Source organism: Lachnoclostridium sp. Marseille-P6806 (genome assembly GCF_964238185.1).
Classification (GTDB): domain Bacteria; phylum Bacillota; class Clostridia; order Lachnospirales; family Lachnospiraceae; genus Brotaphodocola.
In genome coordinates, this window is record NZ_CAXSLG010000010.1 from 1 (window position 1) to 115,343 (window position 115,343).

The 115,343-nt window shown below is 46.5% G+C and carries 104 protein-coding genes, 1 tRNA gene, 2 pseudogenes and 2 riboswitches (1 of these 109 running past the window's edge); of the genes and pseudogenes, 18 read left to right on the top strand and 89 right to left on the bottom strand.

From position 1 onward, the window contains the following. Window positions 1-68 precede the first annotated feature (68 nt). The 13 genes from tnpA to ACESON_RS13025 form a co-directional block, all read right to left on the bottom strand. Window positions 69-305, bottom strand: a complete 237-nt coding sequence (gene tnpA / locus ACESON_RS12965; protein ID WP_373110325.1) for an IS200/IS605 family transposase — start codon at window positions 303-305, stop codon at window positions 69-71. Between the two features lie 75 nt (window positions 306-380). Then, a complete protein-coding gene (locus ACESON_RS12970; protein WP_373110327.1) occupies window positions 381-1,853 on the bottom strand; it encodes a hypothetical protein in 1,473 nt (490 codons plus the stop codon). After that, window positions 1,843-4,020, bottom strand: coding sequence for an EAL domain-containing protein (locus ACESON_RS12975; protein ID WP_177959568.1), 2,178 nt, complete (start codon window positions 4,018-4,020; stop codon window positions 1,843-1,845). Before ACESON_RS12975 ends, ACESON_RS12970 begins: the two co-directional genes overlap by 11 nt. 41 nt (window positions 4,021-4,061) lie before the next feature. Next, complete coding sequence (locus ACESON_RS12980; RefSeq protein ID WP_373110328.1) at window positions 4,062-6,155, bottom strand: aminopeptidase; 2,094 nt, start codon at window positions 6,153-6,155, stop codon at window positions 4,062-4,064. Between the two features lie 99 nt (window positions 6,156-6,254). After that, window positions 6,255-6,578 carry a DUF6142 family protein gene (locus tag ACESON_RS12985; RefSeq protein ID WP_177959566.1) on the bottom strand — a complete coding sequence of 108 codons (324 nt, stop codon included), beginning with the start codon at window positions 6,576-6,578 and terminating at the stop codon, window positions 6,255-6,257. Beyond that, the gene (locus ACESON_RS12990; protein ID WP_373110330.1) at window positions 6,565-7,035 is read right to left on the bottom strand and encodes a VanZ family protein; all 471 of its coding nucleotides are present in this window, start codon (window positions 7,033-7,035) and stop codon (window positions 6,565-6,567) included. The genes ACESON_RS12985 and ACESON_RS12990 overlap by 14 nt, the downstream gene beginning before the upstream one ends. Before the next feature lie 127 nt (window positions 7,036-7,162). Next, window positions 7,163-7,312 carry a hypothetical protein gene (locus tag ACESON_RS12995; RefSeq protein WP_177959564.1) on the bottom strand — a complete coding sequence of 50 codons (150 nt, stop codon included), beginning with the start codon at window positions 7,310-7,312 and terminating at the stop codon, window positions 7,163-7,165. Window positions 7,313-7,347: 35 nt separating this feature from the next. Beyond that, complete coding sequence (gene pyrE / locus ACESON_RS13000) at window positions 7,348-8,025, bottom strand: orotate phosphoribosyltransferase (protein ID WP_177959563.1); 678 nt, start codon at window positions 8,023-8,025, stop codon at window positions 7,348-7,350. Between the two features lie 65 nt (window positions 8,026-8,090). Further along, complete coding sequence (locus ACESON_RS13005; protein ID WP_373110333.1) at window positions 8,091-8,993, bottom strand: dihydroorotate dehydrogenase; 903 nt, start codon at window positions 8,991-8,993, stop codon at window positions 8,091-8,093. Next, window positions 8,993-9,766 carry a dihydroorotate dehydrogenase electron transfer subunit gene (locus tag ACESON_RS13010; RefSeq protein WP_373110335.1) on the bottom strand — a complete coding sequence of 258 codons (774 nt, stop codon included), beginning with the start codon at window positions 9,764-9,766 and terminating at the stop codon, window positions 8,993-8,995. Before ACESON_RS13010 ends, ACESON_RS13005 begins: the two co-directional genes overlap by 1 nt. A 17-nt stretch (window positions 9,767-9,783) precedes the next feature. After that, complete coding sequence (gene pyrF / locus ACESON_RS13015; protein ID WP_177959579.1) at window positions 9,784-10,701, bottom strand: orotidine-5'-phosphate decarboxylase; 918 nt, start codon at window positions 10,699-10,701, stop codon at window positions 9,784-9,786. Window positions 10,702-10,957: 256 nt separating this feature from the next. Then, window positions 10,958-11,647, bottom strand: coding sequence for an LrgB family protein (locus ACESON_RS13020; RefSeq protein ID WP_177959560.1), 690 nt, complete (start codon window positions 11,645-11,647; stop codon window positions 10,958-10,960). Next, window positions 11,644-12,021 (bottom strand): CidA/LrgA family protein, encoded by a 378-nt coding sequence (locus tag ACESON_RS13025; protein ID WP_373110337.1) that lies wholly within the window; start codon window positions 12,019-12,021, stop codon window positions 11,644-11,646. Before ACESON_RS13025 ends, ACESON_RS13020 begins: the two co-directional genes overlap by 4 nt. Window positions 12,022-12,249: 228 nt before the next feature. Here ACESON_RS13025 and ACESON_RS13030 point away from each other — a divergent pair, with 228 nt between their 5' ends. Further along, window positions 12,250-13,092, top strand: a complete 843-nt coding sequence (locus ACESON_RS13030; RefSeq protein WP_373110339.1) for a GNAT family N-acetyltransferase — start codon at window positions 12,250-12,252, stop codon at window positions 13,090-13,092. Between the two features lie 50 nt (window positions 13,093-13,142). Here the strand turns inward: ACESON_RS13030 and ACESON_RS13035 are convergent, their stop codons facing one another. Further along, on the bottom strand, window positions 13,143-13,979 hold the full coding sequence (locus tag ACESON_RS13035; protein WP_177959557.1) for a P-loop NTPase: 837 nt from the start codon (window positions 13,977-13,979) through the stop codon (window positions 13,143-13,145). Window positions 13,980-14,279: 300 nt separating this feature from the next. Between ACESON_RS13035 and ACESON_RS13040 the strand changes: the two genes are divergently transcribed. Continuing rightward, entirely contained in the window at window positions 14,280-15,023 is a 744-nt protein-coding gene (locus ACESON_RS13040) for a GTP pyrophosphokinase family protein (protein ID WP_177959556.1), read from the top strand. Window positions 15,024-15,107: 84 nt separating this feature from the next. Here the strand turns inward: ACESON_RS13040 and ACESON_RS13045 are convergent, their stop codons facing one another. From ACESON_RS13045 to ACESON_RS13055, 3 genes are all read right to left on the bottom strand, one after another. Beyond that, the gene (locus ACESON_RS13045) at window positions 15,108-15,692 is read right to left on the bottom strand and encodes a folate family ECF transporter S component (RefSeq protein WP_177959555.1); all 585 of its coding nucleotides are present in this window, start codon (window positions 15,690-15,692) and stop codon (window positions 15,108-15,110) included. A gap of 82 nt (window positions 15,693-15,774) precedes the next feature. Further along, a riboswitch (THF riboswitch) is annotated at window positions 15,775-15,879 on the bottom strand. A 65-nt stretch (window positions 15,880-15,944) separates the two neighbouring features. Continuing rightward, window positions 15,945-17,303: an MATE family efflux transporter gene (locus ACESON_RS13050; RefSeq protein ID WP_373110341.1), complete on the bottom strand. Its 1,359-nt coding sequence runs from the start codon at window positions 17,301-17,303 to the stop codon at window positions 15,945-15,947. A 103-nt stretch (window positions 17,304-17,406) separates the two neighbouring features. Then, window positions 17,407-17,949: a M48 family metallopeptidase gene (locus tag ACESON_RS13055; RefSeq protein ID WP_373110343.1), complete on the bottom strand. Its 543-nt coding sequence runs from the start codon at window positions 17,947-17,949 to the stop codon at window positions 17,407-17,409. A gap of 216 nt (window positions 17,950-18,165) precedes the next feature. Between ACESON_RS13055 and carB the strand changes: the two genes are divergently transcribed. Then, entirely contained in the window at window positions 18,166-21,390 is a 3,225-nt protein-coding gene (carB, locus tag ACESON_RS13060; protein ID WP_373110345.1) for a carbamoyl-phosphate synthase large subunit, read from the top strand. Window positions 21,391-21,649: 259 nt separating this feature from the next. Then, window positions 21,650-22,246 carry a biotin transporter BioY gene (locus ACESON_RS13065; protein ID WP_373110347.1) on the top strand — a complete coding sequence of 199 codons (597 nt, stop codon included), beginning with the start codon at window positions 21,650-21,652 and terminating at the stop codon, window positions 22,244-22,246. A gap of 30 nt (window positions 22,247-22,276) precedes the next feature. Here the strand turns inward: ACESON_RS13065 and ACESON_RS13070 are convergent, their stop codons facing one another. The 12 genes from ACESON_RS13070 to ACESON_RS13125 form a co-directional block, all read right to left on the bottom strand. Then, entirely contained in the window at window positions 22,277-23,074 is a 798-nt protein-coding gene (locus tag ACESON_RS13070; RefSeq protein WP_373110349.1) for a site-specific DNA-methyltransferase, read from the bottom strand. A gap of 118 nt (window positions 23,075-23,192) precedes the next feature. Next, a complete protein-coding gene (locus tag ACESON_RS13075) occupies window positions 23,193-23,891 on the bottom strand; it encodes a radical SAM protein (protein ID WP_177959551.1) in 699 nt (232 codons plus the stop codon). After that, window positions 23,866-24,456 carry an ECF transporter S component gene (locus tag ACESON_RS13080; RefSeq protein WP_373110352.1) on the bottom strand — a complete coding sequence of 197 codons (591 nt, stop codon included), beginning with the start codon at window positions 24,454-24,456 and terminating at the stop codon, window positions 23,866-23,868. Before ACESON_RS13080 ends, ACESON_RS13075 begins: the two co-directional genes overlap by 26 nt. Before the next feature lie 22 nt (window positions 24,457-24,478). Further along, complete coding sequence (locus tag ACESON_RS13085) at window positions 24,479-25,633, bottom strand: nucleoside hydrolase (protein ID WP_373110353.1); 1,155 nt, start codon at window positions 25,631-25,633, stop codon at window positions 24,479-24,481. A gap of 101 nt (window positions 25,634-25,734) precedes the next feature. Further along, a riboswitch (PreQ1 riboswitch) is annotated at window positions 25,735-25,778 on the bottom strand. Window positions 25,779-25,845: 67 nt separating this feature from the next. Continuing rightward, the gene (locus tag ACESON_RS13090; protein WP_373110354.1) at window positions 25,846-26,253 is read right to left on the bottom strand and encodes an MGMT family protein; all 408 of its coding nucleotides are present in this window, start codon (window positions 26,251-26,253) and stop codon (window positions 25,846-25,848) included. Between the two features lie 104 nt (window positions 26,254-26,357). After that, window positions 26,358-27,401: a M42 family metallopeptidase gene (locus tag ACESON_RS13095; RefSeq protein WP_177959548.1), complete on the bottom strand. Its 1,044-nt coding sequence runs from the start codon at window positions 27,399-27,401 to the stop codon at window positions 26,358-26,360. A gap of 28 nt (window positions 27,402-27,429) precedes the next feature. Next, window positions 27,430-28,392, bottom strand: a complete 963-nt coding sequence (locus ACESON_RS13100) for an oligopeptide/dipeptide ABC transporter ATP-binding protein (RefSeq protein WP_177959547.1) — start codon at window positions 28,390-28,392, stop codon at window positions 27,430-27,432. Then, entirely contained in the window at window positions 28,385-29,395 is a 1,011-nt protein-coding gene (locus ACESON_RS13105) for an oligopeptide/dipeptide ABC transporter ATP-binding protein (RefSeq protein ID WP_177959575.1), read from the bottom strand. Before ACESON_RS13105 ends, ACESON_RS13100 begins: the two co-directional genes overlap by 8 nt. A 10-nt stretch (window positions 29,396-29,405) precedes the next feature. Beyond that, window positions 29,406-30,245, bottom strand: coding sequence for an ABC transporter permease (locus tag ACESON_RS13110; RefSeq protein WP_373110434.1), 840 nt, complete (start codon window positions 30,243-30,245; stop codon window positions 29,406-29,408). A gap of 49 nt (window positions 30,246-30,294) precedes the next feature. Beyond that, window positions 30,295-31,221: a nickel ABC transporter permease gene (gene nikB, locus ACESON_RS13115; protein WP_177959545.1), complete on the bottom strand. Its 927-nt coding sequence runs from the start codon at window positions 31,219-31,221 to the stop codon at window positions 30,295-30,297. A 138-nt stretch (window positions 31,222-31,359) separates the two neighbouring features. Then, window positions 31,360-32,943, bottom strand: coding sequence for an ABC transporter substrate-binding protein (locus ACESON_RS13120; protein WP_373110356.1), 1,584 nt, complete (start codon window positions 32,941-32,943; stop codon window positions 31,360-31,362). A 112-nt stretch (window positions 32,944-33,055) separates the two neighbouring features. Next, window positions 33,056-34,096: a M42 family metallopeptidase gene (locus ACESON_RS13125; protein ID WP_373110357.1), complete on the bottom strand. Its 1,041-nt coding sequence runs from the start codon at window positions 34,094-34,096 to the stop codon at window positions 33,056-33,058. Window positions 34,097-34,445: 349 nt separating this feature from the next. Here ACESON_RS13125 and ACESON_RS13130 point away from each other — a divergent pair, with 349 nt between their 5' ends. The 3 genes from ACESON_RS13130 (at window position 34,446) to ACESON_RS13140 (ending at window position 38,821) form a co-directional block, all read left to right on the top strand. Further along, window positions 34,446-35,864, top strand: coding sequence for an MBOAT family protein (locus tag ACESON_RS13130; RefSeq protein ID WP_373110358.1), 1,419 nt, complete (start codon window positions 34,446-34,448; stop codon window positions 35,862-35,864). A gap of 14 nt (window positions 35,865-35,878) precedes the next feature. Then, window positions 35,879-36,865, top strand: a complete 987-nt coding sequence (locus ACESON_RS13135) for a GDSL-type esterase/lipase family protein (protein WP_373110360.1) — start codon at window positions 35,879-35,881, stop codon at window positions 36,863-36,865. Between the two features lie 99 nt (window positions 36,866-36,964). Then, window positions 36,965-38,821: an ATP-dependent endonuclease gene (locus ACESON_RS13140; RefSeq protein WP_373110362.1), complete on the top strand. Its 1,857-nt coding sequence runs from the start codon at window positions 36,965-36,967 to the stop codon at window positions 38,819-38,821. A 30-nt stretch (window positions 38,822-38,851) separates the two neighbouring features. On the opposite strand, the gene ACESON_RS13145 is transcribed toward ACESON_RS13140, so the two are convergent. The 14 genes from ACESON_RS13145 to ACESON_RS13210 all read right to left on the bottom strand — a co-directional run bounded on the left by ACESON_RS13145 (window position 38,852) and on the right by ACESON_RS13210 (window position 51,698). Further along, window positions 38,852-39,736: a DUF89 domain-containing protein gene (locus ACESON_RS13145; protein ID WP_373110363.1), complete on the bottom strand. Its 885-nt coding sequence runs from the start codon at window positions 39,734-39,736 to the stop codon at window positions 38,852-38,854. A gap of 16 nt (window positions 39,737-39,752) precedes the next feature. After that, complete coding sequence (locus ACESON_RS13150; protein ID WP_177958375.1) at window positions 39,753-40,094, bottom strand: ArsC/Spx/MgsR family protein; 342 nt, start codon at window positions 40,092-40,094, stop codon at window positions 39,753-39,755. Then, window positions 40,057-41,022 carry a cation transporter gene (locus ACESON_RS13155; RefSeq protein ID WP_177958374.1) on the bottom strand — a complete coding sequence of 322 codons (966 nt, stop codon included), beginning with the start codon at window positions 41,020-41,022 and terminating at the stop codon, window positions 40,057-40,059. Before ACESON_RS13155 ends, ACESON_RS13150 begins: the two co-directional genes overlap by 38 nt. Before the next feature lie 203 nt (window positions 41,023-41,225). Continuing rightward, window positions 41,226-41,405 (bottom strand): hypothetical protein, encoded by a 180-nt coding sequence (locus tag ACESON_RS13160; RefSeq protein WP_177958373.1) that lies wholly within the window; start codon window positions 41,403-41,405, stop codon window positions 41,226-41,228. A gap of 285 nt (window positions 41,406-41,690) precedes the next feature. Further along, window positions 41,691-42,638, bottom strand: a complete 948-nt coding sequence (locus ACESON_RS13165; RefSeq protein WP_177958372.1) for a bifunctional riboflavin kinase/FAD synthetase — start codon at window positions 42,636-42,638, stop codon at window positions 41,691-41,693. 2 nt (window positions 42,639-42,640) lie between these two features. Beyond that, the gene (truB, locus tag ACESON_RS13170) at window positions 42,641-43,627 is read right to left on the bottom strand and encodes a tRNA pseudouridine(55) synthase TruB (RefSeq protein WP_373110365.1); all 987 of its coding nucleotides are present in this window, start codon (window positions 43,625-43,627) and stop codon (window positions 42,641-42,643) included. Beyond that, entirely contained in the window at window positions 43,627-44,595 is a 969-nt protein-coding gene (locus ACESON_RS13175) for a bifunctional oligoribonuclease/PAP phosphatase NrnA (protein WP_373110367.1), read from the bottom strand. Before ACESON_RS13175 ends, truB begins: the two co-directional genes overlap by 1 nt. Window positions 44,596-44,648: 53 nt before the next feature. Next, window positions 44,649-45,014 carry a 30S ribosome-binding factor RbfA gene (gene rbfA / locus ACESON_RS13180; RefSeq protein ID WP_177958369.1) on the bottom strand — a complete coding sequence of 122 codons (366 nt, stop codon included), beginning with the start codon at window positions 45,012-45,014 and terminating at the stop codon, window positions 44,649-44,651. Window positions 45,015-45,071: 57 nt separating this feature from the next. Continuing rightward, on the bottom strand, window positions 45,072-48,062 hold the full coding sequence (infB, locus tag ACESON_RS13185) for a translation initiation factor IF-2 (protein ID WP_373110370.1): 2,991 nt from the start codon (window positions 48,060-48,062) through the stop codon (window positions 45,072-45,074). Beyond that, window positions 48,049-48,384 (bottom strand): ribosomal L7Ae/L30e/S12e/Gadd45 family protein, encoded by a 336-nt coding sequence (locus ACESON_RS13190; RefSeq protein ID WP_177958463.1) that lies wholly within the window; start codon window positions 48,382-48,384, stop codon window positions 48,049-48,051. The genes infB and ACESON_RS13190 overlap by 14 nt, the downstream gene beginning before the upstream one ends. Further along, a complete protein-coding gene (rnpM, locus tag ACESON_RS13195) occupies window positions 48,377-48,649 on the bottom strand; it encodes an RNase P modulator RnpM (protein ID WP_373110372.1) in 273 nt (90 codons plus the stop codon). Before rnpM ends, ACESON_RS13190 begins: the two co-directional genes overlap by 8 nt. A gap of 204 nt (window positions 48,650-48,853) precedes the next feature. After that, on the bottom strand, window positions 48,854-50,005 hold the full coding sequence (gene nusA, locus ACESON_RS13200) for a transcription termination factor NusA (protein WP_177958462.1): 1,152 nt from the start codon (window positions 50,003-50,005) through the stop codon (window positions 48,854-48,856). A 64-nt stretch (window positions 50,006-50,069) separates the two neighbouring features. Continuing rightward, window positions 50,070-50,537 (bottom strand): ribosome maturation factor RimP, encoded by a 468-nt coding sequence (locus ACESON_RS13205; RefSeq protein ID WP_177958461.1) that lies wholly within the window; start codon window positions 50,535-50,537, stop codon window positions 50,070-50,072. Between the two features lie 132 nt (window positions 50,538-50,669). Continuing rightward, a complete protein-coding gene (locus ACESON_RS13210; RefSeq protein ID WP_177958460.1) occupies window positions 50,670-51,698 on the bottom strand; it encodes an MBL fold metallo-hydrolase in 1,029 nt (342 codons plus the stop codon). Window positions 51,699-51,865: 167 nt separating this feature from the next. On the opposite strand from ACESON_RS13210, the gene ACESON_RS13215 reads away from it, so the two are divergent. After that, on the top strand, window positions 51,866-52,627 hold the full coding sequence (locus ACESON_RS13215; protein ID WP_373110375.1) for an ABC transporter ATP-binding protein: 762 nt from the start codon (window positions 51,866-51,868) through the stop codon (window positions 52,625-52,627). Between the two features lie 187 nt (window positions 52,628-52,814). Here ACESON_RS13215 and ACESON_RS13220 read toward each other — a convergent pair whose 3' ends face one another. From ACESON_RS13220 to ACESON_RS13235, 4 genes are all read right to left on the bottom strand, one after another. Beyond that, entirely contained in the window at window positions 52,815-53,270 is a 456-nt protein-coding gene (locus tag ACESON_RS13220) for a MaoC/PaaZ C-terminal domain-containing protein (RefSeq protein WP_177958458.1), read from the bottom strand. A gap of 73 nt (window positions 53,271-53,343) precedes the next feature. Beyond that, window positions 53,344-54,117 carry an enoyl-CoA hydratase-related protein gene (locus ACESON_RS13225; RefSeq protein ID WP_177958457.1) on the bottom strand — a complete coding sequence of 258 codons (774 nt, stop codon included), beginning with the start codon at window positions 54,115-54,117 and terminating at the stop codon, window positions 53,344-53,346. 54 nt (window positions 54,118-54,171) lie between these two features. Continuing rightward, entirely contained in the window at window positions 54,172-55,545 is a 1,374-nt protein-coding gene (locus ACESON_RS13230; RefSeq protein WP_177958456.1) for a GntP family permease, read from the bottom strand. Between the two features lie 4 nt (window positions 55,546-55,549). Further along, window positions 55,550-57,127, bottom strand: coding sequence for a CoA-transferase (locus ACESON_RS13235; RefSeq protein ID WP_177958455.1), 1,578 nt, complete (start codon window positions 57,125-57,127; stop codon window positions 55,550-55,552). A 299-nt stretch (window positions 57,128-57,426) separates the two neighbouring features. Here ACESON_RS13235 and ACESON_RS13240 point away from each other — a divergent pair, with 299 nt between their 5' ends. Beyond that, window positions 57,427-58,848: a sigma-54 interaction domain-containing protein gene (locus ACESON_RS13240; RefSeq protein WP_373110379.1), complete on the top strand. Its 1,422-nt coding sequence runs from the start codon at window positions 57,427-57,429 to the stop codon at window positions 58,846-58,848. Window positions 58,849-58,874: 26 nt separating this feature from the next. Here the strand turns inward: ACESON_RS13240 and ACESON_RS13245 are convergent, their stop codons facing one another. The 3 genes from ACESON_RS13245 to ACESON_RS13255 all read right to left on the bottom strand — a co-directional run bounded on the left by ACESON_RS13245 (window position 58,875) and on the right by ACESON_RS13255 (window position 61,795). Then, entirely contained in the window at window positions 58,875-60,164 is a 1,290-nt protein-coding gene (locus ACESON_RS13245) for a TRAP transporter large permease subunit (RefSeq protein WP_177958871.1), read from the bottom strand. Next, on the bottom strand, window positions 60,164-60,640 hold the full coding sequence (locus tag ACESON_RS13250) for a TRAP transporter small permease subunit (protein WP_177958870.1): 477 nt from the start codon (window positions 60,638-60,640) through the stop codon (window positions 60,164-60,166). Before ACESON_RS13250 ends, ACESON_RS13245 begins: the two co-directional genes overlap by 1 nt. Before the next feature lie 114 nt (window positions 60,641-60,754). Then, on the bottom strand, window positions 60,755-61,795 hold the full coding sequence (locus ACESON_RS13255; RefSeq protein ID WP_177958869.1) for a TRAP transporter substrate-binding protein DctP: 1,041 nt from the start codon (window positions 61,793-61,795) through the stop codon (window positions 60,755-60,757). A gap of 285 nt (window positions 61,796-62,080) precedes the next feature. Here ACESON_RS13255 and ACESON_RS13260 point away from each other — a divergent pair, with 285 nt between their 5' ends. Next, complete coding sequence (locus ACESON_RS13260) at window positions 62,081-63,091, top strand: LacI family DNA-binding transcriptional regulator (protein ID WP_373110382.1); 1,011 nt, start codon at window positions 62,081-62,083, stop codon at window positions 63,089-63,091. A 98-nt stretch (window positions 63,092-63,189) separates the two neighbouring features. On the opposite strand, the gene ACESON_RS13265 is transcribed toward ACESON_RS13260, so the two are convergent. The 9 genes from ACESON_RS13265 to ACESON_RS13305 all read right to left on the bottom strand — a co-directional run bounded on the left by ACESON_RS13265 (window position 63,190) and on the right by ACESON_RS13305 (window position 73,117). Then, on the bottom strand, window positions 63,190-64,476 hold the full coding sequence (locus ACESON_RS13265) for a TRAP transporter large permease subunit (protein WP_177958867.1): 1,287 nt from the start codon (window positions 64,474-64,476) through the stop codon (window positions 63,190-63,192). After that, the gene (locus tag ACESON_RS13270) at window positions 64,476-64,958 is read right to left on the bottom strand and encodes a TRAP transporter small permease subunit (protein WP_177958866.1); all 483 of its coding nucleotides are present in this window, start codon (window positions 64,956-64,958) and stop codon (window positions 64,476-64,478) included. Before ACESON_RS13270 ends, ACESON_RS13265 begins: the two co-directional genes overlap by 1 nt. A 54-nt stretch (window positions 64,959-65,012) precedes the next feature. Then, complete coding sequence (locus tag ACESON_RS13275; RefSeq protein WP_177958865.1) at window positions 65,013-66,059, bottom strand: TRAP transporter substrate-binding protein DctP; 1,047 nt, start codon at window positions 66,057-66,059, stop codon at window positions 65,013-65,015. Window positions 66,060-66,239: 180 nt separating this feature from the next. Then, window positions 66,240-67,325, bottom strand: a complete 1,086-nt coding sequence (locus ACESON_RS13280; protein ID WP_177958864.1) for a type I phosphomannose isomerase catalytic subunit — start codon at window positions 67,323-67,325, stop codon at window positions 66,240-66,242. 119 nt (window positions 67,326-67,444) lie between these two features. Next, the gene (locus tag ACESON_RS13285; protein WP_177958863.1) at window positions 67,445-68,482 is read right to left on the bottom strand and encodes a TRAP transporter substrate-binding protein DctP; all 1,038 of its coding nucleotides are present in this window, start codon (window positions 68,480-68,482) and stop codon (window positions 67,445-67,447) included. Between the two features lie 20 nt (window positions 68,483-68,502). Continuing rightward, window positions 68,503-69,726 (bottom strand): response regulator, encoded by a 1,224-nt coding sequence (locus ACESON_RS13290; protein WP_177958862.1) that lies wholly within the window; start codon window positions 69,724-69,726, stop codon window positions 68,503-68,505. Further along, window positions 69,714-71,201, bottom strand: coding sequence for a histidine kinase (locus ACESON_RS13295; RefSeq protein ID WP_373110387.1), 1,488 nt, complete (start codon window positions 71,199-71,201; stop codon window positions 69,714-69,716). The genes ACESON_RS13290 and ACESON_RS13295 overlap by 13 nt, the downstream gene beginning before the upstream one ends. 155 nt (window positions 71,202-71,356) lie before the next feature. After that, on the bottom strand, window positions 71,357-72,160 hold the full coding sequence (locus ACESON_RS13300; protein ID WP_373110388.1) for an ABC transporter permease: 804 nt from the start codon (window positions 72,158-72,160) through the stop codon (window positions 71,357-71,359). An 87-nt stretch (window positions 72,161-72,247) separates the two neighbouring features. Continuing rightward, window positions 72,248-73,117, bottom strand: a complete 870-nt coding sequence (locus ACESON_RS13305; RefSeq protein ID WP_373110389.1) for a YitT family protein — start codon at window positions 73,115-73,117, stop codon at window positions 72,248-72,250. Between the two features lie 260 nt (window positions 73,118-73,377). Here ACESON_RS13305 and ACESON_RS13310 point away from each other — a divergent pair, with 260 nt between their 5' ends. Together ACESON_RS13310 and ACESON_RS13315 are read left to right on the top strand one after the other, a co-directional pair. Beyond that, window positions 73,378-73,716: a helix-turn-helix transcriptional regulator gene (locus ACESON_RS13310; RefSeq protein ID WP_177959074.1), complete on the top strand. Its 339-nt coding sequence runs from the start codon at window positions 73,378-73,380 to the stop codon at window positions 73,714-73,716. Window position 73,717: 1 nt separating this feature from the next. Next, window positions 73,718-74,155 carry a permease prefix domain 1-containing protein gene (locus ACESON_RS13315; protein ID WP_177959073.1) on the top strand — a complete coding sequence of 146 codons (438 nt, stop codon included), beginning with the start codon at window positions 73,718-73,720 and terminating at the stop codon, window positions 74,153-74,155. A 496-nt stretch (window positions 74,156-74,651) separates the two neighbouring features. Here ACESON_RS13315 and ACESON_RS13320 read toward each other — a convergent pair whose 3' ends face one another. The 4 genes from ACESON_RS13320 to ACESON_RS13335 form a co-directional block, all read right to left on the bottom strand. Further along, window positions 74,652-76,907 carry a glycogen/starch/alpha-glucan family phosphorylase gene (locus ACESON_RS13320; RefSeq protein WP_177959072.1) on the bottom strand — a complete coding sequence of 752 codons (2,256 nt, stop codon included), beginning with the start codon at window positions 76,905-76,907 and terminating at the stop codon, window positions 74,652-74,654. A gap of 104 nt (window positions 76,908-77,011) precedes the next feature. Further along, entirely contained in the window at window positions 77,012-77,815 is an 804-nt protein-coding gene (locus ACESON_RS13325) for a gamma-glutamyl-gamma-aminobutyrate hydrolase family protein (RefSeq protein WP_177959071.1), read from the bottom strand. 5 nt (window positions 77,816-77,820) lie between these two features. Continuing rightward, window positions 77,821-79,386, bottom strand: coding sequence for a metallophosphoesterase (locus ACESON_RS13330; RefSeq protein WP_373110391.1), 1,566 nt, complete (start codon window positions 79,384-79,386; stop codon window positions 77,821-77,823). Between the two features lie 278 nt (window positions 79,387-79,664). Continuing rightward, window positions 79,665-80,951: a galactokinase gene (locus ACESON_RS13335; RefSeq protein ID WP_373110393.1), complete on the bottom strand. Its 1,287-nt coding sequence runs from the start codon at window positions 80,949-80,951 to the stop codon at window positions 79,665-79,667. Window positions 80,952-81,466: 515 nt separating this feature from the next. Between ACESON_RS13335 and sdaAB the strand changes: the two are divergent. The 3 genes and pseudogenes from sdaAB to ACESON_RS13350 all read left to right on the top strand — a co-directional run. Continuing rightward, window positions 81,467-82,126, top strand: a pseudogene (gene sdaAB, locus ACESON_RS13340) (L-serine ammonia-lyase, iron-sulfur-dependent subunit beta); the annotation flags it as partial. A gap of 18 nt (window positions 82,127-82,144) precedes the next feature. After that, the gene (sdaAA, locus tag ACESON_RS13345) at window positions 82,145-83,080 is read left to right on the top strand and encodes an L-serine ammonia-lyase, iron-sulfur-dependent, subunit alpha (protein WP_373110436.1); all 936 of its coding nucleotides are present in this window, start codon (window positions 82,145-82,147) and stop codon (window positions 83,078-83,080) included. Window positions 83,081-83,103: 23 nt separating this feature from the next. Continuing rightward, window positions 83,104-84,048 (top strand): TIGR01212 family radical SAM protein, encoded by a 945-nt coding sequence (locus tag ACESON_RS13350; RefSeq protein ID WP_373110394.1) that lies wholly within the window; start codon window positions 83,104-83,106, stop codon window positions 84,046-84,048. A gap of 205 nt (window positions 84,049-84,253) precedes the next feature. Here the strand turns inward: ACESON_RS13350 and ACESON_RS13355 are convergent, their stop codons facing one another. The 13 genes from ACESON_RS13355 to ACESON_RS13415 all read right to left on the bottom strand — a co-directional run bounded on the left by ACESON_RS13355 (window position 84,254) and on the right by ACESON_RS13415 (window position 97,739). Beyond that, on the bottom strand, window positions 84,254-85,102 hold the full coding sequence (locus tag ACESON_RS13355) for a DegV family protein (protein WP_373110395.1): 849 nt from the start codon (window positions 85,100-85,102) through the stop codon (window positions 84,254-84,256). 84 nt (window positions 85,103-85,186) lie between these two features. Continuing rightward, entirely contained in the window at window positions 85,187-87,187 is a 2,001-nt protein-coding gene (gene htpG / locus ACESON_RS13360) for a molecular chaperone HtpG (protein WP_373110397.1), read from the bottom strand. Window positions 87,188-87,323: 136 nt separating this feature from the next. Then, the gene (locus tag ACESON_RS13365) at window positions 87,324-87,815 is read right to left on the bottom strand and encodes a DUF5721 family protein (protein WP_373110398.1); all 492 of its coding nucleotides are present in this window, start codon (window positions 87,813-87,815) and stop codon (window positions 87,324-87,326) included. 21 nt (window positions 87,816-87,836) lie between these two features. Next, on the bottom strand, window positions 87,837-88,811 hold the full coding sequence (locus ACESON_RS13370) for a peptidylprolyl isomerase (RefSeq protein WP_373110400.1): 975 nt from the start codon (window positions 88,809-88,811) through the stop codon (window positions 87,837-87,839). A 139-nt stretch (window positions 88,812-88,950) separates the two neighbouring features. Continuing rightward, complete coding sequence (locus tag ACESON_RS13375; RefSeq protein WP_373110402.1) at window positions 88,951-89,733, bottom strand: HAD family hydrolase; 783 nt, start codon at window positions 89,731-89,733, stop codon at window positions 88,951-88,953. A 171-nt stretch (window positions 89,734-89,904) separates the two neighbouring features. Next, window positions 89,905-90,891 (bottom strand): diaminopimelate dehydrogenase, encoded by a 987-nt coding sequence (locus tag ACESON_RS13380; RefSeq protein ID WP_373110403.1) that lies wholly within the window; start codon window positions 90,889-90,891, stop codon window positions 89,905-89,907. Window positions 90,892-91,337: 446 nt separating this feature from the next. Beyond that, a tRNA-Ser gene (locus ACESON_RS13385) sits at window positions 91,338-91,427 on the bottom strand. 149 nt (window positions 91,428-91,576) lie between these two features. Continuing rightward, window positions 91,577-92,839, bottom strand: a complete 1,263-nt coding sequence (locus tag ACESON_RS13390) for an N-acetylmuramoyl-L-alanine amidase (RefSeq protein ID WP_373110438.1) — start codon at window positions 92,837-92,839, stop codon at window positions 91,577-91,579. 11 nt (window positions 92,840-92,850) lie between these two features. Further along, the gene (gene mnmA, locus ACESON_RS13395; protein ID WP_373110404.1) at window positions 92,851-94,047 is read right to left on the bottom strand and encodes a tRNA 2-thiouridine(34) synthase MnmA; all 1,197 of its coding nucleotides are present in this window, start codon (window positions 94,045-94,047) and stop codon (window positions 92,851-92,853) included. After that, window positions 94,047-94,484, bottom strand: a complete 438-nt coding sequence (gene nifU / locus ACESON_RS13400) for a Fe-S cluster assembly scaffold protein NifU (protein WP_177994361.1) — start codon at window positions 94,482-94,484, stop codon at window positions 94,047-94,049. The genes mnmA and nifU overlap by 1 nt, the downstream gene beginning before the upstream one ends. 46 nt (window positions 94,485-94,530) lie before the next feature. Beyond that, on the bottom strand, window positions 94,531-95,733 hold the full coding sequence (nifS, locus tag ACESON_RS13405; RefSeq protein WP_373110406.1) for a cysteine desulfurase NifS: 1,203 nt from the start codon (window positions 95,731-95,733) through the stop codon (window positions 94,531-94,533). 188 nt (window positions 95,734-95,921) lie between these two features. After that, window positions 95,922-97,214: a TRAP transporter large permease gene (locus ACESON_RS13410; RefSeq protein WP_373110408.1), complete on the bottom strand. Its 1,293-nt coding sequence runs from the start codon at window positions 97,212-97,214 to the stop codon at window positions 95,922-95,924. Window positions 97,215-97,217: 3 nt separating this feature from the next. Next, window positions 97,218-97,739, bottom strand: coding sequence for a TRAP transporter small permease (locus tag ACESON_RS13415; RefSeq protein WP_373110410.1), 522 nt, complete (start codon window positions 97,737-97,739; stop codon window positions 97,218-97,220). A gap of 219 nt (window positions 97,740-97,958) precedes the next feature. On the opposite strand from ACESON_RS13415, the gene ACESON_RS13420 reads away from it, so the two are divergent. Further along, entirely contained in the window at window positions 97,959-99,491 is a 1,533-nt protein-coding gene (locus tag ACESON_RS13420) for an oligosaccharide flippase family protein (RefSeq protein WP_373110411.1), read from the top strand. Between the two features lie 33 nt (window positions 99,492-99,524). Here ACESON_RS13420 and ACESON_RS13425 read toward each other — a convergent pair whose 3' ends face one another. The 3 genes from ACESON_RS13425 to ACESON_RS13435 form a co-directional block, all read right to left on the bottom strand. Next, a complete protein-coding gene (locus tag ACESON_RS13425; protein ID WP_373110413.1) occupies window positions 99,525-100,688 on the bottom strand; it encodes a class I SAM-dependent methyltransferase in 1,164 nt (387 codons plus the stop codon). 117 nt (window positions 100,689-100,805) lie between these two features. Further along, entirely contained in the window at window positions 100,806-101,681 is an 876-nt protein-coding gene (locus ACESON_RS13430; protein ID WP_373110414.1) for a YitT family protein, read from the bottom strand. Between the two features lie 78 nt (window positions 101,682-101,759). After that, window positions 101,760-103,178, bottom strand: coding sequence for a D-alanyl-D-alanine carboxypeptidase family protein (locus tag ACESON_RS13435; protein WP_373110415.1), 1,419 nt, complete (start codon window positions 103,176-103,178; stop codon window positions 101,760-101,762). Between the two features lie 228 nt (window positions 103,179-103,406). Between ACESON_RS13435 and ACESON_RS13440 the strand changes: the two genes are divergently transcribed. Continuing rightward, complete coding sequence (locus tag ACESON_RS13440; protein ID WP_373110417.1) at window positions 103,407-104,870, top strand: polysaccharide deacetylase; 1,464 nt, start codon at window positions 103,407-103,409, stop codon at window positions 104,868-104,870. A gap of 106 nt (window positions 104,871-104,976) precedes the next feature. Here ACESON_RS13440 and ACESON_RS13445 read toward each other — a convergent pair. The 6 genes and pseudogenes from ACESON_RS13445 to ACESON_RS13470 form a co-directional block, all read right to left on the bottom strand. Continuing rightward, a pseudogene (locus ACESON_RS13445) lies at window positions 104,977-105,461 on the bottom strand (AAA family ATPase). A 153-nt stretch (window positions 105,462-105,614) separates the two neighbouring features. Continuing rightward, window positions 105,615-106,391 carry an N-acetylmuramoyl-L-alanine amidase gene (locus ACESON_RS13450; RefSeq protein ID WP_373110440.1) on the bottom strand — a complete coding sequence of 259 codons (777 nt, stop codon included), beginning with the start codon at window positions 106,389-106,391 and terminating at the stop codon, window positions 105,615-105,617. 67 nt (window positions 106,392-106,458) lie between these two features. Further along, a complete protein-coding gene (locus ACESON_RS13455; RefSeq protein WP_373110419.1) occupies window positions 106,459-106,899 on the bottom strand; it encodes an Lrp/AsnC family transcriptional regulator in 441 nt (146 codons plus the stop codon). Between the two features lie 35 nt (window positions 106,900-106,934). Then, window positions 106,935-107,483: an ANTAR domain-containing response regulator gene (locus tag ACESON_RS13460; RefSeq protein ID WP_373110421.1), complete on the bottom strand. Its 549-nt coding sequence runs from the start codon at window positions 107,481-107,483 to the stop codon at window positions 106,935-106,937. 51 nt (window positions 107,484-107,534) lie between these two features. Beyond that, window positions 107,535-108,872, bottom strand: coding sequence for a type I glutamate--ammonia ligase (gene glnA, locus ACESON_RS13465; RefSeq protein WP_373110423.1), 1,338 nt, complete (start codon window positions 108,870-108,872; stop codon window positions 107,535-107,537). Between the two features lie 198 nt (window positions 108,873-109,070). Further along, on the bottom strand, window positions 109,071-110,432 hold the full coding sequence (locus tag ACESON_RS13470) for an MATE family efflux transporter (protein ID WP_373110425.1): 1,362 nt from the start codon (window positions 110,430-110,432) through the stop codon (window positions 109,071-109,073). A 225-nt stretch (window positions 110,433-110,657) separates the two neighbouring features. Here ACESON_RS13470 and ACESON_RS13475 point away from each other — a divergent pair, with 225 nt between their 5' ends. Next, entirely contained in the window at window positions 110,658-111,566 is a 909-nt protein-coding gene (locus ACESON_RS13475; RefSeq protein WP_373110426.1) for a hypothetical protein, read from the top strand. Window positions 111,567-111,601: 35 nt separating this feature from the next. Here ACESON_RS13475 and ACESON_RS13480 read toward each other — a convergent pair whose 3' ends face one another. The 4 genes from ACESON_RS13480 to pgk form a co-directional block, all read right to left on the bottom strand. Continuing rightward, window positions 111,602-112,297: a response regulator gene (locus ACESON_RS13480; protein ID WP_373110428.1), complete on the bottom strand. Its 696-nt coding sequence runs from the start codon at window positions 112,295-112,297 to the stop codon at window positions 111,602-111,604. Further along, entirely contained in the window at window positions 112,294-113,367 is a 1,074-nt protein-coding gene (locus ACESON_RS13485) for a DUF4118 domain-containing protein (RefSeq protein WP_177960138.1), read from the bottom strand. Before ACESON_RS13485 ends, ACESON_RS13480 begins: the two co-directional genes overlap by 4 nt. Window positions 113,368-113,565: 198 nt before the next feature. Continuing rightward, window positions 113,566-114,321, bottom strand: coding sequence for a triose-phosphate isomerase (gene tpiA, locus ACESON_RS13490; protein WP_177960139.1), 756 nt, complete (start codon window positions 114,319-114,321; stop codon window positions 113,566-113,568). Between the two features lie 29 nt (window positions 114,322-114,350). Then, window positions 114,351-115,343, bottom strand: the 3' portion of a protein-coding gene (pgk, locus tag ACESON_RS13495; protein WP_177960140.1) for a phosphoglycerate kinase. The gene runs 231 nt beyond the window's last position; only the last 993 of its 1,224 coding nucleotides appear in the window; its start codon lies beyond the right edge, outside the window; the stop codon is at window positions 114,351-114,353.

Consider the following 115,343-nt stretch of genomic DNA (forward strand, 5'->3'; position numbering starts at 1 on the left):
GAAATGCTTCCGCAAATAATTCGGATAGCGTTTCCATATATGGTAAGTCGTATAACTTTTCATTAGGTTTACAATTTACTCACCGACATTGTAGGTTCAGTTTCTATCATGTAGTGAATATGGTCTTTGTCAGTTTCCATGTATTTGATAATAACTTTGTGCTTTTGACATATCTCATATGAAAACTGCTTTATATCATCTAATACCTGTTGCGAAACCAGTAATTTCTTCCTATATTTGCAGACGAAAATAATGTGGTATTGTAATAAATATTTGTGTCTGTTTTTAGATTTCCATGTTCCCATATCATTAGCATACAATAATTCTCAGCTTTTGGCTACCTTAACCCACCGTCTAAAGCCAGTGGGATTGCGGTAGCCTTATTTCAAAAGACCAGTCAGGCTGTCTCTGACATTTTCCTCCTTCAGCTGGTTCATCTCCTTCCACCAGGCAGTCGCATCTGTCACGTAATACGTAACGCTTTGATCATCCTCTGTGATCTCCATGCGCAGATACATCGTTTCCCCGCTTCTGTCATACTGGAAAATAGCATTTTCAGCATCTGCCTCATGTCTGCTGATCTCCTTTAAAATACTTCTTATCCTGTCTTCCAGAGCCTTCTCCTGCCCCGTATCCTCGCTGGAAATCCCAAGAATTTCAATCAACCGCTCGCTGAAAAAAACTCTCTTATAAAAATAATTTTCCTCATAAATTCCAATGGGGAACCGCCCCTTATCAATCACGGTGGAAAATTTATCCCAGCTCAAACGTAAACTCTTCATCAGCTGATTGATCCGGGCAATCAACTCATCAAATTCCTGAATATCCGTCTGGATTGTCAGATTCTCCAGATTGCCCTCCTCAATCTTTTCCAGCTCCTGAACAACGCTGTCTATATTGTCTGACAGTCGTTTATTCACATACCAGATAATTGCTGCGATCATGGAACTTCCCACTGCAAGCACATAGATCAGCACCAACACAGAAGATACCACAAAGTTCTTCATCATATATCTGGAACGAAAGGTTCTTGCCAGAATATAATCCTCGTAGGCTCTTACATACACACAGTACTTTTTTCCGCCAAACCTGTAGTGATACACAGACAGATTTTTCCCTGATTTTATTTTATCCAAAGCCTCACTTACATCTCTTCCAATCAGCTCGTCTGCCGTAGCTGCCACAATCGTTTCACTCTGAGCGTCAATGATAAGAAAATCTCCATAATTAACAGAAGGCATATTGGCAATCATTCCGCTGAGACTCTTTTTTTCCATTTCCTCAAAAACCCGCCTTGGTTCCATTCCAATCTGGATAATACCGCTTCCGTCCGCCATCCAGACTGCCGCATACTGCATCTGCTTTCCCTCACCCGTATTTGGCGTAATGTCCTGACACAGCTTCAGTGAAGGATCCTGGAGCATTGGCAGGAAAAATGACATCTGCTCACCGGAATCAAAGGAAAGTCCGTAATATTCTGGATGGGTTCCGCCACAAATTTTCCCTTCTCTGGAAAAGTAATGAAGCTCGTCCACATCCAACTTTTTTGCCAGTTCTCTGGTCCGCTCCAGACTGTCCTTTACTTCAGGATTGTACTGCACAAAATAAGCTGCCATATCTGCTGCTCGGATACACCTCTCAGAAAAGTCATTCTTGACTTCCTCCATATCCTTTTCATTGGTCTCAATCAACAGACCTACCTGACGAAACATTTCATTGGCAGATGCCTTCTGATTCTCGTGATGGATATACATCTGAAATCCAATATTAGCAGGGAGAATCAGAAGAATCATGCATAGAATCATGTACTTTGCCAGTCTTGGCAATGCTTCTCTGATACTGTTATTTTTCATATTGCTCTCTCCATGCCTCAAATTCATCTGCTGATATCGGTCTGGAATATACATATCCCTGTATCAAGTCGCAGTCCATCTCTCTCAGTGCATGAACCTGCTCCATATTTTCAATCCCCTCTGCCACCACATTCATGTGAAGGCTGTGAGCCAGCTGGATCACATTGCAGACAATATTTCTGGAACGCTTGCTTTCATTCAGGAAGAAGGTTCTGTCCAGCTTCAGCGTATCCACCTCCAGGGCCTTTAACAGCGACAGGGACGAATAGGCAAATCCGAAATCATCCAGAGCCACAGCTATGCCTATCCTGCGGAATCCGTCCAGTACCTGCTTTACAAATTCAAACTGATGCGATTCCAACAGCGCTGTCTCTGTCAGTTCAATTTCCAGAACTCCATCGGGAATCTGATAGCGCTCTTTGATTTCCTGATACTGTTTCCAGACATCACTGCCTGCATTCCTGATATGGAACCGGGAAAGGTTCACCGAAATATGGGTAACGGTTTTTCCCTGGCTGATCCAGGACTGTATCAGCCTACAGATCTCTTCAAAAATATAAAGATCCAAACTGCAGATTTTTCCATTTCTCTCCAGAACGGGAATAAAATCAGAAGGATAAATCATGCCTTCCCTGGGATGAATCCACCGAACCAGCGCCTCTGCCTCACAGCATTTCTCCTTACCGGCAGATACCTTGGGCTGGAGATATGCATAGAAGTCATGATTTCTCAGAGATTCGTCAAACAGAGCGTTCAAATGGTTTTCTCTGCTGATCTGTTCCGCAATCGCTCCCTGATAAAAGCTGCAGATATGCTTTTCTTCCCCCAGTCTGCTGGCATGCATTGCCTTATTCATGGCCTGACTGATCTCGTTATCATCCTCCATCCTGTAGGCTCCTACAGAAAATTCCAGGCTGTATTTTCCAAAGCGGTTTCGTATTCTGTTATTGATGTCCGCTTCCACTCTGCGAATCCGCTCCTCAATTTCACAATCCGTCGCTTCATCCAGCAGCAAAAAGAAATGATCCATGCTGCTTCGCGCTGCCAGTTCCTGAGGCTTCACCATTTTCTGGAGTTCCTTATAAATAAAAATCAACGTTTTATTTCCGTCCTCCTCGCCCCAGCTTTCGTTAATATACCGGAAATTCTTCACATTCAGATAAACCACAGAATAAGCGCTCTCTTTTTCCTTTTCCAGAAGCTCCCCTGCTGCTCTTAAAAAGCCTTCCCGGTTAAAACCGTCTGTCAGAGAATCCGTATGCAGCATCCGCTCGCTGATTCTGTTGGCCCGGATCTGGCTGTAAATAACAATTCCAAATACCACTGACAGAATCAATGCAAACAGAAAATATAATTTCACCTCTGTCTGCACCTGATTCATCAGAAAATCCGACGGAATCATGGCAACCTGTGTCCATCCTGATTCCCCCAGACGGCATACAGCTACATGAATGCGACTTCCCGAAGGCAGCTTCTCTTCATAAACCGTCTGACTGCATGTCCCCCTGTTTTTCAGCTGTTCCAGCACATAGGAGATTTCCTCGTCTTTAGAAGAAACACCGGAGCCTGCATTAAGGGTAATGACCTCCTGATTTTTTTCATTCATCAGGATGCTGACTGCATACTCCTGATAATCTGCCAGATTAGAAAGTGTCTTCAGCTCCTCATAGTACTGGCTCCCCACAACAACACGCCTGCTCCCTGACTCTCCCGGAATTGGCGCAGAAAACAAAATCCGATCATTTTTTATATAAGATATCTCAGGATTTTTCCAAATCTGCGGATTTTCCTCCATCCACTGTTCAAAAGCAGCCGTCTCTCCTGATTCCGGAAAGGTAGTTCCATCCTCATAAAGAATCACCACATCTGCCAGCTGAAAGGCATTCTGCTTTCTGTCCAGCAGCTCCTCTGTCAGCAAAAATTCCGGCATCCGGCTGAGAGCATCCGCAAATTCCGTTACGAACTCCCTTCCAAATCTCAGACGCTCCAGAATATGCGCGGACAACTGTTCATTGCTTTCCCTGATATATTCTTTTCCGATGCGGCTGACCTTTCTTTCAAACAACACGGTATTTCCTACAAATCCAAAAAGAAGCAGCACTGCACAAACCGCCATCCACAGAACAAATACAACCCTTATTTTTTTTTCCTTCTGTACTCTACTCATCATTTCCCCTGTTAAAAGCAGACTCAAACAGCTTCGGCCACTTACTCGCCTAATTCCTTATTTAATGCTTCCGTTCCCTCAACTGCAAATTTTCCATTCCGAATTACTGCCAGCGTCTTCCCATCTCTGCAGACAGCAGTGATATCTCCCAGCTCAGAATAGGGAATCGTAATATCCGTATGGCATCCATAATATGCCTTGGAGGGATCCTCTTTTCGCATCAGCGATACCTCATTATCCCGCGCAATGATTTCCTTTCCGTCTGGATTGTACACAGCCGAATCCTCGCTCCAGCTGTAACAGGTATCTCCCACTGCAAAGTGGGGGCCCATTTTCTCTGCAATCAGAATCGGAAGCTTTTCCACAATTCCGAACCGTCTGGCCATAGCATAAGCTGCCGTATTCGTTCCAATGGCAAATTCGCCCATTGCCAGCGTGTCATGATTCTTCATAATCTGCTGGCGAATCAGATCCTTTCCTTCCTGGGGATTTTCAAAATTGTCACAGGAATATTCGGTAATTTTTCCTTCTTCAAATCGCATTCTGAGATTCTTAAACTGGAATTCTCCAATATATACATTTTCCACATGAAGAAGTCCCTCTGTTCCTGCCAGAATCGGAGAAGTAAATACTTCCCCTACCGGAATATTCACATCAGCCACACAGTTTTCAAAATTCGTCTGTTTCTGAGGCTCCGTCAGAAGATGAAGAGAAATTTTCAGGTTTGTTTCATTTGCTCCCCTTCCGCTAACGGTCACATACTCCGCCTGATCCAAAACATCGATCAGCTTCTGCTGTACATCCTTATACCATTCATAATCCAGAGTATTGATTCGGATCGTTTCAGAAAAGATCTCCTGGAAATCCTCTCCAATCGCCGGAACAGGAAAGGCAATAATCGTAAAGCTGGTCTCATCTCCGGGAATATACTGATTTACAATGGGCATGGACTCATTGGAATAGGCAATGGTCAGCTCCTGCTGCTTTTCACTTAAAACATAGGCAGCCTCCTTATTCACCGGCTGAAAGCCCTCCTCTCCGAAGGTTTCCACCACAGCTGGGCCTGCATACCAGGATGCCTCTTTTTTATATGTCTCGTAGGCAGTCCTCAGCACAGCCAGCTTTCTCTCCTTAAATGCCTTATCAAAAAAGATAGCCTGATCATATCGGTGATCGTAATCAAACTGGCTGTTGGGAGAGGTACCGTGATAACCGATTCTCCGTCCCGGGGTCTTTGTCACCAGCCATACAGGCGCTCTGTAAATCACCGGCTTTAATCCCATAGCCTCAAACTGCAGGATCGCAGCCCGAATCATCCGTTCAAAGCCCAGCTCATAGCGAATTCCCACCGTCTTTTTGGAAGAAAGCTCCCTTCCGGTCACCTCAAAGCCCTTCCGGTATCCTTCTGTATAAGCATAAGCCATCTGATCAATAGTCTCCTGAGGAAGACTATTTAAAAATTCTGCTACCTGAAGCTCAGTTTCTGAAATGTATTCTCCAAAGCTGTACAGATACCGCAGATCCGACAGATCGCTGTCCATAATCCGATCCCTTGCAAAGGTCAGCTCCGGATCCAGCTGCTCTCTGATACGGTAGGTAAGGGTTACGTCTGTATAATCGCTGAAGAACCAGTACAGAACATCCTTCACATTCCGGATATCCGGAAGCCCTGAAGGATTATGCCCTGCTGCATCGGCAAATTCCCCGTAAAGCTCCAGCAGGGTTTCAAACAGAATGGTAATATCTGTCAGTCTGCACTCATAGGCAAACACAATCGCACCTCTAAACTGCGCATAAAATGCAGACAAAAGAGGCCCCCAGTCTTCTCCCAGCTTTTCTGCCGCATACTCCGGATTGCCGTAGCTTTCCCCGTAATGCTCCGGAAGAATATCCCGGTACAGACTGTCGTTCAACTCCTTTAATTCCTCCAGAGACAGACTCTCCAGCTCATCCCTCAGCTGTCTTCTTGCCAGTTCCTCAATCTGCCCTGCAAAACGGCTCATCTCTGTAAAATAACTGCGAAACGGCTCCGGAATTCTGTTTTCTCCGGGAATCTCCTGAATCCGGTCAGATGCCAAATCATACCGCTCCGTAATCTGCGTATTTTCCTCATTCCATAATTCCTGATAATTCATTCTGTCTTCCTTTCCTGGGAGCACCAGGGCTCCTCATCCCTGCATTCCCATTTCTTTCTGCCTGTCAAAGCTTTTTAACGCTCTATGATTCTTCTGTCATCAGCCTGCAATTCCTGCAATCACCAGCACAATCCAGACAATCAGCAAAACTCCGCTGACTCCCAGACCAATTTTAGCAAAAAGATAATTTTTTTCTCTCTCCATAAAGGAGATCAGCCCATAAAAGCCTCCTATAAAGGAAAAAATCAAACTGCTCAGTCCCCAGGCCGCCACATTTAATCCACCATTTCCCTGGTGAGACACGCTGAGTCCCAGGCTGAAGCCGCAGCAGATAAGAGCTGCCGCAGCAAAGCCCACACTAATAAAGCTTTTTCTGGAAAAGGGCTTTTTTATATAGGAAATCTTTTTCTTAACCTTTGGCAACTTTTTTCCTCCTTATGCGCACCTTCTGAATCATGCGGTTTACAAGATATCCCAGACCGCCTCCCAGAGTGTTCAGCAGCAGATCATCTACATCAAAGCTGCCCACTCTCAGAACCAGCTGAAGGGTTTCCACACTAAGACTCAGAAGAAAGCCTAACAGCACGGTATTATACCATTTGCGGGATCTCCGGCTGACAATCGGAAGAAAAAAACCGCAGGGCATAAATGCAATCACATTTCCAAACACATTCAGCAGAAAGGCCTCCATTCCCAACTGCTTTCTGTAAACGTAAAATCTTCGAATCTCTTTAAACAGCTCCAGATTATAGGCATAATCCCTCTGAGAGGCATCACGGCCCAAAGACTCTGAAAATATTAAAAAGTAAACCAGAAGCGCCAGATAGGCAATAAACAGCACCCATCCCAGCTTCTGATTCCTGGTTGTATTCCTTATCATAAAAATCCTCAGCAATCTATCTCTACCCGCCTGAGCGGAATTATTTTCTCATTCAAATTTCTATCATTTATTCCCTTTTTGGAAAAACAGCAGTTTCTGTCCTTTGCAAAACAGAAACTGCTTTTTCTTAAAACGTAATATCGCCTTTGCGTTTCAGTAAAAGTCCGCCGCAGATAATCGAACCGATTCCTACTGTCAGACCGGTAATCAGCACCACGATTCCAATAACAATGCTGAATGCGCCTGTGCGCTGCATGGTTTTATAAACCTTTTCCATCCTGATTCTCCTCACTTAGCCTGCCAAAAAGCGATTTAATTCTCAGCGCCATACTGCTCGTAGTAAGCGTCGATTGCCTCCTTCAGCTTATCATCAATAATAACTCTTCCCTTATAAGGACGGTTATAGAGATGCTCTACCACCTCACCCATGGTTACAATGGCAGTTGTCTTAAATCCGTATTTTTCTTCGATTTCCTTTAATGCAGATTTGGTTCCCTTGCCCCGCTCCATACGATCAACAGAAACAACCAGTCCCATTACGTCAACATCGCCCTGGGCTTTGATAATCGGCAGAGTCTCCTCAATGGAGGTTCCTGCTGTAGTTACATCCTCAATAATTACGACTTTATCTTTATCCTGAATGGGGCTGCCCAGAAGGATTCCCTTATCGCCGTGATCCTTTACCTCTTTCCGGTTGGAGCAGTACTTAATATCAGCATCGTAAAATTCACTGATTGCCATAGTGGTTGCTACTGTCAGGGGAATTCCCTTGTAGGCCGGTCCAAACAGAACGTCAAAATCCATACCGAAGGTATTCTGGATAGCCTTTGCGTAATATTCGCCAAGACGGCGCAGCTGGGTTCCTGTGCGGTAAAATCCGGTATTTACGAAAAACGGTGTCTTTCTTCCGCTTTTGGTTACAAAATCACCAAATTTCAGAACCTCACAGTCAATCATAAATTCAATAAATTCTTTCTTATATGCTTCCATAATCTTCTCCTTTTATTTTAGTAACAGTTCAGCCATGCGAAGCTTCAAACAGAAAACACTGTTACTTATTTTACGCAGCCAATCAGCTGATTCACATCATCGATCTGATATTTCTTCATGTAATTTTCAATGCCCTCTGCAATCTCTACTGTCGCATAGGGATTGTAGAAATTGGCAGTTCCCACAGAAACAGCCGTAGCGCCTGCCATAAGAAATTCCAGAGCGTCTTCTGCTGTCGCGATTCCTCCCATTCCGATAATCGGAAGCTTCACTGCATTGGCTACCTGGTATACCATACGCACTGCCACCGGCTTCACGGCAGGACCGGACATACCTCCGGTCTTATTGGCTATAGCAAAGGTTCTCCGGTTAATATCAATCTTCATGCCTGTCAGAGTATTGATCAGAGAGAGCACATCTGCGCCGCCGGCCTCAGCCGCCTTTGCCATCACCGTAATATCTGTCACATTGGGACTCAGCTTCATAATCACCGGCTGCTTTGCGTGACGCTTTACCTCTCTGGTAATGGCCTCTACAGCCTTCGGATCCTGACCAAAGGCAATGCCGCCCTCTTTTACATTGGGACAGGAGATATTGATTTCCAGCATATCCACTGGCTCATCTCCCAAGCTCTCCACAACCTCAATATAGTCCTCTGTGGTTTTTCCGCAGACATTGACAATGATCTTGGTATCATACTGCTTCAAAAAAGGAATATCCCGTTTTACAAATACATCAATTCCCGGATTCTGAAGCCCGATAGCATTCAGCATTCCGCCATGTACCTCTGCAATTCTGGGTGTTGGATTCCCCGGCCAGGGCACATTGGCTACCCCCTTGGTTACCACTGCGCCAAGGCGGTTTAAATCTACAAACTCGCTGTACTCTGCGCCGCTTCCAAAGGTTCCGGAAGCTGTCATAACCGGATTTTTCAGTTCCACACCGGCAAGAGTTACCTTTGTGTTCATTACAGTTCCACCTCCTGTGCCAGGAATACGGGACCATCCTTACAGATCCGTTTGTTGTGTACATGGGAATGTTCATCTACCTCTTTGGACTGACATACACAGGCCAGACATGCGCCGATTCCGCAGGCCATCTTCTCTTCCAGAGAAAGCCAGCATTCAATCTCATGCTCTTCTGCATAAGCCTTCAGTGCACGCAGCATGGGGGTTGGTCCGCAGGCAAAGATCACATCTGCCTTCAGGCCATTTTCCCGAATGGCATCCAGCACATTTCCCTTTGTTCCGGCGCTGCCGTCCTCTGTTGCCACATAGACATCGCTGAATTTTTCAAATTCGTCATTTAAAAACAGAACATCGCGATAGCCTAAAACTGCCTGCTTCTCGCAGTCCAGCTGCCTTGCCAGCTCCAGCATGGGAGGAATTCCGATACCTCCGCCAATGAGAAATACTTTCTTGCCGGCAGCCCGCTCCAGCGGGAAGCCATTGCCCAGAGGGCCCATAATTTCAATATCATCCCCAGCCTGATATCCGGAAAACTGGCTGGTTCCTGCACCAACTACCCGGTATACGATCCGGAGCTGGCCCTTTTCTTTATCAACCTGACAAAGGCTGATAGGACGGGGAAGCAGCTTTCCCGTATCCTTTGTATAGACAGAAATAAACTGTCCCGGAACAGCTGCTCCGGCAATCTCATCTGCCTGAATCCACATACTGAAGATATCGTCTGTCAGAGCCTGCTGACTGACTACCTTCGCTGTCATTTTTACTTTTCCCATGAATCTGCCTCTCTCCCTTACAGAACGCTGTTAATATCTGCAACCATATCCAGCACAGCCTGTCTGGAAGCCTCTGCAAAGTGCTCAGCTCCAAAGCGGGCGTACTTCTCCTGCTTGTATGCTGCAATAATGCCGCGGGAAGAGTTTACAATTGCACCCAGTCCATCCTCATTGAAGCAGGGCTTCAGATCCTTTGCAGTACCGCCCTGAGCGCCGTATCCCGGAACCAGGAAATAGGTATTCGGCATCAGCTTTCTTAAAATAGCGCTCATCTCCGGATAAGTTGCTCCCACTACAGCGCCTACATTGCTGTATGCACCATCCATGCAGTCAGCTCCCCACTCTACCACCTTATCAGCTACCAGCTCATAAACCGGGCGGCCGTCAACCAGCTTATCCTGGAACTCTCCGCTGGAAGGATTGGAAGTCTTTACCAGTACAAACAGACCCTTATCCTCTGCCTTGCACACATCCACAAAGGGCTTTACGCCATCGGTTCCCAGATAGGGATTTACCGTCAGGAATTCTGTATTAAAGGCCGTGCACACGCTGTTTCCAACCTTTACCTTGCCCAGGTGAGCTGTTGCATAGGCTGCAGAGGTAGAACCGATATCGCCTCTCTTTGCATCACCGATAACAAGAAGTCCCTTATCCTGGCAATAGCGAACGGTTTTCTCATATACCTTCAATCCTTCAATACCGAACTGCTCATACATGGCAATCTGCGGCTTTACAGAAGGAATCAGATCAAAAGTGTGATCCACAATCTCCTTATTGAAATTCCAGATCGCATCTGCCGCTCCCTCCAGAGTCTCACCGAAGTCTCCGAAAGACTTTTTCAGAATATGCTCCGGAATATAATTTAACATCGGATCCAGTCCTACGCAAATCGGTGCCTTGGTTTTCTGAATTTTCTCAATCAACTGCTGAATCATCATATCCTCCTCATGTGTTCACATATATTCGCTTACTGCGCCCTGTCCCTGAATTATATATTGTAAGAAACCCTCCAAGGGGCAATTCTGACACTGCCGCCAAAGCAGACACTGCAGAGCCTTTCTTCAGACCGCAGATATGCATCTTACCTGTCATTTTATCATATCCGCGAACGGCTTTCAAGCTGTTCACACCGGAATTTCAAAGGCTTCGTCAAATCAGGTTCCTATTTACTTACAAGCCAGTAAACAGGAACTAAATCAGCCCCACTGCCAGAGGAACAGCAATCACTGTCAAAATTCCAGCTACTGCGATGGAAAGGCTACTCATGGCGCCTTCCACTTCTCCCAGCTCCAGCGCCTTTGCTGTTCCAATGGCATGGGCTGAGGTTCCCAGGGCCAGTCCCTTTGCCATAGGATCCTGAATGCCCAAAATACGAAAAACCGTTTCTCCGATAATATTTCCAAAAATTCCGGTAGCAATAATACACACAACGGTAACCGTTACCATTCCTCCTACTTCCTCACTGATTCCCATTCCGATTGCCGTAGTAATCGATTTTGGAAGCAGACTTGCATAGGTTCCATGATCCAGACGAAATACAAGACTCATCGCAAAAATACTGGCTGCACTGGTAAATACACCAGAAATAATTGCTGTCAGAATTGCCGCAAAATGCTTTTTCAGAAGCTCCAGCTGCTTATACAGAGGAATTGCCAGACAGACCGTGGCCGGAGTCAGGAGATAGCTGATGACACTGGCGCTGCTGTTGTAGGTTTTATAATCAATTCCAAAAACGGTCAGAAATCCAATCACAAGGACCACAGAAACAAGAAGCGGATTTAAAATTGCCCACCCCAGCTTTTTCTTCAGCCACACGCCGCAGAGATAAGCCAGTATGCTGATTACGAATCCAAGATATAAAGACTGCTGCAAAAATGTCATTTCTTTTCTCCTCCTTTTTCTTCCTCCGTTTTTTTGCCTGACAGAATCCGCTCTGCCACCATTCCGGTCACTGCCATAACGATCACCGTAGATGCCAGACTGATTACAAACAGAGGAATCAGATTTTCCTTCATATCTGCATAGCTTTCCATCAGTCCCACACAGGCGGGAATAAACATAATTGGCATGGTATCCAGAAGAAAATTTCCCGTAGCCTCCACATCCTCCAGCTTCAAAATACCTCTGCAGAGCAGAAACAGAAGCAGAAAAAGACCGTACACGCCTGCCGGAACAGGAAGCGGCAAAATACCATTCAGCACTTCTCCCGCCAGAGTTATTCCAAAAATAATCAGGCATTCTTTTACGTATTTCATTGACGTTGCTCCTCCTTATTCAGAACTCTTCTTTTGTATAACGTAACTATTCAGAACCGCTTTGCCGGACAAGAAGATGCCCCGTCCTGAATAAGTTCCTGTATAACAAAGATACAGTCACGTATTTTAGCACTGCAATGTGAAAATAACAATCCTATTTCTTGTATTCTTTGTGTTTTTTCTGTATACTGGAATCACTTTGACTGACCAGAAAGGAGCCATTTCCCTATGACATATGTTTCCCGATTTTCCCCTGATTTTTCCACTTTGCAAAAAAAGCTTCCGCTTACAGACATCCAGACAAAAGAAACAAAAAATCTGGTCCTGAACTGCTGCCTCCATGACTCTATCCGCCTTTCCTATCCGGCAGAGCCTCAGGAAAATGCCTGCCACTACCTTCTGTATTCCAGCGAAGGCACCCTCTGCGCAGCTCTGGCTATGGTCCCCTGCGGTGAGACAGTTGTGGAATGCACAGCCTTTACCCTGCCCGCCTTTCGCCGGAAAGGATGCTTTGATGCTTTGCTCAGCCGCGCTCTTGAGGATTTTGAGGAGTATGATATTCTCTTTCCCGTATCCGGAGCCTGTCCGGATACCCTGAATACACTGGAGGCTCTGGGCGCTCAGCTGGATACCACAGAATACCAGATGGAATGGACTCCTCAGACAACAGACAGCACGCAAAATCAGATGCAGCTTCCGTATTCTCAGGAAAAAGCCAACCAGTCAGATACCTTTCTTAACAGTTCGCCCTCCCCTGATGACAGCGAAACCTTATGCTGGAGTTTTCATACCGGTATTTCTGAAAGCCCTTCCTCTGACTGTCCTGTGGGAACCTTTCTTACTACCTGGACCGGGAACGACTGCGTCTGTCTTCACCAGGTAGAGATACTTCCGGCCTTTCGCGGCCAGGGCCTGGGCACTGCCATGATCCGGCTTTTCCTGGATATGGCTGCACAAAAAAATATTTCCCGGGTAATCCTTCAGGTTTCCGCTGACAACCATGCCGCCCTGGCCCTATACAAAAAAACAGGGTTCCGCATTACGGAAGCCCTGTCCTTTTACTTTTACTGATTTATGCAGTTTTGCACCTTCCATGGGAAGCCTATGGTTCCTGAGTGGACTTACAGCTCCAGAACCTTCTTTGCTGCCTCGTCCATCCAGCTTTCCTCCAGGTACTCTACCAGACCCTCGTCCACATGCTTTGCAATCACAGGGTCAATGGGAAGCTTGGCCAGAACCGGAAGCTCATGCTCCTTCGCAATCTCATCAATATGGCTCTCTCCGAATACAGAAATCTTCTTTCCGCAGTCCGGGCACTCCAGATAGCTCATATTTTCTACCAGTCCCAGAATCGGAATGTTCATTTTCTTTGCCATGTTCACAGCCTTTGCAACGATCATGGAAACCAGCTCCTGCGGAGAGGTTACAATCAGAATGCCGTCAACCGGAAGAGACTGGAATACCGTTAAGGGAACGTCACCGGTTCCCGGCGGCATATCTACAAACATATAATCCACATTCTCCCAGAGTGCCTCCTGCCAGAACTGCTTTACTGCGCCTGCAATAACCGGACCTCTCCAGATAACCGGATCTGTATCGTGATCCAGAAGCAGGTTGGCTGACATAATCTCAATGCCTGTCGCTGTGGTTGCCGGAACCATCAGACCATCCGGATTTACGGAAACTCCGTCAACCCCCAGGCCAAACGCCTTCGGAATAGACGGTCCTGTAATATCAGCATCCAGAATCGCTGTATGCTTTCCCATGCTGTTCATTTTTACTGCCATCAGCGCAGTTACCAGAGATTTTCCTACTCCGCCTTTTCCGCTGACAACTCCAATTACTTTTTTGACACTGCTGGCCGGATTTAACGGCTCTAAAAAGCTGGTCTGCTCTGCAGTGCGGCTGCTGCAGTTCTCCCCGCAGGAGCTGCAGTTATGGGTACAATTTTCGCTCATGTAAATACCTCCTAGGTTCTGCCGTCCGCAGTTTGCCCCGGACAGCCCTAAAGGATAGAATACCACAGATTCACAAAAAGGGAAAGCCTAAAACTGCCCTGCCCGCTCAGATTTCCCGTTTTACGGGAAAACCAGAAAAATCCACAGCAAATCTGCTCTTTTCATGTAGCGTAAAAAGGCGTTAAAAATTCTCTAAAATTTAATGATTTGTTCCTTGTCTGAACACAGATATCTGCTATAATGAAGATAGAAAAGCCAAAGAATTTTATTTCTGTGCAAAAATTTTGTGAGGTATTACTGATGAATTTCAATATGAATCCCAACAGCGAGCTGGTTCAATCTGCTGTCAATGTCCCCAACCTTGTTCCTGTTCCCGACGCCCTGATCAGTCAGGCCAGAGAATTTCAAATGGCTATGATGATGTACACCTGCGCTATCCGGGAGGTAAAAACCAAGCTGGAGGTTCTCAACGACGAGCTTTCCGTCCGCAACCAGCGCAACCCCATTGAAGTAATCAAATCCAGGGTGAAAAAGCCTTTAAGTATTGTAGAAAAGCTTCAGCGCCGCAATCTCCCTGTGTCGCTGGAATCCATGATGCAGAATCTGGACGACATTGCGGGAATCCGCGTAGTCTGCTCCTTTGTTGATGATATTTATGCCGTTGCCAATATGCTGGTCAGTCAGGATGACATTACGGTTATTACCATCAAGGATTACATCAAGCATCCCAAGCCCAATGGCTATCGCAGCTATCACCTGATTATTGAGATTCCTGTTTTCTTTTCAGAAGAAAAAAAGAATCTGCGGGTGGAGGTTCAGATCCGCACCATTGCCATGGATTTCTGGGCCAGCCTGGATCACCAGCTGAAGTACAAAAAAGATATTGGTGATGTGTCCGATCAGATCAGTGAGGAGCTTCGCCAGTGTGCGGAAACCATCGCCGCCACAGATCAGCGGATGTTAAACATTCGCCGCAGCATTGAATCCCAGGGCGCATTCTCTGACAAGTACGGAAAAGCCCTGTCCCCCATCCTGGAGACTTGACGCATCTTCACAGACTCTGACAGGAACGCCTCGAATAAAACTCTATAATATGAAAAATTATGAAAAATCAGGAGGGAGACTCTTTTAAGGAGTCCCTCTCCTGATTTTTCTTCCTCCGGACATTTTCAGAGTCCGGAATACGCCGGCCGCCTCCAGCGTTTTTCCGATGGTGTAAAACAGCATGGAATTCACCGGCCACATGACCAAGTTTTTAAATATCCGCATTGGCAAAAGTGCCAGAAATCCTTTTCCGTAAAGCATACTGAGCCACAGGGTTCCCAAAAGAACATTGCACACCAGGCTTACTGTAAATTCTGCTGCCAGAACTCTGGGCAGAGCTATGGGCTTTTTATAAAAAAAGCAGCCATAAAGTACACCGCCAATCATAGCTCCAATGGTAAATCCCGGAAAAAATGCTCCTGTCGGCTTAATTAAAAACTTCAGCACATCCAATGCCCCGCCAAAAAATCCTCCGACAACGGGTCCAAACAGGTAATACACAAACTGATTGCATATGGTGGAAAACCCGATTTTAATGTAGTCCCCGATTGCAATGGTAAAATACCCCAGTACCACAGAAATCGCCCCGAACATGGCTGCGGTGGTGATGGTTCTGACCTGGTGAAATTCATTCCAGGAATCGGTGAACAAAGTTGCTAATTTCTTCATAAAAATTACCTCCTTTGCAGACCTCTCAAACTACAAAGGAGACATATGAGAAGCTTTTTTCTGCACGCTTCTCCGCCCTCTTCGCAGCGGGATGCAGTTTGTGTACCGCAAGAAGAAACTTCTCCTTTTCGTCCTGCCGGCAACTCCCTGTCCGGCTGGCACTTAACGCACACAGACCTACTCTGCTTTTCTTATTATATTTTTGCTGCATTTCCTGCAACGCCCTCATCATATACCGACAGACGCGCCTTGTCAAGTTTTTATTTTCTTCATCACATGAATGTAATAGGGCACCAGCGGAATCAGCGCTGCCATCCAGGCAGCCGGATCTGAGGCACAGGTAGCCATATAGCCCAGTTCCAGACGAACCGTTATCATAACTACCAAAGCTCTGGCCACCAGTTCAAATACCCCGCCCATCATAGGCACAAGGCCATATCCCAGTCCCTGCAGGGCATTCCGGTACAGGAAAATGCTTCCCAGGAAAGGATAACACCATGCCACAGCTGTGAAATAATCCTTTGCGGCCTGAACCACCTCAGTCTGAGCCGGATCCACAAAAATATGTATCATGGGTCCGCCTGCTATCTGAATAAAAGTAAACATGACCACGCTCCAGATCAGAATCATAATCTGGGTGCTGCGGACTCCCTGACGAATCCGCTCCATGTTTCCAGCTCCTCTATTCTGCCCCACATAGGTAGCAATGGTGGCCCCAAAGGATACAAACACAGAAGCAACCAGATTCTGAATTTTTCCGGCTGCAGAAAAGCCTGCGATGTACACAGCACCGAAAATATTGACAGCCCCCTGAACAATGATGGTTCCGATTGCCGTAATGGAAAACTGCAAGCCCATAGGAATTCCGATAGCCAGAAGTCTTCCCATAACCGGAAAATCCTTCCGAAAATCCTCTTTTGATAATTTTAAAAGCTCAAATCTCCGAATCATGTAAATCAGACAGAGAAGAGCAGAAATTCCCTGCGAAATCACGGTTGCCCATGCACAGCCGTCCACGCCCATGTGCAGGCGGACAATAAAGAAAATATCCAGCACCACATTAATGAATGCAGAAACAATCAGAAAATACAGAGGAGAACGGCTGTCACCCAACGCCCTCAGAACTGCAGCAAAAGCATTGTAAGCTCCTGTCACAAACAGACCTGCATAAATGATCCGCATATAAGCCGCCGTATCTCCAATAATATCTGCCGGTGTATTGATCAGTCTCAGAATGGGAACATTCAGCACCAGCAGTCCCCCTGTCATCACCACCACAAAGCCAAAGCACAGTAAAATAGACATGGCGATATAATGGCGCATCTTCCGGTAATCCTTTGCCCCAAAGCTCTGAGCCACCATAATAGCAAAGCCGCTGGTAATGCCGTTAAGCCAGCCGATGACCAGAAAAATCAGAGAGGCGGTGCTTCCAATAGCCGCCAGGGCATTGACGCCGATATAACGGCCAGCCACTATCGAATCAACCAGATTGTAAAACTGCTGAAAAATATTGCCCAGATAGGTAGGAATCATAAACGACAATATCAGCCGCACCGGACTTCCCTTTGTCATATCATTTGTCATAACAGTCTCTTTCCTCCATGAAATCATTTTCTTCCTTCTACTGCGAAGCATTTCTATAACGCGAAAAAAACTTCAAAAAGTTTATCACAGAAAAAAAGAGGAGGCAACTGTCATTTTTCCGGTTTTCTCCCTACATTTCCATTAGAAAACTGCCGTTTTTCTTAAGCCAGTCCCGATATTTTCTGTAATCCGGCATCTCCGCCTCCACAATTCTCCAGAATGCAGCAGAATGATTCATTTCTCTCCGGTGAGCCAGCTCGTGAATTACCACATAATCCAGAACCTCCCTGGGGGCCAGCACCAGCCTCCAGTTAAAATTAAGATTTCCTGCAGTGCTGCAGCTGCCCCACCTTGTTTTCTGATCACGTATGGTAATTCTTTTGTAGGAAACCTGCATCCGCTCTGCATACAGGGCTGTCCGTTCCCCTAACAAAATTCCGGCTTTCTGCCGAAGGCTTTCGCGCTCCTTCTCGGTCAGTTTTTTTTCAGAAAATTTTTTCCGATTAACAGCAATCTCTTCCTGCTTTGTCCGAATCCAGTGTTCTTTTTCTCGTACAAAGTTATCAATTTTTCTGAAACTGCATCGCTTTGGCGCCCGGACAGTCACAGTTCCATCTGTTTCCACCTGAATTACAACCGTTTTTCTTTCCGACCGCAGAATCTGATAGTCCATATTTACTCCTTTTTCTTCCTTTTTTTAATAGAATTCTTCTAAAATTTCTATATTTTTTTAATTTTCCTGTTTTTTAGTTTATTTAGTACAATTGTAGCATAAAACTCCAGTCTTTTTATTGCAAAATTTTTTTTAGTTTTTCTGAAAATTGTTCTTGTTGCGCTTTTTTTGTTTTCCTATATAATATTATATCAGAAAAAAAGGAGGATACCACTTATGCCACAGAGAACGGATATTCATAAGGTACTTATTATTGGGTCCGGCCCTATTATCATTGGTCAGGCCTGTGAGTTTGACTATTCCGGAACTCAGGCCTGCAAGGCTCTGAGAAATCTCGGTTATGAAATTGTGCTGGTTAATTCCAACCCGGCTACCATCATGACCGATCCGGAGACAGCAGATGTTACTTATATTGAGCCCCTGAACGTAGAGCGTCTGGAACAGATTATTGCAAAAGAGCGTCCTGATGCGCTACTTCCCAATCTTGGCGGCCAATCTGGCCTGAATCTGTGTTCAGAATTAAACAAGGCAGGCATTCTGGACAAATACAACGTAAAGGTAATCGGCGTTCAGGTAGACGCCATTGAGCGGGGAGAAGACCGTGTAGAATTTAAAAAAGCCATGAATGAACTGGGCATTGAAATGGCCCGCAGTGAGGTGGCTTACACCGTTGAAGAGGCCCTGGACATTGCAGACAAGCTGGGATACCCGGTTGTACTTCGTCCTGCCTATACCATGGGCGGTGCAGGCGGCGGCCTGGTTTACAACAAAGAGGAGCTGAAAACCGTATGTGCCAGAGGTCTTCAGGCCAGCCTGGTAGGCCAGGTACTGGTAGAGGAGTCTATTCTGGGCTGGGAAGAGCTGGAACTGGAAATTGTCCGCGACTGCGAAGGCAATATGATCACCGTCTGCTTCATTGAAAATATCGATCCCCTGGGTGTACATACCGGCGACTCCTTCTGCTCTGCTCCTATGCTTACCATTTCTGAGGAATGTCAGAAGCGTCTGCAGGAACAGGCTTATAAAATTGTTGACTCCGTACAGGTTATCGGCGGAACCAACGTACAGTTTGCTCATGATCCGGTTTCCGATCGGATTATTGTAATCGAAATTAACCCCCGCACCTCCCGCTCCTCTGCTCTGGCTTCCAAGGCTACCGGCTTCCCCATTGCCCTGGTATCCGCCATGCTGGCTACGGGACTGACCTTAAAGGATATTCCCTGCGGAAAGTACGGAACTCTGGACAAATACGTTCCCGGCGGCGATTATGTTGTAATCAAATTTGCCCGCTGGGCCTTTGAAAAATTCAAAGGCGTTGAAGATCACCTGGGCACTCAGATGCGCGCTGTCGGCGAGGTTATGAGTATTGGTAAAAATTACAAAGAAGCTTTCCAGAAGGCTATCCGAAGCCTGGAGACTGGACGCTATGGCCTGGGTCATGCAAAAGACTTTGATACCAGAACAAAGGACGAGCTGCTTCAGATGCTGATTACTCCTTCCAGTGAACGTCATTTCATTATGTATGAGGCCCTGCGTAAGGGTGCCACTGTCAGCGAGATCCATGAAATTACCAAGGTAAAAGCATGGTTTATTGAGCAGATGAAGGAACTGGTAGAGGAGGAAGAGGCTCTTCTTGCCTGCAAGGGAAGCCTGCCTTCAGATGAGATGCTGACTGCTGCCAAAAAAGACGGTTTCTCTGACAAATATTTAAGCCAGCTGCTTGCAGTTCCGGAGGATTCTATCCGCAATCGCCGGATCGAGCTGGGTGTAGAGGAAGCCTGGGAGGGAATTCATGTAAGCGGAACTGAGGACAGCGCCTACTATTATTCCACCTACAATGCACCGGACAAGAATCCTATTCGCACCGAGAAACCCAAGGTTATGATTCTGGGCGGAGGTCCCAACCGAATCGGACAGGGTATCGAATTTGACTACTGCTGCGTTCACGCTTCCCTGGCCCTGAAAAAGCTTGGCTTTGAGACTATTATCGTAAACTGCAATCCGGAAACAGTTTCTACTGATTACGATACCTCTGACAAGCTGTATTTCGAGCCTCTGACTCTGGAAGACGTTTTAAGTATCTACAAAAAAGAGCAGCCAGTAGGTGTTATCGCTCAGTTTGGTGGTCAGACTCCTCTGAATCTGGCTGCAGATCTGGAGAAAAACGGCGTCCGTATTCTGGGAACCGCTCCTTCTGTCATCGATCTGGCAGAAGACCGTGATCTGTTCCGTGCTATGATGGATAAACTGGAAATCCCCATGCCGGAATCCGGTATGGCTACCACAGTAGAAGAGGCCCTGGAAATTGCTTCCAAAATCGGCTATCCGGTTATGGTTCGTCCTTCCTACGTTCTTGGCGGACGCGGTATGGAAGTCGTATACGATGATGCCAGCATGGTAAACTACATGAAAGCTGCTGTAGGCGTAACCCCAGATCGTCCGATTCTGATTGACCGGTTCTTAAACCATGCAACTGAGTGCGAGGCAGATGCCATCAGTGACGGTACCCATGCTTTTGTACCGGCTGTTATGGAACATATTGAGCTGGCTGGCGTTCACTCCGGTGACTCCGCCTGCATCATTCCTTCCGTTCAGATTTCCAGAGAAAATCTGGAAACCATCAAGGAATATACAAGAAAAATTGCAGAAGAGATGCATGTAAAGGGTCTGATGAATATGCAGTACGCCATCGAAAACGGAAAGGTTTATGTACTGGAAGCAAATCCCCGTGCATCCCGTACCGTTCCGCTGGTATCTAAGGTCTGCAATATCCACATGGTGCCGCTGGCTACCGATATCATTACCTCTGAGCTGACTGGACGTCCCTCTCCTGTCTCTACCTTAAAAGAGCAGGATATTCCTTACTACGGAGTAAAAGAGGCCGTATTCCCATTCAATATGTTCCAGGAGGTTGACCCGATTCTGGGACCGGAAATGCGTTCCACCGGTGAGGTTTTAGGCCTGTCTCCATCTTACGGCGAAGCCTTCTTCAAGGCTCAGGAAGCTACCCAGTCCAGACTTCCGCTGGAAGGAACAGTTTTAATCTCCGTAAACCGCAAGGATAAGGCAGAGGTTGTGGATGTGGCAAGAAGCTTCTATGAGGACGGATTTAACATTGTAGCAACACAGAACACCTATGATCTGATTGCCGCTGCAGGAATCCCGGCCAAAAAGATAAAGAAGCTTCACGAAGGGCGCCCCAATGTTCTGGATATGATTACCAATGGCGACATTCAGCTGATTATCAACTCTCCGATTGGCAAGGACAGCGTCCATGATGACAGCTATCTGAGAAAAGCTGCTATTAAGGCAAAGATTCCTTACATGACCACGATAGCTGCTGCCAAGGCTACTGCAAGCGGTATCAGCTATGTTAAGGCTCACGGACAGGGCGAGGTAAATTCCATTCAGAATCTCCACAGCCAGATTCGTGATAAATAGATAACAGTTCAGCCATGCAACTCTTGTCCTCTGCAAGCGGGCAAGAAGATGCATGGCTGAATCTATTTTCCTAAATCGGAAAAGCTGCTGTTCTTTTATGGGATAATTGTTAACTATTATTTTTAATTTTAGTTGACAATTATCCCTTGTTGTGTTATACCAGTAACCAATGGAGCATTATTTTCCTGTGACAGCTGCAGGTGCTGCACATTCAGCAGGCAGCTGCCTATTCATACCAAAAGAAAGGACACAACCGATTATGAATCAGACCTTATCCAGAAAACCTGTATCTTCACAGGCCTCTCATCTGCGCTTTACTACCAGAGAGCTTGTTTTAGGAGGAATGTTTGCAGCACTTATGGCAGTCATCTCCCAGCTTTCTATTCCTATGCCGAATGGCGTCCCCATTACCATTCAGGTTTTCGGTATCGCCCTCATTGGCATAACCTTAGGCTGGAGACTTGGCTGCCTTTCCGCAGTAATTTATCTGCTGATTGGCGCTGTTGGACTCCCTGTATTTGCCAATTTCGGCGGAGGTGTTTCCCGTCTGGTAAGCCTGACAGGCGGCTATCTCTGGTCTTATCCTCTGATGGCTGCACTCTGCGGAATCCATCCAAACACCGGCAATCAGAAAAAGGATACCGCTCTGATTCTCCTTTCCTCTCTTGCCGGACTGCTTCTCGTTGAGACCATCGGCGGACTTCAGTGGGCAGCACTTTCCGGCGGCTCTATGTCTGTTTCCGCAGTCTTTGCATATGCAGCTGTAGCATTTATTCCCAAGGACATCATTCTGACTGTCCTGGCTGTATTTATCGGTCTTTCCATGAGAAAGGTTCTGAACCGAATCATGAGATAAGGCATTCCCCCTAAAAAAGAACTGGAGTGGCTACCACTCCAGTTCTTCCTGCACATTTGACATCCTTTTAAAGGCTGTCTCAATATATTCTTTTTCGTTATCGATTCCAATAAATCTCCGTCCAAATCGCACAGCTGCCACTCCGGTAGTTCCAGAGCCGCAGAAAGGATCCAGCACCAGATCGCCTCTTTTTGTGGATGACAAAACAATATTCTCCATCAAATACTCCGGCTTCTGTGTGGGATGCTTTCCCACCTTCTTTTCCGAAGGACGCGTTCTGCTTCCCGTCCACACATCCTTCATCTGATGGCCGCCATTTCTCTGCTTCATTAATTCATAATTAAAGGTGTGCTTTGCTTTTTTCTCATTCTTTTTCGCCCAGATAATGGTTTCTGTTGAATGTGTAAAACAGCGGCAGGCCAGATTGGGCGGAGGATTGGTTTTCTGCCAGGTAATACTGTTAATAATTTTAAACCCTTCCTGCTCCATAGCCATACCAATTGAAAAAATATTGTGCATGGTTCCGGAAATCCAGATGGTTCCATTGGGACTTAAACACCGTTTGCACAGCCGGATCCATCGTCTGTTAAACCTGTGGCGGGACTGAAAATCCATTCCCTCATCCCAGGAAGCCTTGTTCACCGATACCAAATGACCGCTTCGGCAGGTCACTCCGTCATTGCTGAGAAAATACGGCGGATCTGCAAAAATCATATCCACTGATTCCGGTACCATCCTCTTTAACAGCTGAAAGCTGTCCCCCAGATACAGCTGTCCAATATCATTTTCAAAATATGGCCCTGTTTTCCCTTTTATCAGTCTTTCCATATTTGTACACCCCGTTTTATCTTCTGTGTTTTTCTTTCTCCAATTACAGCAGAGCAGAACAAGCTGCTCTCTTACTCTCAATTCTATCACGGAATACCAGGGAGTATCAAGTACAGGTTCATCCTACACCAAAATCTGTAATCTCGTAAAGCACCTCCACTGAGGGGTCATCCAGAAGCCAGCGGTATTCCTCCATAAACCAGGCCACCAGCTCCTCATCCCGGCGAATCGGAGTTGTATTATTGTTGTATACATTCACTGTTCCCAGCTTAAAATATTTCTTCAGGCATTCGATATCATATCGAATCATTTCCCTGGTCTGCCCCTTGATTCCCACCATCAAGCAGGGGGAATCGAAATATTCTGCTACTTCTTCCGGTCTGGTAAAATCTGCATGCTTATTCAAACCCCGCTCACGGAAATCATTGTCAAAGGTCTCCACGCCTATCTTAAATACAATCGGAACCGGCATCCTGCGGCGCATCTCTTCCAGGTGATTTCGATACATCCAGTGGGCCTCAAAAAACAGCTTCTGAATCTTCTTTTCCCGGATTACCTTCGCAATCTCGTCCAGGGTTTCCTCCGGCAGTTCAAAACAGCTTCCAGAATTAATTACCTCAAGGACGCCAAACTCTCCCGTCACCTTCTGAAGAACCTGATGATTCAGGGAAACCATAGCCTGCGTATCCCTCCCGTTATCCTCAATATAATCGCAGAATGCACATTTTCCCCAGGCACAGGGAAAACCTCTTAAAAGACAAATTTCTCTCTGATTCTTTCCAATAATTTTGCTATACCGTTCTTCCGGCACGCCCATGACTTTTTCCTCCCTTCCATCGATTCTTTAAATCAGACGGCAGTGCCTGCAAAAGACAGACTGCCGCAAATAAACTGATCAAACGATCCAGATAATCCGTCACAATCTGAACCACAAACACACTGGCCGTCATTCCAAGAGGAGTCTTTGCCAAAAGCTGTACCAGGATTGTAGATCCAGAGGACGTAATTCCTCCAAACAGTACAGCACAAATCAAAGAGCTAATCACAGTTCCCGGAACCGTAATTGCCAACGCCGGCAAAAACAGGTTTTTCTTATTCAGACTGCAGTGGCTTCCTGCCAGACCTGCCATAAAGCCGGTTATCATGCCAACCGGGGCAAAATACAGAGAATATACATCTGTTGTCAGTCCCAAAATCACCCCGCTGACAAGATTGGGTACCATACCAAACACAGGTCCCATCCAGATTCCTACCAGAATCGTTCCAATGCTGTCCAGATACACCGGCAGGCGAAGGGTCAGAGCCAGCTGTCCTCCTGCTACGTTGATACAGGCTGCCATCGCTGCCAGACACAGCTGAAATGCCGTTATTTTTCGATTCATTATATCCAAACTCCTTTCCTTTTTATTTTCCTTCCACAAGACTGTCCAGCAAATCCAGCTTATCCTCTTCCATCCCCAGAATCCGAGAGAAAAACATACGGAAAAACCTCACTGCATCTGTCTGAGTCAATATCAAAGCATTGGCTTCTCTGCGGTAGAATCCCATGGAATCCACTACAGTCTGCCCCATAGAAATTCCTCCTGTCTCCACTGCCATATAGGCCTCAAATCCGCTGCACAGGCTTGGATCTGCAAACCAGGCAACTGCCAGAGGATCGTTAATTACACAGCCAATCAAATGCTCCCACTCCCAGTGAAAATCAAAATAAAACTTTGTAATTGCCTGCACAAACTGACCTGTTTCCGGATTCAGACGCTTCATATATTCCAAAAGATTCGGCGTCAGCACAATCTTTCTCGTCACATCAAGGCCTACCATCACTATTTTCTTTCTCTGACTGGCAGCTGTCTCATAGACAAGAGCTGCCCCATCCGGATCTGCCCAGTAATTATACTCAGCAACAGGTGAACAGTTCCCATGACTTTTGAAGCTTCCTCCCATAGAAACAATCTCTTCTATCATAGAAAAAGCCTCCGGATCTGTCTGAATCAGGTGAGCCAGATTTGTCATAGGTCCCAGAGCAATCACAGAACATCCTGTTTTATCATCGATTCTTTCTCTGATTGTCCGTGAGAGAAATTCCACCGCATTCATATCCTGCTTCACCTCCGGCACCTCAGGCAGCCAGCTCTCGCCCAGACCATCCGCTCCATGGGTATCCAGGGCGCTGACATATTCCCGTTTCAAAGGCTTTTCCGCACCCAGATATATCGGCACATCCAGCCGGTTCATCTGTTTTAACACCTTTCTCGCATTTCCAGCGCCCATTTCCACTGGACTGTTTCCACATACAATCGTAATCCCCTCTACATGGAGCTCCTCCAGAGAAAGTGCCAGCATAATAGCAAGGCTGTCATCAATGCCAGGATCACAGTCAATAATCACATTTCTTCTTTCCATTTTTTCTCCCTCTGCAACAAAAATATGTCTTTTACATTCCCGCACCAGCATCCATTTTTCTTCGCCTGCGGCAGGTCGCTTCTGCGGCAAAATCCGCTTCTGCGGCAAAATTCTCTTTCGCCGTATGGCAATCCCCGAAGAGCGTTTTTGTTTCATAGGACGTAATTTCCTATGACAAAAAAATGCTGCTTTTGTTCCTGCCTGAACCTTCAGACAACAACAAAAACAGCACCCTGACTTTCAGCGTGTATTATTTGATTTGCCTAGTTTTTTATCCTGGGAGGTTCACGAACCAGTCGGCCATCCGGCCATTTTCTATTTTCATGGCTTACCGCTTCCGCATATTTGCTGCTCCACATCACCATGTTCTATTTTCCCTCCGGCGTTGTATCCTTCCCGCCCTCAGCTCCGTCAGTATAACACATTTTCAGCTTCTGCGCAATGGCTTCTGCCTCTTCCATTGTGTTTTTCCAGCCAAATTTTTTTAAATCCACCTTCCAGCCATCTTCTGTCCACAGAACCTCTACCCCCTCGCCAGTGAGAAGCTGTTTTTGCATATCCCAGGTTTCAAAGGCAGCTGCTCCGCTTAATATTCCCTTTGCATTGACTACCCGGTGAACTGGTATATCCTCTCCCGCCAGATCATGCTTCAACCCATAGCCTACCTGTCTGGCATGAGTCGGAGCTCCGCACAGCAGCGCAATCTGCCCATAAGTAGCTACGGTTCCCCGGGGAATCCTGCGGCAGACAATCGCCATTTTCTCATAAAATGTCATTTTCCTAAAAAACTGCGGCGGATTATCCAAACAAAAGCCAGAAAACCCACCGCATTCTCATCCTTTTTTATTTTCTGTTGCTGATTCAGCTGCTGACTTGCTGATTATTTCCAATCCATCATGTAAGCCACTGCCAGCTTTACAGTCTCTACTACGCCGTCTAAATGGGTTCTCTCCATTCCGTGACTGCAATAGCAGGCCATACCAAAGGCTGCGCCTCTCACATTGTTTCCAGCTCTCACAGCTGCATTGGCATCTGTGCCGTACCGGTAGAAAATATCAATGGCATGCTTAATATCATTTGCCTCTGCCTCAGCAATCAGCTTTCCTGTCAGATTTCTGTCATAAGGAGAGAAATTATCCTTTACGCAGATACTTACAGTCCGCTCATTGCCGTCATAATCCGGTCCAATCAGGCCAATATCGATAGCCACAAACTCCTCAACCTCAGGTGGGATATATGCGCCGCCATGGTTGATTTCCTCATAAAACGGGAAGGAAAGAAGGGTGCGGTACTTGGGCTTTAATCCATTCTCTGTCATGTATTTCAGAGCTGCAAACACCGCTGCCACTGCCATTTTATCATCGATAAAACGAGATTTTACATAGCCGTTTTCCGTAATCGTGCAGTGAGGATCAAAAGAAATTACATCTCCATGCCGAATGCCGAGAGCCAGTACATCCTCTCTGGTTTCTACCTTCTCATCCAGGCTGATCATCATAGTATTCTCATCCCGCTCCAGACTTCTTGCATCATCAAATACATGGGTGGAATGAGACTGGCAAACCATCAGACCAGTATAGCTCTTTCCGCTTCTGGTATGAACCGTCATGGTTTCTCCCTCAATACTCTGGAAAGAAACTCCGCCCAGCTGGCGTACCCGCAGGGTTCCGTCCTTCTCAATTTTACGAACCATCAGACCCAGGGTATCCATATGTGCGCCTACCATAACGGTTTTGGAATTATCCTCTCCCTCCAGGGTAATGTAGGGAGTATTCTTTCTGTCATAGGTAACCGGATATCCGAACTTTGCTGCATACTCCTCTACCAGAGGCAAAATCTCATCATAATAGCTGACCGGGCTTGGAACGTTTACGAAATCACGAAAACAGTCTGCAATAAATTGTCTGTCAATCTTAATGTCCATTGTTCTTCTCCATTCAAACTATGAAAGCCTATTTACAAAACTCATCACTGAAGTGGCATGCCACCTTATGTCCGTTTCCAATATCCTTAAGCTCCGGAGACTCCTTAAAGCAGCAGTCCTTCGCATACGCACAGCGAGGTGCAAAACGGCAGCCCGGCTTCGGGTCGATAGGAGAAGTGATCTCGCCCTTCAGCAGGATTCTCTCCTTCTTCTCACGCAGCCTCGGTACTGGAATTGCAGAAAGCAGCGCTTTTGTATACGGATGAACCGGATTCTCAAACAGCTCCTCAGACGGTGCATATTCCACCATTTTGCCCAGGTACATAACCATAATATCATCAGAGAAATAATTTACAACAGAAAGATCGTGGGTAATGAACATATAGGTCAGACCACGCTCTTTCTTTAACCGCTTTAACAGGTTCAAAATCTGTGCCTGAATGGAAACATCCAGGGCAGAAACAGGCTCGTCACAAACGATAAACTTGGGATTCAGTGCCAGAGCTCTGGCAATTCCGATTCTCTGTCTGCGGCCGCCATCCAGCTCGTGAGGATAGGTATTTACAAGACGCTCTGCCAGTCCTACTACCTCCATCAGCTCCAGAACATGCTTCTGCCGCTCCGCTGCTGACTTGTAAATTTTGTGGAGACGCAAGGGCTCTCCGATAATCTCGCTGACGGTTTTTCTCGGGTTCAGAGAAGCAAAGGGATCCTGGAAAATGATCTGCATCTCAGAGCGAAGCTTTCTCATCTCCTCTGTGGAAATCTTTGTAATATCCTTTCCCTCAAACAAAACCTCACCGGAGGTCGGCTCATGAAGCCGCAGGATTGCACGTCCCATGGTAGACTTTCCGCAGCCGGACTCTCCTACTACGCCGAGGATTTTTCCCTTTTCCAGAGTAAAGCTGACATCATCCACCGCATGAAGGACGCCGCCCGGGGTATTAAAATATTTTTTCAGGTTTTTTACCTCTAAAATTGCATTACTCACTGCGCTTTCCTCCTAACACAACTCCTGTGCCTTCCTCATAGGCCAGACAGGCAACGGTATGGGTATCTGACAGCCGTGTTTCCACCGGACGCCTTGTTTTGCACAGCTCTGTGCAGTAAGCACACCGGGGGTGGAAGGGGCATCCGCTGGGCAGATCTGTCGGATCTGGCATCAGACCCGGAATGGGATGCAGCTCCTCTGTGCGGTGTTCAATGTCCGGAAGAGAACCAAACAGGCCCTCTGTGTAGGGATGGCTGGTATTCTCAAAAATATCCTCCAGATTTCCATGCTCTACAATTCGTCCTGCATACATAATGCTGACTTCATCGCAAACCTCAGCCACAATTCCCAGGTCATGGGTAATCATCAGCATGGAGGTATTGTACTGCTCCTTCAGTTTCTGCATCAGATCCAGCACCTGCGCCTGAATGGTTACATCCAGAGCCGTCGTCGGCTCATCAGCAATCAGAAGATCCGGATTGCATACAAGTGCCATAGCAATTACTACACGCTGCTTCATGCCGCCGGAAAACTGATGAGGATACTCTGCCGCACGCTGTCCCGGAATGCCAACCATTTCCAGCATGGCCTTTGCCTTATCCAGAGCCTGCTTTTTATCAATCTTCTTATCGTGAAGCTGAATTTCCTCTGCGATCTGATCGCCTACGGTCATAACCGGATTCAGAGAGGTCATTGGATCCTGGAAAATCATAGAAACATGATTTCCACGGATGGATTCCATCTCATGCTCACTATATTCAAAAACGTTCTTTCCCTGCAGCTTAATGGTTCCTCCGGTGATTTTTCCCGGCGGATTGGGAATCAGGCGCAGAATAGAAAGAGCCGTTGTGGTCTTTCCTGCACCAGTCTCTCCCACCAGACCCAGAGTTTTTCCTCTCTCAATCTTTAAGTCAATGCCATTGACCGCCTCTACAACTCCGTCAGCTGTCTCGTACCGTACAGAAAGATTCTCAATATCAATGGTATAATTTTTCTCGTCCATCATGTACCTCCTACTGTTTTAACCGCGGATCCAGTGCGTCACGCAGTCCGTCACCCAGCAGATTCAGTGCCAGAATGGTAATCACAATGGCAAGGCCGGGGAACAGTGTCAGATGAAGTGCGTCTCTTAAATAGTTTCTTCCGCCGGACAGCATTGCGCCCCACTCCGGAGACGGCGGCTGTACGCCCAGACCAATGAAGCTTAAGGACGCAGTAGACAGGATTGCTCCTGCTACAGACAGGGTTGCCTGAACAATGATCGGAGCCAGACAGTTCGGCAGAATCTCACGGAAAATCGTAGTGGGACTCTTTGCACCAATAGCACGGGATGCCTCTACAAACTCCTGATCCTTAATACTCATAACGGATGCCCGGACAATTCGAGCATATCCCGGAATACCGGAAACACCGATAGCCAGCATTACGTTGATCAGACTGGTTCCCAGAGCTGCCACAATAGTCATGGCCAGCAAAATACTGGGCACTGCCAGGAAAATATCCATGATTCTCATGATCACGTTATCCACTCTGCCGCCATAGTATCCGGCAATTGCTCCAAGAGCTCCGCCCATCAGAAGAGAAATACTTACAGAAATCAGGCCCACAACCAGAGAAACTCTGGAACCATGCACCAGACGGGCAAAAATATCACGGCCAAACTCATCGGTTCCGCACCAATGCTCCATACTGGGTCCCTGAAGACGGTTTTTGATATCCTGGGCAATTACCTTGGTATCGTAATCGGCAATGACATCTGCAAAGATTGCTGTCAGAGCCAGCATTACCAGAATCACAAGGCCTAACATTGCCATTTTATTTTTTCGCAGACGACGCCAGATTTCCAGTGCCATACTGCGCTTTTTCTGTGTTTCTACTGTTCTTTCCACTTGACGTCACCTCCTATTTATATTTCGACTTAATTCTCGGATCAATGTAAGCATACAGAATATCTACCACCAGGTTTACAATACTGAAACAGATACAGAAGATAATAACACATCCCAGTACTGCAGGGGTATCCTTTGCCTTAATGCTGTTTACCAGGTAGGTACCAACACCCGGCCATGAGAATACAGACTCAGTAAGAACTGCACCGCCTAACAGAGAACCAAACTGCAGACCAACTACCGTAACTACCGGAATCAGGGCATTTTTCAGAGCGTGTTTGTAAATAACCACACGGCTGCTGACACCCTTTGCCTTAGCAGTACGAATATAATCCTGACGGACAACCTCCAGCATGGAAGAACGGGTAATTCTTGTAATACTTGCCATACATCCGGTTCCCAGTGTAATAACCGGAAGAACCAGAGATCTCCAGCCTGCATCACCGCCGGAGGGGAACCATTTCAGATGCAGAGAAAATCCGATAATCAGCATCAGGCCCAGCCAGAAGTTCGGGGTTGCAACACCCAGAAGTGCCAGAACCATGCTGACGCTGTCTGTAATGGAATACTGCTTGGTTGCAGAAATAATTCCAATGGGAATGGATAAGGTTACCGCAAACAGCATTCCCCAGAAAGCAAGCTTTAAGGTTGCCGGGAAACGAGCCATTACCTCAGAAAAAACCGGCTGACCAGATTTGTAGGACTCACCCAGATCGCCATGAAGCAGATCTACCATGTAATGATAGTAACGCACCAGTACCGGATCATTCAGTCCTAATTCCTCACGCAGGGCTTCCACCGCCTCCTGAGGAGCCGTCTCACCCAGAATGCTCCGAGCTGTATCACCGGGAGCCAGGGACATAATAAAAAATACCAGGAAAGATACACCAAGAATAACCGGAATCAGCATCAGCAGCCGTTTAAAGACGTATTTGTGCATCTCACACTCTCCTCTCTGTTGTTTTAGTCCTTTATCGCAGGAGAGCACATACCCTCCGGCATGTGCCCTCCCATCTTTCATTCAGCAGCAGAAGCTTTCCGTTCACTATCCGGAAACTCTGCTTTCACTGTCAAACAATTACTCGTAATGAGCGCCGCTTAAAACATGCATGCTGAAAGTAGAAATCTCCACGCCCTGCAGATCCTTGTTTCTTGCAACAAAACCGGTCTGAGAATACAGGGGAACCCAGATAGCATCGTCAGATACGATCTCAGTAATCTTCTTGTAATCCTCGTCAACCTTTGCTGCATCCCGGTTGGTAGCTGCATCGTCAATCAGAGCATCTACTTCCGGATTCTTATAGAATGCACGGTTTCCGCCTGCACCTGCATTTTTGCTCATAAACAGCGGACGGTAGGTGTTATCCGGCTCAGCGTTCTCTGCCCAGCCCTGCATACATGCATCATGCTCACCTTTTCCGGTTCTCTCATAGAAGGTAGAGGACTCCATCTGCTCAATATTCATGGTAATGCCAACCTGCTGCAGGTTTGCCTGAATTGCAGTTGCTGCTCTGGAACGTCCGTCACTGGAAGAAAATACAGTAAAGGTAAATCCATCTGCATAACCAGCCTCAGCCAGAAGCTCTTTTGCCTTCTCCGGATTATACTCGTACTTCACTGCAGTATCCTTTGCACCAATTGCAGCCGGAGCCAGGTATCCGTCAATGGTAGTTCCCTCACCGTTGATTGCAACGATCAGAGCGTCCTCTTTGTTTACTGCATAGTTTACAGCCTGTCTTACCAGCTTGTTGTCAAACGGCGGTTTCGTGGTATTCATAACGACCATCTCATTCTGCGCGCATTCAAACTCATCCAGAATCAGGTTGCTGTTCTCACGGATCTTCTGAGCGTCGTTGGTACCTACATTCAGAAGCACGTCAATCTCACCGTTCTCCAGAGCGATGGTACGGGAGGTCTCTTCGGTAATTGCCTTCAGGATCAGACCCTCGTTCTTTGCTGCTCTTTCCGGATCAAAGTAATTGGGATTCTTCTTCAGCTCTACGCTGGTGCCTGCCATCCAGGAAACAAAGGTGTATGGGCCTGTTCCCATGGGAGCGTCTGCCAGCTTCTTGCCTTCGCTCTCCAGCTTCTCGGTGTAGCTCTTGCAAAGGATTGCTCCGCCTGCATGAGCCAGAGAGGTCAGCAGTGCGTTAGACGGCTGATTCATATGGATAATAAAGGTCAGATCGTCTACAACCTCAACAGTATCGATCATAGCTACCAGATGACCAACCTTTGCAGATGCTTTCTGTCTCTCCAGAGAAAACTTTACATCCTCAGAAGTTAACGGGGTTCCGTCAGAGAACTTAACGCCCTCCTTCAGCTTAAACTGTACGTTCATATCATCCAGGAACTCCCAGCTTTCTGCCAGATCGCCCAGAACCTCACCATCATTCGTAACACGAACCAGGTTATTGTAGATATGACGGGTTGCGTTAGATGAGTTTACATCATTGTTTGCATGAGGATCCAGAGATGTGATGTCAGAGCTCATACCCACACGGATAATGCCATCTTTTCTTGATTCTCCACCAATTGCTGCTGCCTGAGTTGTTGTTCCTGCAGAGCCTGCTGAACCGGTATCTCCGGAGCCGCCGCAGGCTGTCAGCATTGCAGATGCTGCCAGAAGGCATGCAAGAACCATTTTTCCTGTTCTTCTCATTTGATACACTCCTTTTTTATTCTCTTTTTAGCGTGGCATGGGGAAATCCCCGGCCTTTATCTAAAACGCATGGCTTTCATTCAAGCAAGTACCGCGTTCTATTCTGTTTTCATCAGTCCTCCAGCACATAGGCCGCCAGAAGCTTTGCTGTATTCTTCACTCCGTCCATATGGGTACGCTCTATGCCATGGGAAGCAAAGGTTCCCATTCCAAAGGCTCCTGCCTTCAGATTGTGTCCGGCACGGACTGCAGCACTTCCATCGGTTCCATAACGGTAGAATACATCTGCTGCATAATTCAACTGTAAAGCTTCTGCCTTGCGAACCAGGCGATCCGTCAGTTCTCTATCATACGGAGAGAAGTTATCCTTTACACAGATGCTTACCCGGTCTTCTCTTCCGTTGTGATCCGGTCCTATCACAGCAATATCAAGAGCCAGGTACTCACTAACCTCATCCGGCACATAAGCACCGCCATGACCAATCTCCTCATAATGCGGGAATACAAACCATGTATCACAGACCGGTGTCAGATTCTGTTCCTTCATAACTTTTAACAAAGCCAGACTGCATGCTGCACACGCTTTGTTATCGATAAAGCGAGATTTAATAAATCCACTGGGAGTTACAGTAAAATGAGGCTCCAGAGATAAAATATCTCCGTTTTCAATGCCCAATGCCTTAACCTCTTCCTTAGAATGCACATCCTCATCCAGGATCACCATCATCGTATTTTCATTTCTCTCCAGAGTTTTTGCATCGTCATACACATGAACAGAATGGGACTGACAAGCAACCAGACCTGTATAGGTCTTTCCGCTGCGGGTATGAACGGTCACTGTCTCTCCTTCAATATTATTAAAATTAATTCCGCCCAGATTTCTCACGCGAATCATTCCATCTTCGTCAATTCTCTTTACCATCAGTCCCAGAGTATCCAGATGAGCGCCTACACAGACGGTCTTCTCCCTGTTCTTTCCCGGAACCTTAATATAAACAGTATGCTTACGGTCATACGTAACCTCATACCCCAGCTCTGCTGCCAGCTTCTCCATCAGAGGATTGATCTCTTCATAATAGCTGACCGGGCTCGGAGTCTCTATGAGCTTTTCCATCACCTCTGTCAGATACTCCCAATTCCACTGCAGTTCCATCTCTATGTCATCCTTTCTTTCAACTGTCTTTTGCTGCCCTATTTCCACTCTGCCGACATTTATGCCTCTGATAAATTTCACAGAGATTTTTCATAAAATAAACAACAGCAAATTTTAGTATAATACATAAATCCACAAAAATCTACGTTTTTTTAGGATTTTGAACATCTTTTATATATTTGAAGATATTTTTTGTGATTTCTGCTGCAAAAAAATGCGAAACTTTTTCCTTTTCTGCATCGTCTATAGTATGAAAGCTTCAGACGTCTGTATCATTCCAGTTTCCGGCCCTGCTGCTGGAGCTGGTCTATACAGACGCATACATCAGGATGCACAAAAGGAGGCAGTTATGGTTTTCAGCAGTCTTATTTTTCTCTTCGGCTTTTTGCCTGTATTTTTATTCCTTTATTATATTTGTCCCGACAGATGGAAAAATCTCTGCCTGTTTGTGGGCAGCCTGATCTTCTATTTTTATGGAGTCAAGGATCAGCCTCTGTATTTTTTTCTTCTGATTTTGTCCATCTGGGTCAATTACCGGATTGGCATTCTCCTTGGACGGCGCAGAAAAAAAGAAAATCGAAAAAAATGGCTGGCAGCAGGTATTGTGTTCAATCTGTTCTGGCTGTTTTTGTTTAAATATTCCGGTTTTTTTGCAGAAAATCTGAATATTCTGCTGACATACCTTGGACTGGAACTCCTTCTCCCAGTCTGCCGTCTGCCCCTTCCTATTGGAATCAGCTTTTATACCTTTCAGGCGATTTCCTATCTGGCAGACGTTTACCGAAAGGATGCCTCCTACGAGCCTTCCTTTATTGATTACGGAATGTATATTACCATGTTCCCCCAGCTGATTGCCGGTCCTATTGTCACCTACAATTCCATCCGTCAGCAGCTTCACTGCCGTACCTGCAATCTTCCAAATTTTGAAGAAGGACTGCGGCAATTTACTCTGGGACTTGGATTTAAGGTTCTGCTTGCCAATCAGGTGGGGCGGCTCTGGAGTCAGGTAGAAGCCATCGGCTTCGAAAGCATTTCCACTCCCCTGGCATGGATGGGAATCATCGCCTTCAGCCTGCAGATTTACTTTGACTTTTACGGTTATTCTCTGATGGCAAAAGGCCTGGGACAGCTGATGGGCTTTTCCTTGCCTGACAACTTCGCCCATCCCTATCTGTCTCTGTCCATGACTGAATTCTGGCGCAGATGGCATATCACCCTGGGAAGCTGGTTTCGTGATTACATTTACATTCCCCTGGGAGGAAACAGAGCAGGCAGCCTTACCATGATCCGAAACCTGCTGATTGTCTGGCTGCTTACAGGCTTCTGGCATGGAGCCAGCTGGAATTTCCTCCTGTGGGGACTGGCACTGTTTCTGTTGATTTTTATAGAAAAAGCCGGACTGGGGCGGATTTTACATCGGTTCCCCCTTCTGGGACATCTTTATATGATGCTGATTATTCCTCTCAACTGGCTGATTTTTGCAGTTACGGATCTGGGACAGATGAAAATTTACTTTCTCCGTCTTTTCCCCTTTATGACGCCCCACGCAGAGTTTACCTTTTTCTCCGGCGATTATCTGAAATATGGGCAGATTTACCTGGTTTCCCTTATCGCCGGACTGATTTTCATGACCGGACTGCCGGAAAAGCTTTACAGGCGGTACAAAAGCTCCCTTTTCACCGCCGCCCCTCTTCTGGCAGTTTTCTGGGGCTGTGTGTACCTGATGAAGCTGGGTGCAGATGATCCTTTTTTATATTTTAGATTTTAATGGAGATGTACATTATGAGAAAATACTGGTATACCATACTTTTAACCATCAGCCTTTCCGGCGCTGCTGCAGCGCGGATGATTCCGGATTCTGTGGCGGAAGCCGTAGCCGCTGAAATCATCGATATCGGAACCGATCTCCGAATGACTGCAAAGGCATACGCCGATGGAGGACAGACATTGGCCGAAAAGCCTCCTGCTGAACCAGGCGCAGACCAGGAAGCTTCTTCTGAGAGAAATCCGGCAGCTCCGCTCCCAGCTGACAGTTCTGCTTCCAACGACATGGCAGTGTCCGGCTCCGAAAACGTCTCTCCGGCTGCTGAGGAATCCGGCACGGTTTCCTCAGCCACAGAAGTTTCAGGGGACAGCCATCCCTCCGCTCTCCCAGAAATCTCCACACAGAACGCCCTCTCTATCCCGGAAAATCCCGATTTCACCAATGTGCTTTTTATTGGAGACTCCAGGACTGCCGGCCTTTCCGAATATGGAGATCTGGGACAGGCTGAGGTTTTTGCAGATTCCGGAATGAGTGTATTCAACCTGTTTGATTCCCGTATAAAAACAAAAAGCGGGAACAAGCTGACATTAAGGGAAGTTTTGTCTCGAAGGCAATTTCAAACCATTTACCTGATGCTGGGAATCAATGAGTTGGGTTACGAATACAGCAGCATTATCAAAAAATACCAATCTGTAGTAGATACCATTCAGTCTCTTCAGCCGGGGGCAATCCTGGTTCTCCAGGCCAACCTTCATGTTACCGGAAACAAATCAGCCTCAAGCAGTACCTACAACAACGAAAAAATCAACCGCCTCAACAGCGGAATCCAGGCCCTTGCCGAAGAAAACAGCTGCTTCTATCTTGATGTAAATCCGGTATTTGATGATGAAAACGGCAATCTGAAGGCAGATTACTCCACAGATGGTTCCCATGTGCTGGGAAAATACTATTCTGTGTGGGTAGACTGGCTGAAGGAGGCCTCCGAAACAGGTACGGGTATGTAAAGAAGCTGCATTTTTTCAAAAACCGGTTGTCCCTTTCCCAGCTCTGATTTATACTGGACTTATCTGTAACCGGGTTTCGTTTTCTTTCAGGAGGCGCTTATGCAGCTTACTTATTTGCACATTCATAACTTCAAATCCATCCGCGACATGGAAATTACCGACATTGACAGTGCTCTGATTCTGGTAGGAAAAAACAACACAGGAAAGACCTCCGTTCTGGATGCCATCTGCGCTGTCTGCGGCTATTATCCTGTCCAGGAATCTGATTTTAACGAAAAGCTTCAGGCCATCCGCATTGAAGCATCGATTTCCATTGACGAAGAAGATTTGAAGCTGTTTCACTATATGGGGATTGTCAGCCAGTACCGCAGATATGAGGTCTGGCTCAGAACCTTTTACGAACGCTTCCCCTCCTATTCTCAGGAAAATCGGGAGCTGACCTTTACCTTTCATGTAAACCGGGACGGAAAAATCCGCTATGAGGACGGATTCCGGAAAAATAACCCTTATATTCCCATGCTCCTTCCCCGGATTTACCGCATCACCGCAGAACGGGATCTGGAGCTTCTGCAGAACGATCTGCTGATGTTTCAGGAAAATGTCCAGCTGAAAAAACTGCGATCCGGCTCCTGTCTCTTTGAACAGGCCAAGCAGTGCAATCACTGCTTTCAATGCCTGGGATTAATTTACCAGAAAAAACCAGAAGAGCTGACTGCGGCAGAAACGGCCCGTCTTCTGGAATCGAAAATTTATCAGCTGAATCTCAGTGATTTTTCCGAAAAGCTCAATCACAATTTCCGAAAAAACGGAGGATTTGAGGAGATTCATTTTACCTTGAATTATGATATCGATCAGCTTTTCTCCCTGGAGGTCTCCTCCTTTAACCCACAGACCAGGACCGTGAAACCAGTGGAGCTTATGGGAAAAGGCATGAGAAGCATCTACATGCTGTCTCTTCTGGAAACCTACATTACCGAACCCGGACGAATCCCCAGCTTGATTGTCGTAGAGGATCCGGAGATTTTCCTTCATCCGCAACTTCAGAAAATCTGCAGTGAGATCCTGTACCGCCTTTCCAAAAAGAATCAGGTAATATTTAAAACCCACTCTCCGGATCTCCTGTTTAACTTTACCAAACGTCAGATCCGTCAGATGGTTCTGGACGAGGACCGATATTCCATCATACGCCCCAAAACCGATCTGGGACAGATTCTGGACGATCTGGGCTATGGCGCCAACGATCTCATGAACGTCCGCTTTGTATTCATCGTAGAAGGAAAGCAGGATAAATCCCGTCTCCCCCTGCTGCTGGAACACTATTATTCAGAAATCCACGACAGCCAGGGACGGCTTGCCCGGATTTCCATTCTCACCACCAACAGCTGTACCAACATTCGAACCTATGCCAATTTAAAATACATGAATCAGGTATATATTCGGGATCAGTTTCTCATGATCCGAGATGGCGACGGCAAGGATCCGGAAGAGCTGGCTTCCCAGCTGTGCCGTTACTACGATGAGCGGAATCTGGAAGATGTGGATCAGCTGCCCAGAGTCACACGGCGAAATGTACTGATTTTAAAATATTATTCCTTTGAAAATTATTTTCTGAATCCGAAAATTATGGCTGCTCTTGGCATTGTAGAGTCCGAAGAAATGTTTTATTCTGTACTGTACGAAAAATGGAATGAGTATCTGTATCGGCTCCGCAGCGGCCAGCAGCTAGTGCAGGTTCTTGGCCGGAATTTCACCTCTCCAGAAGACATAAAAGAGCACCTGGAAGAAATTAAAATATATCTTAGGGGCCACAATCTTTATGATATTTTTTATGGCCCCTTTAAAGACAGAGAGCAGGAAATCCTAAAAAACTATATCAAAATAGCTCCCCGCGATGACTTCCGTGATATTCTGGATGCAATCGATCAGTTTCCCTATTTTGACAGCCGAAGGGTTTGAAAATAAGTGCGGCAGAGCGCCCATCCTGCCTCAATTCTCATTCCACACATGAACCCGCCGCTCATTTACAAACATCCCCTGATACCGTTCTACCTGGAACTTTTTCATAAACCAGTCACATTTGCACAGGAAAAGATAATAAATATTAAGCCCACATCCATGAAGCGCTTCAAAATTCCCCTGGCCTTTGGAAAGAATCACATCGGCTACTTCAATGGTAGCTGATGCTTCCGGGGAAATCCGTGATAAAATGGTTCCTGCTGCATTATCTCCATTTCCGATTACCTCTGCTTCCCCGGTAAGGCCCGTAAATACCGCATCCTCTACTGTAGCATCGTTGATCACCTGGGCCCCACGGACAATAGCCGTTATCTTCAGCTGAGGATACTGTTCCTTGAGTATGCGGATAACCAGCTTGTCCAGCACAATCTCTCCACAATTATCCAGAAGATAAACAAGGCGTTCTGCCCCTTCCAGTTCCCTGATAAAATGCCTGTACTCCTCCTCATCAATCGAATCCTTCTCCCGATCCAGAAGGGATAAAAATTCCTCCGGCCTTACATCACTGACTGCAGAAAAATCAATATAATTTCCGATTCTTGCATACCTCATAGCGGTGTAAAGAGGATCTTTTGCACTCCTGATTTTTCCCTCAATCTCCGACTCCATATCCATAACGAGACGATTATAGGACTCCTTTATGGGGCCGTAATCCTCCGGAGCGCCAAAGTATTTTTCATAGACCTCTCCAATCCTGGCCGCCAGCCAGGGCGCGCAGGCATCGTCCTTACTCTCCGCAGTCAAACGCATCAGTTCCTTTATATACCTTGCTTTTTTATCCTCATCCCTGTACTCCCGCAGCTTTCTTTCCTGCGCAGACAACAGGCACATCATGCAGGCTGCATACAATTTCATCTTTCTTTTCCCCCTTTTAATCCCAGGTTTTCCACACATCCGGCTGGTATCCCAGCGTTGATTTCTTTCCGTTTCTGACAACAGGAGTTTTTATCACCTGCGGATTTTCCAGAACTTTTTCCAGCTTATCTTCATCAGCAAGGTACCGAATCAGAGCAAGGGTATCATGATCCTTTCCCTCCCACTGAATCATATTTTCCAGTCCGCCATTTCCCTGGGCAACAGAAAGAAACTCTCCCTTACTCATGCCCTTTTCCTTCATATCAATAAACTGATACCGGATTCCTCTCTCTTTAAAAAAACGCTCTGCCTTCTTTGTGTCATTGCACTTTTTTGTTCCAAAAATCTGTATATTCATCTCTTTTTCCTTTCTCATCTCCTTCAGGCTGCTGCTGTGTGTTCGGAACCAGAATCAGCTCACAAGTCGCTTCCTGAAATCTTTCCCTGATTTCCTTATTTACGTAAGTCAATGCAGAAGATAAGATCTCCACCTTCAGACTCTCCTCTTCAATATGAAAATAAACTGCCACCCACACATGACGTCCTGTTTTTGTAATATCAAAAAAGACCGGTTCAAAACCATACTTCTCCATGATCGGGGTGCAGATGGCCTTCACATCATCGGTAAATTCCTGTTCCGGGGAAAACAGAAAAACATCCTTCATTGCTCCCCATAAAACCTTGATACTTTCTGGAAGCATACATACCATAACAAATACTGCCACCAGCTGGTCAAAATACGGAGAAATAAATCCAAGCGGCGTCCTTTCCAGATACCGGGATGCAAAAAATGCAAGAGACATTCCCATACTATAAGCAATATCCAGCTTCCATCCCAAAAGCTCTGCCTGTATGGTTGGCGACGACAAACTGCGGTTCATCCTTTTCATCACCAGAAAAATCAAAACACTGGCAACGCCAAGACAAAACTGAAACAGAGAAACCTGCGCCGTATCAACAGGATTACCTCCTGACAAAGCAGAATCCAGTACCTCTGCAGATACGCCCATGGTTACAGACAGCATCATAACACCTTTAATAATTACAAAAATCGATTCCACCTGGAAATATCCATAAGGATGCTTCTCCGATACTGGCTTATGAAATAATGGCGTCAAAAACAAAAGAAGCGCAATAAATACCAGCTCCGATGCATCGTATACAGCATCCGTCAATGCGGACTGAGAGTGGCTGTATATAGAAAAAATATACTCCACTGCGGCAAACAAAAGCCCTGAAAAAAACGATAGCCGCAAAATCTGTTTCTCTCTCTTTTCTGCTATCATAAAATCCTCTGCTCATTCATTTGAAGTATGATAAAACCTGTTTCCTTCACATACTCTCAAAATTCTTTCCTAAAACATTTCTTTTTTTAACTATTTTTAATTTTAACTTTTCATATGGTAAATGTCAATTTTTTATATTACTTGTGCGGAACATGGTTATCGCATTTATCTAATCTGCCCAGCTTCTTCCCATTTACCTTCTGTTATTGTTCTGCAGTCACATTCTCCATGGATTCCTGAATCTGCCTCACATAATCCACTCCGCAGCCACAGATTTGTGCAATCTTCTCTACCGAAAGGCTCAATGCCAAAGCAGATTGTATTACTGAGCTGATTGCTTCAGACATCTCTCCGTCTCTATCTACATTATGTGCTTCCAGCACGCCCAGATTCCAGATACCTTCCGTATCGATGATAAAAATAAGAATAGCTGTGAATGAATTACAATCAATCCTTTTTTATCCCACAAAAAGAACTGCCCCATATTTTGCAGATTATACCTTTTTCTTCCCAAAATGCAAAATCGCTACCTGATTTTGTGCAGAATCCAACCCTTTCCAGCCCAAAATGCAAAATCCACCCTCGACTTTGTGTAGGATCCAGCCTTCTCCCCCAATCTTGATACCAAAAAAGGCCGACCTCTTCAGTCAGCCTTCCATTTATATCACTCATTTTTTCCAATAATCTGGTAACCCTTCAAAGTAAGCAGCCGCATACTCCTTGTCCTTCTCAATCCGTTCCTTCAACTCTTTCAGAGAAGCAAATTTCTGCTCCGGACGCTCAAAATTAAGAAGCTGAACCTCGATCTCTTTTCCATACAGATTTTCTTCCAGCCCCATAATAAAGGTTTCCACCCCTACCGGACTTTCTCCTGCAATCGTAGGTTTTTTTCCAATGTTAGTCACACCGCGGTACAGTCTCCCATCCACCAGCACCTGAGATACATATACACCAAAGGGCGGCAGATGCTTTTCCGGCGGCGGAAGAATATTGGCAGTGGGAAAGCCCAGGACTGTACCGCCGATATGATTGCCGTGAACCACAACGCCGTGAATGGCATAGGGCTCTCCCAGAAGCTCATTGGCCTTTTCTATATTGCCCAGATCCAGTTCTTCCCGCACATAGGTGCTGCTGATATCCCGGTGATCATCCTGCTCTTTTTCAATAATCACGGCTTCAAATCCACAGGACTTTGACATTTCCTTCAAAAGCTGCACATTACCTTTTCCCTTGTATCCAAAGCTGCAGTCTGTTCCCACAACAACTGCTTTTGCATGCATCTGTCTGACCAGAACCTCTGATACAAAATCTTCCGGCTGCATGTGGGCTGTCTCCTGATCAAATGGATATTCCACCAGGTAATCAATGCCCACTTTAGCCATTTTGTTCCGCCGTTCCTGATTGGTCGTAATCACCGTCTGAATCTGCCCGCGCATCACGCCAGAAGGAGCCATGTCAAAGGTAAATACAGCTGCCTTCAATCCCTGTCTCTCTTTAAAACAAAGCATTTCCCGAAGAAGCTTCTGATGTCCCTTGTGGCGTCCGTCAAATTTTCCGATGGTTACTGCCGTAGGCTCTTCAATCTGAAACTCCCTGGTTCCGGTGATTACGCGCATGTTTATTTTCCTCCCAGAAATATTTTTTGCGGGCGGTACCGCTGCTTTTCTTCTTCGTACTGGTAAAGCCCAATAAACTGGTCTTCACTGTCATACACTCGGACAGTCAAACAGCTGTCGTTTCCTTTGCAAGCCTCCTCCTCAGAGCAAGACTCTGTTCCGGCACAAGCCTCTGCCCCAGCGCAAACGCCGCTTTCCACTGTGAAAATCGTTTCATCCGCCCGAAATGGATTTCCGTTATGTACCAGCTTATCGCCCTCTCCCCGCTTCATGCAGAATTTTGGATAATCCAGAAATACAGAATCAACCGGAAGCACATGCTCTTCAACCCGTCCTTCATCCCGCAGAGCCTCAATCTGAGACAGAGTCAAACTATCCTCCAGACAGAAACGGTCTACTCGTGTGCGGAGAAGAGACTCCATACATCCGCCGCAGCCCAGCTTTCTTCCTATATCATAGCACAGGGTTCTGATATAGGTTCCCTTGCTGCAGGATACATGAAAGGTTACCCGGGGCAAATCAATTTTTTCTATCTGAATGTCCAGAATCTCCACCGGACGGGCCTGTCTTTCGATTTCCTTTCCGGCACGGGCCAGCTCATACAGTTTTTTGCCGTTGACCTTTAAAGCTGAATACATGGGGGGCACCTGCATATAAATCCCCAGAAAGCTCAGAATCGCCTGACGCACCTGTTCTTCTGTTACAGAAGCCGCCGCCTCAGGATTCTCCGCCAGAACAGCTCCTGTCGTATCCTGAGTATCTGTCTCCTTTCCCAGAAGAAGCACTGCCCGGTAAGATTTTGTCTTATCTGTCAGCATATCACAAAGTCTGGTTCCCTTTCCCAGACAGACGGGAAGTACCCCCTCCGCCTCTGGATCCAGGGTACCAGTATGTCCAATTTTCTTCATTCGCAAAATACCTCTCATTTTTGCAACAACATCATGAGAGGTATAGCCTTTTTCTTTATATACGTTAATAATGCCGTCCACTACGCTTCATACTCCTTCATCTGTCTGTCAATATGCCCGGACAGATTGTTGATGACATCATGTACGCTTCCGCTCATCGTACATCCGGCAGCTCTCACATGACCGCCGCCGCCGAAATAGGCAGCAACCTTGCTGACATCCACATAGTTATTGGAGCGCATGCTGACCTTGTACACATGATTTTCCGTTTCGTGAAGGAAAATTGCAACCTCCACGCCTTCCGTTACCCGCATCTGATCCACAATTCCGTCCAAATCGGAGCTTTCTACTCCATAGAATTCCATATCCTTGCGGCGAACCACGCTGAATATGCATTTTCCCTCCCGGAAGGTCACGCTTTCCAGAAGTGCACGGCCCAGGATCTGATTCTGCACATAGGTTTTCCGGTAAAAGCTTTCATCAATAATTCTGGAAAACGGAATGCCGCGGCTCATCATATCTCCGGCAGCTTCCATGGTTTTTGCCGTAGTGTTGCTGTTTTTAAATACATTGGTATCGTGAATAATTCCTGTATAGATACAGGCCGCTGCTGCTGTGCTGATTTTATCTTTTTCCAGGAAGCCATAAACAACCTCACAGGTGGAGCTGGCGTCCGGCAAGACCACATTTTCCTCGCAGTATCCTCTGTTTGTAATGTGGTGATCCAGACAGATACTGTGGGCTGCCGTATCAAGATAACGGACAAATGCACCCAGCCTCTCTTTGTCAGCGCTGTCCAGGCAGATACATAAATCGTAGATAACATCCTCTGCCGGGTTCTGGCTGATCTGATCAAAATAATCAAGATAACTGAATTTTACCGGCGGTTTCTCCAGATAAACCTGAACGTTTTTTTCTGGATACTGCTCCTTTAAATAGTTGCATACCGCCAGACAGGAGCCGATACAGTCGCCGTCGGGACGAATATGTCCCAGAACGGCGATCGTCTTTGCTTCTTCTACCATCTGCAGCAATCTGTTCCTCTGCATGATCCTCACCCTTTCCATCAATCCTGCACCATCTGTCTTTCTTTACGATGCCATCAATCTTTCAAGTCTCTGGTTACCTCGTCAATGAGCCTTGACATATTTACGCCATGCTCAATGGACTGATCCAGCACAAAGCTGATTTCCGGTGTATTCCGCAGGTTCACACGGCGGGCAAGCTCGCGGCGGATATAGCCCACCGCGCTTTTCAGACCTGTAATCGCCTCTTTTGCCCGTTCCTCGTCTCCAAGGACACTGATGTATGCCTTGCAGTATTTCAGATCCGGTGTCACCTCCACTGCAACAACGCTGGTCATGGCGCCGTTTACCCGGGGATCCTTGATTTCCAGACGGATAATTTCACTTAACTCCCTCTGTACTTCCATATTGATTCTTGTATTTTTAATGCTGTTTTTTCTCATATTTCTTTCCTTCCTGATGTCAGGCGGCATTGGCCGGCCACACGCCCGGAATGAAGCTTAGCGGGGCACCTCAACCATCATGTATGCCTCTACCATATCATCTTCCTGAATATCGTTAAACTTCTCGAATACAAGTCCGCACTCATAGCCGGTTGCTACTTCCTTCACGTCATCCTTAAACCGCTTCAGAGATGCCAGGCCGCCATCGAAGATCTGCTCGCCGTCGCGGGTAATGCGGCAGGAACAGCCTCTCTGGAACTTTCCGTCCATAACATATGCGCCTGCAATAGTACCTACTCCGGATGCCTTGAAAGTCTGACGAACCACTGCGTGACCAATTACCTTTTCCTCGAAAACCGGATCCAGCATACCCTTCATAGCAGCCTCTACATCCTCGATTGCCTGGTAAATTACACGGTACAGACGGAGATCTACTTTTTCTCGCTCTGCAATGGATTTGGCTGTTGCGTCAGGACGCACGTTGAAACCGATAATAATTGCATTGGATGCAGATGCCAAGGAAACGTCGGACTCGTTGATTGCGCCTACGCCGCCATGAATAACCTTTACTACAACCTCTTCGTTGGACAGCTTCACAAGACTCTGCTTTACTGCCTCTACAGAACCCTGTACGTCAGCCTTGATAATCAGCGGCAGTTCTTTTACATTACCTGCCTTAATCTGACTGAACAGATCATCCAGGGACAGCTTGGATTTGGTATCCTCAAGCAGCTTGTTCTTACTTTCTGCAATGAAAGTCTCTGCATAGGAACGTGCTTCTTTCTCGTTTTCTGTAGACATCAGCACATCTCCTGCACCCGGAACGTCGTTCAGTCCCAGGATCTCAACTGGCATGGACGGACCTGCCTCTTTTACGCGGCGTCCCTTATCATCCATCATCGCACGAACCTTACCATAGCAAGGACCTGCTGTTACATTATCTCCAACCCGTAGGGTACCCTTCTGTACCAGAATGGTTGCTACCGGTCCTTTTCCTTTATCCAGCTCTGCCTCAATTACAAGACCTCTTGCCTTGCGGTTGGGGTTCGCCTTTAACTCCTTCACCTCTGCTGCCAGAAGAATCATTTCCAAAAGCTCCGGAATTCCTTCTTTTGTATGAGCAGAAACAGGAACAAAAATGGTGCTGCCGCCCCAGTCCTCGGGAATCAGCTCATACTCAGACAGCTCCTGCTTTACTCTGTCTACATTGGCGCTGGGCTTATCGATCTTGTTGATTGCAACAATAATCTCTACCTCTGCTGCCTTTGCATGGTTAATCGCCTCAATGGTCTGAGGCATAACACCGTCGTCAGCAGCAACAACCAGAATAGCAATATCCGTAGACTGAGCGCCGCGCATACGCATAGCAGTAAATGCCTCATGTCCCGGTGTATCCAGGAATGTAATCTGCTGTCCCCGTACATCTACAGTATAAGCACCGATGTGCTGGGTAATACCGCCTGCCTCTCTGGAGGTTACATTACTCTGTCTGATTGCATCCAGAAGAGAGGTTTTACCGTGGTCAACATGGCCCATAACGCAGACAACCGGCGGTCTGGAAACCATATCCTCCTCGTTTTCCTCATCCTCCTTCAAAAGCTCGGCAATTACGTCTACCTTTTCTTCCTTCTCACAGAGAACCTCATACTCCATGGCAATCTCTTCTGCCTTTTCAAAATCGATCTCAGAGTTTAAGGTTACAATCTGTCCCTGCAAAAACAGCTTCTTTACAATTGCAGAGGGCTGCAGCTTCATCTTTTCAGCAAGCTCCTTAATGGTCAGAGACTCAGGAATGGTAATCATCTTAATGGTTTCTTCCACCTTCTCTGCCACTGGCTTCTGAGGCATAATAAATGGATGCTTAGAAACCTTTCCGCCCTTGCGTCCTGCTCCGTCCTCCATATTTCTTGTTTTATCATAACGATCGTTTTTGTGGGCATTCTTTACCTGACGGTTGCTGCTGGGCTTAGTCTGAATCGGTGTATCGTAATTCTTTGCACCGCCGTCTCTCTGGCCCTGACGGCCGGAACCGCTGCGGTTTCCTCCAAAGCCGCCCTGACCCTGACTTCTTCCGTCTCTGTTTCCTCCGAAGCTGCCCTGGCCGCCGCGATTGTCGCGATTGCCGCCAAAGCCGCCCTGGCCACGGTTATCACGATTGCCGCCAAAACCACCCTGGCCCTGGCTTCTTCCGTCCCGGTTTCCTCCAAAGCCGCCCTGGCCGCGATTGTCGCGGTTGCCGCCAAAACCGCCCTGGCCCTGGCTTCTTCCGTCTCTGTTTCCCCCAAAGCCGCCCTGGCCGCGATTGTCGCGGTTATCACGATTGCCATTAAAGCCACCCTGACCACGGTTATCACGACTGCCGCTGAAGCCGCCCTGGCCACGGTTATCACGGTTTCCATTAAAGCCGCCTTGACCACGATTGTCGCGGTTATCGCGATTGCCGTTAAAGCTGCCCTGGCCGCGATTGTCGCGGTTATCACGATTGCCGCTGAAGCCGCCCTGACCACGATTATCACGGTTATCACGATTGCCATTAAAGCCGCCCTGACCGCGATTGTCGCGGTTATCACGATTGCCATTAAAGCCGCCCTGACTGCGATTGTCACGGCTGCCGCTAAAGCCGCCCTGATTTCTTACCTCACGTCCTGCTGTCTGATTCTGAGCCGGTGCTGCTGTCTGAGAAGCAGCCGGTGCTGCCGGAGCTGCCGCCTCCCGTACAGGAGTCTGGCCTGCCGGAGCGCTGCTCTGCTGCGGCTGACTCTGCGGACGCGCTGCAGTGCTCTGCTGAGAACGCTGCTGGTTCTGAGGGCGCTGAGTCGGACGCTGCTGGGAGTTCTGCGGACGATATACAGCCGCCAATTTCTTTTTCGGTGAATCTCCCTCTGCCTTCTTATCTCCGGCGCCATCAAATGCCTTTTTTACCATACCTACCTGTGCATCGGTAATATTGGAGGAATGGGATTTTACATCCTGATTCTCTTTCTGAAGCACATCCAACACCTCCTTACTTGTTTTTCCTATCTCTTTTGCCAGTTCATTTACTCTCACACTCACTACCTCCGATCATATTCATTTGTTTCACGATTGCCTTTGCCAGCCCTTCCTCTACCACAGCAAGAGATGCCCGCATCTCCTTTCCCATGGCATGGCCCAGCTCATCTTTTCCGCCGAAATAGCAGATTGGAACTTTATAGTAAGTACACATATTGGTGAACATTTTTTTCGTATTGTCAGATGCCTCTTCCGATACAATCACCAGATGGGCAGTGCCGCCCTTTACCGCTTTTTCCGTAGAAAACTCTCCGCTGGCTGTTTTCCCGGCCTTGGTTGCAAGGCCAATCAGATTTAAAATCTTCTGTCGGTTATCCAAGCTGCTCCATCTCCTTTTCCAGTGTCTCATATACCTCTTTCGGAATCGCCATCTTAAAAGAGCGCTCCAGACCCCTGCCCTTTACCGCCTTGCGGAAGCACTCCATACAGGGACATAGGTAAGCTCCCCGTCCGTTTTTTCTGCCGGTGGTATCCAGCGTAAAGCTTCCTTCCGGAGTCTTCAAAATCCGAATCATCTCTTTTTTGTTTTTCATTTCCCCACAGCCGACACACTGCCGCTGGGGAACCTTCTTTGCACTTACCAAATTCTCACATCCTATCTGCTTTTCATCCACATTCTGTTGTAACGATTCAGGACGGCAGGAGATCTGTCAAAAAAATCCATGTCAAGCTTGCTTGTAAGCGGATTTTCCATCCAGTTCTCACATTGGAGGAATCTCCGACGCTTCTTGTTCGGCTTTGCCGGACAAGAAGATGCCCCGTCCTGAGTAGTTACATTCTGTTACGGTTTATTCGGAAACCTCGGCTGAATATTCGTCAGTAGCGGAAACCTCGAAATCTGCATCAAGGTTGTCATATACGCCCTCTTCCTGATAATCAATGCCCATCTCCTCGAACAGTCCCATCTCACGGGCCTGTGTCTCGCTCTTGATATCAATCTTGTATCCGGTCAGTCTTGCTGCCAGTCTTGCATTCTGGCCCTCTTTACCGATTGCCAGAGAAAGCTGATAATCCGGAACAATTACCTGAGCCTCTCTTGATTCCTCATCTGCCACAACGCAGATTACCTTTGCAGGGCTCAGCGCATTCTCAATCAGGAATGCCGGATTTTCATCCCAGATAATAATATCGATCTTCTCGCCTCTCAGCTCATTAACAATGGAGTTGACTCTTGCACCGTTCATACCGACACATGCGCCAACCGGATCCACGTTCGGATCATTGGACCAGACAGCAATCTTGGTTCTGGAGCCTGCCTCACGGGCAATAGCCTTAATTTCAACCGTACCGTCCTTTACCTCTGTTACCTCTTCCTCAAACAGACGTTTTACCAGATCCGGATGAGTTCTGGAAACAGAAATACGCGGTCCCTTGGGAGTATCCTTTACCTCCAGCACAAATACCTTAATGCGCTCAGTCGGCTTAAATACCTCACCCTTCACCTGCTCTGCCTCGTTTAAAATAGCGTCTACGCGGCCCAGGTTAATGCTTACATTGCGGCCCAGATAACGCTGCACAATACCGGTTACCACATCCTTCTCCTTGCGGTACCATTCGTTAAACTGCATGCTGCGCTCTTCCTCACGGATTTTCTGCAGAATCACATTCTTTGCATTCTGGGTGGCAATACGGCCAAAGGACTTGGACTCAATGGGGAAATGAACCACATCACCCAGATTGTACTTGGGGCTCTTCATCTTGGCCTCAGCCAGACTGATCTGCATCACCGGATCTTCTACCTCTTCCACTACTTCTTTTTCTGCATAAACAGAAAAATCACCTGTCTGCGGATTGATGTTGACCTTAACATTGTCAGCCTTTCCGAAATGGTTCTTGCAGGCAGTCAGAAGAGAGTTCTCAATGGCCTCCAGCAGTGTTTCCTTGCTGATATTTTTTTCTTTTTCCAGCAAATCCAGTGCTTCAATTAATTCCTTATTCATGGTTTATCCTCCTAAAATCCAATACGCTTCTGCTATCGTTCACAGGACGTATTCTCCTGTAAAATCAGAAATCAAGCGCCAGACGAATCAGCGCGATGTCTCCCCGTTCAAATGTTTCCTGGTTTCCATCTTCTGTCTCAATAGTTACGGTATCCTTGTCATAAGACTTCAGGACGCCCTCAAATTCCTTCTGCTTATTGCGTGCCTTGTACAGGCGAATCTCCACCTGTTCTCCCAGACTCCGCTCAAAGTCCTTATCCTTCTTCAGGGGTCTGCCCAGTCCCGGAGAGCTGACCTCCAGAATGTAGCTGTCCTCAATAAAGTCCTCTTTATCCAGCCAGTCACTGAGCACACGGCTGATTACCTCACAGTCATCTACGGTAATTCCGCCTTCTTTGTCAATGTAGGCTCTCAGGTACCAGTTTCCCGCTTCCTTTACATATTCTACATCTACCAGCTCAAACTGATGCTCTTCAAGAAGCGGCAGCAGAAACTGCTCTGTTCTGGATTCATAAGTTTCTTTTCTGGTCATGATTTCACCTCTCTTCCTTCTGCTGCAGACCATATTATGTATCTCCTGAAACTTCTGATACATAAAAGTGAGAGTGGACATCTGCCCACTCTCTATTAGTCACTCTATCATGTTATCATATGTAGTATAACACTACAATATGTGAAATGCAAGGGGTTTCTTCGCTTTCCAGTACAAAATGCCCTCTTTATCCTTCCGTTCCAGAAAGCCCTCCCCATATAGATACTCCAGGCAGGAGAAAGTTTTTACCCAGATCTGGGTACAGGACATAAAATGCTGGTAATCTGGCGGTCCCTGACTTCTTCCATAAGCTCTCACACCCACATCTCTGGTAGTCAGAAAACCTCCGTCCTCCTCTAACACCCGCTTCATAATGGAACATTTATCCATATATCCCTGAACAACCCGGTCTACCTCTTTTCCAATATCCCGGATCTGTCCGCCATGAGCCGGCAGAAAGAGACAGTCCGCATAAAAATGCTTCAGCTGTTCCAGGCTACTGAGGTAACTGCGCAGCATTCCCCAGTCCTTGTACTGGGTACAGACAATAGGAACAATATCTGTCATAATCTGATCCCCACAGAAAAGAAGCTTATGTTCCTCATCATAAAGTCCGCACTGACCGTTGGTATGCCCCCGCAGAGGAACCACCTGAAAATGAAATTTCCCGTAATGAAGCACCGTTCCCGGCGGTGTAGGAACAAAATCAAAATCCTCTGTTTTTCCTATACTCTCATAGGTTCTGTCTGTATACTCCATAATCGTCCTAAACAGCTCCGGCGTATATTCCTCCGTCACCCCCACCGTTCTGAGGCTGGCAATCCGTGTAGCCTCATCAGCGAGATAACAGTGGCGCAGATCTGCTCTCTTTTTTGTCTCATCTGGATTCATCAGAATCCGAGCGCCCTTTGCCGCATAATACTGCACAAGCCCGCTGTGATCCGGATGGTCATGGGTAATAAAAATATCCAGTTCCCGACAGGAAATATCCAGACGTTCCAGCATCTTATCTATGATCTCCCTGTCCTGAGGGGTATCCATAGAGGTATCCACCATCAGACTTCGAATAGGTTGCTTTACTATAAAAAGATTGCGGGGAACATATCTCTGTCCCGGATACCGGATGGTATGTTCGTATATATTTTCAAAAACCTCTTCCATATACACTTTCCCTCCTCCCTTCTCTACGTCTATTTTAAAGACGTACTATGAGAATGTCAAATAATTTCTTTATAGAAGGAGAACCCAGTGTCCCCCATCCTGAAGCTGTCATAAACTGTAGTATGCGGTATCTACTGTCTGAAACTTATGAATAGGAGGCAATCCATATGAAACCAAAGCTTGAAGCCTGCAGCGTCAGTTATTCCTACCACACCATGGAAGGAGAAACTCCGGCGCTTTCTAATATTTCTTTTTTTATAAATCCCGGAGAATTTCTCGCTGTAGTGGGCCCGTCCGGATGCGGCAAATCTACTCTGCTCTCTCTTTTAAGCGGTCTGCTCCAGCCTGAGGAGGGAAGCATTCTCATTGACGGTATTCCCATCCGCGACTCCCCCGCTACCATCGGATACATGTTTCAAAAGGATCATCTGTTTGAATGGCGCACCATCTATGGAAATGTATCTCTCGGACTGGAGATCCAAAAAAAGCAAAGCAGCACCGCCCAAAAAGAGCTGAAAGAAATGCTTCACTCCTATGGTTTAGGCGGCTTTGAACAATCCCGCCCATCTGAGCTTTCCGGCGGTATGCGCCAACGGGCCGCTTTGATTCGAACCCTGGCCCTGAAACCAGAGCTTCTGCTTCTGGACGAACCTTTTTCCGCTCTGGACTATCAGACCCGGCTGTCTGTTTGTGACGATATCAGCGCCATTATCCGGGACACACAAAAAACAGCCTTGCTGATTACCCATGATCTTTCCGAAGCAATCAGTATGGCTGACCGGATTCTGGTTCTTTCCCGCCGTCCTGGAAAAGTAAAAGCTGTTTTTCCAATTTCTTTTCCAGAAAAATATGACACTCCCCTAAAACGGAGAAATGCACCGGAATTTTCGGGATATTTCCACCAAGTGTGGAAAGAACTGATTTCATAAATGTAACTGTTCAGGATGAGGCGTTTTCTTGTACTGCTTTGCCGAACAAGAAGCATTGGAGATTCCTCTGATGTGAAATCTGCAATCTCCACAAAGCATTTTTATTTCATATGACATAATTTCCTATAATAAAAAGCCAGACTGGAATAAAAACATATCCAGTCTGGCCTTCTTATTCCACGCTTTCCTATTCCCGCGCTTTCATCATAAAGGTCCACGGAGATTCCAGAATCACTGTTCCCTCCTGATTTACCAGCTTTGTCATAACCTTCAGGATTCCCTTGCCCGGTTTGGAGCTGTGTCTGGCCTCGGTCGGAACCATTTCCAGATGTACTGTGTCTCCGATACACAAAGGAGCCAGATATTTTGCTGTCAACTCCAGAAATGCAATCGTCGTTCCCTCATAAATGCCAGACTGATTGGATAAACCTGTAGCAATAATCAGTCCCAATGCCCCATGAGCAACCCGCTTACCGAACATATTGTTTTTTGCAAACTCATCATCCATGTGCAAAGGATTAAAATCACCGGAGAGACCTGCAAAATTTGCAACATCTGCTTCTGTAATGGTTCTTCCCACAGTTTCATATAATTTACCGATTTCAAATTCTTCCAGATACAGTCCTCTGCCTTCGTATGCCATATGTATCATCCTCTCTTTCTTTTTGAATAAACTCCTCACCGCCTAAAGCTAATGGAATTGTATCAGCCTTATTTCAACGGAATTTTGCAGGGCGCTTCTCTTTAAAGGATGCAAACCCCTCCTGCTGATCCGGTGTTCCAAAGCAGGCAGCCATATACCCCAGCTCAATATTTCTTCCTACATCAATGTCCATGCTTGCGCCGGCTGTCATGGCAGCCTTAGCCATAGCAATGGCAGATGCAGAATTATCTGCAATCTGCTTTGCCATCTCATACACCCTGTTCATCAGCGCTTCCCCGGCTACAACCTCATTCAGAATTCCCAGCTTCAGCGCATCCTCCGCTGTCAGCATTTTTCCTGTAAAAACAATCTCCTTAGCCTTATTCATGCCTACACATTTGGGAAGGCGCTGGGTACCCTGAAAGCCCGGAGTAATCCCCAGCGTTACCTCAGGAAGCCGAAGCTTTGCCCGTTCGCTGGCGATTCGGATATCGGTACAGAGCAAAAACTCCATGCCGCCGCCGAATGCGTATCCATTTACTGCAGCAATAGTCGGCTTTTTCAGCTGCTCGATTTTCCGAAAAACGTCTCCGCCCTTTTGGGAATATTCTATAATGTCATAGCTGTTTTTGCTGTCCATTTCATGAATATCTGCGCCGGAAATAAAGGATTTTCCCTCTCCGGTAAAAACAACCACCCGAACGCTGTCATCTGATGCAACCTCATCTGCTGCCCCATTCAAATCCTCCAGCATCTGGCTATTTATGGCGTTTAATGCCTCCGGCCGGTGAAAAGTAATGGTTGCAATCCCATCTTTCCTGTCAAGTAAAACTGTCTGATATGACATAACCAATTCACCTCTTATTCTTTACACGCTCTCAGCCTCTGTCTTTATTATACATTAAAAGATGTAAGTTTGTCCTGTTAATACAATATATAACAGCATCAAAATAACTGTAATAATCGGTGCAACACAGAATACAAAAGCACAAGGCATATAAGAATTCTTATGGTTATTTCCTGTGTAACTAATTACAGATACAACCAGTCCGCAGTGAGGCAGAGAATCCAGTGTCAGAGCTGCAATTGAGGTACAGCGTGCCAGAGCTGCCAGGTTTACATGATTTGCGTTTACTGCCAGATCTCCGATAAAGTTTTCAATCACAACCGGCATAGCCAGACCAATACCGCCCGTACCGGAACCAGTAACACCAGCCAAACCTCCAACTGTAATAACAGATGCTACAACCGGATTGCTTACTGCTCCTACCAGAATACCACACAGAGGAGCGTAAGCCGGAACTGCCTGTACTACAGAACCAAAACCAACGATTGCTGCTGTATTAAACAGAGAAGACACACCGCCCATAGCGCCGTCGCTCATCATTCCCCAGAACTTGCTTAAATCAAAGCTGCGGAAGAAGCAGATAACAGCTACCAAAATACCTACCAGAAGAGATACCGGAACAGCCAGCTTCACTACGTTCAGAACAACAATCAGAACTACCATGGGAAGTGCAGCTACCATCCAGGACGGACGGCGGGATGCATCCTTTGCCTCTTTTTCAGCCATAATTTTCCGATCGGCCTCTGTCAACTCATAATGCTCTCCATTTTTGTGGCAGCGCTTTGTGTAGTAAAATACAAAGCCAACGACCAGAACCATTTCAAATACTGCAAACAGAATACCAGGCACCAGCCAGGAAGAGGGACTTACGCCCAGAGCTGTTGCCGGCAGCAGGTTATGAGCCTGCGGGGATCCGGGGAACCATCCAGAAGAGGTTCCTGCTCCTGCAAAATAATACAGAGGAAGCAGACGTCTCGGAATATCAGCCTCTTTAAACAGAGACAGCATCAGCGGATACATTGCAAAGAATGCTACAAATACAGAAACGCCTCCGTAGGTCAGAACCCAGCCCACTAACAGGATCGCCGGAATAACCGCCTTTGCGCCCAGTTTTCCTACGATTGCCTCAGCAATGGCATCTGCAGCGCCGGAATTATCAAACAGCTTTCCAAAAATCGCACCTAAAACAAAGATACAGAAGTTCTTGGTAAAATAACCGCCCAGACCACTTACATAGGAGCCTTCTGCACCTGTCATACCGTTAATTAGATAGTTTACCATTCCAGTGTCTGCGCCTGCTCCGGTAAAAAGAGCTGCAGTCAGCAGACAGAACATAGAAGCAAGCACTGCTGAATAGAAAACAGGCACGCCCTTAAATACCAGGAAAATAACCAGTGTAATACTTAATAAAATTAAAAAGATTCCCATACTCTTACTGTCCCTTTCTCTCTTTCATCATGGATTCCAATCCCATCAGTGTCTCTGAAAATAACCGTGCATCCATAAGCGGTACCTCAGCCGGAATCACTGGTTCAAATTCCATATATGGAAGAATATCCTTTTCAATACTGATTCCCGGAGCCACCTCAGCCAGCTCCATCCCCTGATCGGTTACCCGGAATACGCAGCGGTCTGTAATAAACAGCACCTTCTGTTGATGCTTCCGGCTGAATTCAGCACTGAATGTAATCTGCTCTACTGATTTTTTGAATTTTACTTTTTTTCCTTCCTGAAGAATCACCAGCTTTCCGTCCTCGATGGTTTCCTTCAGTCCGCCTGCTGTCATGGTTCCACAGAAAAGAACAGTCTGAGTTGACTGAGAAATGTCCACCAGACCTCCACAGCCGGCAATCTTTTTTCCAAAACGGCTTACATTCACATTTCCTGCTCCATCTACCTCTGCAAAGCCCAGACAAGTCAGCTCCAGGTTGCCGCCGTTGTAATAATCAAACTGAGAAGTCATGGGAAGCGCCGCCCAGGCATTGACTGCACATCCAAAATCCTGGCCGCCTGTAGGCACACCTCCTACTAGACCGCTCTCGATGGTCAGTGTCAGTTGATCTCCTACACCTTCCTCAGTCGCCACTGCTGCCACGCCCTCCGGGATACCGATTCCCAGGTTCACTACAGAATTAGGAAGCAGTTCCATAGCCGCTCTTCTGGCAATCACCTTTCTCTCATCAAAGGGAATAGATGCAAAATTAACTCCATCCAACTTATAATGGCCGGACAAAACGGGATTATAATAAGAACCTGGTGTCTGACGATGATTTTCCAGCGGATTCTCACTAACTACAACGGCATCTACCAAATTTCCAGGAATCACCACGCTGCTTCTGTCAATAGAAGCGCCGGATACATAATTTTTCACCTGGACAATTACCTTACCGCCCATAGCCTTTACTGCCATTGCCACATCCAAAGCATCCACGGGAGCACCCTCCTCTTCCATGGTAATGTTTCCATGCTCATCGGCAGTTGTACCGCGGATCAAACCAATATCCAGCTTCGGAACCTTGTACAGAAGGAATTCCTCACCCAGAATATCCACCAGCTCTACAAGATTTTCGGATGCTGCATCATTCAGTCTTCCCCCCTGAAGTCGGGGATCACAGAAGGTATTTAACCCGATTCTGGTGATTTCTCCCGGCTTTCCTGCTGCAGCTGCCCGGAACATATGGGCAATTACACCCTGGGGGAAGTTGTAGGCTGCCACTTTATTTTCATTGGTCAGATCCATCATCCTAGAATTGTTTGCGAAATGTCCTGTAATATATCGGGTAATCAATCCCTCGTAGGTCATGTCGTAAATTCCCTGATCCTTGTTGTTACCATTTCCTGCTGCATGCATAATCGTCAAATTACACGGATGTCCTGTTTCCTGATACCTTTTTGCGATTTCCAAATACAGCTCTCTCGGCGTAGCCATCAGCATAAATCCTGATACTGCAACTCCTGCTCCGTCCGGAATCAAATCCAGAGCATCCTGAATGCTCATTCTTTTGTCCATATGCAAACCCTCCTGAATTGTTTTGCAGAATCCTCTTCTGCCTATTCAATTATTTATCAAGCAAGAATCGTGCCAATTCTCTTTTTTCGATTTTCCAAAGGAATATGATATGTTTTTAACAATATTCTTATCTTCGATGCATAACTGCATCATTTTTCATGTGCATAACTGCATCATTGATACAAAAATGCAGCATTGTTGCATTTACACATCTTCAATGATATAATCGTTTTTAAGAAGCCAACACCGGAAATCCAGCGAATTTCTGCAAATCAGATAAAATAAGGAGCTGTCAATCTATGAAAAAAGAATCTGTTCTCAACAGTACCCACAATTTATATAAAACAATCATCAACGCTTCCTATGACTGTTTCTGTGTCACTGACAGTACGGGACATTATATCGTAGCAAATCAGGCTACGTTAGACAGCATGCAGCTGAAAGAAGAGGAAGTTCTGGGGAAAACCCCCTATGATCTAATGTTTGATAATGTGTACAATCACTCCACCATTCTGGAGGCCATTAAAACTAAAAAACCGGTTACTGATCTGGTCAATGTCAGAGGAGTCCAGCGCCTTTCCACCAGTGTTCCCTATTTTGACCAGGACGGAAACCTGGAATATGTAATCACCAACAACCGTTCCGATATCGTTATGGACGAATTTGCACGCCTTCTTGCCTATGAACAGGAGCAGCACGCCCATTATAAAAATATTACCAACTACCTCTGCAGCTCTACGGAAACAAAAATGATCTGCACTAGTCCGCAGATGCACGCTCTCCGCTGGGAGTGCTCCACCATTGCCTCCACCAACAGTCCTGTCATGTTATTTGGTGAGTCTGGTGTGGGAAAGGAACTGGTTTCAAAATTTATCCACTCAGAAAGCCCTCGAAGCAGCCAGCCCTTTATTCCTGTCAACTGTTCCGCAATTCCTCCGGAACTATTTGAATCAGAGTTTTTCGGTTATCGCCCCGGGGCATTTACCGGCGCCAGCTCCAAGGGAAAAACAGGGCTTCTGCAGATGGCGGATCACGGCACTCTTTTTCTGGACGAGTTAGGCGAGCTTCCTCTGCTGATGCAGTCCAAGCTTCTGCGTTTTATTGAAAGCGGGGAATTTTATCCGGTAGGAAGCAGCAAAACAGAAAAGGTTGATGTGCGTATTATTACCGCCACCAACCGTAATCTTCTTGAAATGGTTCAGGAAAAAACCTTCCGCAGTGATTTATATTACCGGCTTCATGTTCTCCCCATTCATATTCCGGCTCTCCGCGACAGACCGGATGATATTGAAGCCATTTCTCTTTATTTTGTAGATCATTATAATCAAAAGTATTATAAACGCACCTACCTGTCTGAGAAAAATATGGAATTTCTTCTGCATTATTCCTGGCCGGGCAATGTGCGGGAGTTACGCAATGTCATCGAACGTGCAGTTTTGATCTCTCCCCCAGACAGACGGGAGCTTCCTCTTGAGCAGATGTTTTCCCCGGATCCCTTCTTTTCTGGCACTGCAGAACAGACTTCCCTCAGCAGCGGCATTCCCATGCCCTCCCTGGAGCTTTCTCTTCAGGATGCCCTAGATCAATTTGAACAGCAGTATATTCAGGCTGTCATTGACAAAAACAAGGGACAGCTCAGCGAAGCCGCCCGCTCTCTGGGAATTCACAGAACGACGCTTTACCGGAAACAGCAAAAAAAGAAAATCCCCACATCTCTGTGAGAATTTTCTTCTTTTCTGAATTGCTTTTATACACTTGATCCATAAATCAGATTCGGCAGGAAGAGAACCAGCTTCGGGAAGAATACACAGATAGCCAGGGTTGCCATAATGGCAACAAATAGTGGTATGGAGTATTTCGTCGTCTCCTCCACCGAGCAGTCCATAATATTCGAACAGGTATACAAGGCTACGCCAACCGGCGGTGTGGAACATCCCATCGTAACAATGGTCATCATAATAATACCAAAATGTACCGGATCAATTCCGTACTGAGTAATAATCGGAATCAGAATCGGAGTTACAATCAAGGTAATAACCGTTGTCTCCATGAACATACCGAAAACAGTCAGCATAATCAAAATCAGCAGAAGCAGAACATACTTATTACTGGTCAGACCTACCAGCATAGTAGTCAGGGTCTTCGGCAGCTGGTCAAATACAACACCATAGCTGAAGATTCCGGAAAATGCAAGAATCATGGTAATAACAGACAAGTCTTTTACACTATCGATCACGCATTTTTTAAATTTTTCCAGCGTCAGCTCCTTGTAGATGAATGCGCCTACTACCAGTGCATAGAATACAGCAAAGGCGCCGGACTCAGAAGGAGTCATAACACCAAAACGGATCAGCACGATCAGAAGAATCGGGAATAACAGAGCCCAGATACTGTCAATACATGCCTTGAAAATAACGGACGGAGAAGATGGCTTTTCATGATCCGGCTTGTAGCCATGATGGCGTGCAGACCAAGAAGTTGCAATCATCATAAAGATACACATGATAATTCCAGGAAGGAAACCTGCCACAAACAGACGTCCGATAGATACCTCTCCTACCGTTCCGTACAGGATAAGTCCCATAGATGGGGGAATAGTTGCTACAATCAGTCCAGACAGACAGTTAATAGCAGCTGCCCAGCCTGGAGCATATCCTCTCTTTGTCATTTCCGGTCCCAGAATACGACACTCCATAGCCGCATCTGCTACAGCCGAACCGGAAACACCTCCCATCAGGGTGGATAAAACAACAGATACCTGACCGATTGATCCATACATATGACCAGTCAGTACGTTAGCCAGTTTTACCAGACGTGAGGTAATACCGGTGTTGTTCATCAGGTTTCCTGCAAAGATAAACAGCGGAATTGCCAGCATGGTAAAGGACTGAGTCGTTGACAAAGATTTCTGTACCAGGATTGTCCAGGGAATCTCCGGACGCATAACAAAGAATGCAAAGCCTGAAACTGCAATAGCAAATGCTACAGGCATTCCAAGAAATAAGAGTACTAAAAAGAATCCGATTGCACTTAACATTAATTAGCCCCCCATTCTTTTCTTTTAATATCACCGATGGTTTTTCCGATTGCGCTGAAGAACATCAGCAGGGAACCAACGGGAACTGCCAAGGTACACCATGCATAGCTCATTTTCATGGTATTAAAGGTTCTGTTCCAGCTCTGGGATACCAGAATAAAGCCGTAAACAATCAGTACCAGCAAAAACAGAAGCATCATCACATCAAACACCAGTGTCAGAACCTTCTGAATCGCCTTCGGGAATTTATTTACCAGCATATCGATCCGAATCAGGCTTCCGCTCTTAATAATAATATCAGAGCCAATAAAGGTCAGCCATGCAAAGGCCAGAAGAGACACGTCCTGTGCCCAGTTCACCGGCATTCCAATGGTTCTTGCCACTGCTGACCAGAATACCAGCACTGCTATCATACACAGCATAACGCCGGCACAAAGCTCTTCCACTCTTAAAATCATATCTGAAATCTTTTTCATTTGAAAGCTTCCTTTCCGTATATCTCATGGAAATATTCGGGACAGGCTGATTTTTGCCTGTCCCGGACTGTCATCTGTTCCATAAGGCTTCGTAAAGCCCTTTATCAGCTTTCCTTAGTTGGTTTTGCCGATCTCCTTGTAAAGCTGCTCTCTTAACTCGGTGTAGCCCAGCTTGTCATAAATCGGATCTACCGCTTCCTTGAAAGGAGCTACATCCGGCTCAATAACAGTTACACCAGCCTCTACCATCTTCTTCTCAGCATCTTCAATCTCTGCCATAACATCAGCAGCGGTGGTCTTACCCATCTCAGTAGCAGTCTCAACTAACAAAGTCTGCAGATCCTCCGGAAGGCTCTCAAACCAACTCTGTCCGCAAACCAGACCCTGCATCAGCTGGAAGTGATTAGTCTTGGACTGATATTTACATACCTCATAAATTCTGGACGGATAGCTGGATGTATTCTGTACCTCGCAGCCTTCCAGTGCCTTGGACTGAATTCCGTTGTAAACCTCACCCCAGGACATGGAAATCGGAGTTGCACCCATAGCCTGAATGGTCTCGGTACATACCTCCTGGCCAATGGTACGGATTCTCTGGCCGCCTAAATCTGCCGGAGTATTGATGGGCTTATTAGTCATAAACTGACGGGGACCATCATAGAAGGTGAAGGACAGAATCTTTACACCATGATCCTTAGACAGAGTATCGCACCAGCCCTTAAAGGTATCAGTCTGTGTTACTTTATAACACTCATCATAGTTATCTGCAAAATATCCCATCATCAGGATGGAGAAATCCTTAACATACTGTCCCATACGGGAAGCATCTGTATTTACTGCTACGTTTGCACCCTGGATTGCCTGCTCCAGAACATCCTCATCGCTTCCTAACTGACCAGCCGGAAATACGGTTACTTTCAGTCTTCCGCCGGATTTCTCATTCAGCTCGTCAGCCAGCTTCTGATAGTTTCTTGTAATCAGAGCCTGCTCAGTCTGTGAGGTGGAAATCTTCAGCTCGTACACCTTGTCACTGGAACCTGCATCACCAGAATTTCCTGCCGGCTGCGCATTTCCCATACCCGGCATACCACTGCACGCTGTCAGTGCCATCATTGCTGCTGCCAGAACGCCTGCTACAATTGCTCTTTTTTTCATGTCTTTTCCCCTTTTCATTGTATTCGTTTGCTTTTCCCGTAAGCTAAACGTTTATATATGTTACAATATAAATATAATCGTTTACATACAAAAAATCAAGCTGATATTTTTAACAGTTTTTTAGCGAAATTTTTATGAATTCTTCACAAATTTTCATTTTTACAAAACACAAGACATGGATTTTCCTTTTGACTTTACCAACTGTTGCTGATACAATGAACATATAATTATCGGGAAAGTCTGGATATATTTTTTCCATTCCCAGAAAGGAGACAGAAGTACTTTATGGCAACCATCAAAGATGTGGCAAAAAAAAGCGGTTTTTCTGTATGTACCGTTTCCCGCGCCCTTTCCGGAAAAGGTTACCTGAAGGAGGAAACCCACCAGAAAATTATGGACGCTGTAAAGGAACTGGACTACCGCCCCAATACCCTGGCTGTCAACTTGAAAACAGGACGTCGGCAAACACTGGCGCTGATTCTCCCCTCTCTGACTAATATCTATTATGCAAAGCTGGAACAGTATATGGAGGCCTATGCTTCCCAAAAAGGCTATCTTCTTTATCTGAGCAATACGGAATATAATCTCGAAAAGGAAAAACAGATTCTCGACAATCTGATTGGTATGGACATTGCCGGAGTGATTATCTGTACCACCTCGGGAGAACATGAACATATAAAAAAGCTGAATACCTTTCATATTCCCTATATCTGTCTGAATCGGAATTTCGAGGATGATCCTGACCATTGTCTCCGGATAAACAACCGCACAGCAGCCTTTGAGGCTGTTGATTATATGATTCGTCTGGGACATACTAACTTTGGCGGTCTTTTCCAGAGCTTTGACAATGGTACTTATCAAGAACGCTATGCTGGCATGATGGACGCCCTGGCTCTTCACGGTCTTTCCTGTGAGCCAAATAATCTTCTGTTTGACATCAATCCAGAGGATATGGGCGCTACTCCCAACCGGATTCTTCAGATGCTTCAAAGACCGAATCGACCGGAAGCTATTTTTTCCTGCAACGACATGACCGCATTTAACGTATACCGGGCCGCCTACATTCTTGGCCTGCGGATTCCGGAAAATCTTTCCGTTTTCGGCTACGATGATTGCACAATGGCAAACTTTGTTACACCGCCTCTATCCACAGTCTCGGTTCCTGTAAAGAAGCTCTCCAGGATTGCCGTTGATTTTATTCATCACTATATTGAAACTGGAGAATTACAGGAGCTTCCTGTTTTGAAGGCTTCTCTGGTGATCCGAAGCTCTGTAAAAGACAAAACGATTGAATAAAAACCTTGTGTTCCCTGCTCATTCTGTGACGTAAAAACAGCCCTGTCTCTTCGGCATATCCAATGCCTGAAAAAACAGAGCTGTTTTGTTTTACCATCTTATGCTGCTCCGTATACCAAATTTGGAAGAAGCAGGATTAAATCCGGGAAGAATACAGCGATTGCCAAAGTTGCAAAAATAGCAATATACAGCGGAATCGCGTATTTCGTGGTTTCCTCTACAGAACAATTCATAATATTTGAGCAGGTATAAAGAGCTACTCCTACCGGCGGTGTGGAACATCCCATAGTAACAACTGTCATCATAATGATTCCAAAGTGTACTGGATCAATTCCGTACTGACTAATAACAGGAATCAAAATCGGAGTTACAATCAGAGTAATTACGGTTGTTTCCATAAACATACCAAATACTGTCAGCATAATAATAATCAAAAGAATCAACACATATTTATTGCTGGTCAATCCAATCAGCATAGTTGCCAGAGTTTTTGGAAGCTGATCAAATACAACACCGTAGCTGAAGATTCCGGAAAATGCCAGAATCATGGTAATCACAGACAGATCCTTTACACTGTCAATAACACATTTTTTGAAACTCTCCAGTGTCAATTCCTTGTAAATAAACGCACCTACAATCAGAGCGTAAAATACAGCAAAAGCGCCGGATTCGGAAGGTGTCATAACGCCAAAACGAATCAGTACAATCAGAAGAATCGGGAACAACAGAGCCCAAATACTTTCCACACAGCATTTTACAATTTCATGGAAGGAAGAGGGTTTCTTGTGATCCGGCTGATAGCCAAGATGTCTTGCTGACCAAGACGTTGCAATCATCATAAAGATACACATGATAATTCCCGGGACAAAACCAGCTACAAACAAACGTCCAATGGATACCTCACCTACAGTTCCATAAAGAATCAAGCCCATAGACGGAGGAATGGTTGCTACAATCAGGCCTGTCAGGCAATTGACTGCTGCTGCCCATCCAGGAGCATATCCTCTCTTGGTCATCTCCGGTCCCAGAATTCGGCACTCCATAGCCGCATCTGCAACAGCCGAGCCAGATACACCGCCCATCAGAGTGGAAAGTACAACGGATACCTGACCAATGGAGCCATACATATGACCAGTCAGAACATTAGCCAGCTTAATCAGACGGGTCGTAATTCCTGTATTATTCATCAGGTTTCCTGCAAAAATAAACAGCGGAATAGCCAGCATGGTAAAGGACTGAGTGGTTGACAGAGATTTCTGTACCAGAATCGTCCACGGAATTTCAGGACGCATCACAAAAAAAGCAAAACCTGAAACTGCAATGGCAAATGCCACCGGCATTCCCAAAAACAGAAGAATTAAGAAAAAACCAATAGCACTTAACATTATTTATTCCTCCATTCTCCAACTGGTCTGCGAATATCCCCTATCAGTTTTCCTATAATGGTAAAAATCATCAAAAAAGAACCAATCGGAACGGCCAGCGTACACCAGGCATAACTCATTTTCAAGGTATTAAAGGTTCTGTTCCAGCTCTGAGATACCAACATAAATCCATATACAATAAGAATCAGCAAAAATAACACCATCATTACATCAAAAATCAGGGTCAGAATTTTCTGCACGGAAGCTGGAAGCTTATCTGCCAGCATATCAATCCGAATCAGGCTTCCACTTTTTGCAATAATATCTGAGCCAATAAAGGTCAGCCATGCAAAGGCAAGCAGTGATACATCCTGTGCCCAGTTCACCGGCATTCCTATGGTTCTTGCCACTGCTGACAAAAATACCAGAACGGAAATCAGAATCAGCATGCCTCCTGCCAGTATCTCCTCAATTTTCAATATCTTCTCAGAAATCTTTTTCATATCATTTCCTCATTCCAAAATGTTTCAAAATCATTTCTCTGTCACTGTATTCAGTTAATTGGTTTTTCCAATTTCCTTATACAGCTGCTCTCTTAACTCGGTATATCCCAGCTTATCATAAATCGGATCTACCGCTGCCTTAAAGGGTGCCGGATCCGGTTCCGTTACAGTAACGCCTGCCTCAATCATCTTTTTCTCTGCTTCTTCTACCTCGGTCATAACATTGGCCGCTGTTTCCTTACCAATTTCATTGGATGTCTCAACCAGAAGAGTCTGCAGATCTTCCGGAAGACTTTCAAACCAATTCTGTCCGCATACCAGTCCCTGCATCAGCTGGAAGTGGTTTGTCTTAGCCTGATACTTGCATACCTCATAAATTCTGGACGGATAGCTTGAGGTATTCTGTACCTCACAGCCCTCCAGCGCTTTGGACTGAATTCCGTTATAAACCTCACCCCAGGACATAGAAATGGGGGTTGCTCCCATTGCCTGGATTGTCTCAGTACATACCTCCTGACCAATGGTTCGGATTCTCATACCATTTAAATCCTCAGGAGTTTTGATTTCCTTGTTCGTCATAAACTGGCGGGGACCGTCATAAAAAGCAAAGGAAAGAATCTTGATACCGTGATCCTTTGACAGAGTCTCACACCACCCTTTAAAGGTATCTGTCTGAGTAACCTTATAACATTCATCATAATTATCTGCAAAATAACCCATCATCAGAATGGAAAAATCCTTTACATACTGCCCCATACGGGATGCATCCGTATTAACTGCCACATTAGCACCCTGAATAGCCTGCTCCAATACATCCTCATCACTTCCCAACTGTCCTGCCGGAAAAACCGTTACTTTCAGCCTTCCACCAGAGCGTTCATTTAGTTCATCTGCCAGCTTCTGATAATTTCTGGTAATCAGAGACTGTTCTGTCTGTGAGGTGGATATCTTCAGCTCATATACCTTATCCTGCCCCTCTCCCGTGCTGCTTCCTTCACCAGCTGCCGGCTGTGCGTTTCCCATTCCCGGCATACCGCTGCATGCGCTGAGCATTGTCATTGCCACTGCAAGAACCCCTGCTAAAACATGTTTTCTTTTCATACCAATACCTCTCCTTCTCTGAATAGTTACGAAAATTTTGATGCTATACAAAATATAAACGTTTACATATTTGAAGTCAAGAAAAGAGAGTCAGTCTTAGCGTATTTTTAGCGTTTTATAAACGTTTTCTTAGCGCTATTTCTGCTCTCTTTACTTATTCTTTCTATTTTCAGTTTTCCGTTATTCTTCCATATTCTTTCCTGGATATACAATCACAAGCTCTGTTTCCTCCTCTGGAAGAATATTCCACTGCTTCACTGCCGCCGCAATAGCAAAGCTGTCTCCCTGTTTCAGGCGAATCTGCTGTCCTTCCTGCTCTAAAATGCAAGAACCACTGCATACCACTCCAAGTGTAAACTTTTCATTGTGGGTAATTGCAGAGGGCTTCCATGCCTCCACCTTGTCCACAAAAAAGCAGGACGTCAATGTCTCTCCTACCAAGCGCTGACGCTCATAGGAGTCTGTTTTTGCCAAAATTTCCGGCTTAATCCGGCAGCGATCCACAATTTCCTCTTTAGAATATTCTGTATAATCAAAAATGTCAAGGCAAAAATCCAGCCCTCGGCCCATAAACCGCGCTTCCTCCGGAACTACAATCCCTTCCCGTGAAAATTCGCAGCGCACCACCAGATCCGATGGCTCCATAATTTCCAGCATGGTAATTCCCTCTCCGATTGCGTGAGGCATTCCTCCTGGAATATACCATACCTCTCCCGGCTTTACCGGAATCTTCTCAAAACAGGCATCCATTTTTTCCATATTCTGAGCTTCTACAATTGCTTTCCAGTCCTCCCGGGTCGGTGCATGCTGAAATCCCAGGCGAATATAGGGATCAATTCCCTCCCTCACCTTTAAAATATAATAGCATTCCAGTTTTCCGTAGGGCTTTCCCATTACCTCATTCGCAAACTGGGTTGTGGGATGAACCTGTACATGAAGGCGCATAGCTGAATCCAGAATTTTCAAAAGAAAGCTCAGCTGCCAGGTTCCATCTTTGTGAATGCTGTCTCCCAGATAATATTTTCTGGATCTATCTACCAGATCTCGCAGGAAAAATTCTCCATCTTCTGTCTCTACCTTTGCAAGACCTTCCTTATCCACTGGTTCCATCCCTGGATTTACTGCTTCTACCATAGATCCAACCCATTCCTCTGGCTGGTCATTATCACGGCACACACTCTCTCCGTGGAGACGATCAATCCCTGCTCCTCCCAGATAATTGCGGCGCACCCGGTTTCTTGGCAGCTTCATCAGTCCGTAATTCATAGTCTTTTCTCCTTTATCTGTCATTTATATGCTTCTTCATTTGCAGTTATGGGTATTTCCCATACATTTTATATACAGCCATTTCATTCCAACATCTGTGCTTTCCGCTTCCGGTCTTCTCATTTCATGGCCTGAACTCTCTGGATTACACTCCGAAACCTGGAACCATACTTTTCATAAACCGGCTTCATAGCCTCTCTCCACGCCTCCGGATCCTCCACTTCTGTAATCTCTACGCCCATCCATTCCAGATTTTTGTAGGCCTGTTCATCCGCCTGTTCAATCTCTTTTTTATTATATTCCTGGGTCAGCTCTGCTGCCGTTAACAGTACATACCTCTGATCCTCTGTTAAATTTTCCCAGGTCACCTGGCTTGCCAGAATCACGCCTGGAGCATAGGTATGACAATCCTTTACATAATAAGGAGCTACCTCATAAAATCGATTATAGTAATAGCTGATCGGAGGGTTTTCTGCTCCCTCAACACTTCCAGATTCCAAAGCCGTATACAGCTCTGCATAGGAAATAGGAACCGCCTCCGCCCCAAGAGCAGCCACCGTATCCTCCATCAGATCAGAAATCTGCATTCTAATTTTCCGGTTTTTCATATCCTCCAGTCTTCTTACAGGAGAATCTGTCGTTAAAAAATTTCTCGCCCCTTCATCCAGATATGCAAGCCCAATCATTCCGGTATTGTGGTTCTGGATATCCTCCAGAATTTCCTTTCCAAGGTTACTTCTGCACACTTTCCAGAAATGCTCCCTATCCCGGAAAATATAAGGCAGCGCCAGAGCTGAAATCATCAGATCCCCACACTCTGCCAGCGAGGCGCTGTTTCCCCTATATAGATCCAGCGCGCCCATTTTCATCGCCTCATAGCACTGGGCATCATCTCCCATCTGGCCTGACGGATAAATTTCTACAGTTATCCGCCCTCCGCTCAGTTCTTCCACCCGCCCTGCAAAATACTTGGCAGAATCTGTCATAATATGGCCTTCCTGATTGACCTCCCCATAACAGAGAACCAGCTCAGGCTCTGTTATTCTCTGCTTTTCCTTATGCTCTCCCTGTAATACTGACCCACATCCCGTCTGCCCAAACGCTCCTGCCAGAGAAACTATTGCCACAAACAGAGACAGCCTCAGAGTTCCTTTCATCCGCTTTTCCTCCGTTTTGGTCACACCCTCTGGATTTTCATTTCTGAAAAATAATCTGCGTGGTATTTCAGATTCTCACCGCTGAAATTCAGCTGCCCCAGCTTTTCAAACCGAGCCACAGCCTCCTTGGTTTTCACCCGAATTCCCGGCATCTGATTAATATTCCGAATAATCGTCATCAAACTTCTTCCGAAATTCAGTTTCACTGCCAGATCCTGATACATCAAATGCCTTTCCAGTTCTTCTATCAGCTCTGTTAAAAGCTCTTCTCCATCCTCCCGTTCCTCTGCAGCTAGGGCAGTGCTGATTTTCTCCTCCAGTTGGCAGATCTGTTTCATTCCTTCTGTTCTCTCCATAAAGGATTGGTGTACATCATCTCCATAATAATCACGAATATAGGAAGCTGCCTCCTCGTAGGCCTCCGGCAGCTCCTCTGGACTGCTGCATGTTCCGCTGACTCCGCAGGCTACTGGAATCTGTCTTTCCCCTGCCAGATAATCTCTTGCTCTCCTAGTACAGCCAGTCAGCTCTGTAAATGCATCTTCCTGCTCCGAATACAAAAGAATAGCCATCTGATCCATCCAAATGCTGTTAAGCACCTTTACTCCTGCCATATGAAAATAATTTTTCAGAACCTCCTGCGAAAACCCTCCCATGGACACAAGTGCCGGACTGGAAATCAGAACCACTTTCATCCACCCCTCGCCAACTTCCCACAAAGCCAAACGACGTTTCATAGATTCTGCTTCCATTCTCCGGAAAAACAGATTCCACAACAGATCTTTTTCCAAATCCCGATAAAAATCAAAATCATTCGAATCCTGTTCTATTCCGGAATAAGATAGAAGATCCAGAGAATCTTCTCGCTCTCTGGATCGGGAAATTACTTTGTCCAGAGTTTCGCGCAGTTCCGAATCCAGATAAGGCTTCAGAAGATAATCCGTCACTCCCAGCTTCAAAGCCTGCTTAGCAAATGAAAAATCACTGTAAGCAGAAATCACCACCATCTGAATATCTGGATACTTCTTTCGAATCTGATCTGCCGCCTCCAGCCCATTCATTCTGGGCATTTTTATATCCAGAAGAACAATATGAGGCTTACACCGCTCCAGCTTTTCCATCAGATCAACTCCATCTACAGCCGTATCCACAATCTCCAGAAGACCCGGATAGCTTTCCTGGATTATCCGCTCCAGATATTCCCGCTCATATTGTTCATCGTCCGCCAATATCACTCGCAGCATACGTCTTCCTCCTGTCTCTTTCGTCTGTCGTCCTCTGTTCTATACAGCTTCATAGTTATTTTTGTAATTCCGTCTATCCGTTCAATCTGAAGAACATCCTTTTTCCTGTAAAACAGCTCCAGCCGCTCTCTCACATTATTCAATCCAATAGAAGTTCTGGAAATCACGGCCTGCCCAGATTCCTTTCCGTTATTTTGCCTCTGCTCCGGCGTTCCCTCCTTATTCTCTGGCAGCCATTCCCCATGTTCTGGAAAACCTACTCCATTATCTGCCACAACAACCTCCATATAATCCGGCTTTTCTGTAATCAGAATATCCACTTTTCCTCCGCGTACCCGATCCTTCAAACCGTGCTGGATACTATTTTCCACCAGCGGCTGAATAGTCAGAGGAGGGATCTGAAAGGCATTCTCCAGAAAGGACTTTCTTACATCCAGGCAAAATGTAATTCTGCCCTTCAAATGAAGCTTCTGAATATATAGATATGCCTGCAAAAGTTCAATTTCATCATCTAATGGAATAGAAGTTGTCTTAATCTCAATACTGCTGCGCAGAATTTTAGAGATAGCCTTAACCAGTTGAATAGATGTGTCTCTCTCGCCCAGCTGAATACTCCGTATAACTAGACTCAACGTATTAAAAAGAAAATGGGGATTCATCTGCATCTGCAGTTCCCGGATCTTTGCCTCCGCCAGCCGTTCTTTCATCTGGTGCGTTTCATTCAGCTCTGTAATCATATTCCGGATCGTATGCTTCATCTGATCAAAAGCACTGGAAACCTGATTGAGTTCTGCAAAACTTGTCTTTTCAATATCCCCTGCCTCAAAATTCCCGCTGGTAATTTCCTGAGCGGCCTTGGTCAAATTTTCAATTGAATACATAACTCGCCGATTCATATAGTAATTCAGCAAAAGACTGAACAGACATCCTCCGATCAAAACCAGATTCAACACAATATTCACAGAATTTACATGGCGGCTGAAATCACCAAAGGTTGCATTTAGATACTCCAAATACCGGCTTACCAGCTGATTCAGACACCGATCTGTAGTCAGATCCACCGCAGCCAGATCCTCCAAAATTCCCGGATTATACTGTTTTCCTGGCTGAATATAAGATTCTGCCATTTCAAACCGATAGTCCATCACCTGACAGAGAATCCGGTACAGCATTTTGCATTCCCGATCTCTTTGCATTTGTCCTTCCAGCTTTTCCAGCCCCTTTTCCAATCGAATACTGGAATCATAGTACTGTTGAAGGGCCCCTTCATCATGGCTCTTGCTATAAAGGATAAAATTGGTCTTCCTGTCATTATTAATTGTAAACAGTTCATTCACTTCCTGATAGTCTTGAAGAAGTCTTTGGTAAGTGCTGTAAGTTGCAGTATATACTAATATATTAACTACAATAAACATACTGGTCAGCAAAATAACAACCAGATGATTCTGTCGAATTACTCTGCGAATGGATTTCATATGGCGATTTTCCCCCTGCACTCTGTAAGTACTCCATGCTCCAAAGCTTATCGTCTGTCCCTTTCATAGCAATCAATTGCTTTCTATTATACATGATTTTGATCCCATGTACAACTGCAACCTTTTCCTCCTCACATACCCGCACTATCAACTTCTCATCTTGCCCGCTTTTCCAGCCATCCAATTCCCTTATACAAGACAGTAGAAAACAGGCACAGCAAAACGATGGACGTCATGACCAGATCCAGCTGAAAGACCTGACTCCCATAAATAATCAAATATCCCAGCCCTTTTTGCGCCGCCAGAAACTCTCCGATAATAACGCCCACCAGACAAAGCCCGATGTTGACCTTCATGTTGCTGATCAACATGGGAACCGAACCCGGCAGCAGTACCTTTGAAAGCACGTCTCGGCGGCTTCCCCCAAGGGAATAAATCAGCTTGATCTTTTCTGGATCTACGCTTTGAAATCCTGTGTGAAGGGTCAAAATAGAGCCAAATAATGCAACGGAAACAGCTGCTGCCACAATGGTATACACATGATTGCCAAGCCAGACAATCAGCATGGGAGCCAGGGCTGACTTGGGAAGGCTGTTCAGCATAACCAGATATGGCTCCAGAATCTCCGATGCACTGCGGCTGAACCAGAGAGCCACCGCTGCCGCCGTCCCTGCTGCTGTCACAATCAGAAAGCTTACCAGAGTTTCCATCAGAGTAATTCCAATATGTCCAAAGATACTTTTATCCCGTACCATTCTCCAGAAACACAAGAGAACTCTGGACGGTGAACTGAAAATGAAAGCATCCATCATTCCCAGCCTCGTACAGAGTTCCCACATGGCAAGCAGAAGTACCAGCAGCATCATGCGCCAGACCGCTACCTTTTTCTTATGCATTTGTTCGCGTTCAATAAATTCCTGCTGGGCTTTTGTCGGCCCTGTTATATTCTGATATTCCATAGGATTCCTCCTCATAAAGCAGATGCATCACTGATACTTCTACTATATGCGGACATTTCCCAGTTGGTCCGGCAGACTGCAGCCAATCTAATTGCTTAAAAATCCCTTTCCAATAATCTCACTGGAATTAGAAATCAGAATAAATGCCGTCGGCTCTGTCTTTCGGATAAAATTTCGAAGGCGTACTGCCTGCCCCCGCTTCATGGTTGTCATAATCACGGTCTTGCTGTGGTGAGTAAAGGCGCCCTCTGCCTTATAAACCGTAGCGCTTCTGTGAAGCTCATGGATAATAAAATGACAGATAGGATCTGGATCATCACAAATAATATTAAAGCATTTGCACTGGTTGATGTTCTCGATTACACCGTCAATAGCCAGAGATTTCGCCATCAATCCTACCGTAGAATACAGTCCCGTTGTGGGACCGATTACAAAAAATGCCATCAGCACCGATGCCACATCCACCAGAAACAGAGCGCTTCCAATATTCAAACTGGAATGACTTTTCAGTATCATGGCAATAATGTCAGTTCCGCCGCTGGATGCTCCGATATTAAACAGAATCGCAGACCCTACTGCCGGCAAAAAAATGGCAAATACCAGTTCCAGCATAGGCTCATAAGTCAAAGGAGAATGCATGGGATAAATCCGCGCCAGCGCAGACAGGCTGACTGACATCAGCATACTTGCATACACGGTCTTAAGCCCTACATCCCGTCCCAAAAACAGAAAACCGATTACCAGAAGCCCGGTATTTACAATAAATGTAAAATCACTGGCTGACCATTGGGTAATCTTGCTGATTACCGTGGAAAAACCGGTCACACCTCCAAATGCAAAATTGTTGGGAAATTTGAAAAAATAAATTCCCACTACCATAATCCAGATACTAATTGTAATCAGTCCATACTCCGCCAGCTTCCGCGCAATCGGATTTTCAATTTGCTTGATAGCCATACCTTCCCCTTTGCAGCCCCTTTGCTGCTTATATTCTTTTCATATTCACAATCCCTGTGTAAACGCCGCTTAAACGGTCGTCCAGCAGACGCCCTGTCTGCCAGACACGACTATACCGCGTTCTGCCTGAAATATCAAACATCAATCTGGTTGGAAAAGGTACAATTATTTTACTGTAGCTTTTTCTTTACATACATAGATAATCTAAGTATAATTTTTATATGCCTAGATTATCTATATATAAAAAAGGAGCTATGCTTATGGATAAACGATATATGGCTATCGGTACCTCCATGCTGGTATTAAAGCTGCTGGAAGAGGAACCTCTGTATGGCTATCAGATGATCCGGCTGATGGAACAGCGCAGCCGAAATGTCTTTCAGCTAAAAGAAGGAACGCTCTATCCCATTCTTCACACCCTGGAACAACAGGGCGCTGTCACCAGCTTTCAGCAGACTGCAGACACCGGCAAGATCCGCAAATATTATGCCATTACCCCGCATGGAAAAAAGCTTCTGAAAGAAAAGACTCAGGAGTGGAAAACTTATGAAGCTGCTGTCAATCAGGTTCTGGAGCATGTAGTGATAGGGGGTGTGTGATTTGGAAAAGAAACCTGCTGAAAATTCTGTTTCCCGGTTTCTGGATGAAGTTACCGACCAGATTGCCTGGAAACCGCTCCATCCTTCCATTCGCCGGGAGCTGGAGGAGCATATTGAAGATCTGGCAGACGAATTAAAAAACGAAGGCATTGAATCAGAGAAAGCCTTCCAGCAGGCTGTCCGTCAAATGGGGGATCCGATCATCACTGGAACTGAGCTGAATGCTGTTCACCAAATTCGCAGAACTCCTGTACTCACAGTCCTGTCACTTCTGCTTCTCCTTGCAGGATTTGTCCTAGCCGGATTTATGAATTGGACACCGGAGCAAAATTCCGGTGGATATCTGTACTATCTTCCAGGCACAGCCCTTCTGCTTCTGACTGTATGGAAGGGGTATCCTTTTTTATCCGCCATTGGAAACCCCTCTCCTTTGGAATAGGAATTCTGTACCTGTTTTTCCTTGTCCTGAACTGCCTTTCCCGTTTCGGTCATTTTTCCTGGGCCTGGAAAATCAGCCACCTGGCAGGCACCTTTTTCCCTGTGCTTTTTCTTCCCGTACTGTTTTCCTTTTTGTTTTACCGATTCAGAAAAAGCAGGAAACGTACCATCCGAACCGGACTGCTGCTTGCTGCCGCCTGGGGTATTTTTTCCATTTTCTTTTTGCCCGGATACCGTTGGAGCGCAGCCGCTGTCGCCCTTCTCAGCCTTATCTTCACCATGGGCTTATGGTATTTAATATGGTTTTAGTAGGCTTTATTCTCTCAGCCTACCGCTATGATCTGGTAACGGCAGAACCGGCGGAATGTACCTCCACGGTTTCCCTATAAAAAGTCTGAGGGGCCGCATTTGCGGCCCCCCTTTTGACTTGTCATTTTCGAATCACGAATGGCAATCATATATTGTTATTTGATCTTTTCTTTTTACAGCTATGCCTCTTACTTGCCCAGCTTCCAGATATCCCGATTGTACTCGGCGATCGTCCGGTCAGAAGAGAAGAATCCGGCCTTGCTGATATTTACCAGCATCTTTTTGGCCCAGCTCATCCGATCCTCGTAATCGGCATAAGCCTTTTCTCTTGCCTCAGCGTAGCTTCTGTAATCCAGAAGTGTCATAAACCAGTCCTTATTCAGCAGTTCCTTGTAAAGCCGTTCCAGATTTTCCTTATGTCCAATCTTCATCATTTCCTTGCCTATGATAAAGTCCACGGCCTCTTTGATGTCCGCATCCTTCTCATAATACTCTCTGGAAACATAATCAGCCTTGGCATAATGGTCAATTACTGTCTCACTGGACTCACCGAAAATATAAATATTGTCTTTTCCAACCAGCTCTGCAATCTCCACATTGGCTCCATCCATGGTGCCCAGGGTAACTGCGCCATTTAACATAAACTTCATATTGCCGGTTCCGCTGGCTTCCTTGGATGCCAGAGAAATCTGCTCAGAAATATCGCAGGCCGGAATCAGCTTTTCTGCCTTGGTTACATTGTAGTTTTCAATCATAACCACCTTCAGCCACGGGCTGACCTTCGGATCCTCGTTCACCAGCTTCTGAAGACAGAGAATCAGATGAATAATATCCTTCGCAATCACATAGGCCGGAGCCGCCTTGGCACCGAAAATCACGGTAATCGGTCTTGCCGGCTTTTTGCCCCGCTTAATCTCCAGATATTTGTGAATCACATACAGCGCATTCATCTGCTGGCGCTTGTACTCGTGAAGACGCTTAATCTGAATATCATAGATGGAATTTTCATCAATGTCCACATTCTGGGTTTCTTTTAAATATGCTTTTAAAGCAAGCTTATTCTGATGCTTGATTTCCAGAAGCTGCTTTAAAGTTTCCTCGTCAGAGCAGGCTGTCATAAGCTCCAGAAGAGCCGCATCCTTTTTGTACTGATTGCCAATACGGTCTGTAATCAGATCTGCCAGCGGATGGTTGCAGTGAAGCAGCCACCGGCGGAAGGTAATTCCGTTAGTCTTATTGTTGAATTTCTCCGGATACAGCTGATAAAAAGCATTCAGCTCACTGTTCTTTAAAATCTCTGTATGCAGGTATGCCACTCCATTAACAGAAAATCCATAGTGGATATCCATATGAGCCATATGCACGACATCGTTTTTATCAATAATCGCCACAGCCTCGTCCTGGTATTTTCTGCGGATCCGATCATCTAAAATTTCAATAATCGGAACCAGCTGAGGAACTACTTCCTTCAAATAAGAAATAGGCCACTTCTCCAGGGCTTCTGCCAGGATCGTGTGATTGGTGTAGGCGCAGGTCTTTTTCACAATCTCCACTGCCTCATCAAACGCAATGCCGCGCCCGGTCAGGAGACGAATCAGCTCTGGAATTACCATAGACGGATGGGTATCATTGATCTGAATCACTGCATAATCAGGAAGATCGTGGAGGGTGCTTCCCTTTCTTTCACATTCGTCCAGAATATACTGAGCGCCGCTGCTGACCATAAAATACTGCTGATAAATTCGAAGCTTACGGCCTTCCTCATCGCTGTCGTCAGGATATAAAAACAGCGTCAGGTTTTTGGCAATATTTTCCTTATCAAAATCAATTCCATCCTTTACCAGACCTTCGTCTACAGTATCCAGATCAAACAGGTGAAGCATATTGGTGCGGTTTTTGTAGCCGGTTACTGCAATATCATAAAGACGGGACTGAACCGTAAAGCCGCCAAAAGAAACAGGATACGTTGTCTCTCTCTTTAACAGCCAGGTTTTCTCTTCTATCCAGGGATTGGGAACCGCTTTCTGCAGTTCCTCTTCAAATTCCTGTCGAAACAGTCCCAGGTGATAATTCAGACCGATTCCATCGCCGTTTAATCCAAGACTTGCCATAGAATCCAGGAAGCAGGCTGCCAAACGGCCCAACCCGCCGTTTCCAAGGGAAGGCTCCGGCTCCACTTCCTCAATCTGACCGATATCCTTTCCTGCTGCTGCCAGAATCTCCCGGATCTCATCATACCAGCCCAGATTAATCAGGTTATTCGAAAGCAGTTTTCCAATCAGAAATTCTGCTGAAATATAATATACTTTTTTCTTTCCTGTCTCTGCTGTGCGGGCACAGGCCTCCTGCTGCACCATAGTTAAAAGCGCCTCGTAAAGCTCCCTGTTTGTACAGTTCTCAATGGGCTTTCCACAGGCAGAAACAAGTTTTTCAGATAAGTTCATGTTTCAATCCCCCCTCTTGCTTTTCTATCTTTTTTGTTCTCTTTTTCACCATATCTATTGTAATCGCAGATGAATCCATCCGTCAATATGGCTTTCGCACAGAATCACAGGGTTTTCCCGGCATTTCCACAGCAGGCTTCTACAAATTTAGCCAAAATTTTTCTGCTTTCCCCGCTTTTCCGGAAGGAAAATTCCGGATGCCACTGAACAGCTGCCACAAACCGTTTTCCCGGCATTTCTACTGCTTCAATCAAACCATCCGGCCCCACAGCCGCAGCTTCAAGAACTGGAGCCAGCTTCTGGATGCCCTGATGATGGCAGCTGTTTACTCCTATCTCCTGCTGATCAAGAATACTTTCCAGGAAGGATTCCGGAAGAATCCTGACCTTGTGCGCTTCCCCATCATAAGGCGGCTTCATTCTGTGATTCACCTGATTTTCTTCTCCTGTTCCGGATGCAGGATATTCTGTTTCCAGATCCTGATACAGAGTTCCGCCCAAATATCCATTGAGGAACTGCAGTCCCCGGCAAATGCCAAATACCGGCTTGTCCAGTTTTAAAGCCTCCTGAAGCAGAAGCTTCTCCATCTGATCTCTCTGCTGGCAAAGGGTTCCGCACACCTCCCGTTTTTCTTCTCCGTAAACAGCCGGATCTACATCATGGCCTCCGGTAAGTACAAATCCGTCCAGCTGCTCTGCCAGCTGACTGACCGCTCCCTCCTCTGCAGTAAGCGGCATCATCACCGGAATTGCTCCGGCCTCTTCCAGGGCAATCATATATCCAGGAAGCATCCAGTAACTGTCCTTAAATTCATCATACAGGGGAACCAGACCGATAAGAGGACGTTTTCTGTTTCCAGGTTCCTCTGCTTCCTTCTGCTGTGTCCTATTTCTATTATTCTCTGTCATTTTCCTCATTCCTCCTCTGCGGCTGTCTCTTCCGCCTCTTCCTGAAAGTTTTCCCTCACAATAGGATATTCTGGCTCCCAATGCCAGACCTTTGCCTCGCTCCCTCCGTCCTTTATCATCTGCATGATCTGATCCACACAGGGATTCTCCGGCTCTGCCCTCATCCAGAGAGCATAGGCCCGCCGCCGGATCACTGTTTCTTTTTCTATCCTGTTTCCGGCACAGTAATCATAATACACATCCGTATAAAGCTCTGCCATAAGCTTCTTTAAATCATCTGGAACCAGAGAAATCTTTTTCTCTGTCTGAGTACGAATAATCTCTTTAAAAAAAGACTCAGACCATTCCTCGTAGTTTTCCACTTCAGGAAGCCATCCCTCCAGATTCAGCTGATTTGTTTCAAAATGCATTCCTCCCAAATCATCCCAGGACAACATACCATAGTGGTTTGGCGACAGGGAAACGGCCCCAAGAACAATCTCAGAAATTCCATATTCCTGCTGCTCTCCCGGCTCCGGCTGATGCTTTTTCACTCTCTGGACATGAAGATGACCGCTGACATAGAGAGGAACCTGATATTTCTCAAAAAGTGCCGTTATCTCCTGATAATTTTCCATTGTACAGTCATCCGTATACAGGCGGCTTTCCCAAAGCAGATTATGATGTCCGATAGGAAGAACCTGAATTCCGTGTTCCTGGGCCACCTGAAGATGAACCTCCAGCCACTTTAGAGTTTCCGGCTTCAAACGTCCGTTTACATGATTCCCGTCCTCATACTGACAGGTGTCCAGCATCAAAAGCCAGTGCCAGGGATCCACCGGATACACATAACTTAAAGAAGCCGGATCTCGGTTCGGGGACTGATCATATCCAAAAGAATGATAAATTTCATAAAAGTCATCCCCTGAGGTAAGATACTCTGCTGTCTCGTTCTTCTCTCCAAAATATACTGCTGCATTGTGATTCTGGATATCGTGATTTCCCGGAATCACCACCACAGGAACTCCTCCGTCCTGGATCTCCTTCAGTTTTTTTGCCAGCTCCAAATGATTTTCCTTTTCTCCATTCAGAGTAATATCGCCAGAAAGCACCAGAGCCGACGGCTTTTCCTCAAGCGCTCTGGCTGCCAAAGCATCCAGAAGCTGTTCGCTGTACTGATGAGCCTTCCCGTCATCCGACTTCACCATGTTCCAGAAGGCCTTCCCATCATCGTGAGTGGAGGCGCTCATATAGTGAAGATCCGACACCAGCATCAGTCTCGGCGGTTCGTAGGGCGGCGGTGTTTCGTCCAGAATTTCCATCTGTCCCCCGGGCTTATTTGTCCCTGCCGGTCTTCCTGAAACCTCCAGCCCTTCTTCCGAACCTGTTTCAGTGGGCTGTTCCCCTTCTGTTTCTCCGGTCAGAGTTTCCTCCACGGAAGTCTCCGTCTGTTCCGGATACTCCGATTCCTGTACAGATGGCTTTCCCGGCTCCACAGGGCTGTTTAGCCGTCCCAGAAGCCATACAATACCGGCACAGGCAGCCAGAAGCGCCATATAAAAAAAGAGAATGATTAATTTTTTCTGTCTCATTGTTCTGTCCTGTACTCCATTTTTTCATTAACCGGGACATCATACCACAAATCTGAAAAAAAAGAAAGAATGTACGGAACAATCACGTTTTCCATGCCTGCCCCATACATTCCTTGTTTCCTTACCTTTTGCTCCCTGCAGAAAAACTTCGTTTTTTCAGAAAATTCTCTGTTTCCTTCTGGATTTTTCCTTGTTCTCTTCAGAAAATATTTTCTTTTCTTCAGAAACTCCTTATCCCCTGTCAGAAATCCTTCTCATCAAAAGCGGCTTCGCCGTCATCAGACTGCATCATTCACACAGATTGCCCCATAAGGACGAATGCTCATCCGGTAAGCGCAGCCTTCTCCCAGCGCCTTTTCCATATATGCAACATACTCATCCACAATCTCATTGGGAAGCATTGCCATAATAACGCCGGCAAATCCGCCGCCGTGAATTCTGCAGGCTCCCTTCTTCTTTTTCTCAATAAACAGCTCAGTCAAAGCCAGAGCAACGGAAATTCCCTGTTCCTGGTAATCACTGTTTGTATAGCAGTTCTGCAGCCACTTCCAGGAAGAATTGCCGGAAGCTGTAATATTGCTCAGGAAGTCCTCAAACCGGCCCTCCTTCAAAGCTGCCACCTCAGCGTCTACCCGGCGGTTTTCCTCAAAGAAGTGCAGAGCCCGCATCACAGACCGGTCACCGGCAAATTCCCGAACTGCTTTCAGGTTGTCAATGACCTGCTCCTCTGTAATCTCTGCGCACACCTCTTTGCCAAAATACTCTGCTACCTTCTTCATCTCAGACGGAACTGCGGAATAATCTGCGCTCAAATCTGCATGTCCCTTTCCTGTCTGTACAATAATAAGGCTGTGATCTCTGGATGCAAAATCAAAATCGATCTTCTCTACCGCCGGAGTTGACGGATTGGCAAAATCAATCGTAATCAGTCCGCCTACCGCACAGGCCATCTGATCCAGAAGGCCGGAAGCCTTATCCCAGTATACATTCTCTGCATATTTTCCTACATGTGCATAGGCAACCGTATCCATCCTGCCATCATTGAAGAATCGATTCAGCATAGAGCACAGCAGCATCTCAAAGGAAGCAGAGGAGCTGACCCCTGCAGAGCTGATTACATTGCTTGTAATATACGCATCAAATCCACCTATCTGAAATCCTTTCTCCTGAAATCCCTTCAGAAGTCCCTTAACCAGATCCACAGTTCCTGCCTTTTTGGGGCTGGGCTCCAGATCGTTCAGATCAATAGTAAATTCCTGCTGAAAGGTCTCGCTGATAATGTTTACCTTAGAGGAATCATTCTTTGCCGCAACGCCTACACAGTCCAGGTTAATGCTTCCGGCAAGAACCTTGCCGTGATTGTGATCCGTGTGATTTCCACTGATCTCCGTCCGTCCCGGGGAACTGAACATCAGAATATCACGATCTCCAAAGGTTTTCTGGAATTTACCGATCATATCCCGGTAACGCCCTGTGTTTTCTGCCGCCTCTCTTCCATAAAGCTTCTCCATCAACGCTGCTGCCTGCGGAGAATCAAGCAACTGCAAGGTTTCTGCTGCTTTCATTTTTATACCCTCCAAACTTATATTTTTTCTAACCGTTCGCCCCTGCATCTTCTTGCCCGCCTGCAATGCATTTCCCTGTCTGAATCTTCACAAGGCTGAACGGTTGTCATTTTTTAGAACTGTCCAAAGTATAACACACCTTCCCGGGTCGGTACAATACAATATTCTTTGATTTCCTGCGGAATTTCATGTTCCTGAACCAGAGGCTCAAAACAGGAAGCCGCATCCCTTCTGTTTTTCCTTTCCTGTCCTGGGTAATCCTAGTAAAAGATTGAATTTGATTATATTTATCGAACATGATATATTGTAGGTGCAAAGATGACAAACAAGAATTTTTCTGTAACTAGTCAGAACAGCGTGGGAACTGGCAGAAAATTCATGTCAGGCTTGCTTGTAAGCGGATTTTCCAGTCAGTTCTCACATCGGAGGAATCTCCGACGCTTCTTGTTCGGCTTTGCCTGACAAGAATATGGCCGTCCTGAACAGTTACAAAATTTTTTAAAGGAGACAAAACTATGGCATCTATCAGTGTTTTTGATGTGCTTGGCCCAAATATGATTGGCCCCTCCAGCTCTCACACAGCCGGGGCAGATTCCCTCGCATTTCTGGCGCAGAAAATGATTAACGGACCTTTAAGAAAGGTTGTATTTACCCTTTACGGGTCTTTTGCAAAAACCTACCGCGGACACGGCACTGACCGGGCACTTTTAGGCGGTATTCTGGGTTTTAATACCGATGACCGCCGGATCCCGGATTCCTTTCGCATTGCCAGCGAGCGTGGACTGGAATACCAGTTTATTCCCAATGAAGCTACCGAAGTCAGTCATCCCAATACTGTGGATATTTCTATGACCAACGCAGCCGGCCAGATCATGACTGTGCGCGGAGAATCTCTGGGCGGAGGCAAAATCCGTATTTCCAGAATCAATCAGGTAGATGTGGATTTTACCGGAGAATACAGCACGGTAATTGCCATTCACAAGGATACCCCTGGCGTTGTGGCTCACATCACTTCCTGCCTTGCCAGTGAAAACATCAATATCGCATTTATGAAGCTGTTCCGGGAAGAAAAAGGACAGACTGCTTATTCTATTGTTGAATCTGATGACGCGCTTCCTGATTCTGTCAGTGAACTGATCCGAAAAAATCCTTCTGTTCAGGATGTAATGCTGGTACACAAGGACCAGCCTGTTCTGACAGCGGACGCTGACAGCTCTTCCCCGGAGGAATCAGACTGCTTAGAACCGGTTGATTTTAAAAATGCCAGAGAACTCTTGGCATTATGCGAAAAAAACAACTGCAGTATTTCAGATATTATGTATCAGAGGGAGGTCTGCCAGTCTGGACTGTCTGGGCAGGAAATCCGTTCCCGCATGAGAAAGGCCTGGAAAATTATGGAGGAATCCGCGACTGTCCCCATTACCTCTCCCCGAAAGTCTATCGGCGGGCTGATTGGCGGTGAATCAAAGCTTTTGAATCTTCAGCTTCAGGCTGGAAAAAACATTTGCGGAAATGTTGTCAGCCGTGGAATTATGCATGCTATGGCCGTGTTGGAGGTGAATACCTCTATGGGCCTTATTGTAGCCGCTCCTACTGCCGGCTCTGCCGGAATTCTTCCTGGAGTTCTTCTGGCCTTAAAAGAAGAATATGGCTTCTCTGAGGAGCAGATTCTGGATGCCATGTTCCATGCAGGAGCAATTGGCTATCTTGCAATGCGCAATGCTACCATCGCCGGCGCTGTCGGAGGCTGTCAGGCTGAAGTCGGCGTTGCCTCTGCTATGGCGGCTTCAGCTGCTGCCGAGCTGATGGGAGGCACACCCTCTCAGTGTCTTTCTGCCGGCAGCACAGTTCTGATGAACATGCTGGGATTAGTCTGCGATCCCGTAGGAGGTCTTGTGGAATATCCCTGTCAGATGAGAAATGCATCCGGTGTTTCTAACGCCTTCATTGCAGCAGAACTGGCCCTTGCCGGAGTTTCTCAGCTCATCCCCTTTGATGAAATGCTGGAGTCCATGTACACGGTAGGAAGAGCTCTTCCCAGAGAACTGAGGGAAACTGCTATGGGAGGCTGCGCCGTGACCCCGACCGGATGCCAGTATGCTGGATGCGCAGGCTGCGGACACCAGTAGACCTGATAAAAGGAGAACTATATATGGACTGGAATGGAAAACCCTACCACTCTCTTGATTATGAAATGAAACGCCGTTTTGGCACCAAGGTATATAAAATCGCTCTGGAAGGCGGCATGACCTGTCCCAATCGGGACGGCACCATCGGAACTGGCGGCTGTATCTTCTGCAGCGCAGGCGGTTCCGGAGATTTCGCCGTACCTCTGCAGGGCGCAGCTGGCATGACGGAAGAGTCCGTCCACAGACAAATTGATCTTGCCATTTCCCGCATCAGCCGGAAAATGGGTTCCTCCCCCGGCGCCTATATTGCCTATTTCCAGTCCTATACCAATACCTATGCCCCTGTTTCCTATCTGCGCCAGCTTTTTACTGCAGCTATTCTTCATCCGGAAATCCGGGTTCTCTCCATTGCTACCCGCCCTGATTGTCTTCCGGAGGAGGTTCTGGATTTGCTGGAAGAATTAAACCAAATCAAACCAGTCTGGATTGAGCTGGGTCTTCAGACGATTCACCCGGATACCGCCCGTCTGATTCGCCGTGGTTATGAGCTTGACTGCTTTACAGATGCCAAAAACCGGCTTCGCCGCCGGGGTCTGGAAGTCATTGTCCATGTGATTCTTGGACTTCCAGGCGAAGACAGAACACAAATGCTGGAAACCGTTTCCTGGCTGGGCTCAAACGACATTCAAGGGATTAAACTGCAGCTTCTCCACATTTTAAAGGGCACGGATCTGGCACTTCTATATGAGCAGACTCCCTTTCCGGTGATGTCTATGGAAGAATATCTGGATCTGGTAATTGACTGTGTTTCCCTTCTTCCACCGGAAATCGTCATTCACAGAATCACCGGTGACGGACCAAAAAATCTGCTGATTGCTCCCCTTTGGAGTGCAAATAAGCGCCTGGTACTGAATACACTTACCCGGCGCTTTCAGGAACGAGGCATCACGCAGGGATGCCACATATAAAAATGAAAAAAGAAGCTCGCCCGCGAGCTTCTCCGCCTGCGGCGGGTCGTCTCATCAGACCACTTCTCTTCCAACCCATGGCGATCCTCGCGGAGCGTTTTTATGTCATAGGACGCACTTTCCTATGACATAAAAAACAGCTGTTTAGGAACATGGTTTTCTTTTCTGTAAACCCCGTCCTAACAGCTGTCTTTGTTTTTTGAGATTATCCTTCAACGGACATAATAATTCCGCCGTCTCCGGCATACATCGTGGCAACACCTGCGGTTTCTGTAATCAGAATCTCCCGGAAGGAGGCACGTTTTTCCATTTCCTGTTTTACCTGCGCTGCTCGCTCCGGGCAATTGCAGTGAGCAATGATCACCCGCTTTTTCTCAGTTTCTCCCGCTTCCTTCACAGCAATCTCGCACATTCTGGCAAAGGCTTTATTGATGCCTCTTGCCTGTTCCAGCTTGATAATAACGCCCTTTTCCGCTCCCATAATAGGCTTGATATTGAGCGCTGTAGCAAAAAACGCCTGCAGGCCTGTCAGTCTTCCATTTTTTCTCAGAAAATCCAGGGTGTCAAGAACAAAATAAACATTCTCGTCATCTCGCTTTTTCATAATTTTTTCGGAAATTGCCTGAAAATCAAGACCTTCCTCATACATCTCGCAGATTCCCATCGCCAGATTCAGTTCTCCGGAAGAAGCAGATTCTGAATCAATCACAAGAATATTTTTGTGATCAGCTCCGTGCTCCTCCTCATACAGCTCTTTTCCAATCACAGCGCTGTTGTAGCTTCCGCTTAAATGGCTGGAAAGCGTAATAATATATACGTCATCCTCTTCACACTCCATAGCCTGCTTAAAGGCATCCGGAGATGGACATGCAGACTTGGGACAGTTTTCACTGGCCTTTACCAGCGCAAGAAACGCCTTCTGATCAAACGTGTCATCGTCTATCACCATGGTATCATCTACCTGGAGTGTCAGCGGAACTGTGGCAAATCTGGAATCCTTCTTTAATGCATCCGTCAAATCCAGGCAGCTGTCGCCAATAATTTTATAGCTCATAAATTGCCTCCTGAAATATTTTCTCTACAAAACATAGTTTTCATTACTACTTATTATAGCATATATTTTCAGGATTTCAATATATTATTCGGCCATCATCATCATGATTTCATTGCTCCGAGCAATAAACTTCGTCATCCGCTCTGGAGTCAGAGTACCGTGAGCCAGCAGAGCCAGATCATAAAGCTGTTCACAAATCTTCGCTGTATTCTCGCCTTCCCCATGATTCAGTACATACTGAACCAGCTGGTTATTGGCATTCAGAACCAGAACTTCACCCATGCCGCCAAACATAGAGGGATCCATGCCATACATATTGTACATCTTCATCATATCCTGCATACGGCGGCTTTCCTCGGCCACAGTAAGAACAGAAGACATGCTGGCGTCCTTTAATTTTTCAACCTTAATTTCCAGCTTGTCATTATTCAGAGCCTTCTTAAAGATCTCCTTCAGAGTATCTGCATTTTTCTTAAACTCCTCGTCATCCTCCTTAACCTCTTCTTTAAAGGTATCGTTTAAGTCTGCATCAATACGCAGGAACTTCAGTCCTTCATTCTTCCGTTCCAGATGTCCGATAAAGGGGCTGTCAATACTGTGAGGAAGAATTACTGCATCCAGTCCCTCTGCCTTAAACATATTGATGTACTGGCTCTGTTCCTTCTCATCGGTTACATAGAAAATGGTATTCTCATGCTTCTCCTTGTTTTCCTCCAGGCAGTCCTTCAGAGTCAGGTACTTTCCTTCCAGATTCTTAAAGAGAATATAATCATTCATCTTCTCTGCAAACTTCTCATCCTTTAAGCAGCCAAATTTGATAAAGGGAGCAATGTCATCCCAGTATTTCTCATAGTTTTCCCGATCCGTCTTGCACATACCGGTCAGCTTGTCAGCCACCTTTTTGGTAATGTAATCGGAAATCTTCTTTACAAATCCATCATTCTGCAGAGCGCTTCTGGAAACGTTCAAAGGCAGATCCGGACAGTCAATGGTTCCCTTTAACAGCATCAGGAATTCCGGAATTACTTCCTTAATGTTATCTGCAATAAATACCTGGTTGTTGTACAGCTTAATGGTTCCCTCAATCGAATCATACTCTGTGTTGATCTTCGGGAAGTAGAGAATTCCTTTTAAGTTAAAGGGATAATCCATGTTCAGGTGAATCCAGAACAGCGGCTCCTTATAGTCCATAAAGACCTTACGATAGAAATCCCTGTATTCCTCCTCCGTACACTCATTGGGATGCTTGTTCCACAGAGGTGTTACGTCGTTCAATGCAACCGGCCGTTTAAGAATTTTATACCGTTCTCTGGAAGGCTCTACCTCAACGGTCTCCTTCTCTCCGTTTTCATTTTCCTTTTCTTCCGTCTTTGCCGGCTCTACCACAGTTTCAACAATCGTATCCTTATCAGTCAGTTCATCCTTTTCAATCGTCTCATACTGGGGCTCTGCCTTTGCATTGTCCAGGAAAATCGGAACAGGCATAAAGGAGCAGTATTTGTCCAGTACCTCTCTTGCACGATACTCATTGGCAAACTCATAGCTGTCCTCATTCAAATACAGAGTAATCGTCGTTCCCTGCTCTTCCTTCTCGCCGTCCTTCATCTCAAAGGTCAGACCTCCGTCGGACTCCCAGTGAACCGGGGTGCTTCCTTCTTTGTAAGACCGGGTATCAATGGTTACCTTATCTGCAACCATAAATGCAGAATAAAATCCCAGTCCGAAATGGCCGATGATCTGATCCTCATTGGCTTTATCCTTATATTTTTCCAGGAAATCCTGAGCGCCGGAAAAAGCAATCTGGTTAATATACTCCTCTACCTCTTCTGCAGTCATGCCCAGTCCGTTATCTGTCACGGAAATCGTCTTTTCATCTGGATTTACAGTCACCTGAATCTTATATTCCAGATCCTCAGGACGGGAATACTCGCCCATCAGCTCCAGCTTTTTTAACTTGGTAATAGCATCGCATCCATTAGATACCAGCTCTCTGTAAAAAATATCGTGGTCGGAATACAGCCATTTTTTAATAATCGGAAATATGTTTTCACTGTTAATAGATAAATTGCCTGTTCTGCTGCTCATATTATTCTCTCCTTTACACTGTGATCCTGTTTCCCGCCGTCTGCAGGAAACTCTGATGATTATTTTAATACTGAGTTACCCAAATGTCAACAGAAAATTAGCACTCATTTTAAATGAGTGCTAATAATTTATCTTTTTATGTAAAGGGAACCTGTTTCTTCTTAAAATACCGGCGTACCGTTTCATCCCATTCATACTCCAAACGCTTATCCAAAGTAAAAATCTTCAGGGAGGTTCCTGTTATACAGGAAAGAACGCCGTTTTCATAGCGAATATTCAGATAAAGCCCCGCCACCTGATCTGCAGTAAATTCCAGATTTGCTTTTTTTAAAAAATCTTCCGTCTGAGCCGGAGGAAGCTGAAGCGTGATATGAAAACTTTCCGGCAGTTTTTTTCCTTTAATCAGCGAATAGCAAAAGGGCTTTATCATTTTCCAGGAAGACAAATCCTCAATCCGATTCTGCTCCAGTTCCCAGTCTGAATAATACCCCTGGCGGATTCTTCCGTCTATGGTAAACCGGTTAAAGGTGACAATCTCTGCCTCCCTCACCAGCCAGCCGTCAAACAGTTCTCCCATAAACAGCCCTGCCGTAAACCCTTTTAAATCCTCCATCCGCAATGCAACCATGCTTTCTGCCCTCTCTTCAGCTTATTTCTTCTGACTCATATATTCCTGATACCGCTCAAAAAAATCTACCGTTGTAGACTGTCCCATCTCTGTTAAATCCACATTTTCCCAGATGCTGCCCTGAATCTCAACTGGATGTTCTCCGGCAAAGGTGTCATAAATCCGCCGGAAGGCCTGATTTTTCCTCTGCAGCGCCAGTCTTTCCTTCCTCTCCAGAGTCGCGTCTTCATCATAGGAATCCACACATTTTACAAGGTACCAGCTGTCTCCATCTGCAAATGGCTGGCTGAGCTGCCCATCTTCCAGGGAAAATACAGCAGTCTCATATGCTGCCGAACGCTCTCCCCTTCCTACAGACTGCTCTTTATAACCTTCCTCCCGAATTGCCCTGGCTACTGAAGAAAAATTCGTTCCTTCCTCCGAAAGCTGCTGAAAGGCCTCCTGGGCGCTTTCTTCCGTTTCCAGACAAAGCTCCTGAATCTTCATGACTCGGGCCTCACTGTCGCTGATTTCCAGATCCACATTTTTTGTCACTTCATCCACCAGACGATTTGCCCTGTGATACGCCTCATACATTGCATACACATCTTCCTCACTGGCGCCGATACATTCCCGATCTGCCTCAGTCAAAGACTGATAAAACTCTGAGGAAAGCTGCCGAAGCTGCTCCTTTTCCTGTCCAGTCAGCTGAATTCCTCTCTCATCTGCCAGCAGATTCATGGTTTTTACTTCTTTCAAAAAGGTCCGAATCTGCTCCAGAAGATAGAGCTGAAAAGATTCCTCCTCCCCAACCTGCACCTGCCAGATCTGATCCGTATACACGGTCCGATACCTGTTTGCCTCTGTTGTAATAATCAGCATGGCCTGCGCATCCGGAAATCCGGAAGTGTCTCCAGTTTCTTTTCTTATGGAAAACCCGTTTCTGAAAAATAAAATACCAGTGACTGCAGCAAAGACCAGCAATATTGCTGCTGCCGTTTTTTTCCAATTTCTCATGAATTCCCAAACTCCTGTTTTCTGCCGCGTTCCTTCTCAGGTTTTTGTCCTGCTTTGTTTTTTCGCGAACTGCTTTCTTCGCTTTCTGACTGCTTTCTCAGTCTTTTTATTTCCCGTCCTTCCCGCCTTCATTCCTGCCTTAGAGTAAAAGCTTTAAAATCTTCAGTACGCCATCCTTTACATTAGTATCAGCCTGAAACCGGGCTGCGGCCTTTACCTCTGGTCTGGCATTTCCAATAGCAAAGCTGTAATAAGCCTGCTTTAACATCTCCATATCATTCAGCTGATCTCCAAAGGCTATTGTCTCCTCTGGAAGAATCCCAAGGCTTTCCTGCAAAAGCTTTACTGCCTCTCCCTTATTAACACCGGAGGCCATGCAGTCCATCCACATATCTCCAGAAATGGTAATTTTCAGCCGGCTTCCATATTTTTCCCGCAGTTCTTTTGTGGCAGGCTCTACATCATGCTTTTTGTAGGCAGAGATTTTAATAAACTGATCCTCTACCTGCATCAAATCCCTTACCTGCTTTACCTGGAAACGATATCCTTCCGTCAGCCACCGGTAAAACTCCGGATTGTCCTCATCCATATATGCCTGATCCGGACCACTCAGCAAAACAGTCAAACCGGCAGCACGGATATCCCGAATCATTTCATGAATCAAATCCCGATCAATAGGATTTAAAAACAGATTTCGGCCGCACATTCCAACATAAGCTCCATTATCCGACAGATAAAATATTTTTTCTTTGATGGGCTCAAATACAGCTTCGATACTGGCCCACTGCCGCCCGCTGGCTGCTGCAAACTGCATCCCTGCTGCACGAAGCTTTAAAATTACATCAAAAAGTTCCGGATTCAGTTCATGTCCGCCATCCTCCAGCAAAGTTCCATCTATATCTGATACTACCAGTTTGATCATTCTTCCAACCTCCTCATCTGCTGCTTCTATTGTGACGATTTTCCCAGATTCTGTCAAGCACTAAAGCAAGATTTCCTTCCAGCACTTCATTTTGGAAAAAGCATAAAAGAAAGCAGCGCTTTTCCACAGGGAGAATTCTCTCCGCAGAAAAACGCCGCTTTCCTTCAACTTCTACAGTAAATGAGCCCGCAGCTCTTCTCCGCTCTTTGAAGACAGATAAGCCGGAGCAATATCAAATACCGTCTTGCATCCATTCATCCCTTCCTGGTTCATTCTGCACACAGCGCGGGCGTAGGCAGTAATCACAGAGCCGGTAAATTCCGGATTGGAATCCAGCTTCAGGCTGTACTCAATCACATGACCGTGTTCCTTTTCCATGCCCGTTACACCAGTGCGGATCACACAGCCGCCATGAGGCAGACCACTGTGGTCACGCTTCATTTCCTCTTCTGTAATAAAATGAACTGTGGTATCGTAATCTGCAAAATAGTTAGGCATGGTCTTGATTTCCTGTTCAATCCTTGCCTTGTCTGCGCCTTCCTCAGCCACAACAAAACACTCTCTCGTATGCTTCTGGCGGGTTGTCAGCTGGGGATTGGAACCGCTGCGAACTGCCTCTAAGGACTCAGGAACAGGAACTGTATACTGTCTGCAGTCCTTTACCCCGTCGATACGGCGCACAGCGTCAGAATGGCCCTGGCTCACGCCTCTTCCCCAGAAGGTATAATCCTGACCCTCCGGCAGCACGCAGGATGCATACAGACGATTTAAAGAGAACATCCCCGGATCCCATCCACAGGAAATCAAAGCGGTCTTTCCAGCCTCCCTTGCAGCCTTGTCCACTGCTGCAAAATGCTCCGGAATCCTTGCATGAGTATCAAAGCTGTCAACCACATTGTACATTGCTGCATATTTGGGAGTCTGCTCCGGAAGATCGGTTGCACTTCCTCCACAAAGAATCAACACGTCAATATCGCCCTGCATATGATCCAGTTCATCCGCAGAAAGCACCTGAACACCTTTTGTTCTCACTGTAACCTGTTCCGGATTCCGGCGGGTAAATACTGCAGCCAGCTCCATATCCGGATTCTGCGCAATCGCACTCTCCACACCCTTTCCCAGATTTCCGTAACCTAAAATTCCAATTCTGATACTCATAATTATTTCCTCCTCAATTGCATTCGTAACCGGAAAAATGATTTCTTGTAACAGTTCAGCCTTGCGAGGATTCCGTCAGGAAAACTCGTTGAAAGCTTGCTTTCATAAGAGTTTTGATGCTTAAATCCACATAAGGCGGACGCCTAATGCTTCTTGTCCGCTGTAAGCGGGCAAGAAGATGCAAGGCTAAACTGTTACGATTTTTTCGATGGACACAGTATAGCACAGGGAAAAAATGCGATCAACTGATTTTATTTTCCGTTTTTGACTTTTAACAGTTTCCAAACTCTCTTTTCAGGTATGAAAAGCTTGTGCCAAAATAATATTTCACATACCTCATTTCACGGACGAGGCACTTAAATGCATTTGTCATGGCCAAACTAAATATACCGGAAAAATATGCAACACGAATAACAAAAGCCCTTGATTTCTCAAGGGCTTTCCAGCGGAGACGGAGGGATTCGAACCCTCGTACCGGGATGAACCGATAAACGCATTTCGAGTGCGCCGCGTTACGGCCGCTTCGCTACGTCTCCATAAAACAGACGATACCATTATACACGGTATCGCCCAGATTGTAAACCTGATTTTTCAGAAGCTATATCTTCCCGGTAACCGTTCAGCCATACTTTTTGTCCTCTGTAAGCAGGCAAGAAGATGCATGGCTGAACGGTTATTCTTCTCTCTAATTTCCAAAGAACAGATCCACGCCGTCTGCCAACCCGTTCCCCAGCTGTTCCAAAACTGCTGCGGAGTGATTCGACGCCTTGTCTCCCAACTCAATATCAATCGACGGTACTGTAGAATAAGAGGTCTGCGTCAGATCCATTGCCATTTTCCCACTGGAAAAAATCTTCACTCCTGCGCCCTTTAAGCCTGTCAAAAGACTGTCCCCCAGCTTATGATGCTCCTGCCAGTGAGAAGCCACCGGCTCCATGCTGCGGTAGGATGCTGTCTCCGGTACACTCATGTAAAACGCTCCTTTATCGCTGGTTGTGGAATCCCAGTGAAGGGCAATGTGACAGTCTGCCCGATTATTGGCAATTACCGTCCTTGCAATGTTATCCAGCTGGACATCATCCCCTTCCCGAATCATCAGTACATTGTATCCCCGGGCAAGCAGCTTATCCTTCAGCACCTTTGCCATGGCAAGAGTCACCTTTGCCTCCGCTGTGCCGTCTGCAAACTGCATTCCGCCGGACACTGCCACTGCACTTGTGGCTCCGGCGCCTGTGGTTCCGCCCGTTACCTTTGGAGTTCCGTCCGGATGACACTGGGTCTTCACACTGGAGCCGCCGCTGGTTCCGTGTCCTGCATTCACGCAGACCACCTTTCCCTTCCGTGCAGCTGCCTCAGAAACATAAAGTCTTGCGACTCCTGAATTGATTTTGGAATATCCGGCATATTTCCACTCTGGATTCAAACGAATCTCTTCTGCTGATCCATTCTGAACGCCAGCATCCACACTGCCGGCACTTCCTGCCGCTGTACCCTCGGAGGAACCGCCTCCCACTGTCTGGACAGAAGGTTGACTGGTTGTCAGGTACTGAGAGGCTGCATAGCAAACCTGTCCCTGATACTCTACTCTGCTCCAGGACTGGCTGTAACCTGTTCTCTTAAGTTCTGAGCCCCGTCCTGCCCGGCCGATAATCTGGCTGTCTGAGCCCGGTTCTGTCCGAATATTCAAGCTGCTGGCATTAACATAGACTATTTCTGATCTCTCCTCCATCGAGGGAGCAGTTTCCTTTGTCCTGTCTGTCTGATTGGCACTGACCTGGGAAACCGGCATAGTCATCTGCTCCTCTTCTCTCTGTGCTTCTTTGTCCTGTCTATCACTGCTCTGGCCGTCCAGCGCCGACTCCCATCCTTCTCCCGCCAGCTCTATCTTTTCATATTTCTGACACCCTGCCGCTGCCAGAGAAACAGCCGCTGTCACAGCCAGAATCATCCATTGCTTTCTCACCGAATTGTACCTCCGCCTGCTACATAATCGCCGTCATAAAATACAACTGCCTGTCCCGGAGTCACTGCCCGAACCGGAGTCAGAAAACGACACTCTACCAGATCCTCTCCTATTTCCCGGATCCGACAGGGCGCCCCCTTGTGGCTGTAACGAATTTTCGCCACAACCTCCCGCTCTTTTCCGTGAAGGCCGTCGATTGCCATCCAGTTCAGTTTATCACAAATCAGCCTGTCCGTAAATACATCCTCATTACTTCCAATTACCACTTCGTTGGTATCCGGACGGATCTCTACCACAAAGACAGGATGTCCCATGGCAAGTCCCAGTCCCTTTCTCTGTCCAATGGTATAATGCGTAATTCCCTGATGCTGTCCCAGAATATTGCCTTCCCGATCTACAAAATTTCCCGGTCCCGGAAGCTGTCTGCATGGCTTGTTTGTTTCACATGACGCGCATCCGCCGCAGGATTCCAGCTGCGTCTCCCGGTTTTCCCGCTCAATCTCCTCTTCAATAAACCGTGCGTAGTCATGATCCGGAATAAAGCAGATTTCCTGGCTGTCTGCCTTATGAGCCACCTTTAATCCCAGCTCCTCTGCCATCTGGCGGATCTCCTCCTTGGAATAATCTCCAACCGGCATCAATGTGTGGGAAAGCTGTTCCTGGGTCAGATTATACAAAGCATAGGTCTGATCCTTTGCATCTGTGGCGGACCGCTTTAATGCGTAACGACCGTTTTCCAGCTTTTCCACCCGGGCATAATGGCCTGTAGCAATATAATCGGCGCCAATGTCCATACTCCGCTTCAAAAGCGATTCCCATTTTACATACCGGTTGCAGGCAATGCAGGGATTAGGCGTTCTTCCGTGAAGATATTCCTCCACAAAATAATCCATTACCTTGTTTTTGAATTCTGACCGGAAGTTCATAACATAATACGGGATCTTCAGCTGCCAGGCCACTCTCCGGGCATCATCCACAGCGCTCAGGCCGCAGCATCCGCCTTCCTCCTGCGCAGTTTCCTCGTCCTCCTGCCAGATCTGCATGGTAACTCCGATAACCTCATACCCCTGCTGCACCAAAAGCCAGGCGGCTACCGATGAATCGACGCCGCCTGACATTCCAATCACTACTTTTTTCTTCTGATTTTTTTCCTCCCGCACAGCCTCGCTGCCCGGAACCTGTTCTGATTTCATCAATATTCTTCTTCCTCTTCGTGCTCACTGATATCGCTCTTGGGCTGCTCCAGACCTTCGATCTGAATTCCGTTTTTCTGGGCATAATCCCACAGTGCGGCATGGATTGCCTCCTCTGCCAGCAAAGAACAGTGTACCTTAACAGGGGGCAGTCCGTCAAGTGCTTCCATCACTGCTTTATTGGTTACTTTCATAGCATCCTGAATGGATTTGCCCTTCACCATTTCCGTAGCCATACTGCTGGTTGCCACTGCAGCGCCGCAGCCAAAGGTTTTAAACTTAACATCCCGGATAATCTGATTTTCATCCACATCCAGATAAATCCGCATAATATCTCCGCACTTGGCATTTCCCACTGTTCCCACTCCGCTGGGATTCTCCAGCTCTCCTACATTTCTCGGGTGTTCAAAATGATCCATTACTTTTTCTGTATACATTGTCAAATTCTCCTTTTTGTACGTTGTAATTATCTGTTTTCTCTTTTTATGCGGAATGAGATTTGCCCTTTTCCTGCTTCTTCATATAGTCCTCATACAGCGGAGACATATTTCTCAGCCGTGCAACAATCTCTTTGATGCTTTCCGCCACAAAATCCATCTCCTCCTCTGTATTTTCCTCACTGAGAGTCAAACGAAGAGAGCCGTGAGCAATCTCATGGGGCAGACCAATAGCCAGAAGCACATGAGAGGGATCCAGAGATCCTGAGGTACATGCAGAGCCACTGGAGCCGCAGATTCCCTTTCCGTCCAACAGGATCAGAAGAGACTCTCCCTCTATAAACTGAAAAGCGAAGTTTACATTGTTAGGCAGACGATTGGTTCTGTGTCCGTTCACTCTGGTGTAGGGAACCTCTGCCATCACCCGCTCAATCAGATAATCCCGCAGTTTTCCTTCCCGCTGTGCCCGCTCCTCCATAGTATCCATGGCAATCTGGACAGCCTTTCCAAATCCTATAATACCCGGTACATTTTCTGTCCCTGCACGGCGCTTTCTCTCCTGTGCCCCTCCATGGATAAAGGAACGAATTTTTATGCCCTTTCTGATATAAAGAAATCCAATCCCCTTAGGTCCATTGATTTTGTGAGCGCTGGCACTCATCATGTCAATCCCCAGCTCATCCACATCAATGGGAAGATGGCCATAGGCCTGCACCGCATCTGTGTGAAATAAAATTCCATGTTCTCTGGCAATCGCTCCGATTTCCTTAATCGGCTGAATCGTTCCGATCTCATTATTTGCAAACATAATAGAAATCAAAATGGTATCCGGGCGAATGGCCTTTTTTAACTCCTCCAGCTTTACCACACCATTTTCGTCCACATCCAGATACGTTACCTCAAAGCCCTTCTGCTCCAGATACTGACAGGTGTGCAGCACTGCATGATGCTCAATTTTACTGGTAATGATGTGCTTTCCCTTTTGTCCGTAAGCATCTGCTGCAGCCTTAATGGCCCAGTTATCTGCCTCTGAGCCGCCGGAAGTAAAATAAATATCCTCTTTTCTCGTTCCAATCGAAGCTCCAATCACCTCTCTGGCTCTGGTTACTGCCTCCTTAACCGGAGCAGAAAATTCATACACAGAGGATGGATTTCCGTAAAGCTCCGTAAAATACGGAAGCATGGCCTCCACTACCTCCGGCCGTGTTTTTGTTGTTGCTGCATTATCAAGATATATTAAATTTTTCATAGAAATCAAATCCGCCTTTCCTCATAAGCTATAAAAAGCTTCTGCGCAGAAGGCCTGGTGGCTTTCTGTTATCTGTATTATAACTCTTATTTCCTAGTATTTCAATAGGAATTGAAAAAAAATCTAAAACAAAATCCCCCCTCCATTTCTGGAGAGGGGATTTCGTTCTTCTTTATGTTACCAGGGGATTATGCCAGCACCTGAGGTAACCACAAGCTGATTGCCGGAACAAAGGTAATGAGAAGCAGTGTTACAATCATGCAAAGATAGAAAGGAAGCGTTGCCTTTACTACCTTTTCCATCGGCAGCTTTGCTACTGCCGAGCCGATGAACAGCACTGCACCTACCGGCGGAGTCAAAAGTCCGATTCCGCAGTTCAGAACAACAATAATACCAAACTGAACCGGGTCAATTCCGATAGAGGTTGCAATCGGAAGAAGAATCGGTGTTGCAATCAGAATAATGGGCGCCATATCCATGATACAGCCAAGAACCAGAAGAATCAGATTCAGCAGCAGAGCCAGAATAATCGGATTGCTGGTCAGACCGGTAATGGCGTTTGCCGCCAAATCCGGCACATGGAGTCTGGTCAGGCAGTATCCGAAAATACTGGAGGTAGAAATCAGGATCAATACGATAGACAGGGTGTCCACGCTGTCTCCCATTACTCTCCATACGCCCTTCCAGTCAAGGCCCTTATAAATATAAACGCTTACGATTAAGCTGTAAATAACCGCAATTGCCGCAGATTCAGTTGCTGTAAATACACCGCATACAACACCTACGACTACAATCAGAACAGCTGCCAGCGCCCAGAAAGAAACGCTTAACTGTTTTAAGAGATTTGCAACGCTGAATTTATCTCCCTTGGGATAATTCCGTTTTACGGAAATAATATAGGAACCTACCATGAGGGAGCCTGCTAACAGCGCTCCAGGAATATATCCTGCCAAAAACAGGCTTCCAACAGAGATACCGCCTGCTGTTGTAGCATAAATTACTATGTTGTGGCTGGGCGGAACCAGCAGTCCCTCACAGGAGGAGGTAATGGTTACTGCTGTAGAGAAATCTGCATCATAGCCCTGATCCACCATCATCGGGATCAGAATGGTTCCAAGAGAAGCGGTATCCGCTGCTGCAGAACCAGAAATGCCGCCAAAGAAATAAGAAGCCACAATGTTTACCATTGCCATGCCGCCCCGCATCCATCCTACACAGGCGTTGGCCAGAGCAATCAGCTTCTCAGAAATACCGCCGGTTCCCATCAGAGAACCCATAACAATAAAAAACGGAACTGCCATCAGGCTGAAGGAGCTGATTCCCTTTACCATCTGCTGGCAGACCGCAGACAGGGGAAGTCCCTGGCTTAACAGACAAAGCACAGAAGACAGCGCCACTGCATATGCGATAGGAAACCGCAGAAATATCATAATAAAAAAGCTTGCCAGAAGCACCATAATTGCAAAACTATCTCCACCCATTCCTTATGCCTCCCTTCCAAGCACGACATCCTTAATATGGTTGTACAGTGCCTCCAGTTCAAAAATCACCATAGCAATACCGGCTAAAGGAACCGGAAAATACATCCAGAATCTGGATACGGACGGCATACTTACATAGGTGCCTTTTCCGCCAATCTGCACCGCATACTTCCAGCCAACTACGATCATAATAATTGCCAGAATCATAACACAGAGATCTGACAGAATATCCAGACCCTTCACTAACATATCCGGAAGATAACAGTCCAGAGCCGTCATACGGATATGAGCATTGCGCCGGATAGCCAGGGCTGCAGAAAGCACAGCCATATAGGACATACAGGTAAGAACAACCTCTTCTGACCATGCCGGATCTGGAATAAAGGATACGTAACGGCCAACTACAGACATACAGGTAATCAGAATGTCTGCTACAAGAAGCAGCTTACAGACAAACATAACAAACTGATATACCTTGTCATAGACTGGCTTCAGCTTGTCCACTGAGTGAAAAAACTCTCTCATGGTACTTCCCCCTTTGTAATTTTCTTGTACCAAAATCTGTACCGAATATTATCATAGCTTAAACGTTTCCATAACTCCATTAAGACCACATAAAGAAGGATTCCTATTGTATTTATTTTTTCTTTATACTTTTTTTATAATTTCTTTTTTGCTGCACACATAGTTTTCTGCGTTTCCCCGTAAACTGTAACAACAGCTGTACCCGGAGGCCAGACTTCCATGTATACCCTTTCTTCTCTCTCTCCCCGAAAAAAGGCTTTTCTGTTCAGTACCCTGCTTTTGACAGCATCTGGCTTTATCTGCCGGGTACTGGGCTTTTTTTACCGGATTTTCCTGTCCCGCACCATCGGAGCAGAAGGACTTGGTATTTATCATATGGTTCACCCTGTTTTCGGCATCTGTTTTTCTCTCTGCGCCGGTTCCATCCAGACTGCCCTCTCCCAGCTCATTGCCTCGCGCACAGCAGATGGCAAACGCATCTTTCATCGTGGTATCGTTCTGTCTATGGGGATGTCCCTGATTCTGTCTGCTCTGATCTGCAGATACTCCGATTTTCTCGCCCGTTATGTCCTGATGGCACCGGAATGCGCCCCATATCTTCCTGTCATGGGGATTTCTGTTCCTTTTGCCGCCTTCCACGCCTGCATCAACGGTTATTACTACGGCGTCCAGAAATCCAGGGTTCCTGCCTTTTCTCAAATTGCAGAACAAGTGATCCGCATGACCCTTGTTTTTTTTCTGGCCAGCTCTATGATTGCTGCCGGAAAAGAAATCACCGTTGAGCTTGCTGTAACCGGCCATCTTATCGGAGAAATAGCCTCTGCTCTTTTTACCTTCCTGTGCCTGATTTTTATTCCGCCTCAGCGAACTTCCCCCTCTGCTCCCGCCCAGACTCCGGCTGCTTCCATCAGTCTTCCCCTGCTTACTCTGGCCTTTCCTTTGATGGGAAACCGCCTGGTTTTAAATATTCTGGCCAGCGCCGAAGCTGTCTGGATTCCCAACTGCCTGCAGCGCTTTGGCCTTTCCTCCGTTGAGGCCTTTTCTGTTTATGGTGTCCTCACCGGAATGGCCCTGCCCTTTATTCTCTTTCCCTCTGCCATCACCAATTCCATGGCTGTGCTTCTCCTGCCCAATGTAGCTCAGGCTCAGTCAGAAGGTAAGCAGGAACGGATCTCCTCCTGCATTGCCATGTCCCTCCGGTACAGTCTGTATATGGGAATTCTCTGTACTGGTATTTTTATTTTATTTGGCTCTGCCCTGGGAAACAGCGTATTCCATGATCCCACAGCAGGACGTTTTATCCGGATTCTGGCATGGCTCTGTCCGTTTCTCTATCTGTCCACCACCACAGGCAGTATTCTCAATGGGCTTGGCCGCACCCGCACCACCTTCCTTCACAATACCGCCGCTCTCATTCTTCGCATTTGCTTTGTCCTGTTTGGAATTCCCCGATTCGGTATTCTAGCCTATCTATGGGGAATGCTTGCCAGCGAACTGTTTTTGTCCCTGCTTCATTTATATGCCCTTTTTCGTCAGATTCCCTTTTTCTGGAATGCCTGGGAAATGATCGGAAAGCCATCCTTCTTTCTCCTGCTTTCTGCAGGCATTCACTATTTTGTTTCTGCCCTTCACCCAGAAACAGGGCAGCTTCCCCTCTTTCTGGAAACTGCCCTGCAAATATTCTTTTTCTCTTTTTCTTATGGCGGACTGCTGCTGGTATTCCACCTGGGACGGTTGAGAGACAGACCGTAGCCCCTGCTGCGCCGGGACAAAATCCCGCCCTGCCTACACCGTCCGTATCATGGGAAGTTCATTATTAACGCCCTTAGAAAGAAGAAGCTGATGAAGATCTACAATCCCATTATGAAAGGCCGCTGCGCATGATGCCAGATACAGCTCCCACATCCGGACAAACTCCTGTCCCCGCTCTTTCTCCAGCTCTTCCCTGTGTTTCAGAAAATTCTCCCTCCAGCAAAGAAGGGTTTTTGTATAATGGCGGCGCAGACTTTCTCCATCCAGCAAATAAAAATTCTGTTCCGGAAGCAAATTCACAATTTCCCTGAGACTGGGAATCACTCCGCCAGGGAAAATATACCGGCGAATCCAGGGATCCCCCGGATGCTCCCTCTGAGCGCTGATATAATGAAGCAGAAACAGCCCTCCCGGCTTCAGCACCTGCTGTACCGCCTCCAGAAACAGCCCATAATGGCCCCGCCCCACATGCTCCAGCATTCCCACACTGACTGCCCGGTCAAACATCATCCCACTGTCCTTTAGCTCCCGGTAATCCATCAGCTTTACTGTCATGCGATCCTGCAGATGGTTTTCCTCAATCTCCCGGGACACCTGTTCAAACTGCTCCTGGCTTAGGGTAATCCCCACTGCCTTCACCCCATAGTGAACCACTGCCCGTTTCATCAAAAATCCCCATCCGCAGCCAATATCCAACAGAGTCATCCCCGTCTTTAGCTGCAGCTTCTTTAAAATATGATCCACCTTTCCCACCTGGGCCTCAAAAAGCGAAGTATCCTCCTTCTGAAAATATCCGCAGGAATAGCTCATGGTCTCATCCAGCCAAAGATGATAAAAATCATTTCCTAAATCATAATGGGAAGCTACCTGCTCCTTTTGCTTTTTTTCGTTTAAAGAGGTATGAAGCAATCCGGCAAGAGCCCATCTGCTTGTCCGAAATCGCTCCATAGATCCAAGAAACAGATCCAGCACCTGATACAGATCCCCGTCCACCTCCAAATCGCCTCTGGCATAGGCCTCTCCCAAAGCCAGAGATGTACTTTGGAGCAGCTCTCTCCTGGGAATCTCCCGTCTGAGCTTTACCCGAAACTGTGCAGGGCCATTTCCAATTATCTGAAACTCCTCTGTTGTCTCCAGTTCAAAGGAAACCGGCGTTATCTCCTGCAGGTACCGGGCCATAAAATTCTTCTGTTTCATACTGTCATCCTTCTTTCCATTCCATTTACTGACAGTATGGACGGCTTTCCCACGCTTTAAACAAAGCTGCCTGTTTTTTCCCGTTTCCTTTTGACGGATACTTGAATCCCGCTTTTCTTAAAGCTTGGGACGATAGCGCATATCAGCCACTGTATAAACCGTCATAAATGCATCCGGATCGGTGTGAAGCATAAAATTCATCAGCCTCTGGTACTCGCTTTTATCCACGATTGTTATAATTTCATTGCGTTTTTCCATATTATAGGCGCCGATTGCCTCATAAATTGTTGCACCACTGTGAAGCTCATGAAGAATAAATTCTCTCAGCTCCTTCTCTTTTTTTGTAATAATACATACCCGCCGCTTCAAATTCTGTCCAAAAATAAAATGATCCAGCACAATCCCGTTAAAATATGTTCCCAGAATGCTGAGAACTACGGTTTTTTTATCATAAACCAGAGCGGAGGACAGGGCTACACACATGCCAGAAAGAGACATGGCCCGCCCCAGCTCAATATGCAGATACTTATTCATAATCTTTGCCACAATATCCAGACCGCCGGATGAAGCGTTTCTGTTAAAAAGAATGCTCAGTCCAATGCTGACCGTCAGCACATAGCAAAGCACATCCAGCTCTGCGCTTCCTGTCAGAGACTGAAAATGGGGGAATACCTTCTCAAAGATTCCAAGAAACAGCGGCAGCATAATGCTGGTATAAACGGTTTTTGCCCCGAATTCCCGCCCGCAGGTTAAGAATCCCACAATCAGAAGTCCCACATTAAAAATCATGGTAATGGCAGAAACCGGAAGGGGCACAAAGTTGGAAAGCACAATCGCCAGACCAGAAATGCTGCTCACCGACGCATGACTTGGCATCAAAAAGAAAAATACTGCTGCCGCAATAATTCCCACAGCCACTGTCAAAATTCCTGCTTCCTTCCAGAAGCCTGTTTCTGCCCAGAATTGTTTCTTTTGTTCGTTCTGTTTGTTCATTTTTGTAATCTCCTGTTATGTTCTAGGTTCATTCTATCAAAATGATTTCCTATGTCAAGTACAGAGCCCTCACAGCTGTCATTTTCCTCCTGCGAATACATTATCCGAATATTCCATCATCCATGCCCTCCTCAGCTTCTTCAGATAATCCCGATACCCGGCCTTTTTCACCGCTCCCTCTGTTACAATCTCCACCTCACCCAGAACCTTTCCCTTTAATTCATACCGGAGAACTCCGGCTTTTTCTCCCTCCTCTACCGGCGCTTCCATGGCATCTGGAAGCATCAGCTTTTTCTCCACCTGTGAAAAATCCTCTCCGTTTAAGCTAAGATAGGAAAATTCTCCCTGGTAAGACAAGGGAACGAAATCCTCGATTCCATCTGTTACTGCCATAAGAGGAAGCTTTGGCATTTCCTGATCCTCATACAACCTGCAGCTGGCATACCCATAATTTAAGAGAGCCTGAGCATCTGCAAACCTTGCCTTATAATCCGGAGCCGCCATGACAGCGGCAATCAAGCGGATACCATCCTTTTCCGCAGTAGCAGACAGACAGTATTTTGCCAGAGAAGTCGATCCTGTTTTCAGTCCTGTTACCCGGTAATTGGCAGGCATTTTCAGCAGCCTGTTTGTATTGGAAAGCCCGAACTCCTTTGTTCCCTGTTTGGTTACATGTGTGATCGTATCCATCCAGATTGTTGAATAATCGTGAATCTGAGGGTATCTGGTAATCAGCTCCCGGGACATAAGCGCAATGTCTCTGGCTGTGGTCAGATGCGAAGGATCTTCCGTCAGTCCGCAGCAGTCCACAAAATGAGTTCCTGTCATTCCCAGCCCTGCTGCCCGCTCATTCATCCTCCGGACAAACTCTTCCTCCGAACCTGCTATGTATTCTGCCATGGCAACCGACGCATCGTTTCCTGATGCAATTACAATACACTTAATCAGAGTTTCCACAGTCTGGAGCTCCCCCTCCTCCAGAAACACCTGGGAACCGCCCATGGATTTTGCATAAGCGCTGGTAACAACCTCATCTGTCATTTTGATTTTCCCCTCATCGATGGCATCAAAAATCAGAATCAGTGTCATAATCTTTGTAATGCTGGCCGGACTTCTCTGTTCATCTGCCTGCTTTTCATAAATAATCTGTCCGGTCGATGCCTCCATTAAAACTGCGCTGGGGGCAGAAATCTCCGGTCCGGAAACGGCTTCTGTATTTGTTTCCATGGCAGTCTCTGCTCCTGTACCAGCGGCCTTCTCTGCCCCTGCACCGCCGCCATTCTCTGCCCCTGCACCAGCGGCCTTCTCTTCCCCTGCACCAGCGGCCTTCTCTTCCCCTGCACCAGCAGCCTCTGCGCCATCCGCCTTCCCTTCCACGGCGAAAACAGTCCCTGCCGAGACTGGCATTTCCAGCCGCGGCTCTTTATTCCACCAGCCCCCGCCTGCCCCTTCTGTTCCTGCCAATACGAGACATAATGCCAGCAATATTTCTTTCATAGCCATCTCTCCCTGAATACTACCATCTATAAGATCAGTCTATGGCAGGCAGAAAGAATCTATGTTCCTCTCAGGCAACATCTGGCTATTTGCCCTTTTCTATGCTATGATAGAGGCAGGATTATATCTGGACTCTATCTGAGTCTGGTACAATCACTTACAGCATATTTTATCCCTGCACCAGTCTTCTGGCTGCAGCTTCAGATTACATAGAAATGAGAGGATATTATGATACCATACAATTCAGAAGAACGCGCTCGCTGGAGAAAACGCAGACGCACCATCCGGCGCATTACTGTCGCTGCAGAATGTCTGGCCATTGTTGCCATTCTGGCTGCAGGCGCTATGTTTATCGGAACAAAGATCAAAAATGCTTCCGGAAACAGTCAGAATTCTGCCTCTGGAGCAGCCACCGCCTCCAATCAGGCCCAAACGGAAGCAGCTCACTCTCCAGAAGGCATCCCTTCCGGTTCTCAGCAAAGTCCGGCATCCCCAGAAGAAACCACCTCAGAGACACCGGCTCAGAGCCTTCTTTCCCAGGCTTCTGCCCTGGCTGCCGGGTATGATTACGACAAGGCCATTTCCCTGCTTCAGGAGGATTCTCAGATGGCATCCCTTCCGGAGGTCCAGTCTGCGATTGCCCAGTACGAAACGATCCGTCAGTCCCTGGTTCGAACTCCTATCAGCAAAGTGACCCATGTGTTCTTTCACTCCCTGGTTGTCGATCCTGCCAAGGCCTTTGACGGCCAGTCAGATCAGGACGGCTACAATCAGGTTATGACTACCGTAGAGGAATTTAAAAAGATACTCCAAACCATGTACGATAAGGGCTACGTTCTGGTTCGCCTTCACGATCTCGCCTACGAAACCACAGATGAAACAGGAAAAACTGTGATGAAGGCCGGAGACATCATGCTGCCAGAGGGAAAACTTCCCTTTGTCATGTCTCAGGATGATCTCTGCTACTATCCCTATATGGACGGAGACGGATTCGCCTCCCGGATTGTGATCGGAGCGGACGGAAAGCCTACCTGTGAAATGATTCTCGATGACGGTACCTCTGTTACCGGCTCCTATGACCTGGTTCCCATTTTGGAGGATTTTATCCAGGAGCATCCTGATTTTTCCTACCGTGGCGCCCGGGCAGTTCTCGCATTTACCGGTTACGAGGGAATATTGGGATATCGGACTGCTGCCTCCTATGCAGATTCTCCTACCTATGAACAGGATCGCCAGGAAGCCGCAAAGGTTGCCCAGTGCTTAAAAGATCACGGCTGGGAGCTGGCCTCACACAGTTGGGGACATCTGGATCTGGGCACTGTCGAATGGGATCGCTTCAAAACAGATACCGATAAATGGGAGACAGAAGTAGACTCTCTAATCGGGCCTACGGACATTATTCTTTACCCATTTGGCGCTGATGTGGGAGACTGGCACCCCTACACTGCAGAGAATGAGCGGTTTACCTATCTGTATCAGGCCGGATTCCGGTATTTCTGCAACGTGGACTCCAACCAGTACTGGGTACAGCTTGGGGACACCTTCCTGCGCCAGGGACGACGCAATCTGGACGGCTACCGTATGTGGAAGGATATAACTGCCGAGGATCCCTCTCACAGAAAGCTGGAGGATCTGTTCCACGCAGAGGATGTTTTTGATCCTGCCCGCCCCACTCCGGTACCGGATATGTAACAGCTTCACAAATTGAAAGCGGCTGCTTCAAAGATGATTTTCCACCTATGAAGCAGCCACTCCTTTTTCTATATCAGATCGGCTCGATTTGAATCACTGTCCTTCCTTATCTCAGGCCCCTCTCCTCCAGATAATGGAGGATCACATTGACTGTTCCGTCAATGCCCAGCCGCGCCGTATTCAGCATCAGATCGTAGTTTCCCACATCCTCCCAGCTTCGTCCCGTATAATATCTGTGATAGTCCCGCCGTTCTTTATCAATCCGTTTGATATTTTTTATCAGATCCTTTTCCTCATACAAATGCTTCTCCTGGATTCTTGCTTCCCTTGCCTCCATATCTGCATAGAGAAATACACGAACCAGTCCCTCTTCTCCTTCCAGCACATAATCTGCACACCGGCCAATAAAAACGCAGGATTCTGCTGCCGCCAGCTTTCTGATTACCTCAGACTGAAAACGGAAAAGGTTATCCGCAGAATATTCTTGTCGTAGCAGTGTACGCCAAGCTTTTCTGCCAGCTTCTTTCCCACCTCACTGCCGCCGCTTCCATACTGTCTGCCAATGGTTACAATCCGTTTCCTGTTCTCCATAAAGCGCCTCCTTTCCGGCACAGCCTGACTGATGTTTTGTCTCTGACATAATACAGCCAAGACTTTTCAAGGTTCTGCTTCCTTTCACTCTCTGTGAATATCTTTATTTTATCATCTGTATTTCCTGAATGCAAGGCAGACCGCCTTCCTTTTCTACTTTTCCCTTTCCTTCACCATAAACGTCGGATATCCGGCTGCTCTCAGCGTTTTTTCCATCCACGCCGCATGATCCAGATTCAGATATGCGCCTACCCTCACCTTAAACCAGCCGTCCTCCGCCACCAGAAAGGCCGGATATTCCTCCTCCTTCAGCTGTTCTGCCAGACGCTCTGCCTCCTGTCTGTTCTTGTAAGCTCCCACCTGAATCTGATAATAAGCCGGACCGTCTGCCTCCAGCTTTACCGCTTCCAGAATTCCGTCTGCAATAGCCTGGGCAACCTTCTGGAAATTCTGATCAAAAAATCGGTTATCCTGCTCATGATCCAAAAATCCGGCTTCCACCAGCACTGCCGGCATTTTTGTTTTTCGCAAAACAATCAATCCCGGACGTTCCATCACCCCCAGATCCTTCCAGCCCATTTCCGTCAATTTTTTATTAATTTCTGATGCCATCAGCTGGGCTGCTCCTCCGTTATCATAGATCAGAGTCTGAATTCCAGATGCTGTCCCTGGAACCGGCATGGCATTTCTGTGAATAGACAGAAAATAATCCGAATCCTGGTAATTTGCCATTTCTGCCTTCTCCCCTGGCGTATGATAGCGGTCTGTAACCCGGGTATAGGATACGTCCATTCCATTTTCTGTCAAAATCTGTCCTACTGCCAGCGCCAGCCGCAGGGTATCTGTTTTTTCTTCCCGTCCCTGAAATACAGCTCCTGGATCCTGTCCCCCATGACCTGCATCAATTACAATACTGACCTTATCTGCCATTGCGATCAAAAATGCTCCTTTTCATACAATTCTAATATACTGTATGAAAAAGGAGCAAAAATGGAACTTAATTCTCCTGTACATCCACGCCGCGCGGTCCCACATGGGTAGAAAATACAATCTGGGTACTGGTCTTTCCAAACTTCTGAAGCTGGCCAATAAAAACATCCAGCTCCATAGTGCTGTGAAAAGCTACCTTGAGAATCATGGAATAATCCCCGGTAACACAGCTGCACTCCAGAATATTCGGCACGCTTTCCGCATAAGCATAAAACTTTGGCTTGTCATCCGGTACTACGTTCAGATTAATAAACGCAATAATGTGATATCCCAGCTTCATGGGATTTACCTGAGCATGATAACCGGAAATAATTCCGTCCTTTTCCAGCTTTTCAATCCGCGCTGAAACAGCCGGAGATGATAAAAATGTATTTTCTGCAATAGTTTTCAGTGAAGTTCTTGCATTATCCTGCAGCAGCCTTAAAATCTTTCTGTCAATATCATCCATACTGTCGTTCCTCCCCGTTCCCTCTTCTTCTGTTTCTATAGATTGCTGAGGCTGAGCACCATCTGAGCAGTTTCTACTATATTGGTTCCACTGTCCATACTGCACTTCTGCATATATCGGTGAGCCTCCTCCTCTGTCATTCCATTGCGCTCCATTAAAATACTTTTCGCCTGCATTAACAGGCTCTGCTCCTCTTCGCTCCTCTGCCGCAGCTGGCGCTTCATCCGCTTTTTCCGCCGTGCCTGGGCCTGAACCATCATCTCTAAGGTACTGAGAAGATCGTTTACCTTTAAAGGCATGGGAAGGCACACCACATCCTCTGGCATCTGAGATGTCCATTTGCTGGGAGATGAAACCATCAGCATGGAAAACTCTGCGCTCAGACAATCATGAAGCTCTGAATAAATCATATCTGCCAGCCGATACCCACACACCAGAATTCCGCCGTTTAACTCCTCGGTCTGGGCAAGAGTCTGAGCTCCGGAGGTGCAGACTGCGACAACGTCAAATCCGTTTTTCACAAGTATTCTTTTTATATTTTTTGCATCCTCCAGCTTGGAAAATGCCACGATTACGTTAGCCAACCTCTCACCTCCAGAACAGGAAATCCGGATCCCTTCTAAGCAGTCTGATGCTTAAAACTTATACAGGTATTCCTCTACCTCCCAGTCTGTCACTTCAGCCCGGAACTTTTTCCACTCTGCACTTTTCGCTGCCAGATATTTGGTATATACATGATCACCCAGAACCTTTCTGACAAAGGAGCTGTGTTCAAATGCTTCCAGGGCCTCTCCCAGAGTCTCCGGCAGCTGCTCAATCCCAAGAGCATCCATCTGTTCCTCTGTCATGGCAAAAAGATTGACATCCACACTTTTGGGCGGTTCCATTTCCTGCTTGATTCCATCCAGTCCTGCTGCCAGACAGGATGCCAGGGCCAGATAGGGATTAACTGCCGAATCAGGGCAGCGCAGCTCAATCCGGGTATTGCTTCCCCTGGTACAGGGAATACGAATCAGAGCGCTTCTGTTGGCTGCCGCTGACCAGGTCACATACACCGGGGCATCATATCCCGGAACGAGACGCTTGTAAGAATTGACCAGAGGATTGGTCAGCATGGTTATTTCCTTCATGTGGGCAAGAATCCCTGCCATAAACTGATATGCTATCCGGCTGAGTCCCAGACCATCCGTTTCGTCAATAAAAACATTGTGACCTGACTGGTCTGCCAGAGACATATTAATATGCATACCTGAGCCATTAATTCCAGCCTTTGGCTTTGGCATAAAAGTAGCGTGAAGCCCATGACGCTTTGCAATCGTCTTCACCGCCATTTTAAAGGTCATAATATTATCTGCAGCAGTCAGTCCGTCCATGTATTCCAGATCAATCTCATGCTGGGCCGGAGCCAGCTCATGGTGAGACGCCTCCACAGCAAACCCCATCTCCTCCAGATTCAGAACAATATCACGACGTACATTCTCTGCCATATCTACCGGGCCCACATCAAAATACCCGGCCATTTCCCTGGTGTCTGTAGAGGGTCTGCCGCTCTCATCTGTGTCAAACAGGAAAAATTCACATTCCGGGCCCACATGGAAGGTGTATCCCATTCTCTCAGCCTCTTTCAGAACCTTCTTCAGCACATACCGGGGATCGCCCTCAAACGGTTCCCCGTTGGGACGGTAAACGTCACAAATCAGGCGGGCAACCTTTCCCTGCTGCGGCCGCCAGGGGAATATCTCAAAGGTATTATAATCCGGATACAGATACATATCCGATTCCTCAATCCGAACAAATCCGTCTATGGCAGAGCCGTCAAATATGCACTGATTATCCAGCGCCCGTTCCAGCTGACTGGCGGTAAGAGCCACGTTCTTCAGCATACCAAACATATCCGTAAACTGCAGACGGATAAATTCTACATCCTCTTCCTCCACAATCCGGATAATATCTTCCCTACTGTAATTCTTCATTGCTTCCTTCTCCCTTCTTCTCTCAAAGGACTTTTTCCAAAGGGGCGGCACCCATTTAACGTAAAAGAGGGTGCCCATAAGGCCATTTTTACAACGGCTATTATGCAACACCCTCGTTCCATACGATGATAATATCAGTTTCACTCCGGTTTGTCAATCCGGAGATTCCTCTTTGTATGCAGAGATTCTCCCTTATCTTCAGGGATTTTTCTTTCTCACCTTCAGTCTGCTGTATTTCAGGTAATATACTGCAAATAATATCGTAGTAATCACCCAGGTCAGCGGATAGCTGAACATAATCGTAAAAATATTCCGATCAAGAGGAACTGCAATCAAAATCCACCCCACCCGCAGGGCACAGACTCCTACGCAGCACAGCATCATGGGAATCCAGCAGTCTCCCACTCCCCGCAGAGCGCCGGACAAAATCTCAATCGCCACATAGGTCACATAAAATCGGGAGAGATACCGCATCATATCAATCCCAATGGAAACTACCTCCTTGTCCGTTGTAAACAGCTCATAGGCATAAATTCCCCAGTTATAAATCAGAACAGACATCAGAGCAGAAGAGATAACCGTCATCTTCATACAGCTTCTTACACCCTTGTGAACACGGTCAGTTTTTCCTGCACCATAGTTTTGTCCTACAAATGTGGTAATCGCAATTCCAAAGGAGTTGACCATCATCCAGAATACGGCATCTATTTTACTGTAAGCCGCCCATGCAGCCACCGTATTGGTTCCCAGGGAATTGATTCCCGCCTGGATAATCACATTGGAGGATCCGTACATCACAGACTGCAGACCTGCGGGAAAGCCAATTCGGACAATCCGTTTCAGCATTCTCTGATCCAGTCGGACCTGCTTCCACTCCAGACGATACATATCCTGTGCACGCATCAGACAGATGCATACCAAAACAGCGCTGAGCAGCTGAGACAAAATCGTCGCAATAGCCGCTCCCTTAACTCCCAAACCGCACATTACCACCAGGAGAATATCCAGTGCAATATTAATCAGACAGCTAAACATCAAAATATGAAGAGGGCGCTTGGAATCTCCCACTGCTCTCAAGATCGCCGCTCCTGTATTGTAAATCAGGTTTGCAACCATTCCTGCAAAATAAATCCTCAGGTACTCTACAGAAAGCCCTACTACATCCTCCGGTGTCCCCATAGCCGTAAGCATAATGGGCGCAAGGGGAATTCCCACTGCCGTCATTACCAGGCCCGACACGACACTAAAGGCCACTGCCGTGTGAACCGCATACCCTACCATCTCCGGACGCTTTGCCCCATAATACTGGGAAATAATAACCGAAGCACCTGAGGAAAGGCCTACAAAAAATCCTACAATCATCTGAGTCAGCATTCCTGTAGAACCGCCAACCGCAGACAATGCCTCCTTGCCCACAAATCGTCCTACAATCATGGCATCTGCCGCATTATACAGCTGCTGAAAAAAAGTACCGAACAGAATCGGAAAGAAAAACAGCAACAGCTGCTGCCAGATAACCCCCTCTGTGATTGGATTCTGGATCTCATTCTTTTTGCTCATAACACCCCGTTTTAATCCTTTCTCCTGTCGTAATCTATATGCCGCAAAACTGATCATCTAAATGTACTATATCCTATTTCCCTCTGCCGGTCAAGCATCTCATCTACCCAAACCGGCCGCCTGTCCGGCACCCGGAATTTTACTCAATAAGTAAATGAAAATTAAAGAAATATTAAAGCATTCCCTCTGTTTCATTGATATAATACTTCAAAATGGAGGAATATTATGAACAAGAAACTGCTGATTCTGCTGAGCGCCGGAATCGTTCTCTGCACCGGCTGCGCTTCTTCATCCGCAGCCCCGGAAGAAAACCGGAACCGGACAGCTGCCGCCGCCTTCCTCACAGAGGCTTCCCGGGAGGAATCTTCCCCGGAGACGGCATCTCAAGAAAAGCAGATGATTTTTATAGACGGAAAAACCATGATTTCCACTGACCGGATTGCAGTAACTGAGGACCGTCTTCCCATTTCCGCGGATACGAGAAGACCGGACGGTTCTATCACAGAGCTGGTTCCGGAATCTGAACGTCCCGGACAAAACGGGCAGGCCAATTTTTCCTGCATGGGCTCCCCTTATCTGATTCTCTCAGACGGAGCTGCCGCTCTGGAATTAGAAGGACAGTATATACTGTTTCTGGCCGAAGATACAGTAGAATATGAAGGCATTTACAAAAAGAAAAACCAGGTATCCGAGGATACTCTGGAATGGCTTAATTTTTATTATTCTCTGACTGCGCAGGAACGTCTGGCACTGTCCATGATTCCGTCAGAGTTTGTCACAGAAGCCCGGACAGCTGCTATCGCGTCCGCCGTAGAAACCTCATCTTCTTCAGAAACTATTTCCTACCGGGAGGCCCTCACAGAAGAAGAGCTTGCACAGACAGAAGCCCTGGCCATGCATTATTTTACCGAAGAGGTTCCTTCCTTTGAGGGTGTTGATCAGATTTACCCTGCAGACTCCGAAGAATCCCTTTATCACAATCCAGGACTGGAGGGAGAATATATGCCGGGCAATATTATTATTTACCGTGTTCTTACGGTAAAAGACCGGCGGGACGGCAATCCCTTCCGCTATATCAGTATCGCCCGCAGCAACAAATCCGGCGCCTGGAAAGTAATAAACAGCGGCTACTGACAGAGTTTTTTGCTCTGTCAATATGCCGCTGTTTTTTATTCTTTCATTCGGTAGCCTACACCGATTTCCGTAAAAATATAAAAAGGCTCTGCAGGATTTTTTTCCAGCTTCCGGCGAATATTAGCCATATTAACCCGAAGGATCTGGTTGTCCGTATCTGCATAGGGACCCCAGATATCTTTTAAAATATAGTCATAAGTCAATACCTTTCCTGCATTTTTTGCAAGAAGAGAAACCAGCTTATACTCAATCTGTGTCAGATGAATCTCCTTCCCGTTTAAGGTAACCAGACGCTTCTCAAAATTAATTTCCAGACCCTCTCTGGAATATTTCTGCTCCTGGGGTGCGATGGACGCAACTCTGGCGCTATGGCGCAGAGCCGTCCGGATTCTGGCTAAAAGCTCTTCTGAGCCAAAAGGCTTGGTAATATAATCATCAGCGCCTCCGTCAAGAACCACCACCTTCTCCCGTTCCTGATTTCTTGCTGAAACCACAATCACAGGAATATTGGAAAAGCCGCGGATTCTCTGCAGAACCTCCATTCCGTCCATATCAGGCAGCCCCAGATCCAGAAGAATCAGATCCGGATAATGAGAAGTGCACAGGGAAAGCCCCTGCAGCCCGTTCATGGCACGCAGCGCCTTATACTGGTTGGCGATCACTATAGTTTCCATATAATTTCCAATATGCTTTTCATCTTCAATAATCAATATGGTCTGTTTATTTGTCATGATTCCTCCTGCTCCTCCAAAGGTAATGTAAAAATAAATTCTGCTCCCTGTTCATGATTCACTGCCCGTATGATTCCCTCATGAGCTGCTACAATCGTTTTGCAGATAGTAAGCCCGATTCCCATGCCCTTATGAGAATCGCCGCTTCCGTTGCGCTCCATACCGCCGCCGTCAAACAGATTCTCAAGCCGTTCCGGCGCAATCCCCTTGCCATAATCCCGCACATGGAAAGCAACGCTGTTTTTTCTTTTTTCCACATTCAGCTCTATGGGTTCATCGGTTCCGGAATGATATACAGCATTTTCCAAAAGATTCATAATCAGCTGCTCAATCAGCATGGCGTCCATAGGAACCATTAAAAACTCATCCGGTACATGAACAGTAATCCGCGCGCCGGGAAGACGCTTTTTCAAACGAAGCACCGCCTCAGAAACTACCTCCTCCAGAGGCTCCATGCTTTTCGCAACTCTGGCATCCCCCACATGGATCCTGGTAACAGAAAGCAGATTCTCCACCATATTTAACAGCCAGTTGGCATCCTCACGAATATTGCTGACCAATTCTGTTCTCTCTGCTTCTTTCATATAGGTGCCATTTTCCAGATAGGTGCTGGCAAGTCCGATAATCGCTGTCAGCGGTGTCCTTAAATCGTGGGAAACCGCCCGAAGCAAATTGGCCCGCATCGTTTCCTTTTCCGCCTCCATTAAAAGCTTCTCTCGTTCATTTAGCATCTGACTCTGCTTTTTAAACTTTGTTGTCATCGCACTGGTGATCACAGATACCACCGTCATCCCTACAAATGTAACAGGATAGCCATCAATGGTAAAATTCAGCGTCATATATGGATAGGTAAATACATAATTTACAAAGCCTACGCCAAACAGAGACGCTACGATTCCTGATGCATAGCCCACTGTATAGCGCGCTACCAGCATCACACTGAGAACATAGATAATCGCAACGCTTGTAGTATTTTTTCCATAATAAAAAAAGGCTACCGCCACTAACGTAGACAGGCTCATAATCAAAACTGTCGTTATAATGTTTCTCCACAGATCTTTTACCTGCATTGTTCTGCCTTTCCCTGCCTCTAAGACAGTAAAACGAAATGGGACAAAGCTAAACTGCACCTGTCCCATTTCATTTTACTATATCTTAACAGAGATGTATATAGGCCATGAAAAATCTTGACGATATTTTCACAGCCTATACTTATTCTCTATTTTTGTATAGCCCAATTAAGAAACCGCGAGGAGACGGTTTAGAATTTAGGCATTTTTATAGTTTACAATTGCACCGAAATCCGGTTTCAGGGAAGCGCCGCCAACCAGGCCTCCGTCAATGTCTGCCTGAGCAAACAGCTCCGGAGCGCTGGATGCAGATACAGAACCGCCGTACTGAATGCGGATAGCCTCTGCCGTTGCCTCATCATAAATCTCACCGATGCATGCACGGATTGCTGCACATACCTCCTGTGCCTGTTCTGTGGTTGCAACCTTACCGGTACCAATAGCCCAGATTGGCTCATATGCAATTACTGCAGTCTTTGCCTGATCTGCGGTTACGTTCAGGAACGCAATCTTAATCTGCTGACGGATCCAGTCAATGGTAATCCCCTGCTCTCTCTGAGTCAGAGACTCACCGCAGCAGATAATTGGAGTAAGACCATGCTCGAAGGCCTTTAAGACTTTTTTATTTACTGTCTCATCGGTCTCAGCAAAGTACTCTCTTCTCTCAGAGTGGCCGATAATCACGTATTTTACGCCTGCATCAACCAGCATGTTGGGAGAAATCTCGCCTGTATAAGCGCCCTTTTCTTCAAAATACATATTTTCTGCTCCAATGTTAATGTTGGAGCCCTTTGCTGCCTCCATAGCCGGAATAATGTCAATCGCCGGTACGCAGAATACTACGTCAACCTCATCATTAACTACCAGCGGTTTTAATGTCTCCACCAGCTTCACAGCCTCGGTGGGAGTCATATTCATCTTCCAGTTTCCTGCAATAATTTTCTTTCTGGACATATTCCTTCTCCTTTTTGCGGTTTCTCGATTTATTTGTCGTCTGCTGCTGCTACGCCCGGAAGCTCTTTTCCTTCCAGGAATTCCAGAGAAGCGCCGCCGCCGGTAGAAATATGGCTCATCTTGTCAGCAAAGCCCAGCTGGTTTACAGCTGCTGCAGAATCGCCGCCGCCGATGATGGTGGTAGCCTCAGTCTCTGCCAGTGCCTTTGCAACTGCAATGGTACCTGCTGCCAGAGTCGGGTTCTCAAATACGCCCATCGGTCCGTTCCATACAACGGTCTTTGCGGTCTTTGCAGCCTCAGCATACAGCTTTGCACTCTCAGTACCGATATCCAGACCCATCATATCAGCTGGGATCTCATCAACAGAAACATTCTTTGCATCAATCGGAGCATCAATGGGGTTCGGGAATGCAGCAGCAACTGCAGCATCAACCGGAAGCAGAAGCTTCTTGCCCAGCTTCTCTGCCTTTTCCATCATCTCTCTGCAGTACTCCAGCTTGGTATCATCAACCAGAGAATTGCCAACTTCCTTGCCCTGTGCCTTTAAGAAGGTAAATGCCATACCACCGCCGATGATCAGAGTATCGCACTTCTCCAGCAGATTGGAGATAACGTTCAGCTTATCAGCAACCTTTGCGCCACCTAAGATAGCAACGAACGGTCTTACCGGATTCTCTACTGCATTGCCCAGGAAATCGATCTCTTTCTGCATCAGATAACCAACTGCATTGGTGCCGCCCTTTGCGGTGATGAATTTGGTTACACCTTCTACAGAAGCATGTGCTCTGTGAGAGGAACCAAATGCATCGCATACATAGTCATCAGCCAGGTCAGCCAGCTCTTTGCTGAATTCCTCGCCGTTCTTGGTCTCTTCTTTGCCGCGGAAACGGGTGTTCTGCAGAAGCACTACATCGCCGTCTGCCATAGCCTCAACAGCCTTGGTTGCTGCTTCGCCGGTTACATTGTAATCAGCTACGAATACAACCTTCTTGCCCAGCTTCTCTTCCAGTCTTACAGCAAC

What these genes read in the sequence shown, in the direction of transcription:
- tnpA (WP_373110325.1), bottom strand. Translation starts at nt 305, where the DNA reads ATGGGAACATGGAAATCTAAAAACAGACACAAATATTTATTACAATAC.
- ACESON_RS12970 (WP_373110327.1), bottom strand. Translation starts at nt 1,853, where the DNA reads ATGAAAAATAACAGTATCAGAGAAGCATTGCCAAGACTGGCAAAGTAC.
- ACESON_RS12975 (WP_177959568.1), bottom strand. Translation starts at nt 4,020, where the DNA reads ATGAGTAGAGTACAGAAGGAAAAAAAAATAAGGGTTGTATTTGTTCTG.
- ACESON_RS12980 (WP_373110328.1), bottom strand. Translation starts at nt 6,155, where the DNA reads ATGAATTATCAGGAATTATGGAATGAGGAAAATACGCAGATTACGGAG.
- ACESON_RS12990 (WP_373110330.1), bottom strand. Translation starts at nt 7,035, where the DNA reads ATGATAAGGAATACAACCAGGAATCAGAAGCTGGGATGGGTGCTGTTT.
- ACESON_RS12995 (WP_177959564.1), bottom strand. Translation starts at nt 7,312, where the DNA reads ATGGAAAAGGTTTATAAAACCATGCAGCGCACAGGCGCATTCAGCATT.
- pyrE (WP_177959563.1), bottom strand. Translation starts at nt 8,025, where the DNA reads ATGGAAGCATATAAGAAAGAATTTATTGAATTTATGATTGACTGTGAG.
- ACESON_RS13005 (WP_373110333.1), bottom strand. Translation starts at nt 8,993, where the DNA reads ATGAACACAAAGGTAACTCTTGCCGGTGTGGAACTGAAAAATCCGGTT.
- ACESON_RS13010 (WP_373110335.1), bottom strand. Translation starts at nt 9,766, where the DNA reads ATGGGAAAAGTAAAAATGACAGCGAAGGTAGTCAGTCAGCAGGCTCTG.
- pyrF (WP_177959579.1), bottom strand. Translation starts at nt 10,701, where the DNA reads ATGATTCAGCAGTTGATTGAGAAAATTCAGAAAACCAAGGCACCGATT.
- ACESON_RS13020 (WP_177959560.1), bottom strand. Translation starts at nt 11,647, where the DNA reads ATGACATTTTTGCAGCAGTCTTTATATCTTGGATTCGTAATCAGCATA.
- ACESON_RS13025 (WP_373110337.1), bottom strand. Translation starts at nt 12,021, where the DNA reads ATGAAATACGTAAAAGAATGCCTGATTATTTTTGGAATAACTCTGGCG.
- ACESON_RS13030 (WP_373110339.1), top strand. Translation starts at nt 12,250, where the DNA reads ATGACATATGTTTCCCGATTTTCCCCTGATTTTTCCACTTTGCAAAAA.
- ACESON_RS13035 (WP_177959557.1), bottom strand. Translation starts at nt 13,979, where the DNA reads ATGAGCGAAAATTGTACCCATAACTGCAGCTCCTGCGGGGAGAACTGC.
- ACESON_RS13040 (WP_177959556.1), top strand. Translation starts at nt 14,280, where the DNA reads ATGAATTTCAATATGAATCCCAACAGCGAGCTGGTTCAATCTGCTGTC.
- ACESON_RS13045 (WP_177959555.1), bottom strand. Translation starts at nt 15,692, where the DNA reads ATGAAGAAATTAGCAACTTTGTTCACCGATTCCTGGAATGAATTTCAC.
- ACESON_RS13050 (WP_373110341.1), bottom strand. Translation starts at nt 17,303, where the DNA reads ATGATTTCATGGAGGAAAGAGACTGTTATGACAAATGATATGACAAAG.
- ACESON_RS13055 (WP_373110343.1), bottom strand. Translation starts at nt 17,949, where the DNA reads ATGGACTATCAGATTCTGCGGTCGGAAAGAAAAACGGTTGTAATTCAG.
- carB (WP_373110345.1), top strand. Translation starts at nt 18,166, where the DNA reads ATGCCACAGAGAACGGATATTCATAAGGTACTTATTATTGGGTCCGGC.
- ACESON_RS13065 (WP_373110347.1), top strand. Translation starts at nt 21,650, where the DNA reads ATGAATCAGACCTTATCCAGAAAACCTGTATCTTCACAGGCCTCTCAT.
- ACESON_RS13070 (WP_373110349.1), bottom strand. Translation starts at nt 23,074, where the DNA reads ATGGAAAGACTGATAAAAGGGAAAACAGGGCCATATTTTGAAAATGAT.
- ACESON_RS13075 (WP_177959551.1), bottom strand. Translation starts at nt 23,891, where the DNA reads ATGGGCGTGCCGGAAGAACGGTATAGCAAAATTATTGGAAAGAATCAG.
- ACESON_RS13080 (WP_373110352.1), bottom strand. Translation starts at nt 24,456, where the DNA reads ATGAATCGAAAAATAACGGCATTTCAGCTGTGTCTGGCAGCGATGGCA.
- ACESON_RS13085 (WP_373110353.1), bottom strand. Translation starts at nt 25,633, where the DNA reads ATGAAACAAAAACGCTCTTCGGGGATTGCCATACGGCGAAAGAGAATT.
- ACESON_RS13090 (WP_373110354.1), bottom strand. Translation starts at nt 26,253, where the DNA reads ATGACATTTTATGAGAAAATGGCGATTGTCTGCCGCAGGATTCCCCGG.
- ACESON_RS13095 (WP_177959548.1), bottom strand. Translation starts at nt 27,401, where the DNA reads ATGGACATTAAGATTGACAGACAATTTATTGCAGACTGTTTTCGTGAT.
- ACESON_RS13105 (WP_177959575.1), bottom strand. Translation starts at nt 29,395, where the DNA reads ATGGACGAGAAAAATTATACCATTGATATTGAGAATCTTTCTGTACGG.
- ACESON_RS13110 (WP_373110434.1), bottom strand. Translation starts at nt 30,245, where the DNA reads ATGGCACTGGAAATCTGGCGTCGTCTGCGAAAAAATAAAATGGCAATG.
- nikB (WP_177959545.1), bottom strand. Translation starts at nt 31,221, where the DNA reads ATGCACAAATACGTCTTTAAACGGCTGCTGATGCTGATTCCGGTTATT.
- ACESON_RS13120 (WP_373110356.1), bottom strand. Translation starts at nt 32,943, where the DNA reads ATGAGAAGAACAGGAAAAATGGTTCTTGCATGCCTTCTGGCAGCATCT.
- ACESON_RS13125 (WP_373110357.1), bottom strand. Translation starts at nt 34,096, where the DNA reads ATGGAACTGCAGTGGAATTGGGAGTATCTGACAGAGGTGATGGAAAAG.
- ACESON_RS13130 (WP_373110358.1), top strand. Translation starts at nt 34,446, where the DNA reads ATGGTTTTCAGCAGTCTTATTTTTCTCTTCGGCTTTTTGCCTGTATTT.
- ACESON_RS13135 (WP_373110360.1), top strand. Translation starts at nt 35,879, where the DNA reads ATGAGAAAATACTGGTATACCATACTTTTAACCATCAGCCTTTCCGGC.
- ACESON_RS13140 (WP_373110362.1), top strand. Translation starts at nt 36,965, where the DNA reads ATGCAGCTTACTTATTTGCACATTCATAACTTCAAATCCATCCGCGAC.
- ACESON_RS13145 (WP_373110363.1), bottom strand. Translation starts at nt 39,736, where the DNA reads ATGAAATTGTATGCAGCCTGCATGATGTGCCTGTTGTCTGCGCAGGAA.
- ACESON_RS13150 (WP_177958375.1), bottom strand. Translation starts at nt 40,094, where the DNA reads ATGAATATACAGATTTTTGGAACAAAAAAGTGCAATGACACAAAGAAG.
- ACESON_RS13155 (WP_177958374.1), bottom strand. Translation starts at nt 41,022, where the DNA reads ATGATAGCAGAAAAGAGAGAGAAACAGATTTTGCGGCTATCGTTTTTT.
- ACESON_RS13165 (WP_177958372.1), bottom strand. Translation starts at nt 42,638, where the DNA reads ATGCGCGTAATCACCGGAACCAGGGAGTTTCAGATTGAAGAGCCTACG.
- ACESON_RS13175 (WP_373110367.1), bottom strand. Translation starts at nt 44,595, where the DNA reads ATGCAGAGGAACAGATTGCTGCAGATGGTAGAAGAAGCAAAGACGATC.
- rbfA (WP_177958369.1), bottom strand. Translation starts at nt 45,014, where the DNA reads ATGAGAAAAAACAGCATTAAAAATACAAGAATCAATATGGAAGTACAG.
- nusA (WP_177958462.1), bottom strand. Translation starts at nt 50,005, where the DNA reads ATGAATAAGGAATTAATTGAAGCACTGGATTTGCTGGAAAAAGAAAAA.
- ACESON_RS13205 (WP_177958461.1), bottom strand. Translation starts at nt 50,537, where the DNA reads ATGACCAGAAAAGAAACTTATGAATCCAGAACAGAGCAGTTTCTGCTG.
- ACESON_RS13210 (WP_177958460.1), bottom strand. Translation starts at nt 51,698, where the DNA reads ATGGAAGAGGTTTTTGAAAATATATACGAACATACCATCCGGTATCCG.
- ACESON_RS13215 (WP_373110375.1), top strand. Translation starts at nt 51,866, where the DNA reads ATGAAACCAAAGCTTGAAGCCTGCAGCGTCAGTTATTCCTACCACACC.
- ACESON_RS13220 (WP_177958458.1), bottom strand. Translation starts at nt 53,270, where the DNA reads ATGGCATACGAAGGCAGAGGACTGTATCTGGAAGAATTTGAAATCGGT.
- ACESON_RS13225 (WP_177958457.1), bottom strand. Translation starts at nt 54,117, where the DNA reads ATGTCATATCAGACAGTTTTACTTGACAGGAAAGATGGGATTGCAACC.
- ACESON_RS13230 (WP_177958456.1), bottom strand. Translation starts at nt 55,545, where the DNA reads ATGGGAATCTTTTTAATTTTATTAAGTATTACACTGGTTATTTTCCTG.
- ACESON_RS13235 (WP_177958455.1), bottom strand. Translation starts at nt 57,127, where the DNA reads ATGGACAAAAGAATGAGCATTCAGGATGCTCTGGATTTGATTCCGGAC.
- ACESON_RS13240 (WP_373110379.1), top strand. Translation starts at nt 57,427, where the DNA reads ATGAAAAAAGAATCTGTTCTCAACAGTACCCACAATTTATATAAAACA.
- ACESON_RS13245 (WP_177958871.1), bottom strand. Translation starts at nt 60,164, where the DNA reads ATGTTAAGTGCAATCGGATTCTTTTTAGTACTCTTATTTCTTGGAATG.
- ACESON_RS13250 (WP_177958870.1), bottom strand. Translation starts at nt 60,640, where the DNA reads ATGAAAAAGATTTCAGATATGATTTTAAGAGTGGAAGAGCTTTGTGCC.
- ACESON_RS13255 (WP_177958869.1), bottom strand. Translation starts at nt 61,795, where the DNA reads ATGAAAAAAAGAGCAATTGTAGCAGGCGTTCTGGCAGCAGCAATGATG.
- ACESON_RS13260 (WP_373110382.1), top strand. Translation starts at nt 62,081, where the DNA reads ATGGCAACCATCAAAGATGTGGCAAAAAAAAGCGGTTTTTCTGTATGT.
- ACESON_RS13265 (WP_177958867.1), bottom strand. Translation starts at nt 64,476, where the DNA reads ATGTTAAGTGCTATTGGTTTTTTCTTAATTCTTCTGTTTTTGGGAATG.
- ACESON_RS13270 (WP_177958866.1), bottom strand. Translation starts at nt 64,958, where the DNA reads ATGAAAAAGATTTCTGAGAAGATATTGAAAATTGAGGAGATACTGGCA.
- ACESON_RS13275 (WP_177958865.1), bottom strand. Translation starts at nt 66,059, where the DNA reads ATGAAAAGAAAACATGTTTTAGCAGGGGTTCTTGCAGTGGCAATGACA.
- ACESON_RS13280 (WP_177958864.1), bottom strand. Translation starts at nt 67,325, where the DNA reads ATGAATTACGGACTGATGAAGCTGCCAAGAAACCGGGTGCGCCGCAAT.
- ACESON_RS13285 (WP_177958863.1), bottom strand. Translation starts at nt 68,482, where the DNA reads ATGAAAGGAACTCTGAGGCTGTCTCTGTTTGTGGCAATAGTTTCTCTG.
- ACESON_RS13290 (WP_177958862.1), bottom strand. Translation starts at nt 69,726, where the DNA reads ATGCTGCGAGTGATATTGGCGGACGATGAACAATATGAGCGGGAATAT.
- ACESON_RS13295 (WP_373110387.1), bottom strand. Translation starts at nt 71,201, where the DNA reads ATGAAATCCATTCGCAGAGTAATTCGACAGAATCATCTGGTTGTTATT.
- ACESON_RS13300 (WP_373110388.1), bottom strand. Translation starts at nt 72,160, where the DNA reads ATGGAATATCAGAATATAACAGGGCCGACAAAAGCCCAGCAGGAATTT.
- ACESON_RS13305 (WP_373110389.1), bottom strand. Translation starts at nt 73,117, where the DNA reads ATGGCTATCAAGCAAATTGAAAATCCGATTGCGCGGAAGCTGGCGGAG.
- ACESON_RS13310 (WP_177959074.1), top strand. Translation starts at nt 73,378, where the DNA reads ATGGATAAACGATATATGGCTATCGGTACCTCCATGCTGGTATTAAAG.
- ACESON_RS13320 (WP_177959072.1), bottom strand. Translation starts at nt 76,907, where the DNA reads ATGAACTTATCTGAAAAACTTGTTTCTGCCTGTGGAAAGCCCATTGAG.
- ACESON_RS13325 (WP_177959071.1), bottom strand. Translation starts at nt 77,815, where the DNA reads ATGACAGAGAATAATAGAAATAGGACACAGCAGAAGGAAGCAGAGGAA.
- ACESON_RS13330 (WP_373110391.1), bottom strand. Translation starts at nt 79,386, where the DNA reads ATGAGACAGAAAAAATTAATCATTCTCTTTTTTTATATGGCGCTTCTG.
- ACESON_RS13335 (WP_373110393.1), bottom strand. Translation starts at nt 80,951, where the DNA reads ATGAAAGCAGCAGAAACCTTGCAGTTGCTTGATTCTCCGCAGGCAGCA.
- ACESON_RS13350 (WP_373110394.1), top strand. Translation starts at nt 83,104, where the DNA reads ATGGACTGGAATGGAAAACCCTACCACTCTCTTGATTATGAAATGAAA.
- ACESON_RS13355 (WP_373110395.1), bottom strand. Translation starts at nt 85,102, where the DNA reads ATGAGCTATAAAATTATTGGCGACAGCTGCCTGGATTTGACGGATGCA.
- htpG (WP_373110397.1), bottom strand. Translation starts at nt 87,187, where the DNA reads ATGAGCAGCAGAACAGGCAATTTATCTATTAACAGTGAAAACATATTT.
- ACESON_RS13365 (WP_373110398.1), bottom strand. Translation starts at nt 87,815, where the DNA reads ATGGTTGCATTGCGGATGGAGGATTTAAAAGGGTTTACGGCAGGGCTG.
- ACESON_RS13370 (WP_373110400.1), bottom strand. Translation starts at nt 88,811, where the DNA reads ATGAGAAATTGGAAAAAAACGGCAGCAGCAATATTGCTGGTCTTTGCT.
- ACESON_RS13375 (WP_373110402.1), bottom strand. Translation starts at nt 89,733, where the DNA reads ATGATCAAACTGGTAGTATCAGATATAGATGGAACTTTGCTGGAGGAT.
- ACESON_RS13380 (WP_373110403.1), bottom strand. Translation starts at nt 90,891, where the DNA reads ATGAGTATCAGAATTGGAATTTTAGGTTACGGAAATCTGGGAAAGGGT.
- ACESON_RS13390 (WP_373110438.1), bottom strand. Translation starts at nt 92,839, where the DNA reads ATGATTCTGGCTGTGACAGCGGCTGTTTCTCTGGCAGCGGCAGGGTGT.
- mnmA (WP_373110404.1), bottom strand. Translation starts at nt 94,047, where the DNA reads ATGAAATCAGAACAGGTTCCGGGCAGCGAGGCTGTGCGGGAGGAAAAA.
- nifU (WP_177994361.1), bottom strand. Translation starts at nt 94,484, where the DNA reads ATGTATACAGAAAAAGTAATGGATCATTTTGAACACCCGAGAAATGTA.
- nifS (WP_373110406.1), bottom strand. Translation starts at nt 95,733, where the DNA reads ATGAAAAATTTAATATATCTTGATAATGCAGCAACAACAAAAACACGG.
- ACESON_RS13410 (WP_373110408.1), bottom strand. Translation starts at nt 97,214, where the DNA reads ATGGGTGGAGATAGTTTTGCAATTATGGTGCTTCTGGCAAGCTTTTTT.
- ACESON_RS13415 (WP_373110410.1), bottom strand. Translation starts at nt 97,739, where the DNA reads ATGAGAGAGTTTTTTCACTCAGTGGACAAGCTGAAGCCAGTCTATGAC.
- ACESON_RS13420 (WP_373110411.1), top strand. Translation starts at nt 97,959, where the DNA reads ATGTATACCCTTTCTTCTCTCTCTCCCCGAAAAAAGGCTTTTCTGTTC.
- ACESON_RS13425 (WP_373110413.1), bottom strand. Translation starts at nt 100,688, where the DNA reads ATGAAACAGAAGAATTTTATGGCCCGGTACCTGCAGGAGATAACGCCG.
- ACESON_RS13430 (WP_373110414.1), bottom strand. Translation starts at nt 101,681, where the DNA reads ATGAACAAACAGAACGAACAAAAGAAACAATTCTGGGCAGAAACAGGC.
- ACESON_RS13435 (WP_373110415.1), bottom strand. Translation starts at nt 103,178, where the DNA reads ATGAAAGAAATATTGCTGGCATTATGTCTCGTATTGGCAGGAACAGAA.
- ACESON_RS13440 (WP_373110417.1), top strand. Translation starts at nt 103,407, where the DNA reads ATGATACCATACAATTCAGAAGAACGCGCTCGCTGGAGAAAACGCAGA.
- ACESON_RS13450 (WP_373110440.1), bottom strand. Translation starts at nt 106,391, where the DNA reads ATGGCAGATAAGGTCAGTATTGTAATTGATGCAGGTCATGGGGGACAG.
- ACESON_RS13455 (WP_373110419.1), bottom strand. Translation starts at nt 106,899, where the DNA reads ATGGATGATATTGACAGAAAGATTTTAAGGCTGCTGCAGGATAATGCA.
- glnA (WP_373110423.1), bottom strand. Translation starts at nt 108,872, where the DNA reads ATGAAGAATTACAGTAGGGAAGATATTATCCGGATTGTGGAGGAAGAG.
- ACESON_RS13470 (WP_373110425.1), bottom strand. Translation starts at nt 110,432, where the DNA reads ATGAGCAAAAAGAATGAGATCCAGAATCCAATCACAGAGGGGGTTATC.
- ACESON_RS13475 (WP_373110426.1), top strand. Translation starts at nt 110,658, where the DNA reads ATGAACAAGAAACTGCTGATTCTGCTGAGCGCCGGAATCGTTCTCTGC.
- ACESON_RS13480 (WP_373110428.1), bottom strand. Translation starts at nt 112,297, where the DNA reads ATGACAAATAAACAGACCATATTGATTATTGAAGATGAAAAGCATATT.
- ACESON_RS13485 (WP_177960138.1), bottom strand. Translation starts at nt 113,367, where the DNA reads ATGCAGGTAAAAGATCTGTGGAGAAACATTATAACGACAGTTTTGATT.
- tpiA (WP_177960139.1), bottom strand. Translation starts at nt 114,321, where the DNA reads ATGTCCAGAAAGAAAATTATTGCAGGAAACTGGAAGATGAATATGACT.